Below are 96,004 nucleotides of genomic sequence, written 5' to 3'. Positions count from 1 at the left end.
ACGTCCCCGACGCAGGAGCAGCTGGACGAGAAGTGGCTCGAGATGTACGGCAACGAATTTACGCAGGATGCCCCGAACGGTAACGCCGGGGTGGAGTCTTATAGGGGCTCTTTATGAGCCGAGGTAAAACTCAAGGGCTGAACTACATGAAAAATGGAGCAGGTTTCAAGAAAGACGACGAAAAGTAAAAATACAAAACCCCGCTTTTGCGGGGTTTGCTGTTATCTGTCAAAATATCCTGTAGCTGCAAGGACAAGAAAAAGAGGGAGCCCGTATTTCAAGAATACAGACAAAAGGAGCAGGAACGCCTTTTCTTCTACACTTAGATCGTCGCGCATAATCTTATCCTCCGCTTCGTTGTTCCATAAATAAATATACACAAAAACCGCCGAAAATGCAACACTTTTCTGTACCCTTTCTGTGTATGCAGACGTTTTTCGTCTTATAGGGGCTCTTTATGAGCCGAGGTAAAACTCAAGTTGTGCCAATCCGCAAATTCTGCGAAATTGATAAACACGCCTTTCACATCCTTTCGGACCTGTTCCTTAAAGCCAATCATTTCCGTTTGCCCCCGTGCTTCTTCTTCGGGGGACGGCCACGCTTTGGGGTATCATCAACCGCCACGGGCGTTTCTTCGATAGCCGTGACCGGGGTTGCCGCTGCATTTTCGTTCGGAGAAACGGGCGTTTCATCTTTTACAAATTCTACAACTGCCTTTTCTTCCGGCTTGACTTCGGGCTTTTCAACGGGCGGAACGGAAGGCGGATTCACGGGCGTTTCTTCACCCACAAACTTTGCAAGGCCACGTTCTACCCAATTACGGGCAACATCGTCGGGAAGGCCCACGTCGGTCCCGGCGGAAATAAAACGCCCATCGTGATAAACATTGTGCAAACAAACGACTTTCTTCATTTGGATCACTCCTAAGTCTTATAGGGGCTCTTTATGAGCCGAGGTAAAACTTAAACTCTATGATCGATTCGGTACAAAAAATAGTAGAACTGAATCGTTTGACTGCTTAATAGATGTTGAAAAATTAAAAGACTCCCAAAAATTTAGGGAGCTTATTGGATTTTTCAACACTAAAAAATGATGTATTTATTTAACCGCCGAGCAATTCTTTCCATGATGGATTTTCTTTATCAAACAAAGCCTTTTCTTCTTTTGAAAATTTTTTTGGATAGTCTCCAAAAATGTGCAATATCTTTTTTTTGTCGAAAGACACCGCCTGAAGACCACAGATTCCAAAATACTCAACCCACCAGATTTTATCCCCTTCACGCTTCTTGTAAAACTCGAACTTTCTTGTTTCTTTGTCAACCGTAATCATGATTAACCTCTTTTAGGACAATATACCACTTTTTTCAAGGAATTGCAACCCCATGGCAGATTTTATCAACGCAGACGTAAAAATCGATAAATTCAACGAAATTATCGATATCGCGAAGCGGACGGCAAGCGACCTGAAGCCCGCCATGGCGGCTATCGGCAACCTTGTGGCAAAGAGCGTCAAGCAGAACTTCCGCGAAGGTGGCCGCCCCGTCCGGTGGCCCAGCTCGAAAAAGGTCTTATAGGGGCTCTTTATGAGCCGAGGTAAAACCAGAAGTACGCGTTGAAGCCCTCGAAGTTGAAATCGCCCCAGTCGTTGCTGCCACCAGCAGGCAATGCCGAGAACGAGAAGGCATCCGTGCCATTGCCATTACTATTCCACCCGGACGTGGACTTGAGTTTTGTACCGGCGACCGATGAACCGCCCACCGCCGTGAACAGGGTGTTCCAGTCTTATAGGGGCTCTTTATGAGCCGAGGTAAAACATGAGAAAGGAAATTTTTTTCACAATCTTTTTCTCATTAGAGAACTTAGGTATTCTTATTGCTTTATGCATTGAAACCGAAAAAGAATGGGTTGCTTGCTTGTTTGTTGCGATTATTATTTTTGTTCTTGCTAAATTGTTTGGTTTGGCAACATCATTAAGTGGATATCTTTTTTGGAGTTCTTTGGGGATACCTTTGTCTCTATTAGTTTTTGTTGTTTTGCCATCTATAATTAGAGGCTCAGACGAACTTTGTAACTATACAAATGTTCTTATGTTGTCTCCAAGCATTTGCGTTGCGACATGGATGGAAGTTTTCTTTAACAGAATTGTCCATAAAAAACCTTTGTTGTTTTCATGGCCTTTTGATAACGAAAATTAATGAATGCCTTAGTCTTATAGGGGCTCTTTATGAGCCGAGGTAAAACAAAATAAATGTACTCGCTATTTTTATTTCTTTTGTCAATTTTTCTATTGGTGGAGGCGCTTTTCACCAAAGAAATCAAATTGAAAGGACCGCGAGTTACTTTAAAAGAAAATCCTAATGTTTATAAACTTTTTATTGTTTTTTATACGTTGCTTGTCCTTTTTTCGTTATTATGTATGTTTGGAATTATTGAATAAAAAATCCTTCAAAAGGTCGCCCCGGCGGCTTTTTTCTGTATCTTATAAGGGCTCTTTACGAGACGAGGTAAAACTTATACCGTGGAAAAAGCCTGATTACAAATTAGATTGATTAACTCACCCAAGGCCGCAATTTGGAGGTCTTTTTTTTTGACATTTTTACAAAAATGTATTGACAAATGAGCAATATGTTTATATATTAAGGTCATGAACATCACGGAACATGCGCTCGACAGGATGCTTGAAAGAGGTTTTACTCCCGAAATGCTCGGGAAATTCCTTAACTCGGCATATCGCATCGAAACGGCGAACGACGGCCGATACAAACTGATCGGAGTCGTGGATGGAGTTTCGTGGACTCTTATCGTTGAATCGGACATGTACACGGTGGTCACCGTGAGACGGTCACACGGAGGCGAAACATGACAAAAGAAGAACTCAAGGCCGGCCTGATGGCGGCGGGCCATGTCGTGGTTGAAAACCACTTGACAAAAGATGAGCTGGAAGATGTCGAGCGCGAACTCGACGAAACCGTGGGTATCGATGACGAACGTATGGCAGAACTCGCTGCAAAGGCGAAGGCTGCGTTGTCTTCTGGCCGCAAGCGCATGAGGATGGTGTCGCTTCGACTTGATGACGAAACGGTCGAAAAGATGAAAGCAAAGGCCGCTGAACTCGGCATGCCTTACCAGGCGGTGGCAAGGAAGGTTTTGCAGTCGGCTTTCGCTTAAATTCTCGAATATTTTTTTTACTGAACTGGTCGCCACCTGGCGGCCTTTTTCATCTTATAGGGGCTCTTTATGAGCGGAGATAGAAACTCGTTCAAAACTCAAATTTCAGCCCCTCCATTCTTCAAAACTGTCCCATTTGTCAATATTTATTGACAAATCAAGAAAAACAATATATATTTATTGACATTATGGGTAAGAAAAGCGTAACTCTACTACCGAAAACAGGTAAAATTCTTGAACAGATGGGAGAGCAAATCCGTCTGGCTCGCATGCGTCGTAAAATTTCTGTCGCGCTTGCTGCCGAAAGGGCGGGCGTCAGCCGAGCATCGGTATGGGCGGTGGAAAAAGGTTCCGCGGCAGTGGCCATCGGCATTTACGCAGCAGTACTCCACGCCATAAGCGGCATGGACACCGACCTTCTCAAGGTCGCCGCAGACGACGAACTCGGACAAAAACTCCACGACATCGAACTCCTGAAGAAATATCACCCGGAGGGCAAGTGAAGCAGATTTTGGTTTACGAGAACTGGCTGCGCGCAGCCCCCACGCGCATCGGCACGCTCTTTGTGGAAGGCGCAAGAGGCAAAGAAGTCTGTTCATTCGAGTACGACAACGAATGGCTAAAGCACTCCGGTAGCTTTATGCTGGACCCGGACCTGTCCCTTTTCAAGGGTCGGCAGTTCGTTCCTGTCGGCAAGGAACTTTTCGGCATATTCGAAGATTCGTGCCCCGACCGGTGGGGACGCACGCTCATGGACCGGCGGGAATCCATAATCGCCCGGTCCGAATCGAGAAAGCCCCGAAAACTCACGGAAAGCGACTACCTGCTCGGCGTTCACGACATGTCCCGCATGGGAGCTTTGCGGTTCAAAGCGAACGAGGACGGCCCCTTCCTTTCGGACGATTCCGACATGGCAGCCCCTCCGTGGGTCGCCCTCCGCAAACTAAACGACGCCGTAGCCGCATTCGAAAGCGACACCACGCACTCGGACAAATGGCTACAGATGCTAATTGCGCCGGGTTCCTCGTTAGGGGGCGCACGCCCTAAAGCAAACGTCATTGCACCGGATGGCAGCCTTTGGATAGCAAAGTTTCCTTCCAAGAACGACAAGATAAACTGCGGCGCTTGGGAAAAAACGGTCTATGAACTTGCGGAAATGTGCGGATTGAACGTTTCGGAAAGTCGCCTTGAAAAATTTTCGCGATACGGTTCCACTTTTCTCGTAAAAAGATTTGACCGAGAGTCCGGTCGGAGAATCCACTTCACGTCGGCTATGGCCCTGCTCGGCCACACTGACGGGGACGATGACTGCGGATACACCGAAATCGCCTCCTTCATCAAGTCTGCCGGAGCAGCGCCCAAAAAGGACCTTCTTGAACTCTGGAAACGGATTGTATTCAACATTCTCGTATCCAACACCGACGACCACTTGCGTAACCACGGTTTTCTCTTGTCCGAAAAAGGGTGGACGCTTTCGCCCCTGTTCGATGTAAACCCGAATCCGTACGGGGAATTCCTCTCGCTGAATATTTCTGACAACGATTCCACACTATCATTGGAACTCGCCCAGGATGTTTGCGAACTTTACGGAATACCTGCGGCAAAAGCAAAGGCGACCATTACCGAAATGAAAAAAATCGTCTGCACAAACTGGCGTAAAATTGCAACAAAGAACGGGATTTCCCGAAACGAGCAGTCCTTTATGGAAAGCGCCTTTGCATCTAGGTAATCCCCCTGTTTTACTTTTTTTCAGCGTCCAACCGCTTGCGAACCCGCATAAAATATGGTATATTCAGAAAGCAGGTCTTATAGGGACTCTTTATGAGCCGAGGAAAACGTAAAAAGTTTCTTTGACAAGTATTTCGGAATCTGCGGATTCGAGGAGTAAAAAATGGAACAATCAAGCATAATCTCTTTTATAACGGCTAACGGAGTTGTAATAGTAATTGTGCTACTATTACTTCTAACGCTATTAATCGCCTTTGTTGCACTTTGCGTAACTGAAATCAGTTGGATATATCGTAGCAATAGAGAGCAAGCAGACAAACTTGAAGAAATTAAAAATAGTCAAAATGAAAGTTTCAATTCTCTAATAGGAGTCGTTCGTTCTCTCAGAGAAGATGTTGAAGAAGTGAAAGAACTTATCGACCAAATTGAATGTGACTCCAACCAGGAAGAAACGAAGAAATATCAAGAAGAAATGGTTAAAGCGCAAAGAAACATTGTTTCCTACTTAAAAGAGCAAATATCTCCAGAACAGGTGCGCGCTTATTTTACAGCCGATGGCATGAAAATTCTAAATCTTGTTATAGAGAATCAAAACAAATTTTATTCTTTCGATAACGTATCATTGTCGATAGATTATGTTGAATCATACAACAAAAATGAGTCTGAAAAAATCAAGAAAATGTGCGACATAATCGATTCGGTAAAAAATATCTCTGTCGCACCGGAAGAACACTACGTAATTCCTTTAGATAAAGCCGACATGACAATAAAGGAGATTTATATAGAGGCTAAAATTTCGATAACAGTGCATATCACAATCACTTACTGTATCAACAACGTTCAAAAAGAAGTATCTGTGGAACTACCTCTTTTTTAAGCAAAAAAATACAAAACCTAACTAAATTAGGTTTTAAATCTTATAGGGGCTCTTTATGAGCGAAGGTTAAACCTCCAAAGACTCGCCCACCCGCTTCTTGAAATTGACCGGACTCTCATTGGAAAGCAAGAAGTCAATTTCCATGGAGTTGCGGTTGCCAAAAATCACCCCTTAGAACATCACCCGGTACGGGATTTGCTTGTCAAAGCTACGGCCCTTGAGGTCGCGGTAGGCCTTGCGGGCGGGCACCTGCATATCGTGGTGCATAGCACGCGGGCCAATCGCGGTCGTTCCGCTGCTGGAACTAGACTGCGGTTCAGCGGTCCCTGAGCTGGTTGAAGGCTCGCTGGAGCTGGAAACCGGGTCGCCACACGGTGCTTGGTTGCAGACAACCTGCATCGGCTCAAAGATGAGATTCCCGAGAATCGCCTCGCCGGAAATTCCCGATGCCGTCAGGTACAGGTCCTTGATGCCGCGCAGGCCCATGTCGCCCGAGCATTTCGCCGCAGACCAGCCGCCACCCATGAGAGACCTATTTGACAGGTCACATGTGAAAAGCGCGGTCCCGTCCTTCTTGCCGTCGCGAATCACGATCTTACCCGACGAAGCATTTTTCACCTGAAGGAAAACGTCTCCGATATCCTTGAGCGAATCCAGCACCACGTTCTCGAAAATCGCATAGCCGCCGTCCTTGATGGCGAACTCGTCGTCCTTCGTGAGACGCACGCGGATGCCGTTGTCAAAGCCGTTCGCGGGAATCGTATCGCGGATAATGCGCAAGAAGTCGATGCGGTCCAGTTCCGCAAAATTTCCGTTCGGCGAAGGTTCCAGTTCGATGAAGTTGCCACCGCGCTTGAGTTTTGCAGGCACCATCACCACGGACTTTTCGGGGAAAGTGCCCCAGGAACCCGTAGGCGGAAGCGCCACCGTCTGCGACTTGCCATTCACCGTCACCTTGTGCGTCGCGGCCGCATCGCCACCGTTCGCGTAGCGGTAACGCAGCAGGTAGTCGCCCGCCTGCATAATGTTCATCGGCAGGCGAATCTTGGAGCCCTCGGTATTCACGTACGCGAGGTATTCCCCGTTCGAGGCCGTATTGCTGCGGGTAATCGCGAGGTCGCCCGAAACAGCGCGGGTCAGCACGCCATGCTCGACTTCGGCACTCAAATAACGCCCGAGGAAGGGCTGTCCCATCTCAGCCCAGTTATCCTCGGTAAACACGACATCACGTATATGAATGTGATTGAACTTGTCTCCGTTCAAATCGTAGTAGTGGTGCACAAATCGCACGCGGTTCAGGTCCTGGAAGGCCTCGCCGCCGCCCGGGCCCACATAGCGCCCGTAGCGTTCCAAAAGAATCGTGCCGCCGCCGTTCGCCATAGTGTAACCCGCGCGGTCCTTGTACGGTCCGGTTACTTTGTCTGCACGACCGTAAGCCGTCTTGTAGGTGGTCTGCTCGATATCCGGGCCCTGCATGCAGCACTTGTCCCATGCGGTGAACAGGAAATACTGCCCGCCATGCTCGATAAGGCTCGGGCCTTCTTCGGCGCCGCCGCTCGCGCTGCTGGTACGGCGCGCAATGTTGTAGACCGTCTTGTCGTCGCTCGCCTGGTAGCCTGTCGTTGCATCTAACTTAATCAGCTGAATGCCCAACCCGAACGAACCGAAAGCCATCCAGTAATTGCCCTCGGTGTCACGCACAACGTCGGCATCGATGGCATTGTACTTGTCGCTAGTCGTCGTGTGGAAAACGTGGCCGTGGTCGGTCCAGCCGTAGCCCGATGTGCCCGGCATAATGGACTTTGTGGACTGGTAGCCGATTGCCGAAGAACGCTTGCCAAAGACGGACACGCAGTAATACACGCGGTACTCGCCGTTCATGTAGAATACGTCGGGAGCCCAGATGCCTTCGGTGCCCGGAGCATAGGTGTAGGCCCACTGCGGAATGGCGCTCACGGTCGACTTGTGGTCCTTCCAGGTGTATGCGTCTTCGGATGTCCAGAGCTGCAGATTGTTGTTGGTGCTCATGAGGGCGTAGCCGTCCTCGAACCGTACCATGCTCGGGTCGTGACCGGGTTGCAAATTATCCTTCGCATACCAGTCGGCCGCGAAGGAAACCGACACTCCAAACGCAAGCCCAAGGCCAACACGCCCGAACATAGCACGCACGCCGAAGCGTGATCCCATACCAAACATAAACGGCTCCCTTTCCGAGGTTTATACGCAGTAATATATATTAATTGAGAATCGTAGTCAACATATTTTTGCTTTAAAAGTCTACATATTTGCGCAAAAATATTCTATTAAACAAGATGTCAACATTATTTATGTAATAAAAAGTCTACGTTTGACTTGTTTTTTATATTTTAACCATGTTCATATTCCTGTTTATCCTTCTCGCGGGCCTCGCCCTTATATACATAAACGTGAGTGCTGTCGCCCCGGGCAAGAAGGGCAAGCTGGTTGCGCTCGGGGTGCTTGTCGCGATTTTTGCAGGCATGTCGTTCCGCGATACGCTCGCGGGTAGTGCCGTGGTGGCGTTTACTTCGGTATGGCTGTGCCAGGCGTTGCTCGTTTATATCCCGTGGGGCATTTTCAGGGTGGTGCGGAGAATCGTGAGGCGCGCCCCGATGGAGGCGGGCATGCTTATGCGCGTGAGCCGCGGGCTGCTCGCATTTACCGTCGCGCTTACCGCGGGCCTGTTCCTTTACGGCGTTCCGCACAATAGTGAATACAAACTAATAGAAACCCGCGTGGAACTGCCCGTGCGCTACTTTGCGGAGCCCCAGGCAGGCGATGCATCTGACACCCTCGCGAAACCGGAAGCTGTCGCGGTTGTGGGAAATCGCGCCTTCACTGCCGTATTTTTCAGCGACATTCATGTGGACCCGCTGTTTGACCGCGCGAAACTCGAGCGCATGATAGCCCACGTGGATTCCCTCGCGCCCGACTACCTGCTTTTCGGCGGCGACCTTGCCGACGTGCCGATGCCGAAGCTGGACGAATGGGGTTATGATAGTTTGTTCAAAACGCTGACCTCGAAGGCGAAAATCGCCGCCGTCGCCATCAACGGGAATCACGAGGGAATGCAGGAACGGCCCGGTTCCGATCCCGATTCGTGGATGCGCAAGGTCGGGTTCGTGATGCTCGACGATTCTAGCGCCTGCATCGGGCCCGCGTGCTTTACGGGCCGTACCGACTTCCAGGTGGCGCGCCACCGCGACATCGACCGCCTGCCGCTTTCGACTATCGCCCCGCGCGATACCACGCGCCCGTGGATCCTGCTGGATCACCAGCCGAAGGGAATCGAGCCGGAATATTCCGGACGCCTGCCCGACTACGCGCTCTCGGGACACACGCACAACGGGCAGTTCTTCCCCGGGAACATCGTCATCAATTTCGTGTGGAGGCTCGCATTCGGCGAGGGCGTGCTCGATGGCGTACGCTGGCTCGTGAGCGCCGGCGTGGATTGCTGGGGACCGCCCGTGCGCGTAGGCACCGACGCCGACATGTGGGTTTTGCACTTTGTGGCCGGCGGGCGATAAACGATAAACCACACACAGTAACTGCACACAGTAACCGCACACAGTAAACTGCGCGCGGTTCGCCTGCGGCAAGATTCGCTACCACAGCATCGCTTTCGTCACGTCGCTCGCCTCGTTCTTGCCGCCGTGGGCGCTGTCGCTGCCCGAAGACGCCTCCGTCCCGAGGAACCTTTCCTGAGCATCGTTGATGAACCGGATTTTCCCGTGGTTGTTGCCCTTCTTGATGATTTCCATATTGAAGAACTTCGCCACCCTCATGCCGTCCTTGCTCTGGACGCCTTCCTGCCGCGCCGCCATTTCGAGCTCGCGTTTTTTCGCGTCGTACTCGTTGAAGGTACGGACCGCATCCGCGTTGGCCGCGAGGATATCCTCGATAAATGACTTTGTTCGTACCCTTGGCGACTTGTCCGTAGTGGGCACGTTCGGTAGGGCGAGCGTCAGTATGCGCACCAGCTGGCACATGTATTCGTTCGGGTACATCTCGCTTTCGGGCGGGAGTACGAGCGGCAGGTAACGGACTCCCTTGACGTTCTTTGAATTCAGGTTCTGCCTGAGCGCATCCGATTTTGTAGACGCCTGGTGCAGCTGTTCCCTTGCATCGCGCAGTTCCTCTTCCGCCTTCTCGCGCTTTTCGTCCGCTTCCACGGCGAGGCTTTCCCAGGTGTTGCGCTCGTCCAGGCAGTTGTCGTACTTTCGCTTGAGCGAATCGTATTTCGCGTGCTCGTCCTTGTACTGGTCGCGTTCCGCCGTAACGCGCTCGAGGTCGTTCATCAGCTTCTCGACAAGGCACGACATGTCCACGCGGGCCTGCCGCGCCTGCAGCCATTCCTCGCGCATCTCGTTTATGGTATTCAGCTTCTCGACACGTTCGCGCTCGACAAGTTCGTTCTCGTAGTCTTCGCGTGCCGCGAGCAGGTCGTCCCACGTGAAGTTGAACTTGAGCGAGAGATTCGCCTTGAGAATCTTGAGGAATATGTCCTGCACCAGCGTCTCGGGATTCTCGGCCCAGTCCACCACGTCGAAACGGTTGAATATGGTAATGGGCTGGCCCGTGTAGCAGATGCCGATCTCGCCACCCTGCGGTATTCGTTTGTCTGTAAATTCCTGCGCGAGACGGTCCCTCAGCATGGGGTTCTGCTCTGCGAATACGTGCGCGACGCCGAACAGGCTTTCGGCCACCTTGCTCGGCATGAGCGCGTGGGTCTTTGCCGAACAGCTCAGGTAAACGATGGGCAGCACGTTGCGTAGCCCGCCGGTCAGCGCGTTTTTAGCACGGTCGATCTCGCTCGGCTCCAGGATATGCGCCTGCCGCTTTATCTCGTCGATGGCGCCGTCGCCATCCTGGAAGTTCGTGAGCAGCAGTTCTATGACGCGCGGGCGTGCAATTCGCGGCGGCCGCTTGTCACGCCCGAGGTCGCAGTCCAGCGAGACGAAGCAGAATGCGTGCTCCTCCGTCCTCTTGATGGCAATCTGCGTTTTCCAGATGCGGCCGGACACGGCGTCCTTGGTGGTGAACGTGAACCCGATGTAGTCGCAGAGTTTCCACGAGAAGGAGTTGTATTCCAGTTTGTCGCCCGCGAACTCGAACTTGCCGGAAGGATTCTCGTCGAAGTCGATATCCCTGGGTAGCTTGCGGAATAGGTGCTCGTAATAGCGATTGCCGCGTTTGTCCTTGCTGCTGCCGAGCCAAGCGTATATGCATTCGCGGTACAGCTCGTCCCACGGCATGTCACTACGCAGGTTAAAAGAAGTTCTGATTAACTGCATAAAAGTCCCCTAGAAATTTTTTTTGGAAAGATAGTTGAAGAAGGGTAGGGTGTCAACGGACTCCCCGGGCAACAGGACCGCTGCGCTAGTAGTCCTTGCCGATTCCAGTCTGGCGGAGCCTGGCCCGGGGAGCAAAACATTACTTGTAGCCAAGCAATTTCTTCTTGTGCTCAATAAGTTTCGCCTGCTCCTTGATATGGACCAACGCCGGGATTGGACGCAAGGTAATCTTCAGTTCTTCCTTTTCTAGTTCTTCAATCTTGCCCGCGTCCTTTGCCGCCATGCCCTTGATGATGTCGACAATGTCGTCAATTTGCTCAACACCGATGGCTATACCTCCCGTGACGTTCGCTATCCAAGAGAAAAATTCAGGATTGCCAAGTCGAGAAACGCGGCGACTGAAATTGCCGATTTCTACTTCGTAGAGCGTAGATTGGCGGCGGTAATCGCAGCCTGCCGAGCAGTATACCGTGTTTATGGTGACCTGCTTCTTGAAAAGCGACTCGGTGATTTTGAAATAGTCGTGCTGGTAAGGGCATTCGCTAACTTCGTGCGGCCGGGCATCGCCGAAAAGGACAACGGAATGCGTGTTGATTTCACTCCAGTTCATTTCGAGTGCGTCGTGAAGTGCGTCTTCCACTGCTTCGTCTTCATCACCGCCGTATCCATCGGGCGTACCCAAGATAAACGACTGCAACTGTTCGACATTGACCGTTAACGGCTGGACTTTCGTGATGTAGGGGTCTCCGCTCCCGTGATCCAGGTAAAAGATGATGCCTATGCGCAGGTTGGGGATGAGTTGGAAAAGCGTCGTGCATATTTCGGTAAACTTACGTTTCAATATTGCGTGGTAGGCGGACATAGATCCCGTTAAATCGCCCATCAGCACCATGTCAAGCCCCTTGTGCGCCTGCTGTTCCTTCTGCATTTTCTGCTTTATGGAGTCTCCCTTGAGGACGTTTCCCAAAGCCCCCTGCTTTTGCACGGAGGCAATGTTGAATGTCTTGATAGGCTTGTCGTCTTTCTTAACGACAAGGCTTCCGCTAGGCTTCTTTAGGGCCGGCAGGTGGAGTTTTGTTTCTACTTTTTCCATGGTTATTTCTCCCGTGTTTTGTGTGAATCTCTTGATGCGACGTAGGTACTGTCGTAAGTCGCTCTCTTTTCCGCGTCGGATAGTATATCCCATGCCTCGTTCAGTTGCTTGAACCGTTCGGTGTATTCCTCGCGATTATCTTCGGTCGCCTTGTCCGGATGGAACATCTTGGCCATCTTCCTGTACTGCCTCTTGAGTTGCTTGATGTCAAACTCCGTGTAGTCTGTGGCTTCATCATACTCGTCATCGTAAAGGACCTTGTACAGGTCTACCCATCCGTCCGATGTATCCGAGGCTTCTTCACCTGGGGCTTCCGATGCGCTTGCGTAATTATTCAAGATGGTGATGATGTCTTCGTAACCCTTGCAATAACTCAAGCCTTCGACTATGTTCCTGTAGCTTTCCGCAAAAAAGAATGATTTCAGGTACTTGTCGGCTTCGAGAACGCAGTTCTCTATTTTCCCGAGCCACACGGAAAAATCGAGGCCTGAAGATTCGGCATGCTCCTTGATGGCGGCGTATTGGCTTTTGAGTTCTTCGTAGGCAAGATTGATTTCGTCAATAGGCACAGAGAACCCTTTGAATGTTCCGCTTGCATATTTCTCGTCAAGTTCTTTGAATTTCTGTATCGATTCCTCAAGAGCCTTGATGCTGACGCGGATGGTTTCCTTGACTACAATCTTCGCCTTTTTCCCGTCTTCACTGTCATCATACTTGATGTTGTCGAAGGTTTCGGATACGGCTTCCATATCGGCCAATTTTCGGTCGTATTCCTTGATTTTCTCGTTAAGGTTGTTCTCTATCTCGGAGCGGTCCTTTTCCCAGCGCTCCTTCTCGGCTTCGAACGCTTCTCGCTTTTCGCGTTCTCGAGATTCAAACGTTCTTTCCTTTTCCTCCACTTCGGCCAATCGCGACGCGATGGAAGATTCCTTTTCGGAACATTCCTTTTCGCGGGTTTCGAGATTCGCTATTTTAGCCTTGTATTCATCTTTGAGCGCGTCGGCTGTTTTCTGTTTTTCTTCGTAGGTTTCCTTTTCCTGATTGTACTCCTTTTCTGCTTTCTCGGCCTTTGCGACCCTGTCCTTCATGGCGGAGCGCTCGTCTTTGATGTTTTGGCGCTCGGCGTCAAGGTCGGCATCCTTGATGGCAACGCGCTGTTCATCCTTGCGGACATTTTCGCTCCTGATGTGTATTGATATTTCTTTCTTGCGGATGGCCTCCTTGCGATCCTTCAGGTCATCTTCCCATCCCGCCAGGCGGTTCTGCTGCTGTTGCAGTTCCACTTGCAGCGAGCGGTTTTCGTCAACGGTCTTCTGGAAGTCTGCGACCTGGTTGTTGAAATCATCAATGCCCTGCTTAATTCCGTTGCTATTGAGGATGGATTGGTTCAGCACATCGATCGCCTGAGTGTTTATGGCCGCAGACTTGGTCAGGTTTCGCTCCGTGCGCTTAATCCGCTTGGCCTGCTCACGTTCCCGCAGGGCCTGCTCTTTTTTTCGCTTTCCGAAATTGAATATCGAAAACATCGTTTACCCCCTAGCGCGACTTGTGTGTTAAATGGTAACCAGAGCGGGTCTCGCATGGATAGATATATAGGGGGCCTGCGCCTTCCGATTCCCGCTTTGTCTTGGCTTTTAGGGCGTCCTCATACGATAGGTATAAGTCCTTGTGACGCCCACAGCTATCGGCGCAACTGCAGGCGTTGTGCAAGACGTTGATGCGCGATGCGGTAGGGGCGAGGTGCCATAGGCCACAGCGTTCGCAACGGTAGGCGTAAAGGCTTCTGCTGTTTCGGAGCTGGTAGTCTGCAGATTGTTGGGCTTCCGCTTCTGTATTGTAAACGGAAAGAGGGGTTCCCGTAGCTCGGGAAAAGCATGTTGTTGATTTCATAGTTGTTCCTTTGGGGTAATAGAAGTACACTGCCCATTCAGTCAAATGGGCTAGACTTGTTAATAAAAGGGTGCTACACCCCAAACCAGCGACGGCGCATCACTGCGAGAAACTCGGCGGTCAACGGCCAACCGGAAGCATCCGGAATCACGGAATCGACCGCGCAGTATGGACATATCGCCGTCGCGTCGGCACCATCGGGGCACCACCCCTTGACCTCGGTCGCAGGGTAGACTCTCTCGCAGCTGAAACAGCCACACATTTTCGACTGTTTTACCAGTCGTTCGTTCATAAACGAGGCCTTGTGGGCGTCACTTAGAATCTTCAGGATTGTCGGATTAGTCATTAGCAACTCCTTTTGTTAGGGTTTTGGTATCCCTATTGCAAAAGGCGTGCCAATCAGAAAAAGGGGCTGAAAAGCCGTTTTTGGGCAGATATGTGAAATTATTTTGGAAAAAAATTTCGCTAAATAAGAAATTTTTTCTTATTTAGGACCCTAATGTACAGAAGGAAATTAATCAGTGGATGGTGTCTTCCCACAATTAGGGCATACTGACAAAAAGCCATTCTTGCCTATGGTCATCGAAACGATGTCTTTGTATTTGAACAAAGAATCCCATTGAAAGAAGTCTTCTTTTTTTACAAGCGACATTTCGTCTAGTGTGTCTTCGGTTGCTTCGCAGTGTAAATACAAATACTTGTGATGACAATGAGGGCATTGCGTAAGGCGGGGATGAACGCCGTCGTCCTTGCTAAATATTCCTGGCATATCCCCGTTTATTTGTCCAATTTGACGAAGTAATACATTTTGTAGTCGTCGATAAGAATTAATATCAAATATCGTTAAGGGTAATATCAAGACTTTATCGTTGACATTATGGGCGTATTCAATAATTTGCTGTTCGGCTTCATTGCAAAAAGGCAGGGCCATAATTACATAGTCGGCATTATGCTCTTCTGCAATTTTATTACCTTGAGCTAAAAGCTCTTTTTTGAAATTGAATGTGTCTTGAGTATTTAGTTCAACTATGACAGGCTTGATGACAACATGACTTTTGGGCGGTTTGCCATATTTCATATTTGCTTCAACCAAGGCTTTCTTTAATTCGTCGCGAATGTGCTTAGCATCTCGCTGTTCTTTTTGATTTTTTTCCTTTGGCTTGCCTTTTAAATTCGGTAGGAATAAATTACAGAATGTATCTATGTCATCGTCGGTTATGTCATTTTCCCAATACAAGAATTGTCCATCAAAAGAAAACTTTCCAGAATCGGCTCCTGCTGGAATCGGACATTTCAGACCATTTTGTATAGGCGTTTTTCGCTTGGTTGAATCTCGCAACACGCAATGTATTAAGCCATTATTGTCTGAAATAGAGTATTCTAGTAGGGCGTCTTGCTTGTGGAAAAGAAAGTTTTTTCGTTCAATAAAGTCTAAATTGTTAGCAGCATATCCTGCAAGAGTTTTGCAGAACTGCATAAACCATCGTTCGGCATCTTGTTGTGAGGTTTCGCGATTTTCTACTTCGGTTTGGTGCAAATTCTTTTTCAAGGTCTTTTGCATGTATTTCCAAAGTTGAGAAACATACTTGTAATTTTTATCCATCAACAAGATATTCGTTTCATTCAAAGAGCCGAATACACGTTTAGTTCTTTTTAATTTGCGGTACAAAAAAGACTGTTGAAGCCGTAAATAGGACCTTAAGAGTTTTCGGGCTTCCTTTAGGCATTCCTTTAGTTTTTTGTATTTTTCGGACCGGCTTTTATCACTTTCTGTTGAACTTCGCAAAAGTTCGCTAAGAGCCATTTGGAAACGGTAATCGAAACCAAATCCAGTAGTTTGTACTCCACTATTGATAATGCCTTCTAGCTGCCCAACAGCGTCATTCAGTTTTTTTTCGGTTTTACGAAGATATGTGATCACGACGTCTATCAAGGTTTTCGTTACACGATTTTCGTATATTGAAAAATCGTCATCTTCTACACGAGAAAATAGTCGTGCCGGTTTCAGGCCTGTCGCAGTACGGGCTAGCCAGTCTTCGCTGTGAGATGCAAGATAGGGGATAGATTCGTATCCAACCCTTTTTACTGTATCAATAGGGCGAATCTCATTTACCGATTTCAAATGAGATTTGGGCGCCTCGCAAATTTTGGTGATAGGCCTTTTAGCATCCTGCAATATTTCGAACAGCTCACCCCAGTTTTCATCTTCCAAAGAGTTGTCTATTGCGTATAGTGGAATATCCCCATTGCATACACTTGCAATAGGGCTTTGGTTATGCCGCAGAAAGGCCATGCCAAAATCTTTGTATTCTTCAAGCATTAGGAGAATTCTTCAAGTTTTTTCTTAAGCAATTCTGATGTTTCCGGATAGTCTTCAACTATTTTCTGTAATTCCTCAAACGCATTTCTTTCTTTGTCGCAAGATTCAACCTTTCGCCATATTTTTGTTGAAATCTGATAATCTAAAGCATTTTCAAGGGTGCCGCCAGCTGCCATAAATACAGCGGTAAAGTCTTTTGCCTGATTGTAAATTCTATTGCCAAAGGCTACTCCAAAGTATTCCTTTAAAACATCTTCGAGTTCCTTTAGCCTATTTTCAATCTCATCTTCGTTTTTCTTGCCTAAATCTTTCTTAGCTTTTGTAAACATGTCCTGTAATTTATCCACAGAAATAAATTGCTTTGTGGTAGGCTTGTATTTTTCTTCTGGTTCACCACGATCGTTCAATACTATAACTTGAGCACGGTCATAAACCTTGTCACTTATTTCGAAGGTGGATTCGTCTTTATTTGCTGTGCCAACGAACCATACATTTTCAGGGACGCGGATTTTTCTACCATCTATCAAGTCCTCCGCTCCAATAAGGCAGTGTTCCTTTTCAAGGATGGCGCTAATCTTTTGTTTTTCTTCGTCACTCACGGTTGCGCTGACATCGCCAGCTCTGCTTTTCTCTATACGCAGCCAAATGTCGTAGGCGTCCTTGTCTTCTATCTTTATTTTGTCCTTAATCTCTTTTGAAAGGGACATGGGGAGCGTTCGCATATCTGATGCTACAAGTTCAATAATCCAGTCGTCGCTATTTGGTTTTTGAAGGACTGCTAGAAAATCGGAGAAATAGTATTCTATACGTGCCAAGTTCATTTCGTCCAGCACCATAAATGTTGGAATTTCTGCGCAAATTTCCTTGCCGCTACGGTATAGTTCAATGGTAAAAGTCTTGGCATTGAACTTTTTATTGAAATCGTTATAATATCCTAAAAGTTCATTGCGGTCACGCCAGGAAGATTCTACAGGGATCAATTTGTTGAATCCAGAAATGGATTCCGCTACAGCACGCGGCAAACTTGACTTACCTGTTCCGGACATGCCCTGAAGAATGATAAGACGGCTTACTGCCATACCGGCCAAGAATGCTCGTATGTCGTCATCCTTGTAAAATAAGCGTTCCTTATTGCCACCCTCGTAGCCGGCATAATTTTTAATATGCGCTACTAATGTCGGCAGGCTTTGTAGTTGTTGACGCCCTTTAATCTTTTCTATTTCAGTTTTATATGAATCTGCATTAGACTCTTCATCAACTTTTCTAAGGGCCGGGCAAACATCTCCAGTACGGTTTTCTAGTGCAGTCTTATGGCTTTCGAGTTCCTGAATCAGGTGTTGATTGAGTACGTTGGTGGCTTCAACTTCACGGCGCGCCGTTTCCAGTTCTCGGCTAGTTCTTGCCGCTGCTGCCGCCTTTTCCTTGTAATCATCTCGTTCTTGTAATATTTTTTGCTTTTGAATTTCAAGGGCATCTACTTTCTCTGCACGTTTTTCGAGATTTTCTATTGCTTGAATATCCGGGTATTTTTTATAGACCTCCTGAAGACTCCTATACCTAGAAAGCATCTCGTTAATTTCAGGAAGGATTTCCTTAAGTTCGGTTTCATTACCGTTAATATCCTTAAGTGAAATTTTTAGAGAATCAACAAATGCCTGATTTTGAGCGAACATCTTATTGAGATTGTCATATTGACTTTCCAAAGCTTCGTAGCGTGCATCTTTTTGCTGAAGTTCAAAATTTAGTTTGTCAATAGTTTTGGGATTGTATTTTTTGTATTCTTCTTTTAATTGTTCTACATAGTTTTTTTCATCATCAAAAGCCTCTTTTTCAAACTCCCAATTACTTTTATCCGTATTGAATTTTTGACGCACCTTCTCAAATTCAACTCTTTCTTCGCCTAGCCTGTTAAATTCGCCTTTTAGGCGTGTGCATTCGTCCTCCCACGCTTTTGCTGCTTCCATTCTAGCATCTGCAACAGCCTTCAACTTGCTCTTATTTGCTTCGTCTTTGATCTTCTCGGCATCTGTTGCTGCGGTATTCTTAATTTGATCTGCTTCTTCTTCTGCGGCTTTTTTTATTCTTGCCGCATCTTGCTCAGCACCGTCAATTTTTGCAATTGCGGCATCGTATTCTGCTTGAATCTGATTTTTTTCCGTTGTAAGGCGCGTCTTTTCAGATTCCAGATCCTGATTTTCTTTTTTTAAACGCTCTTTTTCTTCTTCCGCCGCTTTTTTGGCGGCTTCTGCGTCCTCTTTGTCGGCGTTTGCCTTTTGTAATGCGGCTTGAGCCACCTGAACTTGTTTTTGAAGAGCCTCCATTAATTCAGATTTCTTTGAATTGAAATCTGTTTCATTAGTGGTTGCCACAACGTTGGTGACGGCAATTTCGACTTTTTCAGGTGTGCTGATATCCAACGGCTTAGGCGCACTTTGGACTTGAAATTGATTTTTTTTCTTATTTTTATTCTTTCCCATTTTTAGTTCCTCTCAAATATTGCGACAAGTCCGTCGGCAAATGAAAAAATGTTATCTGTATAAGTTAAATAATCATTATAACTAAATTTTTTACCTTTATCATGAGATACTAGATTTCTAATTCTATTTAACTCCATTGCTTGTTTAAACATTTCTGAGACGTTATCGGCCTCCAAAAAAAGTTTTGTGTATTTTGTTGGATTGTAATAATTGGCAATCAACAAATTGGCCAATTTTTCTAGAGCGCCATTTCCGTAGGATTTGGTTAAGTGAGAAAGCGCTGTTTTGATAAATTCAATTGACCAGCGCTCGATATCTCTATCAAATAAAAAGGTTTTACTTAGCAGGTTTTCAAGAAAAATTCTCGGTTGTTTTAAATCATATTTCGCATTATTGGCAATACTGTTCAATTGGCGATTTTCATAATCGACAAAAAAACGATTCAATAGGTTTTCCACAACATCACTACCTAAATCACGTACAATATTTTTTTGTTCATGTAAACCAGGATTCCTTTGCATTGCTCCATAACTATAGGATATATCATCATAAAGTTGTCTGAACTGTTCTTTTTTGCTATAAAGATGGGGCATATGCGCTAGCGCAAAGCTGTCAAAAGCCATTCGATTCTTATCAAAGTCCCTACATAATTTGACGATTTCTTTTTTTAGGTAGTCTCCCAAGCGAGATTCTCCTAAAAAAACATTGGATTGCTCCTTTAGCCATTGCATTTGCCGAAGGTAATATTTTTCGTCAATATTTTTCATATTGAACGGAGATGTGATTTTGTATCCTTCGGGCAAAGAGGGGTCAATGGTAATTTTTACCGTCAAGTAGATATTTTTTTGTCTTGATGATAATTTTTTTACTAATTGCGGTCCCCTGCTAATACTCTCTTTTTCGTTTTCCGATTTCGTTATAGGGGTGTCTATGAAGGATTCTGCTTCATCAAAACTATCTAGGTCTTGGAATTCGTCTTCAAAAATTGACAATGCTGAAATTTCACTCTGCGCCTCTTCATGTGATATTTCGTCGTTATCGCGACGTTTTAATATGTTGTTACATTTTATAAATGCGGAGAATGCCTTTTTTAATTCAGAATTTTTAACATGTATATTTGGGAAAGTATTTTCCTCGTTGCCTTCAATAGTAATTTTTTCAGGAAAAACATCAGGATCCTTTCTTTGGAATAAAGGTGCTTGATCAAGATTTCCTTTGTAAAAGAAAGGCAAAATATCCTTCTTTATCGGGTTTACGAAAAAATATCCGTATACCGCTTGGTCAGATGGGCGGTCTTTGACAATTCCCTTTAGGTATTCTATACCTTTATCGGTTAGTTCCCATGGATTGCCTGCTGTTTTCCGAATAAACTGATCTGATTCCAGGTTGGCGTAAATTTCTTCAATAAATGTCTCTGATGCATTTAAAGCATTTGCGACACCTGCAAGGGAAAAACCGATAGAAATAAATTTCAGTGCAGTTTCTTCGTAAACATCCAGTTCATCATCCTGAGGGGAGTGCACTTCGCATTCTATGGCAATGGCTGGTATCGCAACGAGGAAAGACTGAGTGTCCTTGCGGTCGTATCGGCAATTAGCGATGTTCAAAATATCATAACGCATGATAGTATCCTCCATTGTTTTCGGCACAAACACGATAGAGTGCGTTGATACTCTCAATTGGCTTTAAACATTGTGCATCGCCGTATACGGCAAGCTGTTTTTTAGAACGACTAAAGGATACGCATAAACGGTTGGGTTTGTCTAAAAATTCTAGACTATGTTTTTTCTGAGTGTTATGCTTGAAGGAGCGAACACATGAAAGTAAGACATAATCGTACTCCTTGCCCTGGAAAGCGTCAACCGTGCCGACTTCTACTTGTGATTTTTGCTCGTTATTGATTTTATTGCTCAAGCAGTCATTAATTAATGAAACCTGTGCCGAATAGAACGAAATGATGCCAATTGTTGCGTTAGGAACTTTATTTAGAATTTTAACTACGTCTTCAGAAATTTTGGTGGCTTCAATGTTACGGCTCATTGACCGTCCGGGCTTTTCTGGGCCCTCGGAATTAGGAATGTCAATAAAAGCAAGCGCTCGGCCTCCATTGATTTCGGGATGACTCTTATAGAGGTCAAGATTTGCTGACGGGGACATTTTTAGTTCGCCCTCATAAAACTGTTCGCTGACGAATTTACATATGTCTGGATGCATACGAAATTGCTCGTTAAGCATCACTGTTCTAGGCTTAGGTTCTTTGCTAAACATGTCATATAGTCGTTCAAATAAGCTTTGTTCCAATGCAGAAAAGTCTTTGAAATTAGGATCTTCCTTCATACGCTTGACAACATCCGGTTCTAGCATATGGGGCAATTGCTTGTGGTCGCCGACTAAAATAATTTTCTTGCCCATAGACATTGGAATGAATAGGTCTAATGGATTTGCACGGGCGGCTTCATCAACGACGACTAGGTCATAAATTTTATCGCCGATGCTATGCAAATTAAGGCTATTCTGGCAAGTTGCGGCTGTTGTCATAGAATACTTTTCGACAACACTTTCGTATTCCTGTTCAAGTCTGTCCATAAATTCGGCTAAAATTAATGCTTTACGACTTTCGTTATCGGGGAACAAATTCATGTATTGCTCGTTAAAGCAATATGACATAGATAAAAGGCAATCATCGATAGCCTTTTGATCGTTAATATCTATGGAGACAGGCTCTTTACAATACTTCTTTTTAAGGTTGTTGACCAAGGCTACATAATTCTGAAAATCACTATCAGAGAATGAATCGTTACAAATAGAATCCAGGAGGTTGAAGTCGGCTGTCTGTAAGTTTAGTTTGTCACGACGTAAATTAAGTGTTTCCCTAAGCCTTTTGGCGTTCAGAACGCCATCATCCTTAAAAGACGTTATGTCAAGCCGCTGCGCCTTCAATTTCTTTTCCAATGGATCTTCAACAGGAGGATTTATTGCGCTGTTAGAAAACTTTTCTTCGACTTTCTTGATAATAGCCTTTGCTTTCTTTATCAAAATTTCATCGTAATTGATTCCATTAAAGGATAAATAATCGTTTAAAAGCTCGGCTGCGAACATCAAAGATTTTTCTGGATTTTTTTCATTTTTGTATTTCAGGAATTTTTCGGCCATCATTTGACGTTTTTGATTCAATGATTGCACGGAAGTGTTTTTTGTGCTTTCAAGAATGTTGGAACGGACTCCATCTAGCCATGATTGTAAGGATTTTTCGTATTGGTTCCTCACATTTTCTTTTGCACGGCGAGAGATTTTCCTATAGGCGGGCAAGTCCCCTTGAAGAGGGGCCGAAATGGCATTATCAACAGCTTCGTTTTGGAAACTGGTAATCAATATCTTGGGGCTATGGACAATGTATTCGGGGTTCAGTTTTTGTTTTTTACGTTCCTCGTCTTCAAAGATTTCGCGGAATCTTTCGCAAATTCCCTTAATGACAGTTGTTTTGCCTGTGCCAGGAGGCCCCTGTATTACGGCAAAATCTGGAGTGTTGATTGCCAAATCAATCGCTTTTTTTTGCCGTTCGTTGAGATCGCTTGCCTTTTTAAAGTTTCTCCTTAGTTTACTTGATATGGCCCTGTGTGTACCCCATTCATAGTAACTACTGGCGCCATTTTCTACGATTGAAACAATCGCTTTGATTGGCGCTTGTCCACTCAAGATGCGTTGTTTGGCTTTTTCGCGGCGTATGGCGATAACTTTGTCGCCATAACTATCGAGGCTTAATTCTCCTTTGCTGGGAATTTCTTCCCAAAAATCTGATGAGTCTAAAAATGTTGTGAGAGAATCCTCTTGAATACGTCTTATTGTTCCGACGGGGGTACTTCTGTTATTGTCACTGACAATGCATAATTCGCGCCCTATATAGCTGTTGTCTATTTGCTCTTGAATTTTAAAATCAAATGTGTATCCCTCCATGCTGTTGTTGACACTGTATGACTCATAATTTATAGAACCAAATTCTTCGCAATCCAACTCTAGCGATTTTTTTGTTAATTCGCTATAGGCCTCCCAGCGATTGATATAGGATGTTCCGCTGGAAATGCGATTCATATCGTCAATAAACTTGTTGTTTGTTGATTCGGAACGCAGAACGAATCTGATTTCAGGAGCAATGAGGAATTCTATAGGGAGTATGCGTTCTTTACGGAATCTTTCTTTATATGCGACAAAGGTCTGTCCAATGTTCTTTGCCAATAAAAGGCTTCTGCCTGAAACAATGGCTATTTGGGCAGACTGTTTCTTACTAGTCTTGTTGTTAAGCACAAAAATTGAAGGCTCGCCGTATCCATTCCAAACATATTTTCTTTCAAATTCCTGAATTCTATCGGCAAGATCTTCATTGACCTGAATTTCTATGGCGGTACTGTATTTTGTAATTGTAGAAAAAGAATATGCCTGTACTTCGAGACTGTCTTCATAAATTCTTTCGATAACAAAGAAAAATCTTTGAGTATTTGCTTGTTCAGACTGAATGCATTCTAATAAATATTGTGATGTAAATGCATCAGTCCTGCAAAAAACAGGACATGCCAGGAAAGAGACGTTTGGACCAAACGGCGTTATAGAAAATTTTGTAACATCATTTGTGAATTCTATTTTAAGAAAGCTTCCTTTTTTAAATTCGCTGGCAGAATCAAGTGTTAGTTTAAACTTTAGCGATTTTGCCGCACCGAGATTAGAAATATCCATGCTAAACCTCCATGAACATTGCCATTTTTATCAAACCAAATTGCTGGTTACTGGCTTCTACGATTGTTGCGGGAGAATCATCTCCTATTTCAAAAAAAAGAGTGTCACCATTTTTCAAGTCACAATGTGTGTCCTTGTCCACAATCGTAAAATTTGTACTCCCGTAATGTTTGATTTTTATTGGCATATCTAGCCCATCATTTACCAATGTGCAGGTTCCATTCTTGCTATAAATGCTAAAGCAGTTCTCGGCAACGCTTGCTCCCATGGTGTATGATTTTTCTCCTACTACATAAAATCTGGGAACGCGATTTTTGAAATCGTCCTTGATTACATAACTGTTGGTCGCAGTTTTTTTAGTAGCTTTTGGCTGACTTTTTTTCTCAAAATCACAATAGGCTTTTTGGTAGTCGGTACCTTCAAAAAAGAAATCGTAAAATTGTATTCGTGCCTTGGGACTAGATTCCCCGTCGCACCAGGGACACGGATTCCATTTCTTTCCCGTTTTTCTAGGATAATGCCACGCTCCACAATGGGGGCATTTTATTATATTGTTGCTTGCTTCAATCAGGGCGAATTCAAATTCTTTTGCCGATGGGCGCTTTAGTCGGTTGAACTTTCCATCTTTAAAGCACCGGCTGAATAAATTCTTGAGCCGAGTTGTAAAAACAACATCTTCCGGAAGTAGGTGGGTTGAATTTTCGGGAGAGATATAATCGCATTCCCCGGCAAGTGCTTTTGCCTCGTCTTCTGGAGAACCATTAGCTATTTCATCACTGATATAAGGATGCCCTACTCGTAAAAGTTCGTAAAGGATAACTGCCAGAGAATAATTGTCCGAGAAAATATCAGGAGTGTTCAAACCCCTTACTACTTCAGGTGCGATATACCGAGGAGTCCCGAGGACACCGGGGTTTCCTCTGCCGGCAACATAAATGTTGTCAACATCAATCATCTGTACCGAAGCTTTATTCTTTGTACGTACAAGAATGTTCTTGCCCGAAATGTCGCAATAAGATAGATTTTCGCTTTCTAGCTTTTCGAAGGCTGTGGCTATCATCCTGCCCAGAAAAAGTCGGCATAAAAAGCCCTTCTCTTTATTATACCATTTATAAAAAGGTTGCTTTGGATCTGGAAGTAAGTATACGTCTAAAGGCTCGTGACCAACAACGCGCTTCATCACAAAGCCTACATGTGGCTCACACAGTAAATCCTCGACAGGAACAAAATTTGGGGGCAACTTCACTTGTTTTACGAAACGCAGTTGTTCTATGACATGGTTTGAGGCGAATTCTTCGTGATAAAGCTTTACGACGAAATTTCCTGAATCTTCTTCGTACACAACACCTTGTGATCCCGAATCAATTTTTTGGGAAAGGCGATACCTTTTGCCACTTTCACCGGTGACGATAGTTCCTTGTAGGTTGTCAATTCTATTTTGCATATTTGACAACTCCAATGCTTTTATCGTCGAAAGAGGCTTTTGAAATCGCGTTAACGAAGGACTCTAATTCCGTGCGGAGTTCACTTGCGCTAACCCCTGATTCCAATTCCTTGACAAATTCAAGTTCCTTGTCGGCTTCTATTCCATTGGAAAAGCCGTCCGTGCAGCATACGACGACATATGGTTTGTCTTCTAATGGGATTTCCTTGCAAAAAAAGCATTCTGGCGAAAAGGTGCTGTTTAGGCAATCCGTTTCATTTAGAAAGGACGTCTCAAAACTCTCTGTAGCAACTTGCTTGGATTCTGATGAAAAAGCGCAAAAACCATCGCCAACGGAAACTAGCAATATGCTGTTTCCGTATTTGAATGCGGCTTTTACTGTAGCGCAATAGTCATCAAGGTTTTTGCCTGCCAATATAGAGTGCCATTCTTTCCAAATATTTTGGACGACTTGTCTAGAGTCAAAACAAAGGGTGCGTGCTTTAAGGGTGTTGAAGGTGCTTATGCAAGAATCAACGACTGCTTTTGAACCTCTATCTGCACACTTACAAGATCCGACGCCATCGGAAACTACTAGGACAAAATCCCCATCTGCTTCTCTAAAATCTGCCGAATCCTGATTGGGTAGATTAAGCGTTTGGTGAGCTGTTCCGACATCCGATAGGGTAACAAAAGTCAATTTGGCCCTTTTTGACTCCTGGGCGATCATATGGTGATTTCCTCTTCATCCATCAGGGAAGTTGGGGCAACTACGGACACGTTGTTGGGTGCAACACTTGTCGCACGGGCAATGGTGGACATGGTTACCCAACGGAAAAAACTTGCGATGCCTTTAGCGCCATTAGATTTAATTACTGGAATCTGATTGTTTTTCACGAAAGCTTTTAGCATGGCCATATCGGCATCGCTTCCGATGCCCATTGCAAGGCGCTGGCACTTGGATGAGCGTGGGCCGGAATGCAACATGGCTAAAGGAGCCCAGTTGCTATAATTTTGACCATCGCGAAAATCTGTGGGCCTTCCATCACTGATGAGTACAATCGTGGGGGCGTATGCACGGGATGACACTATTTCTCGGTTTTCGATCATTTCGGCAACTTGAGTAAATGCGCTGCCCATAGGGGTTTCTCCATCGGCTTCTAATTCGGTCAGGGAAACCTTGTCGACATCTGTGAGAGGTTGCACGACATTGGCGGCGTTGCCGCCAAAGGAAATTACGCAAAGCTGGAATTTGCCCCTAATATCATTGACGTTGTTCAATGCGGAGACCATGTCTCTCAAGGCGATGTTTAACTCTTTGATTTTGGGGCCGCTCATGCTTCCCGACACATCGGCCAAAACGAAGATTGGCAGGGGGCGTGCTTCCTGTGCTACAAAGTTATTCAATCCCATATTTTATAATCCTTTTTCTCTATATATATAATTTTTTACAACAAATGCATGCAAACAGATGCATTTTTATGGTGATACCAGCAAAAAGTGTGCCAAGCTACAATGTGGGCTTCTTGGGGCGTTTTTTTAGCCTTTTTGTTCTAGGTGCGAAATATTTTTCGCTCTATATGGAAAAATTTTTCGTATATTTCTATCCATGGGAAAGAAGATAACGCTACTCACGTGGATGGCTGTTGGGCATGAGCCCGATGCACTGGAATCACTAATAAAGAATCTCGAGCGAAATCACGAGATTACCCAAGTACTTTATCTCTACCAAAAAGAGCATGCGGAAAAGCTAGATGGGGTTAGGCGATTAAGCCCCGTTTTGACCCCTATTGAGGTGGCGGTAAAGAATCCGACAGTTCACAAAGACATTTATAACATTATAAAGAATCAGATCATACCTAGAATAGAAGGCCAAAAGGGCCTCGTTATTAACGTGTCTTCGGGTACCCCTGCCATGCATGCGGTATGGCTTATCTTGTATGCTGCCGGGGCGTTTCCTGATGGAACACGTTTGGTTTCGTCGCAAAAGAATCCTAAAACTGGGGAAACTTCCTGCGATGATGTTGATTTCCCAATAACCACTTACCTAAGCGAACTCCGTAAGTACGAGAAGGAAAATCCGAAAGAAGCATATTATGGACCCGACTCAAAATCAAAGGCGAGGCGTGATGCCCTAGAAAAGATCCGGGTCTATGCCAGCGTTCAGGGCGTACCGTTACTTTTGCTTGGCGAACGGGGTACGGGCAAGAGTCGCCTTGTGGAATCGCATATAAAAAAATTTAAGAATAAGGAAGCGGTGATGGTGGCCTGTGGCTCACTGGATTCAACGTTGGCAGATTCTGCCGTATTCGGGCATGCGAAGGGGTCTTTTACGGGGGCGCTGAAGGATAGAAAGGGCTATCTGGAAGAGGCTAATAATGGCATACTTTTTTTGGATGAAATTCAGGACTTGCCCAGAAGTGTGCAACGCAAACTGCTCCGTACATTGCAGGATAAACGGCATCATTATCGAAGGGTTGGCGAGGATAAAGAAAGAACCGCCAATGTGGAATTGGTGTGCGCATCAAACTTGCCCGAAAAGGAGTTGCGCCAGAGGCTTGATCCCGATTTTTACGACCGTATCAGCTTTTATAAGGTTACGCTGCCTCCACTGCGCGAATGCCGTGAAGATGTTCTTGATGATTGGAAAAAGATATGGAATACAGTGAAGCTGGATAGTTCTCCAGAAGAGGCTCCGATGGATACTGTGTTAAAGGAATTTCTGATGACTTCTAGTTTGTTTGGGAACTTTCGCTCACTGCAGATGATTGCTTACCAGTTTGTTGCATGGCAGGACAAGAAAACGGCAAAGGAGATTCTAGAAGAAACGTCCTTTGAAGAGGCTGTTCCCAGCAATCATCTTGATGATTCGCTTCTGGAGGAATTCTGTGACATGTCGTGGAATGGTGCGACCGGGCGCTTTAAGTACCTGCTTGCGGAATATGCCTGTAAAAAATTCGGCACGAAGGAGCGTGCGGCAGATAAGTTTGGATGCACGGCAAAAACTCTGAATAATGTCATGAAAAAATAACTCCCCCCCCCTATTCCACATTAGACTATGTAAACAGTGGTTTACATTCGTGCGGTTTTGTACCTTGTTTAACGGGGTGGATGTCTGCCCCCACAACAAGGAGGCCATCATGAAACGCGCAAACGTTATCCTGTTCATTGCCTTCGTTCTTCTCGTGACGACATCTTTTGCCGCAAGGACGGTCAAGTCCAAACAGGGCGACATAGATCTTGCCTTCGAGCGGGGCGGGAGCACCATAGTATGCACAGCAGGGTTCTACGATGAACTCACCGTCGTCAAGGAGGCAGATACGGATGTCCTCGTGCGCGGGAGTTGCGGTCAGGGTTGGGTTGACAAGGCTAAGGTCGAACTGGTGGCAAAGCCCGCTGGCGACAAGAACCTCAGCTTCAACGAGTACAACATCGAAGGCTGGATTGATAATCTTTCGCTGATCGACGTCTTCTCGGACAACGTAGAAGATTTCGACGGGGTGAAAATCGACCGGGACTTCAAGGAGTACCTGACTCAGACGCTGGACCGTGAACAGATGGAGATGAGCCGCGGGGAAAACTGACCCGAGGGCAAGTCCCGAAAATTACCAAGGCCGGGTTCCATAAACGGGGTCCGGCCTTTCCCGTATAAAAATTTTCGCGAGGGGGTAACACTTTTGCCCGGGTCGGGTGTTCTAATAATGTAAATTTATAGGGTCCGATGAAGAGTTTCCTTAAAAAGAGTTTCGTGTCGCCGGCTGTCTTGTCGGCCTTGCTCGTGGCCATTACTGCCTGCGACTTTCACGGGCCGTGGGAATACTATCCCGAGGAGCGCGAGGTCTACACGGGCATCTACACCTACGGGCACATTTCTGACTTCACGAATCCGGAAATCTGCTTTTCGAAGGTCTACGAACTAGACGAGGCATCGGCAGAAAACTTCGCGTTCTACGACAGTGCCTACGTGACTCTGCAGGGCAAGTTCAAGATGGGCGAGAACGAGTACGATACCACGGTTGTCCTGCAGACGTGGGGCAAGCCGAACTGTTTCAAGGCAAACGAGAGGGGAATCCTGGGCGAAACCTACACGATGGATGCTTACTTTGTATGGGACAGTGCCGGCAGTACGGTAAAGTCTAGGTACACTGCGGTAGCGTCGATCCCCAAGCCGGTCAAGGTTACGGGCCTGAACATCCCCAAGCAGGACGGCAGTTACGAATTCCGGGAATATACCGATGGCAAGGTAATCGGCGTGGACTTCCTGGAGTTCCCGATGGACATGGAGTTCGTAAAATGCGCACTGGATTTCGACAAGTCCATCGGCGGTGTGCTCTCGGTATTGAATTACGACATGGAAACCGAGGAATCGGTAAACACCACCATCAACCAGATGCTCGAGGGCCTGACCGAAGCGGACGACTCGACGGGTTACCGGGGCATCGCGATGCACGACCCGTTTGAACGCCGTCAGAACCTGGGCTACTCGGAGAACCGCTGGATAGGCGGGTTCAACAATCTCGATACGCTCTACCTGATGAACATGATGCTACCCATTGGCAGGATTTCCGTGGACATGTACACGACGGACCGCGCGTACGTGGATTACGAGCGCAAGGTCAAGGAATCGGTAAGCGATTCGCGCGTCGTGCCGGAATCGAACATCGAGAACGGCATGGGGGTCTTTTTCGGGATGTCGAGAACGTCGCTCGAACTCAATGTGCGTGGCGAGGGCGTGACCATGGAATATATCGGTTTCCAGAACTGCGACTATATCGGGAACGGCGACGAGGAAAGTTGGGAAACGCGCGCCTGCAGGCTGTACCAGGATATCGCCTGTTCCGGGATGCCGACGGATGATTTCCAGTACGACCTGGTCAGTGGCAATGCGCACGCATACGAATACTACCGGGAAGGTAAAATTACCGGATGGGCCAAGACGTGCTACCCCTCGAACGTGAAGGCTGCCATGATGCTCGATACCACCAGGTGGTCGATATTCCTGCCCGATACCATCAGCGATGCGGACAAGTCGGAAGCGTATGCCGACGGGCTCAAGCGCTACTGCGTGGCGAGCAACTTCGAGAGCAACCACATCGCGGACTGCAGCGAACTCGAGGAACTGTGCCTGCACAATACCGAGAAGAACTACTGCAAGGAATACCTTTGGGAATGGTGCGCCGACCGCGACTGGGATATGCTGGAATACGAGCAGTGCCGCAGTGCATTCGTGAGCCGCTACTATCTGGAAGAGCAGAAGTCGAGCATATTGAAGCGCGAGGTGGAAGAGATTTGCAACTACGCATTCCCGAAGGTTTCCGAAGACGAAGATGTAGACGCAGAATTCCGCACCCCGATTTGTGCGAACTGGTGCAAATACCGCGGCGGAAACAGGCCCTATCGTGTAGAATGCGAGTAAATGCTTTCAAATTAATATTCGTGGTGACACATTTGACGGATTTGGGTGTTTTAATTATGTAATTTTGATACCTAACCATTGCGGAAAGTTATGAAACGTTTAAGATTATTGCCTTTCGTGCTGTTGGTGCTGCTTGTTTCGGGCCCGGCCCTTGCCGACCGCGCTTCCGAAATTCAGGACCTGAAGCTTGAAAAGGAAAAACTGAATTCCGAAATCCAGAAACTGAACCGCCAGATTTCGGCGACGGATTCGATGCTCAAGGCGGACGATTCCCGCTACAAGACTCTGCAGCAGCGCTACAAGGCCGACACGGAACGCCGCCGTGCCGAAATCGATAGCCTGAACGCGAAGATAAAGGCGGTTGCGGGTGAACTCCAGGCGGAACGCAATAAGCAGGCCCGCGCGAAGAACCGTACAGACAACGTTGCAGCAAAGCGCAAGGCGCTGCGTACCGAACTTGCGGGTATCAGCAAGAAGCTCGAATCGCAGGTGGCGCAGACGGTCCCGTGGGAACTTGAAAGCAGGCTCGATCGCGTAAAATCCCTGACCCGCGACATCGAGAGCGGGAACGCAAGCGAGGAGGAAGGCTTTTCGCGCCTCAAGTCGCTCATTGCCGAAGAGACCAAGTTCGGCGACGAGGTGGCGATTATCAACAGCCCGCTCACCCGCAAGAACGGCGAACTCATCAACGCCTCTATTTTGCGAATCGGGAACCAGTGGATGGTCTACAGCGATGACAACGGCACGGTTTTCGGTGCGCTGGTGCGCAAGGTCGAAGACGGGAAGGTCGTTTACGAATGGAACGAGGAATTGAACCTGGAAGAACGCGCGGCGGTGAAGCTCGCGCTCGACGTGAAGCAGGCGAAGAAACCGCCCCAGATCGTGAAGTTGCCCGTGAGCCTCTCTATCGTGGGAGGTGAAAGATGAAAAAGTTCGTAATGTGTCATCCTGAGCGAAGCGCGAAGCGCGAAGTCGAAGGATCTAGACTTGCATTATTTGCCTTCTTGTTGCTGGCCTCATCCGCATTCGCATGGCCGTGGTCTTCGGGCGAAAAGAAACAGTCCGCCGAGGACCAGGCGCGCATCAAGGATTCCCTGCAGATGGAAGAGGTGCGCAGCTTGCAGCGCGAGGTAGAGGCGCTTACCCGCATTCGCCTGCAGAAGGCGGACTCGCTCGAGAAACTCGAGGCGGAACACTGGCGCAAGCGCTATGCCGAGTCGCAACTGACCGAGGAGCACCAGGCAGCATCGCGTGAACTTGACGGCCGCTATTCCAAGCTCTCGACGGATCTTGGCCGCGTGAACGAGGAGGTCATGGCGAGCAGGAGCATGACGGGCGATGCCGAGGAGAAGGCGCAGGCCGATGAATCGGCATACGATGCGCTCAACACGCAGGTAAAGCTTTCGATTGACAAGGCTCTCGGTGACGTGGTGGGCGATTACCCGGTGGGCATGAACGGGCGCCTGATTCGCCTGAAGCAGGCCTCCGAGGATGCCGAGAAGAAGGTGCCGAATACGGTTGGCGCGGTGCAGAATTTTATGAATGACTTGCTGCTGCGTCACGAACTGACCTACACGCAATTCTACGGGCGCGAGACTTCACAGGTGGGCAACCGCCCCGACGTGAACGTGAACCGCTTGCGCCTGGGTACGGTCTTTTTGGGCGAGGTCACGCAGGATAACGGCGAGGTGCAGGCGCTGCTCCGCTCGGGTGCATTGCAGGGCAAGATATTCGAATGGAACGCGACGCTCCCGCCGGAGATGGCCGCGAATATAAAGCAGGCCGTATCGCAGGCCTCGGGGGCTTCCACGGTTGTCTCTATCCCGCTGGATGTATTGCAGAACAAGGCGGTCAAGAACGCGATTACCGACACGAAGGAACTTACCTGGCGCGAGGAATTCCAGGCGTTCTTCAGGAAGGGCGGCATCGTGATGTACCCGCTCATGCTGGTGGCGATTTTCGCGCTGCTGCTTTGCCTGGAACGCTTCCTGGTGCTCAGCTACCGCGGGCATCTGAGCCGCAGGTTCAACCGCAAGCTCGACGCTCTCGTGAAGGAGAACCGCTACGAGGATGCGGCTGGCCTCTGCCTCAAGAAGGAAACGAGCCTCTCGATGGTGCTCTTTGCGGTGCTGAACCGCGCCCGCGACAAGCGCGAGGATGCGGAACGCGCCCTGCAGGAGGCATTGCTCCGCGAGCAGCCGAAACTGGAACGCCGCATGGGGCTCCTTGCCGCGATGGGCTCGATTGCCCCGCTGCTCGGCCTGCTCGGCACGGTGACGGGTATCATCACGCTGTTCACGGTGATTACCGAGGTGGGCACGAACGACGCGCGCGTGCTTGCGGGTGGCATTTCGGAGGCTCTCGTGACTACGGAAACGGGCCTCGTGATTGCAATCCCCGTGATGATATTGCACGGCCTCCTGAGCGAAAAAATCGAGAAGGTCACAAGCGAGATGTACGTGCAGAGCACCGCACTCCTGAACCGCATTTTCGGGAAGAAAGAATAAGTTCCGAGCCATGACAAATACCCACTACATACTCATCGAGTCGCTCGAGAATACGTACCATGCCGGCGGTGTGGTAATGCTCCCGATTCTCTTGGCGGGTGTCGTGGGTTTCTACTACCTGTTTTCGAGCTGGTTCCGCATCGGGAGCGACTTTTTCCGCACCGACATCCACAAGGTCATCAAGCGCATGCGCGTGGACCTGAACGGCGGAATCGAGGAAGACGAGAAGAATGCGGAACCGCCCAGCGTGAAGAAGGCCCTCCGCAGGCTGCGCAAGCGAGGCGGGCTCCTCTCGCGGGAACTCTGCTATGCGATTGACGTCGCGAGCACCAATCCCGAAGGCTTCCGCGACTACATGCAGGTGCGCATGATGAAGACGGTGCGCTACATGGAGCAGGGAAACCATATCGTATCCGTGATGGCATCTGCGGCGCCGTTGCTGGGCCTGCTTGGCACGGTGACGGGGATGGTCTCTACCTTCGAGGTAATTACGTTGTACGGGAACCAGAACCCGGTGCTCATGGCCGACGGTATCTCGGAGGCTCTGATATCTACGCAGAGCGGGCTCCTGGTGGCGTTCCCGCTCACGCTCCTGAAGCAGCGCCTGGACGAGCGCGTAGAAATGCTGCGCCAGAAGATGGAACTCGGCGCGACCGTTATAGAGAATTATTTTGTGGAGAGGAAGTGCCCGTGATTCGTCATTGCGAGGCTTCGAAAGAAGCCGTGGCAATCCAGGAATGAAGGATTTATTATGGAATTCAACTTGCCGAGAAGAAAGCAGAAGGATATGGGCATCGAGATGGGCCCGCTGATGGACATCGTGTTCATCCTCCTCATCTTTTTCGTGGTGACGTCCTCGTTTACCCGCGAGACGGGCGTGGACGTGACCAAGCCTCAGGCGCAGTCCGCAAGCCAGCTCGAGAAGGAAAACCTGCTGATTGCGATTACGCGTGAGGGCACTATCCACATGAACGAGCGGCAGGTGGACCTCGCGAGCCTGCAGGATATCTTGAAGCAGTCGCTTGCGAAGGCGCCCGACCGCGAGGCCGTAGTGATTGCGGATAAGGGTGCCGAGACGGGCGTGCTCGTGCAGGTAATCGACATGTGCAACCTGGCCGGAGTGAAGAAGGTCTCCATCGCGGCACAGGCGGAGTAGTTGATAATTGATGATTGATGATGGATGATGGATAGTTGGTGATTGATGGTTGATGATTGATGATGTGGAGTGTGAGATTTGGAATGTTTTGCGGTGTCATCCTGAGCGACCCCTGTAAAGGGGGAGTCGAAGGATCTAGATGTGAAGCGGTAATTAGAACCTGGTAGGCAGAACGGCGTCATTGCGAGGCCCCTGTAAGGGGACGTGGCAATCCAGACAAGAAGTAGTAACTAGAGTTTAGTAGATAAAATATCAGAATAGATAGAATAATGGTATTGAAGTTTTTTAAAAAATTGCTGAAGCGTTTTGCTATCCTCATCGCGGCTATCCTCGCGAGCTGTTTGCTCGTGTTCTCCGTGACGATGGCGAACCTCTTCTTGACGGGCAAGGTGTTCCACGAAAAGAAATACAACAAGACCGAAATTGCAGTGAAGAAGGTGGAAGAAGTCGAGAAGAAGGTCGAGAAGAAAAAGCCCGCGCGCAAGCCCGACCGCCAGAAATCCAATTCGCGTTCCCCGAAGGCGGGGCCGCGTTTCGCGATGAATCTCGGGACGGCATCGGGTAACGCCGGCGCCGCCGTGAGCGAGGACATGGTGGCCGATTTCCGCGGCGGGACGCTTTCGACCGAAAAGGGCGACGTGGACAAGAAGCCCGAAAGCAGGGCGTACCCGAATTTTCAGGTGCCCCCGCAGATCCGTGACCGCGAAATCGATGCGATGCTGCGGCTCAGTTTCTGTGTGGACGTGAACGGCAAGGCGTACGATATCAAGGTGCTGGAGGAATCTCCCTCAGGTTCCGGGCTCGCCGCCGCCGGCCGAGAGGCGCTATCGCGTATGACGTTCGCGCCAGCCGAAAAGGCGGGCAAGGCGGTGCCCTTCTGCGGCATGGAACAGCCTTTCGAGGTAAAGTTCAGGGACTGATGCGATGTGTAGTGTGTAATGTGGAATGTGAAGTGCGAAGTGTGGAATGGAAAGTAATGTATGGTGTCATCCTGAGCGGAGTCACGAAGTGATGTAGTCGAAGGATTCAATGAAATTTATGAATTTGTTCAAATTGATAAATATTTTTTATGAATTGAGACGAGGCTTGCGTGGGCATCTCGCTGCCTATAATTCTCGTAGTCTCGTTGCCCGCGGTTCCTTGCTAGTCGCCTTACTCTTCGCAATACCTGCTTTCGCGGCGCAATCCGCGTACGACCTGATGGAGCGCGCGAACGTCCTCTACCGCGACGGCAAATTCAAGCAGGCCATCATGCTCTACCGCAAGGCGGAATCCCGCGGCGCGGACCCCGTCGCCACCAGTTTCAACATCGCGAACAGTTACTACCAGCAAAACGACCTGCCGAATGCCGCCGCCACGTACCGCAAGGCCGTCGACTTCTCGAACGGGGCGTTTTCCCCTGCGCTTTTCAACATGGCGAGCGTGTACTTTAGGCTCAAGCAGTACCCCGAATGCGTGGCGGCGTACCACAGGGCGTTGAAACTGGAGCCCGAAAACGTTTCGGGCTGGCTTTACCTCGGCGAAGCCTACGGTAAAACCGGCGACGCGGTCGGCGCGCTGCGTGCCATCGAGAAGGCGTACCAGCTCGACAAGGAAGACATAAGCATCGTCTACCAGCTTTCAGAGGCGAACATCGCGCTGAACGATTTCGAGCGCGCCGTAGCCGTTATCCGCGAGGGCTACGCCGTGCACCCCGACGAGGTGGATTTTCTCGTGTATCTCGGCGACGTGTACCGCCTGAACAAGCAGTTCGAGGAAAGTGCCGCCGCTTACCGCGAAGCGCTGGGCGTCCGCCCCGATGACACTGCCACTATGTACAAACTAGCAGACGTTCTCGCCGAAGACAACAAGCCGTTTATCGCGATGGACGTGCTCAACAACCTGGTACAAATCAAGCCGGAATTCAGCGATGCGGCCATATTCCTCGGGAACCTCGCTTACGACGCGAAGTTCCTTGACCGCGCCGAGTCCGCATATGAACTTGCGGCAAAACAGGGCAACGCGGAATCTGTCTACGGGTTCAAGAACATGGCCTACGATGCCCACGCCGAAAAGCGCGATGGCGAAGCGCTCCGCCTGCTGAAAGTTGCGCAGAAGTACTTCCCCGACGATATCACCGTGCAGGCGGACATCTTGGAATTCGAGAAGAACTAAAAAGTCCGGCGAGTGAGCCGGACAAATTTTAATCCTTCACGCAGCGGACTGGGTTATAGCACTCTTCGTCGTTATAGTCCCATACTTCCGCTTCATTTTCTGATCCCCTTATTACAATGTAGTATTGGGTCGAGGATGCATAATATACCCATAGACGTCCATATTCACCCAAAGAATGGAATCCATCATCGCTGCAATAGCATCCAGAGCCCACAAAGGAGAGCCCGTATGTATCAGTCCCGGGTGTAATTCCTGTTTTCCATCCCTTTGCCGACATCAACGGGAGTGCGTGTCCGCTAGCAAGATTTACAAGGTCTTGCGCCTCCTTATTTGTCGGGATATGCCACCCGTCAGGGCAGATTCCCTGGATGTGGCCGGTACCCAGGTCGCATGAAGATTTATAGGCACAACTGGAGGAATTCATCGCCGCGCTGCGGCTATAAAAGTGACCGTATAGTTCGCAGAAACGGTCGTCGTCGTTGAAGCAGGTAGATACTCCAATTTCGTTGCCGGCGTAGTTCAGGTTCTCCGCCATCCATGTTGCACTACCGACTTTTACGGTCTTGTATGTCTTGTCGTCGCGCGGGTCCGTCATGGTGCCATATTCGATGTCCGGGTTGAACTGCTCGCCGGCGGCTTCTAGGTACGGCTCGGCATCTGCCTGTTTGGCTCTTGACGAACTGCTCACGGAACTGGATGAAACGCTGCTCGACGAAACGCTGCTCGACGAAACCGGGCCATCCTTTATGCAGCGGACGGGGAAATATACTTCCTTGCTCGAATAACTGGAAATAGATACGTCATTATACTTAACAAGTAAGTAGTATTGATTAGAATAGCCGTTATAATAAGTCCATGTGTATGAGAATCCGCCCCTGGAGTCGTAGTTTCCGGCCTCCCAGGATCCTGTCGCAACAAAGGAGAGTCCATAGTCATTCGTTCCCACTGCGCTTGCCCCCCAGCCGTAGTGTGACCTTATTTTGTCCTCATCACTTTCTACATAGTTTACCAAATTTTTGGCTTCACTGTATGTCAAGACGTGCCAGCCGTCGGGGCATATTCCCTGAATGGGACCGTCACCCAAACTGCATGAACGACCGAAAGCGCAACTGGAGGAATTCATCGCTGCGTCACGGCTGTACAGGCGGCCCATGAGTTCGCATTCGCTCTCCTTTTCGTGGTAGCACGTGTTGTGCCCTTCCAGGAGCGGGACAATGCTCGAGTCGGAGAAGTTCAGGTTCTCCGCCATCCAGGTCTGTCCATTGAATTCTATGGTCTTGTATGTCTTGCCGTCGCGCGGGTCGGTCATTGTGCCGTAGGTCAGGCTTGGGTTGAACAGGTCTTCCTTGGAACTTATGGAGAAACTGCTGGAAGGGTTCTCGCTGGACCATACGCTGGTGTAGTAGCTGCTCGATGAGCTGTAGCTGCTGCTCGACGAACTGTAGGAACTGCTCGAGGAGACTGGGTTTGCCTTCCCTTTAACGCAACGCACTGAGCTATAATATTCTGAATCCTTATAACTTATTACCTCTACGATACCTCCAGAGCCTCCGACTAGCAGGTAATGCTGATATGTGTCCGGCGCGTAGGCCCATGTCACTTCGTATCTGTGGATGTCCTCGAAACCGTCGTCGGAATCCCAGTTCCCCGCTCCTAGGAAGGAGAGCCCGTAAGTATCTGTTCCGTCGTTATAACTCCAGGTTGATCCCATTGATTTATAACGCGGTGCATAGTCGCCTACGAAATTCACGAGGTCTTCCATTTCCGCTACGGTCGGGATATGCCATCCGTCTGGGCAGATTCCCTGGATGGGGCCTTCACCCAGGTCGCAGCTCGACAGATATTCGCATCGTGAATCGTCCATCGCGGCATCGCGGCTATAAAGGCGGCCAAACTGCGCGCAAAGCGAATCGCTGTTATTGTAGCAGGGTGCCTTTCCCACGTTATTGCCGGAGTAGTTCAGGTTCTCCGCCATCCAGAGCTGGCCATTCACGACGACAGTCCTGTATGTCTTGCCGTCACGCGGGTCTGTCATGGGGCCATAGTCGATATCCGGATTGAACACTTCCTCATAGGAATAGCTGCTCGACGAGCGGTAAGAACTGCTCGAACTTTCCGCCCGATGGAACTCGCGGCCCTCAGCGGTGAGCGTGTCAGTATCGCCGACCCAGATGTACACCGAGTCGCGGGAGTTGAACTCGCAGTAGTAACTTTCCTTCTCGCGCCCGACAATCGCCTCGCGGCCCTCGCGAACGTCGTTGCAGGGGTACTCCGCAAATTCCTTGGTCGATGTGAACGCGTAGTCGTACCCGCGGTTCCTCGAAACCGGGGCGAAGTCGTCGTCATCGCCGCAGGCAGTAAAAAAAGCCGTTGCCGCAGTCAGGGCACACAGGCCAGGTAGGTATCCAAGCACAGAATGTTTCATTCATCCTCCTTTAACATCCCGCATAAAATATACCTAAAATGTCGGGTTCTCCGGTTATGCGTTTCGGTTTTTCCTATATTCATTACGTACAAATACCGGAGTTTTTTATGGAAATCAAATGGCTTAATCCCGATGCAAAGTTTGACCGCCTCGTCCTTGCAGGCGACATTGGCGGCACCAACACGAACCTTGGCCTCGTAGGCTACAAAGACGGCAAGTTCACTCTGATTCTCGAAACCGTCTGCCCCTCCAAGGATATCGACGGTCTTGACGCTCCTATCCGCGAAACGCTCAAGCTTGCCGCGGAAAGCCGTGCTGACCTTAAGCCGAGCCACGTGTGCATCAGTGCCGCGGGTCCGGTGGCTGCCAACAAGTGCGTCATGACGAACCTCCCGTGGAGCGTGGATGGCGATGCCCTCACTGCGGCGACCGGCATCCCGACCCTTGTCATCAACGATTTCATGGCCATCAGCTACGGTATCCCGACCTTGGACGTGGACGACCCCAAGCAGATTTTCAAGCTCACGCATACCGACGGCAGTGAACCCGCCCCGCAGAAGGCGACCAAGGCGGTCATCGGCCCGGGTACCGGCATGGGTGTCGGCTTCCTCGCGTTCGATGGCGAGAAGTACATCCCCGCTTCTTCGGAAGGCGGGCATTCCACCTTCGCTCCGTTTGACAAGGATTCCCAGGAATTCCACGATTACATGGAAAAGAAGATTGGCACCGTGCCCGGCGTGGAACCGCTCGTATCCGGCATGGGGCTCCGCAACATGTACGAATGGTGGAAGGAGACCCGCGGCGTTCCCGATAACGATGCCTTCAAGAAGATTGAGGAAACCGAACCCAACGATCGCCCCAAGTACATCAGCCGCGCGAGCGATACCGACCCGGTGGCTGCCGAGATGATGCGCCTGTTCGTGAAGATGCTCGCCCGCTTCGCAAGCGATGCCTCCACGCTGTTCTTGCCCCTGGGTGGCCTCTACCTGGCCGGCGGTACGGTGCAGAAGGACCTGCGCTGGCTCGAGCGCGACAACCTGTTCATGAAGTATTTCGAGAAGAACTACAACCCGAACATCCGTCCGCTATTGAACAAGATTCCGGTGTACATCATCAAGGATTATAGCATTAGTTTGTACGGAGCCGCAAATGCGAGCCTGAACCTGCAGAAGTAATCTGCTTTGGTTAGCCGTAGATAAAGCCAAGCGTAATGGCCACTGCGACCAGCAGCACGATTTGCTTGAGAATATGTACTTCTTGTGAACTCATGGCCATAAAATACAATTATAGGGTGGCAAAAAAACACCCTGTAAGAAGCAAATAATTTTACAGGGGTAAACGCGTGATTTAGATTACGCAAAATGGGTGTTTATATTTTTTTTACTTTAGGAGCTCTTCGGGGACGCATTCCGCCATGGCCTCGTAGGCCCTCGCGCTCGGGTGCAGGTGGTCTCCGGAATCGAATCCGCTACTGAATGCCTTCGGGTTCTCGTGCCCGCGGACGGCCTTGTCGAAGTCCACGCAGCCGTCGAATTCCGGTGCAGTTCTGAGCCACTGGTTGAACGCCATGCGGATGATGTCGCGGTTCTCGTTGTAGGTGCGCCAGCCGTAAATGGGCAGGAGGGTCCCGCTATAAACTTTTAGCCCGAGCTTGCGCGCGTGCATAATGTAGAGCGAGCGCACCCCGTTGATGAGGTCGTCGGCCGTGGGCATGTCGCTCCACGGGCGGAACCTGTTCACCTCGACTCCGACAGGGTGGATGATGTCGTTTATACCGTGTTGCACTATGACTGCGCGGGCACCTGCGACGTTCATCTCGATGGGGAAGCGCGTGGCGCCCTTGAGCCCGTATGCCGCGTAGGTGATGCAGCTGTATTCCCGCAAGATGCGCGTGCCGCTTACCGCGCGCCGGATAATCGCCACGTTGTTGAACCCCTCGCGGGCACAGCGCAGCGTGAGGTAGTCGGGCCAGTCCTGAGCGGTAATCGAATCGCCGAAGCATACGAGCGCGAAGTTCTTCTCTTCGGTGAGGATGTCGACCGTATTGAGGAAGTAAATCCAGTTCGTCTTGCGCGTGAGATTGTCGGGGAGTGTGGCAGATTTCGCGAAGTTGCCGTAGCTGTACTTGCCGCCCGAAAGCGGGCCCGTGATTGCCGTGCCCGCGTTCATCTGCGTGAAGCCCGCGAAGTACAGGCTCACGTCGAGAGTCTCGCCCGCGGTCACGTCGAATGCGATTTCGTCGCTCAGGATTTCTTCGCCCGCGGGGATGGTGCCGGAGGTGCGCCCTCCGAACGTGATGGCGACCGGCGCATATTCGGACTGCGCTGCGTCAAGATGCGCGGCACATGTTTCGCTGGCAGTGGACTGCGCGCCGTTTATAAACTGCGTCGAGGTTGCCGGGGAATGCGCGGCCTTTGCCACATACGCTTCGCTAATTGTCACGGGTTCTGTGCCGGTGAGGTTCGAGAAATGGAACCGCAACTTGTTGCCCGAAAAGCATGCGCGTATCGGGTAACGCAGCGTCAGGTCCTTCGCGTAGGTCGCTTCCTTGCGGTCGGTGATGGAGGTCGCGTTGCCCCAGCAGGCAACCCATTTCGAATACATCTCTGGCATGTACCAAAGATAGATATTTCGGGAGGAAAAATGTATCTTTAACGTATGGCCGATTCACTTGACGAAAAGCACATTGAAAATCGCACGAACCTTGCTGCGACTCCTGCCGCACAAGACGCTGCCCAAGATGCCGCGGACCGTGCTGCCCGAACTTCAGCAGACACCGCTGCCGAGGCTCGCAAGGCCCGCATCAAAAAGATGCGCGGGTGGCTTTCTCCGCGCGATACTGTGGCCGACGACTTTGGCCCCGAAGACGCCGCCCTCTATTACGGCGAAGGGCATTCCGGCTGGAACCGGTAGGTTAGTATCCCAAAGCCTTGGCGCGGTCGCGGATATTTTCTTTATACAGAGCCTTGCTCTTTTCGCTCATAAAAGACTTATTCAGCATTTCTTCCATGACGGGTACGGCGTCAATCGCCTGTTTTATGAACCTGCGGGCGCGACTTTCGACAACCCCGATTCTCCGGGCAAATTCCATAAAATCCGGAGTGCCGTAAAATCCGTTCGCTTCGTAAAAGGGCGTCTTGAAATCGTCCTCGTCCTTGAACAGGTCCAACGCCGTACGGGATTGCTCGTTAGGGATATGGAGCGACGTATTCAGCAAGTCGTACGCAGGAGTCAAATCGTACACGTCAAGATTCTCAACGCTATTTTGCAGAGAAAAATTCTTGGCATGCGCATCGCCATTGCAGACAAGATAATTGAACAGGACTGTCCTGAAGAAGACTTCCACGGCGACATCGGCCGCGCTCACGTTCTCGCGGATCAACTCGGCAATGCGCTCGTACGAGCCCTTGTACTTGTAGTCGTCGCCATCCCTTTCGGGTACAAGCCCCGCAATCTGGGCAAAGTCGCTCTGGCTCAGGCGGAAACCCGCATACTCGCCGCTGTCTACCACGTCGAAACGCTTGGTCACAAACACGGCGTCGCCGTTCTCGAAATAAAGCAGGGCCGATAGTGCGGTCGGGATTTTGAAAATCGTACGCGCCATCAGCATGGTTACATGTTCGTTGGCCGGAGCATCCTGGTAGTTCTCGTAATGCGAAGGCAGTATGGGCTTGAGAATGTGTGTCCCGCCCCTGTCGGCACTCGTCAGCTTCTTGTTGTCGACCCGCGCCGAAAACTTGGTCTGCACACCGGAAATCGAAATCCTCTTCACCGAACCGTCGGGGGCGAAGGCAAGCTGCGGAGCGTTATAATCCAGATGCGCATCAAAATTCGAAACGCCGAACAGCGCCTTCGAGCAGGCGTTGCAGAAATCCCGTTCGGTCTCCTTCAGGCAGCAATGGCAACGGCCCATCAGCGCCCCCTCTCGCGCACGGTGACTGCGCCGATCGTCTCGTAGTTGGCAAGTTTCAAGAGCATCGTGAACTTGTCGGAATGCAGAATGCCGAGGCGCTTGCAAAAGAACGCCTTGTTCGCGCCCTCCGGCAGCAAGCCCTGAAAATACGGGAACAGGTACGGTGAACTGAAAAAGCGCTTCTTCTTGGGCATGTCCAGGGCGATGGACGGATTCTTTGACGCGATGTATTGCGGGGTGTAGAGGAAGGCGAAGCGCCTCCCGTTTTGCAGAAGGTACCCCGCCAGAATGTCGTTGTAGTACACGCAGGCGCTACGGACTTTCGCTACGCTATTCATGCCTTACCCGCTCGCTCAAGGTGACCACGAAACCGAGAGGCCTAACCATCTTGTTCAGCACGTTTATGGACGGGTTCGCCTTTCCCTGCTCGACAGAGTTGATGGTCCTGGGAGAAATGCCGGACATTTCGGCTAGGTCCTGCTGGGACAGCCCCTTCTTTTTTCGCCTTTCCACGATTTGTTTGCCGATTTTTTCCATTTAACGAGCCTTGATACCGCAATATATTGCAGTTTTTGTGTTAAAATATATAATTGCCGGCCTTTTGTCAATAGAAAACCGCAATATATTGCAGGATTTTCGTTGAAGCGGATTTTTGTATATTTAGAGCAGCCGGTCAGGTGGCCGGCCCCGTATTATTAGATCGTCTATCCGCGTTTGTCGCGGAGACGGTCTTTTTTTTATGCGGTGAAAATGGAAATGCCCAAAAAAGGAGTACAGATGAAGGAATTTGAAATGGTCGGAATGCGCACGATAGGCAACGTGGAACTGCTGCAGAAACCGCATGCGCGCATCGGTGTTTTCGCGTCGCGGCAGCTGGATAGCGTGGGGAGCATTATCAAGGAGCAGTGGTCGGTAGCGAAGGGGAGGCAGCGCAAGTGCATTGTCGGCACGTTCCATTCGCGCTCGGAATGCGAGATACTTTACCTTGTTCTGAAATATGGCGGCTCTGCCGTGTGGTTCATGGGCTGCAAGCTGCCGGATACCCTGCCCGATTTCTGCAAGAAGGCCGTGAAGAGCGGGCGCCTGCTGATGGTGTCGTGCTTCAACCGCGAACGGCACAACCTCGCGACCGCCAGGTACTGCATGCACATGGTCGATCTCGCATCGAGCTACCTCGTGTTCTGGGCGCTGGAAGGCAGCCGGATGCTCGGCCCCATTCACGCCCGCGCCGTCGCCCGCGGCAAGTGGGTGGAATGCTTTTGAGGGAAATATAAAACTTGACTTTTGTAATTCTTTAAGCGCGCCGTGACGGAGAAAGGAATCCCGTTTGAAGTCCGTGAACCGACTGCGGTTTATAATGCAGGTGTAAAGAATTCCGCATCGCCGAAATCGCAAATTCGTATTGGAGAAAAAAGCGCAAGGGCAACACTTGCGAAAATCCAGAAGATTTTCGCCGAGAACAAGGGCTGGGCAAGCGAGCAGGAAATGATTTCTGATTTAGCTAAGTTCAGACGTTCTAGGAAGAAGGGCTGATTCTTACATATTTCACCACGTCACCACCTTATTTACGACTTCACGCTGTTCGCTTGCTGTCTGGCGCAAATATATACGTGTAGTTTCGATATGTTCGTGCCCCATAAGGTCAGCAAGCAGAGCGATGTCGTTTCGCTTTTCCAAAAAGTTCTTAGCAAAGCGGTGGCGAAACGAATGCGGATAGACCACAGCTTCGTCTAAGCCATACTTCTTTGCGAACGTTTTCAGTTGCGAGGCAATCCCCCGCGGGGTAATCTGCTTGCCAAAACGATTCAAGAACAGGTATCCGCTGGAACGACCTTCACTTTCCAACCAACGCAAAGTTTCTTTTTGCAATGTTTCCGGAATGTAGAGCCGACGCAACTTTCCACCTTTTCCGTAGATGTCAAAAAATCCGCACTCGACATGCTCCACTTTGAGTTTCACAAGTTCCCCTACACGGGCTCCCGTCGCCGATAGAAACCACACGACAAAATACCACTTAGTCTGACCATCTTGCAATAGACTAGTTTTCAAAAATTTGTAATCCGCATCGCTAATGACATTTTCCAGAAAACTTTTTTGCTGAACCTTGACATTCTTGATCCGTAACTTCGATTTGCCTGCAAAATCCAAATACTTGTTGATGCCCTGGATCCGCAAATTAACAGTTTTGGGTTTGTAATTTTCTAAAAGAAAACTCTTATAATCAGCCAGCGACTTACGACCGAACCGTCCGAAATGCGACTTGAAAAAATCCGCCGTCCAGCAATACGAATCCATCGTATTTACTGCAAGGTTCTGTCCTTCCAGATACTGGTAAAACGAAGGTCTTTCTGCAAGGTAGAAAACGAAACAATCCATCGCAAGTATCTCCTCTCCTTATTGAAAAAGGTCTGCTGCCGTCACACATCCTTGAACACAGGATTCATATTTCCCTTTAGCCAATCCAAAGGGGGTAATCATGGTCAGGTGCAAAGTCTTGTTCGTTCGCACATTCTCTCTAAAAATATCACGTCGTTCTTTAAGCCAATCTGCATAATCTTTTTTGATTTCAAACGGTCGATCGCAATACTTGATTTCGCATAAGTCAATCACCCTATCGCTCCGATCAATAACCAAATCTATCTGTGCGCCGTTCTCTCCTTTTTAAGAGCCTTTAGGAAATTCGATTTGGGAGTATCGAGCCAAGGCAATTCATCAATAAAAACGACAAACCGTTCCTTTTTTAAGGATTGCAGATACTCTTGAAGCTGATCAAAAGCCTCAAACCAATCTTTAGGCGTGTTCCTTCTCTGTTTACTGTATTTCAGTAATTGCTTTTGCCAATTTTTCAATTGTTCAGAACGAGAGACCTGATAGACTCCAGTCGTATAAAAATCAAACGAGCTTTCAAAGAACTGCTTTACCAGAAAAGTCTTGCCGATTCTCCTGCGACCATATATCGCGACAAACTCAGCTCTTTCACTATCCACACACCTTTGGAGAACTTTTTTCTCCTCATGACGCCCGATAATTGAGCGAATTTCGCCAAAAATGCCCGATTGCACTGCGGAAAGTGCACCTTTCACCCCACTTTCCGCCATGTAATAAGCACTTTTTTCGCAAATTGAGCAAATTTGCGGCATTTTGATACTAGAAATTAGGGAAAAATAGAGTTTGCCGGCTGATTTTGATGCGGTAAAAGTCGACACATTCTGCTTGCTCATATACTACCTCACTCCGTTTACATGCTATAAAAAACGGACTACTGCACAAATATACACTATTTTGAAAATATGTCAAGAGGGTTTCGATTTTTTTGAAAAAAAAATTTTGAAGGCATAACCCCCATTATGAGAAGTTGACCGATGTTCCCTTTGAAATTCCTGATTCCTGGGAGTGGGTTAAGTTGGGGGATGTTGTTAAGCAGGTTACAGATTTTGTAGCAAGCGGAAGCTTCGCTTCTTTAAGAGAAAATGTCAAATATTACAAGGAAGAAAATTACGCCATTCTCGTTCGTACGCTTGATTTTCGAAATAATTTTGAAAAAGATTTGACATATACAGATAAACATGGCTATGAATTTCTGTCAAACTCTAATTTGTTTGGCGGGGAATTGCTTCTGAGTAATATCGGGTCAATTGGAAAGGTTTTTATCGTTCCCAAATTAAACAAAAGAATGACACTTGCTCCAAATTCAATAATGGTTCGACATTATGACGACTCTCAGAGAGACTGGTTATATTATTTCTTCCTTTCTCCTGTTGGGCAAGAAGTTCTTTTGTCCATTTCATCATCAACAACTCAAGCGAAATTTAATAAAACGCAGTTAAAGGGTGTTTTGGTGCCACTTCCGCCTTTGGCGGAACAGAAAAGAATCGTGGATAAGATAGAAGAAATCTTTAAATCGTTAGACGAGATTTCTCTCCATTTGGTCTAGTCTATTTCCCAACTTTGAAAATATTTTAATTTGGGGAAATCCTATTTACTTTCTTCAATAAGACGCATCATCTCCGCAGGAGTTACGACAATCGGATTACTGGGGAAATGCTTTATGTTTCCAGTCACAAGGAATGAATCCTTTTTAGACAACGCAACTTCATAAAAGACCACATCTTTCGGGTCAGGGAAATTTTCGTTGCTAGGGGTTCTGTCCAAAAAAATTCCTATTGCCCGCAATTGTTCCGTGATTGAATCAGTAAGATGCCTTGGCAGATGAAATTTGGGTCGGCAAAGAACTTCCTTATACTCATCAATGATCTGCTGATGAACTAAAGGTAAAATGATACCTTCTTGAACGGCTTTCAATACCTTGACCGTCGCGACATCTTTTTTACGCGAAAGCAATGCAGCGACAATTACGTTTGTATCTATGACTGCATAGAATTTCATTTACCAGCCCTGTAACGACGTATCTCTTCATTGATTTCTTTCGCTGATAAATCAGGAAGTTCTCCTGCTTCTGCCATTTTACGAATTTCCTCAAAGGCTTCCCAACCACCGTTAGGCTTCACTTTTGGTGCCTCAATCTTGAAGGGAATTTCGCGGCGTTGAACTACAGCCTTTGCAAAGATATTCATAGCCGTATTGGCACTCATGCCAAAATCCGAGCAGAGCGAATCAAAACTTTCTTTTAAGGCCGCATCCATGCGGACTGTCATTGAAACTTGAGCCATAATGACCTCCTCTTCTTAATAAAGATAGTCTATTTTACGTCAAAATGCAATAGATTTGAGTCAAAATGGCGTAAATTTACACATTTTGAAGAACTAAATCTAATTCAGCGAATAGTTCCTCTATCTTTGCAACAATTCGAGATTGCTCAGCAAGCGGAGGAACTGGAATAGTGAAATCAATAAGGTTTTGTGAACTTATTGAAGGTGAATTATCGCCTTTCATAAATTGATTTAAACCATCAACAACATAATTGCTAGTCAATAGGAAAAAACAAAAGTCAGAATTGACAATGATGGGCGAACAAACAAAGAATCCTGTTGATGCAATATAATCATTTTCGGTAACTTTTGCAATATTACGAAGATATGGACGCACTAAAGAAAATAGTATGTCACCTTTTTTAGTAAATCGTGAAGCTCTGCTAGGTGCATTTTTTGATTCAATCATTTTTGGTGCTTTAATTCTGCAAGTGGAATTATCTATTGCATCGATATCGATATATTTAAAAAACGCTCCTTTAGGAGTTGTTGATTGCATTGGAGCAAGAATATCCCCCAATCTGCACCAAATCCAATTCTCAGGTATATCAAACGGAATTTCATCTTTGCTTATTGGAGCAAGGAGATTCCCGCCTTCGCGGGAATGACATTTGTCTTTAAAGCTTCTCTCGTCTTTCGTCTCTCGTCTTTCGTCTAACCCCATCTTCTCATAATGGGGGTTATCACGTGTTATTCGTTCTAGCAAAACGCTGGCGGGTTCGTCGGATTTGTTTTGGGGAACGAGTTTGCCGTGAATGGCGAGGTCAAGGATTTTTTGGCGGGTTTGCTTGATATGGGTTTTGAGAAGTTCCTTGTTCTTTTCGATGGCATCGATTTCGGCGAAGGCTTCTTCAATTTTTGCGACAATACGTTGTTGTTCTGCTAAGGGCGGGAGCGGCAAACGCATATTTTGCGTTTGAGTCAAAGAAATATTTTCTTGACCTGCAGTTCCTTTTGTATTAATCGCATTTATTTCATCCATTTGCAATAGAAAATAACGGATGTATTGATTCATTAAATTCGTGCAAAAATGGGCTCGAATTAAAACAGCTGCCTGATTAAAATTACATTCAGGGAGAGATTCAGGAACTATCGCAACCTTTCCAAGCGGAGGTCCAACAATGTTCATTATAACATCGCCAGGTTTGGCTTTGGATCTTGCTAACTTACCTTCGTGAATTTCTCTTTTGATATATTGGGGTTTGTATTCGAAATCAATTTGTTGATTTCTCAAATTATACATTTTTAGATAAGGAACGCCTCTTTCAACAAAACAATCTTTTGACGGCGTGCTTCCAGAAGCAATATAAGCGACATCACCCAATCTCACCCATTCCCAATTTGCCGGAATTTCAAAGGGGGCTTCGCTTTTGTCGAGGGGGATAATTTGCTTGAGATCCTTCGACTTCGCGCCTTTGGCGCTCCGCTCAGGATGACATGCAGAGGAAATTTCTTTCAACAGGTCGGCGGTATTGCCGTCGCTTTTGAGTTGTTGCGTGAGTTTTCCGCGAATGGCGAGGTCAAGGATTTTTTGCTTCAGGAGTTTCGTGTTCATCCGTCGATTCCCTTGAGCATCTTGGCGAGTTTTTCGGAGTGGGCCGCAATTTCCTTCGCTTCGTCCTTGATGTTTGTTAAAAGATCGGCAAGCGTTACGTCTTCAATATCGTCCTTGTCCTTAATCCAAGTTATGTCGAGGCTCGTCTTGTCGCGGGCCAGGAGTTCCTTGACACCATACTTGCGCCAACGCCCAGTCGGGTTTTCTTCGCTCCAAGTTTCCTTGCGCTTGGCGATGTTCTTTGCATTGTAGCAACTCACAAAATCATCAAGATCGCTGCGTTTCAGGGGTCTTGTCGCAAGCGTGTGTTTGACGCCTGTACGGTAATCATAGAACCAAGTTTCCTTGGTGGGGCTTCCCTTGACAAAGAAAAGCACATTTGCCTTCACGCCGTTCGCATAGAAAATTCCCGTGGGGAGCCTGAGGATTGTGTGGAGGTTGAACTCGGTCAAAAGTTTTTTGCGGATCGTTTCACCCGCACCATCTGCAAAGAGAACATTATCCGGCAACACCACGCCCGCACGGCCACCATCCTTGAGCATCAACATCATGTGCTGCAAAAAGTTCAGCTGATTGTTGGTCGTCGTGACAATCAAATCGGTGCGCATGGTGGTAATATCCACGCTACCTGCCGGACGCGTTCCGAAAGGCGGATTCGCCAAAATAACATCCACCAAATGTTCAGGTTCGTGCTCCAAGGAATCAACGCACTTGACAGGAGTCGTATCCGGGCTGACATCGTGCAAATAAAGGTTCATGCTCGCCAAGGTCACCACCAAAGGCGTGATGTCATTACCGCTAAGAGCCTTTGTTTGCAAGAACTTCAACTTTTCGATATCGTTGCTCTGGCGTTTCATGTAATCGTATGCGGCAAGCAAAAAGCCACCCGTTCCACAAGCGGGGTCTGCAACGGTTTCCGTAATTTTCGGAGCCACGACATCGACCATGGCGTTAATAAGCGGACGCGGAGTAAAATACTGCCCTGCACCGCTCTTTTTATCTTGGCCGTTCTTTTCAAGAATGCTTTCGTAAATAGCACCCTTGATGTCGCCTTCCATGCTGAACCAGTTTTCTTCATCAATCATGTTGATGAGCTTTTTAAGCATGGCGGGCTTTTGAATCTTGTTCTGCGCTTCGGTAAAGATTGCGCCAATCAGGCCGTCTTTGGATTTGAGCGTTTCAAGAATTTTTTCGTATTTCGCCTGCAAATCTGGACCGTCAAGAGAAAGCAAATCTTTCCAGCGGTTGCCCTTGGGAATTGCACTAGTGAGTCCGTAGGATTCCTTTTCTGCATCCATCTTCAGGAACAGCAAGTAAGTCAACTGGATAATGTAGTCGGTAAAGCCCACGCCGGCAGCCGCCAGCACATCGGCCATATTCCAGACCTTTTTTGTCAATGTTGTTTCGGATTTTACTTCAATCTGTTTTTTCATCTTTCTCTACTGGAACATGAACTTTGTCAGGTTCTGGATTTCGGTATTTATATTTTCGGGGCCGAAGAGTTTTGCCGCCTGTAAGAATAGAGGTTTCTCATACTGCATCAGGATTGGCGCCGAGACGCAACCGTTCTGCACAACATATTGAGCAATCCTCTTAAGCACTTGCTTTTGCTCTTCGTTTAACACGCGTTGATTTTGACCGCAATATAATTCAAAAAGGCTGGCAGAAGTGCTTTGCAATGAATAAAGCGACTCTTTTTGCCCCAAAGCATAACGTACTAACTGTATAAGGTTCGTCAAAAGTCCAACTTCGTCTTTTTCGAGATCCTTGACTTTTCCCGCTTTACCGGCCTTATTCACATACAAAGTCTTGTAGCTAGTCCAAAGATTTTTCTCGGTCAGCATCGGGTTAAACTTTTCGAGTTTGCGCTTCAAATCCGAGAGCATTTCGTAGGTAATGGCAACATCTTCACTGTTGTAGATAATGCGCAGAGCTTCCACTTCATCACGATTCTGCTCAATAAAATCCTTAAAGATTTCCGCATACTTTTTAGATTCATCAATGCTGAAACCGGAGTAAACTAGACTATCAGTGCCTTCATGCTGAATCTTGATAAAGCCACGATTGATTTCAAGGAGAACCTTACGAACCTTGACATTGTTGATGACGGCAGAAATCAATTCCCTGCGCTCAATATTAGCGTCGTTGATGTCCTTGTATTCCGGTAAAGGATGCGTCGAGAATTCGTTCTTACCTGTGAGGGCATCATAAATTCGACTTACAAAGAAATACAGGGATGTCGGAGCCAGCAACTTGTTAACTTCGCTCAAATCTTCCTGCTCCGCCTTGTTGTTTATTTTCGAGAGATAACCCGCAAACAAATTCAAGTGCTCATCAGGAACTTCGCCATGGGCCAGGCGTTCCATCAACCTTTCGAGTCCCAAGGTTTTGTGAAATTCCGCATCGCTAGCCGCACCCGGAAGTTTCATTTCGTGTTCGGTAACACCAACCGCATCGACTAAGTAGAAACAGTCCTTACTCGTTCCGTTCGGAGTTGCAAGCTGGAACTTGTCGTCGTCCATCGTTCGGCAACCGCGACCCTTCATCTGCGTGTAAAGTACGGCAGAATTGATATCGCGCATGAACACTAGGACTTCCAAAGGTTTCACATCCGTACCGGTCGCCACAAGCGTCACCGTCACCGCAATGCGAAATTCCTTCTCGTTCCTGAAATCGGAAATCAGCTGATTGGAATTTCCTGCTTTACAAGTAATCTTCTGCACGAACTTTTCGGGGAGCTTGAGCCCCACCTTTTCAAATTCAACGGCAAAGGACTGCTTGATGGCATCAACGATGTTGTCGGCGTGGCTGTCGGTCTTTGCAAAGAAAAGCGTCTTGGGAATATATTTCCAATTGCGGACAGGGTCATCGCTCAAACGTTCCGGGTAAAGCGACGAATAAATGGCTTGCTTAAAGGAGTCAACTACGAGCCTAATCTGTGCCGGGTTCACGACACTGCGGTCTAGTTCGGTACTTTCGTACTTTTGGTCCTCTTTCTGAATTTTCTTTTGCTTGGAACCATCCAAGAGCGTAATGCGCTCTACGTGTTCGCCCTGACCGATTGTCCCGCCCTGCGAACTGACTAAAGTCTTGATGCGGAATACACGCGGGGGTACGTTCACGCCATCGCGGATAGAATCTTCGAGGGTGTATTCTACCACCGTATTCTTGTTGAAGAACGCGTAAGCTTCTTCGGTCGGAGTAGCAGTCAATCCAACAACACGAGCCGTATTGAAATGATCGAGCACCTGTTTCCATTTGCCATAAATGGAGCGATGACATTCATCCACAATAATCAAATCGAAGGTATCTCTTGCAACCTTCAAATCTTGCGGAAGTTCAATGCTTACGGAGGACTGATCGTTTATTGTGTCACCATCAAGTTCTGATTCGTCATCGTCGGTATCAACAAAGGTTTGCCCGGTCAAAACAGCATAAAGACGCTGAATGGTAGATATCACCACATGGGACTTTTCGATATCCTTCACGTTGTGGAGACGCTGAACGACATACTCATCACTAAACGGAATTCCTGTTTCCGTAAGCTTGTATGTCCCGAACTCGCCTTCGGCTTGTTTGCCAAGGTTGTTGCGGTCCACCAGGAACAAGACTTTTTTAGCCGGGGTATAATTGAGCAGACGATACGCCGCTGTGCATGCGGTAAATGTTTTACCAGCACCCGTTGCAAGAACAATCAAAGCCTTTTTCTTGCCATGCTTAAAGCTCAGTTCCAAGTTGCAAATTGCATCGTACTGGCACTGGCGCAAACCAGCTTTGACCTTCGTCTGCACTGCAGGGACCGCAGGCATTTTTGCAAATTCAGAACTAAGTTCTGCACGAATTGCGACTTCTTTCGGCGTGAACATCTTTTTAAGTTCAAGGAACTCCAGAGGCTCTCCAGCAGCGAAATCCCTTCGGTCGCAGAACAGCAACTTGTCGCCATTACACATGAAAAGGAATGGCAAAGGTTTTGTCCATGTTTGATACCAAGGAAGCGCCCCTGCGGAGTACTTCGCCGTTTGTTCAGCAACATGCATCCCCAAAGAGTTCTCTGCACGCTTAGCTTCTAAAACGCCAATAGCCTTTCCATCTAGAAACAATAGATAGTCGGCCTCGTTGTTCCCTTTGGTCAGCGCCTCAGTAACCGCCTGTGCATGCGGAACGTCCAAATACTCAGAACGCGGAACAACTGCCCAGCCGGCTGCGGCGAGCATTTCATCTATCAAAACACGAGCTTGTTCTTCGGGCTTTAATTCATCCATGAATTTCTAAATCCTAAAATAACTTATTTTCTAAAAAAAGAGATGCCCGCCTGCGCGGGCATGACAAAAAAGTGGGGATGAAAGTAAAAAGGTGCCCCCCGCACTAATGCGAGGTGCGCCTTTTATAAGAGGATGTTTCCGCCGGAGGCGGGGGTGACATGTAAGGCGCGGGTGCGCGACGCTCGCGATTAATAGCGGTAGTGATCCGCCTTGTACGGGCCTTCCACAGGCACGCCGATGTAGTCGGCCTGGGCCTTGGTGAGGGTCGTGAGGTGGACGCCGAGCTTTTCGAGGTGGAGGCGAGCGACCTTTTCGTCGAGAATCTTCGGGAGCGTATAGACGACGCCGCTTTCGTACTTGATGCCGGCGACAGTCTGCTTGCCCTGTGCGTTGAGCCAGAGGTCGATCTGCGCGATGGTCTGGTTCGTGAAGCTTGCACTCATCACGAAGCTCGGGTGACCGGTAGCGCAGCCGAGGTTCAGCAGGCGGCCTTCGGCGAGCACGAGGATGCTGTGGCCGTCGGGGAAAATCCATTCGTCGTACTGCGGCTTGATTTCGTTCCTCTTGATGCCCGGAACCTTCTTGAGGCCGGCCATGTCGATTTCGTTGTCGAAGTGACCGATGTTGCCCACGATGGCGCGGTGCTTCATCTTGCCCATCTGCGCGGCGCTGATGATGCCGGTGTTGCCGGTGGTGGTCACGAAGATGTCGGCCATGCTCACGACTTCGTCGAGGGTCTTGACTTCGTAGCCTTCCATGGCGGCCTGGAGTGCGCAAATCGGGTCGATTTCGGTGATGATCACGCGGGCGCCTTGACCGCGCAGGGACTGTGCGCAGCCCTTACCCACGTCGCCGTAGCCACACACGACTGCAATCTTGCCTGCCATCATCACGTCGGTGGCGCGGTTGATGCCGTCGATGAGGGAGTGGCGGCAGCCGTAGAGGTTGTCGAACTTGGACTTGGTCACGGAATCGTTCACGTTGATTGCCGGGAACTTCAGGCGTCCGGCCTGGGCCATCTGGTACAGGCGATGCACGCCGGTAGTGGTTTCTTCGGAAACGCCGCGGAGAGTTTCGCGGGCGCGGGTCCACTGCTTCGGGTCCTTCTCGAAAATCTTTTTGCAGGTGGCGAGGAACACACCCCATTCTTCGCTGTCGGTTGCGGGGTTGTATTCGGGCACCTTGCCGGCGTCTTCGAATTCGGCGCCGCAGGTCACGAGCATGGTGGCGTCGCCGCCGTCATCCACGATGAGGTCTGCGGTCTTGCCGTCGGGCCACACGAGAGCGCGGGCGGTGTTTTCCCAGTATTCTTCGAGGGTTTCGCCCTTCCAGGCGAACACGGGCACGCCCTGCGGGTTCTCGATCGTTCCCTTCTTGCCCACCACGACGGCGGCGGCAGCGTTGTCCTGCGTGCTGAAGATGTTGCAGCTGACCCAGCGGACGTCGGCACCGAGGTCCACGAGAGTTTCAATCAAAATGGCGGTCTGCACGGTCATGTGGAGGCTGCCCATGATGCGGGCGCCAGCGAGCGGCTTCTTGCCGGCGTATTCCTTGCGGAGCGCCATCAGGCCCGGCATTTCGGTTTCGGCGAGGTCGAGTTCCTTGCGGCCTTCGATCGCGAGGTTGATATCCTTAATTTTGTATTCCATAATTGTTCCTTTTGGCGCGGGTTTTGCAACCATCTTATAGTGGTTGTCGGTCGCACATCCTTATTTATGCATAAATATAGTTTTATGCATATTTTACGTCAACGAGAACCGTGCGGAAAGTGTATACGTGCAGGCATTTTTGGGAAAATGGCGGTGAAATTGAAATTTTTTTGATGTTTTCACCGCCACTTTGCTATGTTGTGTGTAAAGAAACATGGCGATGGAGGTTACTTTGTAACTTTTGGGCGGTGAAAATCGTTATTTTTATTGCGTTTCACCGCCGGGCGGCGAGAAAATACTTCTCAAATAGCGACTTTTGATACATATAAAGTAATTTCTGGCGGTGAAATTGGAAACTTTTTGTCGTTTTCACCGCCATTTTTCAATTTGCCGCATTAATCCGCATCAACCTGCGTCAACTATTCCACAAACAATATTCCGCGGATGCGTAGCGTCTTGCTGCTTTTCGACTCTTCTTCCGCATGCAGGTAGCTTATCGCGATTGCAGCCCCGTCGGTCTTGATTTGCCTTGTGGAATCCTGCTTGAGCGCTTGCCTGTCGACGGTGAAGCTGTAGACGGTCCTGGTTGCGCTTTCGCCTGCCGGGCCTGCGGTGCTGTCGGGGCATGCGTCACTCTCGTCGCTGTTGCAACTGCAGCCGCTGTCTTCTTTCAGCGAAATCCGGAAGGTGAGCGTGTCGCCCGCGAATTCGAACTCGTCGTTGTTGAAGTAATGGTCTATGGCGACGGCGCCCTTCGTGCCGCGGGGTACCTGGAGCACCGCCTTGTCGGGGTACTCTATGCTGACCTCGAACTGATCGAACGGCTCTGCATCCGTGCTGTCCGAATCCTCGCAACATACGTCTTCGGTGAGGTCGTTGGTGAATGCGTAGTCGTATCCTGTGATGGGGAGATATTCGGTGAATTCCGGGTTGTGTGCTTCGGCAAGCTCGAGCATTCGCGAAACAAGTAGCTTCGAGTTCTCGTCATCTTTTTTCCGCAGGTCGATAACGAATTTCCGGGCGTCATCCTTGCTGAGCGGGAACTCCGTGTAGCCCGCTTCGGCAAGGGCGTCCCTGATGCTCCCCATCCAGACGCGCTGCGAAATGCTGTATGCGCTCAGCGGGGTATCGGTGATGACGAAGAAGAGCGCGCAGAATATGACGGCGATGTAGCGCGACTTGCACTTGATTTTGTCGATGAGGAAGACCGCGATGATGACGTAGAAGTAGATGTTGATGGTGACGGCGTAGATGCGTTCTGCCGAGATGCCGTAGTCGCTGATTCTGCGGATAAGGCCGACGGACATCATGGCCACGAGCGGGATGCACGCTGCGGGGAAAACCTTGAGGAGTTTTTTCTCGAACGTGTTGCCGGGAGCAAGGCGCGTGGGGTACAGGACGGTGACGAGCGCGAGCATGTACAGCATGAATCCCGAGACGAAATACGATACCATTCCCTGCGGCATGTCCCACAGCAAGATGAACTTGACGATGTAGGCGTAAAAGAGGAGTATGGCGAGCGAAAGCACCGGCACGAAGAGGAACCGGATAGTGCTCGTGGCGAACTTGTTCAGCGCGGGTGTTTCGCTGTGGCATTCCTCGATGGAAGGGATGCCGCTGAAGTAGAGTATGGGGAAGACGGTGCTCGCGCAGAAGTAGAATATGTAGAAATAAACCTTCTCGTCGAATTCATGTTCGAAAAGTGCGCCAAAACAGAAGACGAGCGCTTCTACGGATGCGAGCAGGAGTGCTGTGACGAGCGCGGCGACAACTAGCGCCTTGAGGTTCTTGAACAGGAAAATCCAGAATGCGTTCTCGTCTTTCTGTTTCCAGAACGGCGCGATGAACAGGGCGAGCGTGGCGGCCACGTACACAAGCGCGGTACTTGCAATAAAGTAATATGTCAGCGTGGAGTAATGTGCCAGCAATGAAAACTGCATCGCAACGCTGGAGGTGATACCGAAGGCAAGTATAATCGAAAGCGTGAGCCATGCTGCACCCGAGATTGCCTGCGGCAACTTGCTTTCGTTTTTCAAGGATTCCTGCACGAGCGATGTCGTGAGGGAAATGAGCATCGCTGCGACAGGGTAGATACCGAGCCACGCGAGGAATCTCATTCCAGCGAGTCTTTCAAAGATTTCTGTATGTTCCGTGCTGTAAACAAGCGCGAAGAACGTGAAGAAGGCGAGTGCCGATGCGACGGGGAACCGCCTGAACGCGCTCGAAATCTGGCTCGGGTATTTTTTGAAAGCGTCAAGTACCATATCTTAAATATAATACTGTCGTGACTCTGTCATCCCCGCGAAGGCGGGCGGACAGCACTTAACAACTTGTTGTTTAGTGCGCATGGCCACCACGGTGGGGATCTCCCCTTCATATCAGGAATCTTTGCGCTACTTCTTTACGCAGCGGACGGGAACGTATTCTCCCTTTTCCCTGTAGTCGACGTTGCTGAAATTGGAGAATAGATCGCCGTTCTCGGTGTATACGCCCTCTTCCAGCCAGAACAGGTTGTATCCGGTTAGCGTCATGTCCCCTCCGTAGGGGTCGATTGCGCCATCCATTCTGAGGGAAAGGCCGTACTCGTCTGTGGCCGCCCTGTCTTTGCCCCGTATAAAGGAGCCGATTACGTAAAACTTGGGCAGGGTAGTGAGTGCGCTATTGTAACCTATGCCGTTGATAGTCCAGTCTTCCTTTTTCGGGAGCCGCCAGCCTTCGGGGCAGACTTTCTTGGACACGTTCACGGTGTAGAATCGACTTGCCCCGTCGCAGTAGCCATTTTCTTCTGCGCTAAATTCCCTGTAACCCAGGTTCTTGGCGCACCGGCTCTGCTTAACGAATAGAGTGTCGGAACTATCGAAGTAATCCATGTCTTGTGCAAGCCAGGTCTGCCCATTGTATTCAGTTGTCTTGTATACATGGCCGTCGCGAGGGTCTGTGAAGGTTCCGTAATCAAAATCAGGATTGAAGAAGTATTCCGCCGGCAGGTCCTGCGTATGCAGAATACTTTTCCAGTATTCGTCGACGCAAATGTATGTCAGGTCGTTGTTGGTTTCGCCGACCCCGATGGTGCGCATGCCGTTTTCTGTACAAATTATTCCGTTCATCTCCTTGCCCTGCATTTCGAGGGTAATCCAGGAACTGTTTTCGCAAATAAAGTGATCCTTGCCGATGGTGATGAGCGTGTCTGCCATGTCCGCATTGCAGAAGGGCATGCCGGAACACTTGCGCCAAATGTTGCGTATGATGGAGAGAGAATTTGGAACCTCCTCTCCGTAAACGCAACCCAGCGGTAAAAACGCGAAGGGGAGTTTGTTCAATTCCGCATAGGGAGCATCATTGATGCAGTAGTTTTCCGGTTCAAGGGTGCCGTCGGCAAAGTCATTGACCAGTACGGGTGACATCTCGTTGATCGAATCGTTTTCGCGGTTCTTGTACAGGTAGAACAGGGTGTATTCCAGTTGCTCGTCGGTAATCCGCGGGTTTACCTGGAATAACGTGTCGATGCCAAGTTCCCGGTAGAGTTCCCCGGTTGCGGAATCCTTGGCCGCATCGTGACTTAGCCCTTGCCCTTCGAGGGTCGTGACGCGCTGCTGTATGAATGCGTCTACCACGCCGTAGACTGCCTTGCGGGCCGGCGCGGGTGCGGCGCATTGCCTGTTTGGCGGGAATACGATGCCGCCGGCACCGCTGCCACCGTCAGTACCGTTGCTGGATGAAGTCGGGTCTAGGTTCGTGCCTGAACTGGATGAAAGTTCTTCCTTGCTGCTGGATGACGTTTCGGTGGAACTCGAGGATTCCGGTTCGCCCGGCTCGGGTTCGGCAACTTCGCTCGAGGAGCTTTCGCCCTGCGCGATGACCGTGTTCTCGTCTTCGGTGGTGCCCGTCACCTTCTCCGAGCAGGAACAGGCGAAAAACGCAATGAAGCATGCAGGTAGAATTAGCTTAATCTTGCTCATTGCTTGTCTCTTTTTTTACAACCCTATTATTTACTTTGTCCGAAAGCGGGAAAAGCTGCAGGTTCACGCGATACACCTGGTTGATGTTCTCGCATTCGCGCGCGATGTCGATAATTTTTTTGCGGCAGTCGTTTATCGTTTCTACGATTCGGGCGTAGGCGGCCTCGTCGATTCCCATGGTGACGCCCGTAATGTTGCGCTCCTCGGGGCTATCCGTGTCGATGGATTGCATGGCGAGGCCCGCCATTTCGCGGTTCATGGACCGGATGGCGAGCGGGATGGCCTCTTTCGAGCCCTTCACGGATTTTTCCGTCTGCTCGTAGGTTCCTTTGCCCGTCTTTACGAGAAACCCCGCCTTCACCAGGAACTGGAGCGCATCCTGCACGTCGAGTGCCGATGTCTTGTTCCTGATGCTCGCTGCGATTTCGCCCGGTGCCGCTCCTGGCATTATCGGGGCGAGTTCGCGCACGATGGGGCAGGCGGGCGTTTCGTAGTAGTGGAAGGCTTCGGCATCGACGATGCGTATCTTGTTGAGCCTGGCCTCCTGTTCGAGTTCGCGAAGTGCCGCCTCCTTCTCCGCGGCACTTTTCGCGTTCCCGAATTTTACGAGCAGCCCGAAATAGGTGTAGTCGAACCCCTCTAACCCCATGGCTCGCGCAACCTTCGCTATTCCGGGCTTGCTCAGGCGCGTCCCCCCGTCGCAAACCAGCTTGAGATATGTCGGCGAGACAAAACCGGCGAGGCTTGCGAATTCGCGCCATGTGAAATAAGAAACCCTCTTGCGCTCCTCGTAGAAGTCGCGCATGTAGGTACGGTAGTCACTGTACTCGGTTATGGGCTTCATGTGAGTAAAAATAATACAAAATATACGAAAAAGTAACAAAAATCACAATTTTTATAAAAATAATTTGTGTTTTAAAAATATGATACAAGATGCAACGTATATGATACGCGGGTGTATTATATGCGGGCCGGGGGCGCGCTGGTACGCGTTGCGTGTCGCGCTCGGGTCGCGTTGCGGGGTTGCGCTCGGGTCGCGTTGCGGGTTGCGATAAAAAAAATGTATCTTTATTGCATGGCGATGGTAACAGAAGTTTTCACTCCGGCAATGTTCCGGGCAATGGCCGCGAAGGGCTACACGCAAGAGGATTTGTGCTTGCGTGTCGGCTGGTCGCGCCGCAAGATTGTGGACAACTTCACGATGGAACTTGCCGCGGCCATCGAGTTTCTGCTCGACACTCCTGCGAAGGAACTGTGGAATTTCCGGAAGGGCGAGCTGCGTGCATTGCAGGCGGGCCGCAGGGAATTCAACCGCATGCTGTGTTCGCGCGAGGTTATCGCGTGGGCGCGCCGCTTCCCGGTGCGTGAACTGGAATCGCGCGGGCTTATTGCGAGCGCCGCCGGCATGGGCGCCGCTGGCATGGGGGCTATCGGCCACAACGAGGCCTCTGCGACTGCTGCGGCCACTGCGTGCAATTCGCATGCGCAGCGTTACGAATCGGGGCTCGTTCCCCGCGAGGTAATGAGGTTCATGGGCGTCGCGAGTATTGCCGGCTGGCAGAAGGCCTACGCGATTGCGCAAGATACGCTCAACCCGCACGCCTATTCCGCATGGCTGCGCGTCGGGGAACTCCAGGTGAGCCGCCCTCCCGCAGATTTCGAGATTGACCGCGGGTGCATTGCGCGTAACCTTGCCTTCTTGCGGAACAATGCGGTGCCTTACAGGGCCGGACTGCGGCGCGTATTTGTGGAAACTCTCCGCAAGTGCGATGTCGCCGTATTGCAGGTGCCCGCGTTCCTTGCTGCGCCAGCCCCGCGGGCGGCATGCTTCTGGAAGGGTGCGCGCCCGGTACTGCAACTGCCCACGGGTACGGCAAGCGACGGCGACTTCATGGAATCCGCATACGGCGCGATGGGGCATATCCTGTATAACCGCAAGAGGCTCTCGTGTCTCGTGACTGCGGATAAAGTAATTTCGAGCGACCCTTTGCGGGGTGTTGCCGCGATGCACATCGCGGAGAACCTGCTGCTCACCGAAGCCGAGGAATGCGAGATTATTTGCTGCGGGCGATTCGAGGAACCGCGCTGCATCGAGTATTTTTCACGTGCGTTCCACGTGCGCCCGGGTATCATCGTCACGCGCCTGCAGGCCCAGCGGAAAATCCCCGCGATAAGCCCGCTGAACGCATTTAAAATAGCGGTTTAGCACCCGCTGGCATCCCCGCTTTAGGTGGGGATTTCCCTTTTATACAGACCAAATGGCTACGTTTTGCCGATTTAGTCTGCTTTTAGAGATGGGTTTCCCGCCCTTAAATGTGAAAAAAACGAATTTCGGCAGACTAAATGGCTTTGAATCCTTGCTTTGGTCTGCTCGCCAGCCGTAAAACCATCCAAATTGTTGCATACAAACTAAAAATCGGCAGACTAAATGGCTTTGAAACCTTGCTTTGGTCTGCCCGCCAACCGTAAAACCATCCAAATTGTTGCATACAAACTAAAAATCGGCAGACTAAATGGCTTTGAATTCTTGCATTGGTCTGCCTGCCAGCCGTAAAACCATCCAAATTGTTGCCTACAAACTAAAAATCGGCAGACTAAATGGCCTTGAAACCTTGCATTGGTCTGCCTGCCAGCCGTAAAATCATCCAAATTGTTGCTTACAAACTAAAAATCGGCAGACCAAATGGCCTTGAAACCTTGCATTGGTCTGCCCACCAGCCGTAAAACAGCTTGGCTGCCGTAAAACAGCTCGCCCTAGTCCATGCGCCGCACGCGGCGCCCACGCTACCCGTTAACTAATTTCACGAACTCGCGGCACACCGCCTCGGGGTCGCTCTTCCCGAAAATCGCGGAGCCCACCACGAACACGTTCGCGCCCGCTTCCTTGCAGGCGAGGATGTTGTCGAGCTTCACGCCGCCATCAATCTGGATGTCGAGTTCCGGCTTCATCTGGCGCAGTTCGCGAATCTTGTCGAGGCAGTACGGGATAAGGCTCTGGCCACCAAAGCCAGGGTTCACCGACATGATGAGCACCATGTCCACGATGTTGAGCACGTACTTTATGCTTTCGAGCGGAGTCGCCGGGTTGATGGCCACCGCGGGCTTCACGCCGAGTTCCCTAATCTGGTGCAGCAGGCGGTCGAGGTGGTTCGTTGTCTCGGCGTGCACGCTGATGATGCTTGCACCTGCCTTCGCAAATTCGCCCACGTAGTTCTCGGGATTCTCGATCATCAGGTGGCAATCGAGCGGGAGCTTGGTGCCCTTGCCCACGCATGCGGAAATCCCCGGGCCGAAACTGATGTTCGGCACGAAGTGCCCGTCCATGATGTCGAGGTGCACGAGGCCTGCGCCGCCGTTTTCGATGGCCTTGAGGCCGTTACCGAGTTCGAGGAAGTTAGCGTTCAGCACGCTGGGGGCGATAATTTGTTTGAGCATACGCCAAAATTAGCAAAAAGCAAGGCCCGGCGCATCACCAAACCGGAAATACACTTCTTCAAACCCAAAATAAACATCATCAAGCCGGAAATACGCATCGTCAGCCCCCAAAACGCCTTCATTTTACATCTAGCCACGAAACTTATTTTTTACTAACTTTGAGCTCGAACTTAACATTAGGAGATAAAATCATGGCTAAGACTACTGCAAACAAGGTCGCAAAGGCCCCCGCAAAGAAGGCCGCCGCCAAGCCGGCTGCCGAAAAGAAGGCTTGCGCTAAGGCTTGTGCAAAGCCCGCCGCCAAGAAGGCTGCCCCGAAGGCTGCTGCCAAGCCGGCCGCCGAAAAGAAGGCCGCTCCGAAGGCCGCCGCCGCGAAGAAGGTCGCCGTCGAATTCGTCGCCGACTGCCCGCTCGCAACGACCGTTTCCGTCGCTGGTTCCTTCAACAACTGGGCTGTCGACAAGGACATGCTCAAGAAGGACAAGAAGACTGGCCTCTGGACTGCGAAGATTTCCCTCGCCGCTGGCGACTACGAATACAAGTTCGTGTGCGACGGCAAGAACTGGGACGCAGGCGACAACAAGATCAAGCACGTCTAATTAACGTTCTTTGTCATTCTGGAGCGCAAGGCGCGATAGAATCCATATAGAAATTACGCCGGGCCAATCGCTCGGCGTTTTTTGCTAGATATCATATTATGGTGTGTAAAGATGCGTTTGCTCACATTTCTGGTGCGGCCCTATTGCGCCAGCGTCTTGGTTTAATTATATTTACACTTACATAGCGGGGTAACCTGCGTCCGGATTTATGGAGCTTTGCTTCTTATTACCTTCTTGACTGGAATCGGCAAAATTCAAACGCAGAAGGTAATAGGCAAACGCTCACGTCCCCTTCGGGGCGTGGGTTGTTGACTTTTGTTTGTGCGTTATGGCTTTGCCGAGCCTCAGTCTGCAAGCAATCGATTGGCAACACACGCCTTTTTCTATGCAATGACCGCCTTTGATTGGCCCTCCGTTTTTTTCGCCGCTTTCCTCCCCGCAAAAAAAAACGGAGACTCTATGGAAATCAAAGCGCGTTTTTCCCGATACGTTCCTGCATGCGCCGCCCTTGCTACTGCGGCAATCCTCCTGTGTTCGTGCGCGACAAACCCTCCCGCATGGTATAAGGCGGGCTACTCCAAGTACGAAACCGATAACGCGCTCGCCCAGTGCGAATACGACGTGAGCATGCAGATGCTGCCCGACGACAAGCAGGGTCGAGCTGTGAACAACTGCATGATTCGCCAGGGTTTCCGTTTTGTGGACAACCCGCCCGACGACCCGGAAATGGACCACTACGTACCCCCCGCACAGCAGCCTGCACATGCGGCGCCGCAACCCGCTCAACCTGCACCTGCATCGCAACCCGCATACCAGTCGCCCGCCCAGCCTGCTCCGGCCCCGCAGCCTGCATACCAGCAGCCCGCCCAACCCGCTCCTGCACAGCCTGCGCGCAACCAGATGATCGATGAATCCGGGGATAACCAATGGTGGAAATAAGGACATTGAAGGCGCTGTGTGCCGCGTGCCTTCTCGTGGCCGGTATGGCGCTTATGGGGTGCGCAGGCAAGACTGTGGTTATCGGGCAACAGACCTGGATGACCGACAACGCGAATGCGCCGGTCGAAGGTGCAAAATGTTACAGGCAAGGTAATAATGGCCAGCAGTGTGCCGACAACTTCATGGTCTATGACTGGCAAAGTGCGAACAGCGCGTGCCCCGAAGGTTTTCACTTGCCGAGTCTTCAGGAATTCTCGACTCTCGAAAGTGCGCGCAAGGCGAAGAACGATGTCGTGAACCTAGCATGCCATGATGATGGCAAGACGTTCGATAACGGGCTCTGCTACGAAACAGCCTTTTCCGCATTCTGGACAAGCACGCAGGCCGACAATAAAACCGCGTTCGTGTGGGACGTGGAACTCGACTACACGAACCTCGCCCCGCGTGCTGCCGGGAAAAAAGAACTCTTTGCCGTGCGCTGCATAAAGGACTAGCCCATGCTTAAACGAACCGCCATCACGCTTATTGCCGCATGCGCATCCGTTTTCGCAGGCGACATCTCTATATCGCTCCCCTCGTCCGAGAACTTGGGTGAAAAAATCAGCTTCTTGAAAGACCTTCGCGAAAATGCAAATCTCGACGCCATGCAACAGAAGGATTTCAACGACCTGTGGACACAGGCGAATAATGTCGCCGCCATGAACAATCGCTGTGGCTCGATTCTTTTGAACGATATCCCCGACGAGGCGTGCCAGCACTTTTACGAGGTTGAGCTCCCTGCATTCGAGGCTAAGTTCTTCGAACTCACCGGCGAATTCAAGCTGAATGCGGTCAAGGCGTCCAACACGCTCTCGGATAAGCGTGCGATGATCGAGGCGTGCGCCGCGGCCCTCACGCCAGAAACATACCAGGTATCCAATATAATGACGGTCATCGGCGAAGTATCTCCCGAGCCTCTCGATGACGGAATGGCGATGATCAGGTATAACCTGGCGCTTGCAATCAACAGGGCAAAGCGCGAGGCTATTGAAGCGCAGCTTTCCAAGTGGTACGAGGCCTGTGGGGAGGGTGTCCTGAGTCAGGGGGACTATTCGCCGCTGTTCGTACAGAGAATCAAGAAGCAGGTCTCGCGGGCCGGTAACTATACGCGGGCCGGTAACTATATCGACATTATTGGCGGCAAGATTGTGGTGGTACAGGCCAAGCAGGAACGCTTCAGCTACTACGTGAACGACCGATTCCTTTTCGGCAAGTCCATCCTTGCGGGTGCGAAACTCCTTTCCATTGACAAGGCGGGCGTAGTGCGTTTCATAAACACGTCGGGTATCCAGTGGAAGGATTACGCCATCTTCAACGAGGAAGAAATCCAGAAGAGAGGGTTCAACGGCCGCATGCTTTGGGGCGACCGCATCGCCCCACTTCGCACGGTCCGTGCGTTCAAGAGCGGGAGGATTTTCAAGAGCGTCATTATCGGCAAACAGGAATGGAGCGCGATGGATCTAGGTGCTGGTGATTGGAGGCGTGCCGTGCAGTCCTGTCCGACGGGCTGGCACCTGCCCACGGATGACGACTGGAAAGAACTCGGGAATTTCGTGAATGCTAATAGCTATGGCGCCCCTATCCCGCCCATGCTCAAGGCCGCCCGCGGGTGGGCTAATCCGGGCATCGACCTTTACGGATTCAGTGCGAGGTTGGCTAAGTACACGGAATACGGGACACAGGCTCCACCGCAAAAGAAGGAATGTGCCAGGTACTGGAGCAATACGCAAGTGAATAACATGGTTGCAAGTTACTGGGAACTTTGTGACGATAAACTCCGTTTGGGCGAGTCCGACAAGCGGAGTACATATTCTGTCCGTTGTGTACAGGATGGCAACCTTTCTTTCAAGAAATAACGGTCGGGCGAGCTATGAATAAATTAGTTTTATTGTTTTTGATATTGCCTTTTGTCGCCGGATTGTGCTTTGCACAGGATAGTGTGTCGGCTGTTACTGAACCTGCTCCCGTTTTCGTAGATGAGGCGGTCTCGCCGGAATCTCCTGAAGAATCGGCCGCACCTGCTTACGACAAGCGTATTTTTGAAGACCTCGGTAAAATTTGTAGCAAGCGCTTCTGTGCTGTAGAGATATTCTTCAGGAACGGAACCTATTCGCAGATGACAAAGTCTAGGTCACTGCTATCGAATAAGGAACTTCTGGATTATGATTCTAGCCACAAGGCTCCCGGTACGGATGTAGAAGGCGATTCGCTAGAACCCGGCGTTGAAAGTGCGGCTCCGCTTGACAGAGATGCTCAAAAAATGCAAATTGCGGATAAACTTGCAAAAATGTGCGCGGGCAAGGAATTCTGTACTCTCGAGGCCACGTTGCACGGGCCCTCCTTCACGTTTGCATCGCTCAGGAACGTGACTACGGATATTCGCCCCAGGAATCAGGAAATCCCGCGTTACGCCGAGATACACTATTCTTCCGATACCGAGGTAAAGCCTTTCGCGGTTCAGGCAATCGCCATGCCACGCAAGTCTACAAGGCAGGCTCCGCAAGAGGTTGCCCCGCAAGATGTTTCGCCGGCATCAAGCGATGTTTCCTCTCCCGTCGCGAAGAAACCCGCAAGGCGCTTCAAGAACAAGAAGTTTTCGCATGCAATCGCGTTCTCGCTCGGGTTCCTGGCCGAAGATGAATACGGTTATATTGGTGGACTGGATGTTGCGCAGGCGCTGGAACTTTTCCCGCGATATACGTTCAAGTGGGCGTGGCACGACTATGTTACGTTTGCTCCCGGCATAGGCATCGCGTTCCGGAACAATACTCTCAACATTGATGACGAAATGACTGTTTCCGGGAATACCTATGATTATTACTATGGCTATAGCTACACCACAGTTAGTGAGGATGGCTCGATCAGTTACCAAAACATCACGCTGGACATCCCCATCGAATTTCGGTTCGGTAGCATGTTCTTCGGGAGCGTTACGCTTGACCTGCGCAAGCCTATAGCCGAGTGGTACGATTACGAGGTAGATTTTTACCGGAACTATTCTTACAGCAGTTTTGATTACGATAATGGTGACGGGTTTGATTTCTTTGCGGCGGACGATGCTGAAATTGGCCTCTGGCTTGGTGTGGGCGTCCAGCACAACGGATTTGGTTTTGAATTTCAGGCTTTGCTCGCAAATGATGGCTCAAGCAATGGAACTCATCAATACGAATATCTTTTCGACGGATATTTCTCCTTCCGGCTCTTGGCTGAATACACTTTCTAGGGAGGTACCATGAATTGTAGACAAGTTCAAAAAAAATGGATTCACGCCCTTCTTGTCGCACTGGCGGCCGGCCTTGCTATGGCGTTCCTCACTGCATGTGGAGATAGCCCGCTGTATATGGCCGGCGAGGATATCGAGGATGCCGAAGATTGGGCACGCAATGACACGTATTATTCTATGGAACGTGAAGCGAAGATCAAGGCGTCGAGCAGTTCAATGGCGCAAGCCCTCAGCGTGTGCGAGGCACGCTATAACTACACTTGCTGCAGCAACTGCTACTATGCCTACGGGTACTACGAATGCTCTTACTGCACCAATAAGTGCTATGATGATTACGGATACTATATCTGCTACTCAAGTTCGAGTTACCGCTACAGTTCCTCAAGTTATTACTCGTACTACAGTTCTAGCAGCTCGGCTCCTGCCAAGACATATTACCTAAAGACCTCGAAAACGATGAAGTTCTCGCTCACCTATTACAAGCAGGTGTCGAGTGACTGGGACATATTCGATAACGCGGGCGATCCGGAGGTGAGTTTTACGGTCTATTGCTATTCGGAGGGTTCGCTGTTGAAATCCTTGTCGACGGGTCTGCTTTTGGACAAGGTCGATATCACGTCGTGGAGCGGTACAAGCAGCAAGGCGCTGACTATTCCTGTAAATACGGACGAAATAAAAGTCTGCCCGAAGGTCGTAGACGATGACCCCTCCAGCGATGACGAAAAGACCGTGTCGGGTGGGTGCAAGACAGTTTCTGAAGTGGGTTACTTGGCCGATTACAGCGTGCAGGCGCAGTACCAATACACCAGTGTCTACAAGATTGATTGGGAATGGTATCTGTATTAGGGAGATTTACTATCTTTCCCCCCATGAATTATTCCATCCCCCAAGAAGTTTTCGTGAAGGCTGCCGAACAGTACGGCACCCCCCTCTGGCTCTATGACCGCGCCACCATCGAGAAGCGCGTCAAGGAAGTTCAGGTTTTCGACACCGTGCGCTTTGCCCAGAAGGCATGTCCGAACCTCTCCATCGTAGCGCTCGTACGCAAGCTCGGTGGCGTGGTCGATGCGGTTTCTGCAGGCGAAATCGTGCGCGCGTTGAAGGCGGGTTTCAAGGGTGGTCAGCAGAAGGGCAAGGCTCCCGAAATTGTCTACACCGCAGACATCTTCGACCGCGACGCGCTTGAACTCGTGAAGAAGTACGACATCGCGGTGAACGTCGGTTCGCCCGACATGATCCAGCAGCTGGCCGATTTCGGCGTGAAGTCGGAACTCACGCTCCGCGTGAATCCGGGCTTTGGTCACGGGCATTCCAGCAAGGTGAATACCGGTGGCCCGCTCAGCAAGCACGGCGTGTGGCACGAACAGATCAAGGACTGTGTCAAGCTCGCGCAGGCAAACGGCATGTGGATTACCGGGCTGCACATGCACATCGGTTCCGGCTCCGACTTCGAACACCTCTCGCAGGTTTGCGATGCTATGGTGGATGCCAGCCGCCGCCTGGGCTCTCACCTCCGCACCATCAGTGCAGGGGGCGGCCTCCCGATTCCGTACCACGAAGAAGACAAGGGCAACCGCATCGACATGCAGGCCTACTACGACCTGTGGGACAAGGCCCGCAAGAACATCCAGCAGAGCATCGGCCACGAGGTTCACCTGGAAGTCGAACCCGGTCGTTACCTGGTGGCCGAAAGCGGTTACCTGATGGCCGAAATCCGCGCCGTCAAAAAACAGGGCGACAACCTGTTCTACCTGGTGGATGCTGGCTTTACTGACCTCGTTCGCCCGAGCTTCTACGGCAGTTATCACGGCATTTCCATCATCGCCCGCGACGGTCGCGAAATGAACGAGATGGTCGATGCCGTCGTGGCGGGCCCGCTTTGCGAATCCGGTGACGTGTTCACGCAGGAAGAAGGCGGCTTCGTGGTGACCCGCAAGCTCCCGAAAGCAAAGGTCGGCGACTTGCTGATTCTCCATGACGCAGGTGCCTACGGTGCCGCCATGAGCAGCAACTACAACAGCCGCCGCTACGCCGCCGAGACCATGTACACGGGCGGTGAACTCAAGGTCATCCGCGAAAGGCAGACGTTCGAGCAACTTTTGCAGAACGACAGGGTGATTGAGCTGTAAGTGAATGTCACCCTGGAGGGAGAGCTGCGCTCGACCGATAGGGTCTATAATAAAAGCCCACGGAATAAATATCCGCGGGCTTTCATTTTTAGTGGGAATATATATTTTATATTAGCGTCCGGTAAAGCTTCTTAATTCAAAAGAAATCTAACAAAAAAGGTGCCTTCCGTTTCCGGGAGCCGCCGCTTTTGACTATTGTTCAGTTTGTGAAAAAAACAAATCAAAAAACATTATGGAAATTAGAGAGTTTTATCGGATAGCCGCTATTCGCACAAATCGCAAAGTACCTTTTCAGGGATGAAATTCTCAGGATTTTCCGCAATGTCGGCGGGGATATTCCCTTACAATATCGCCCCGCACATGAGCGGGGCGTTATCTTTTAAAAGAAATCTTCAAACTGGGCTTCCAGCAAAGCGTACACCTTTTCATGAGAGCATATATGTAGGTGCGCTAATTCATTACGGCATTCGTACATTAACTTAAGGCGGCTTTCTCTTTTTTTATCCCGTTCTTTATCCAAAGCTTCACCCTTATACAACTCATAAAGACGCTTTAATTCTGCCTCATACGGATTTGCAATCCAAGTATTGCCGCCAACAACCGTAATACCACGGGTTTCTATAACAGATTTTATTTCTGCCCAATACCGTTCGACCCACTTAATACGCTCAATTTCCATTATGGGAAACAAAACCTGCATTTGAGCGGTCCAGATAAGCCTATCAATTTTCTCTGTTCTCTTATTACGAACTAAATTCAAAATATGATCTTCGGAGCACCCACGCCTTGCAAATCTTGCATCTACCGAAATGTTTCGCAACGCTTCATCAATGCGACAGACCTTAAGTTTATAATCCTGCGCCAGCATGCAGGCAATTTCAACATCCTTCTTGCACAACGTTGAAATAAGCATCGATAAATAGTGTCTCCACCGTTTGTCGTACCCTTTATCATCCAATACATACTCTATAAACAACTGGACGCTATAATCGCGAATAAGAGACTCATATCGAATGGCTTTTAAATTTTTATATTGAGATATATCGTTATCAAATGGCATTTCGACAACGATCATGCCGCGTTCTCTTTTTTCTATTTCAAAACCATTACAAAATTTCAGCCATTGGTCAACATTTTTTTCCGACAATCCCTTAATCCAAAGCAATTTGCCCTGCATTAGGTTATTGTTCAGAATATGCTGCTGAATCGTATGCACAGAGCTTCCCCGGTAAGTATCGTCGCCCAACATTTTCAACAAAAATACACCCGGAGTACGGTTCTCCTTGTTTTTGTCAAGAACATCTATAGTTTCTACACTTAACCGAGAACAATCCGCCACGGCATGCCCCTGCATTACATAACGCATAGAATCTCGCCATGGCAAGTCGTTAGGAACGAGCAACACCGGCAGCTTACACTCACGCAAGGCGGTTACCGTAGCATCAACAAAAGCCGATGCACTAGTTATCTTTTCCCACCAATATATTTCAAATGCGCTACGTTCCATTTTTCTTATCAAACTCAAAATTAGCTTCTTTTACATCTTGCTCAATTTTATCGAGGCTACTGCCAATCATATCAACAAAGGCCCTACGACGTAAACGATATTTGTTATCAGACAATTCAAGAATGCCCATATCCACCATTTCGTTGAGCAGGTCTTCGTAGTGCTCTTCATTCGCAAGAATCTTTACGCCAAGAAAATCAGCCATTTCCTTGATTTCTGCAATGGAGAAGCCCATCCAAATCATATTAGATTTATCATTGATGTGGTAAAGGGCTGTAATACATTTGGACAACATCAAGTATCGATCATCCAATTGCAGGGACATCACAAATTTTTCCTGAATACTCTTATTCAGAGAATCTGACGCAATTGCCCGACTCAACTGAGAACGATCCAACAGGAACGGAGGATTGCCACCACTAGAGCTGTAGTTGTATTTATCAATCAGAGTCCTTTTGACCAAAATATTGCCAAAGAACTGAATCATGCCCGGATAGTAATTGGTATTAGCCAGGATAGAATCTAGATATGGATACTTAGCAACCTTAAATCCAAGATAACGCAACGGGCGAAGCAGCAAATTTGAGGCATCGCGATAACGTAAGGGCCGAACACAAAGCGGTCGACCAAACTGGCCCAAAAGGCTGTTATCCCTTGCGGCATTCTTTGCACGACTCACATTGTGCAAGCCCGCAAACACAAATCTAAACTGATTATGCGTACTGCGCTTCAAAGCAATAAAATCTTCTAGGCTGCTGTAATTATCCTTAGAGATGCTTTCCAAATAAACATCAGATTCATCCATCAGCAAGAACAACGATACCAGTTTACCCTCTCCAAAATGCCTTTCTATGTTCGTTTTTAGGATACTAATCCTTTTGCAAGGTTGAATTATGCTAATACGGGACGCCCTAAGTTTGCTATTTATTGCCTGGACAATTTTTTCAACAAATGATCCTTCGGTGTTGCAATGTTTGATATCCACATATACCGCAACTTCCTTCAATTCAGGCTTATGGCACAGATTTGCCGCACGCAAGAGCAAGGTTGTCTTACCCAACTGACGGCCGCCATACACAAAGCAAGGTGGATTATCCGTAGTTAGCGAACTAATTTCTTCCTCTCGACCAAAGAACATTTCATCGCCAATACCCGAAGAACTATTGTCGTCACAGAAAGGCTGATAGGTGGAGTAGGGCAACGTGCATTGAAGCATTGCCGTAATACGTTCACTACGCCTTAAACTCGCCAAATAGACCAACAACACGACATCAATCAAAAGGAACGGATTCTTGCTATTCGTTGGTGTATGCGTAAGGTCGGCAACACGGTTTCGATACGAAAGGTCAAGAGGAAGATTAATCAATACAACCGTATTAATTGAGCGCAAGCTCTTCTTTACACAGTAATCAAAAATATCAGGGACAAGATTATCCGCAACCAAGTTCCTATTCACACAAATCACATTAATGCTAGAAAGTCCTGTACCAAAACTGGTAATAGGATGCTTATACAAACGCAACGACTTGTCTACAGGCTTCACCTTAACAGTAAAATGCTTAAAAGATTCACCAGGGGCAGTTCGTTCTGTAACTTCAGAGACTTCAAATCCCATTGCGTCAAAGAAATTCTGTGTCTTTTGAATGCGCAAAGGGTCGTTCCACTGATCCAACCACCAGTTTCTAAGAAGCGAATCACTCTTTTCAGCAACAACATCCAAAGTGGTCACGTTTTCTTTAAGGTATTCTTCGCCATACACAGCAACAGGTCTTTGTGCATTTGTCCTACAAACTCCAATCAGAGCTTTAGCACCCCTTGGGGATAAGAAATCGTCAAAGTATGATTTCTCTGCATTCTGTTCCTCATTATAATCTTCCACATCGTCATTATGGTCGTAGCGGTTAATATACTCTTCAGCAAGAGCGTAGTTCTTTTCATCAAAGGCCTTCTGCGCTTCTTTTAAGAAAACATTTTCTTCTTCTGATGCTTTCTTCTTCTGAAGTTGTTCAGCCAAGCCTTTCCCGATGCGAACAGCAAACCCATTTTCCCGCTCCACCAAACCGTCAAGGAACCACTTCCATTGAGCAAAATCACCCCTTTCAAAGAACTGGTCTTGGAACTGATCAACCATGGCAAAAAGCTCTTCTTTTTCACGCTCGCCAAATTGACCATAGGTGTAACGCAAGCCCACATCATCTTTGAACTTGTCTTTGCCGTGTTCAGCATGCACTCTAGCCGCATTCCAGGTTATTTCCTTTTCCTCTTCACTTGAATAAGAATTCCTATTCAGGTAAAGATCTATCATATCAAGCTGGTGTAAACTGTCAAACAGAGAAAGTCGATTATTGTAATCTACATCACCATCTGTCGTAATACTTTCTCTTACGGAATCAAAATCCTTTTTCTCGGCAACAATATGGCGTAAAGCGTAAAGCCAGGGCTCATTATAACGGATTAACGTCATATTACGATCCAAGAAAGGCATTCCATCCTCATCCAAGGAAATGCAACCCGTCTTGAGCAGTTCCGAGAACGAGGAAAGCATATAATTTTCAGGGATACTTGACGTCAAGTACATCTTGATATACTTCAAGGCAAGTTCAAGAATATTTCCTTGACCCAGCTTTTTCCATGATAGATTTGCAAACAAAGAGTCAATAATTTGAACAATTTTGTCACGTGCATCCTTGCGTTCTTGCTGTGCAGAAGAATCAATAGCATCCCCACCAAAACAGTCTACCCATTCCTTTACAACTTCAATCCTCTTGTAAAAGACATCTACAAACTTTCGTTTAACCGCATGGGATGTACTACTCTTTTTAAAAAACTCGGCCCAGCATTCATCAACGTACGCTTCTACCTTTTCCAAGGTCAATTCTTCATGTACATCTATGGTTTCCAGGAAAAATTTGAGTTCCCCTAACGACTTTGAATCCGTTTTCCCTTCTTCGACCCACTTTACGTACTTGTACATATCGCAATTAGGGTCGTACAAGTATTTAGCATTAAACGGCTTATGAGCTAAAATAATGCTAGAACGAGAAGGAATCAAGCTCATCTTTGCCTTTTCCCTCATAGCGTTCATCTGCCTGCTAAGGTTTTCACTAGAATCAATAGAGCGCAGAACATTCTTGGTAAAACCAAGTTCATAGGTTTCCAAAGAAACCAACAGGGCATTATAGAGAGGTTTGAATTCCGCAAAATCTTTGAATTCGTTGTCAAAGTTTTCAAAGCTAGACCTTACCAAACCTTTGAATCCATAATCATGCGGGACAGGGGTCACCATTCCTTGCAAATAAATTGCAAGCGTAATTTCCGGCAAGGTATATTCAAGACCAACGACAACTTCCTGTGAATACTTAAGAGACTTGTCTAAGAACAAATGTGTAGCAAGCTGAATCTGCTTTGATAATTGCCCACACCTATTAAATCCTTCTTCAAAGGATGCCGTTTCCGCCAAAAGCAAGGACTGAATAACAACATCCTCGTCACTATCCGCCTTCAACAATTCCTCTGCAACATAGAGGAGTTCACTTTCTTTCGGCCTGCAACGGAGCCCTATCAACTGCCCTGCAGTCGGTTCTTCAATGGGCTCCCTATTCGCGTCATCGGCAACATAAACAGAATCATCAACCATTGGCGGAGGAGGAGCGTCCTTGCTTGTATCATCAACAATGTCGTTTTCTTCTTGAACTGCAGGCTCTACTGCTTGAAGCGGCACTGCAGACACCTCTGGCTCCTTTTCTTGTGGCTCTACAGGTTCCGGTCTCGTTTCAATTTCTAGCACCTGATCGCTAACGGAGCCCTCCCTGGGATTACACTTATAAATCCTTCCATCCTTGGCCACATAGACATTTTCGCAAGCAGCATTGAACACCTGTGGAATCTCTATAGCATCGGCAACAACCAAGACGTCTTGGCAATCTGATTCCGCGGCATCAGAAGCATCCAAAATCAGATAACACACAACACACCGATCTTCATAAGGAACGGGAACTTTGTAACTATTTTTCGTCCGAACAGTTTCATCAACAATCTTTTTTAAATTCTGTTTTTCAAGGATTTGAGACATGCTTCCATAATATGTGAAAAGCACACCATTTTTCCTGATATGACTATCAGCCTCAGTTTTGGAAAGCGAGGCCTTCCCTATCAAACCGCCTTGGCTATAGGACAAAAGCAGGGCTTTTTTAACTTTGTCCTTGTTTTTATTAAATCCTTCACTAAAGTATCGAGAAAGGGTATAATATCTGGTTTGATCACCATCTACCCCAGCCATTTCGTACTCTACATACATGTGCGCCTTTACGCCCTCATCCATTTGCATGCCACCAACAGGAAAGCCTTCGATAGGCTTCAAAATCGCACTAATCTGGTGCCTATTTAAAAAGCCAAACTTTGAAAGCGCAGGAAGAACAAAGCTATGAATTTTACTACGGAGCAAGGGAATGATATCGTCCTTAAATTTTTTCAACGGCGGTACAATTACATCGCCATTAGCACTAATATGCTCGTCCTGGACGGGGGGCTGTTCAACAGCAGGCTCATCAACTATAGGTTCTTGGGGTTCAGGCTTCTCAGTTGCGGGTTCTTGGGACTCGGGTTTCTGAGAAACAGCTTCCTGGGGTTCAGGCTTTTTGAGTTCAGGTTCCTGAGCAACAGTTTCCTGGGGTTCCGCTTCTCTAAACTTTTTGATCGTTAGTAAGAAAGAAACTTTTTGACCATAAATCTCGCGAGCCTTTTCGACCAAATCAAAAAATTCATCCGCCTCGGAATCACAGTCAAAAGCATCCAAGAATACCTTCGGAGCATTTGCAAGTTCTAGAAGCGATTCAACATCTTGATTTTCTATATTAGCCAGTTTTTCTAGGGCATTCTGCGCTTGCTGCTGGTGATGCTCTATGCACTTAGGATCAGAGGAGGGCGGGACAATTCGACAGAACCTGCTCAAAATTTCGCGGGCCTCATTCACCTTTGCACGTAAAGCCAAGTGCTTACTATGTTCAACAGCGCAAATGAAATTTTCTACCCCATCAGTTTCATGAATTTCTTCGGACGACGTAATGTTCTTTGTCAAAGAATAGATTTTACGATACTTTTCCGAAAGTTGTTCAATGGCTTGTGTCACAAGATCCAATTCGTCTTTTGCAGGCAACTTATACGAATGGATACAATCCTGTAGTTCAGCCAATTTTTGATCAATGGATACAATTTCATTGTCAAAAGCAGAAACAAGTTCCTTAAACTCGCTAATTTCGGCACTTTGGCTATTATTTAGCTTTTCCAGCAGCCCCAGCAACTTCTTTTCCTGCATAAAAACCATCCTATTTCTTATACAAGTAATATAAGTAAAATACTTGAAAAACAGCAATTGTTTTCAAAATTTGGTTGATTTTTCGGATTTTGCCTCCATTTTTTAGTCATTTCTTAATGCGTTTTGCAGATTCCGGATTTTCCAGCCTAGTTTTTTTTCCACGTTGGATAGGGAACCGTATTTTTGTTTAGACCACTGTGCTAGGTCCCTACGAAATTGAGCATCGGTATCCTTCCATGGCATAGATTCGTATTTTTCAAAAAATGAATCCTGCGAAAAAGAGGCGGTTTCTAATTCCGATTCTTCTTCATCTGCTACCATTTCAAGAATTTCCTTGTCGCTTTTTTCATTCATCCATGCAATTTTCAAGAAGGCTACTTTCCGTAACGAACGGATGTTTCCGTATAGATTTGATTTGGCGAAGTATTCGCTTAAATAATGATTGATTCCTCCTTTGTTTAAGAGTTCCTCATGACCTGTACTAAGGCAGACGTTTCGCCAGGTATCATTCCATAAATCTGGGATATCTTCGCGACATTCTCTTAATGGAGGAAGTGTGACTTTGTAAATGCAGATCCTATCGTAGAAATCCAAATCAAGCATCTGTTTTAATTCTTTTTCAGATTTATTTGTGGCGCAAATCAGATCGAATCTAATATCTATTTGTTCATTAGATGTGTCTCCAACTTTTCTATAACAATGGTCGTTAAAAACCTGTAACAATTTTCGTTGAACATCTTTTTTAAGATCTTGAACTTCATCAAGAAAAAGAATTCCATCGCGAGCTTGTTCGATTAATCCTACGGCTCCGTCTTTTAGGCCTCCAGTAAAGGCGCCAGGAGCATAGCCGAAAATTATAGATTCTGCCAAATTTGGGTCTAACGAACTGCAATTGATTGGAACAAAAGGAAGTTCTTTTTTCTCTTTAACCATAGCTTTTATTTTAAGAATCCATTCCTTCACGGCCGTAGATTTTCCAACGCCGCGTTCTCCGTAAATTAATATAGGCGCTTCGGAAACATGGGCGAATCTTAGTATGTTATCGTGCGCGACTTTTCCCTTGATTGATCTAGGCTCGTTGTAATGGTAGATTTGTGAAGTTTCGTCGGTTTGTTTTTCAAGCGTTCTTAACTGAGAAAGATACGTGTTAAATTTGAAGTTATTGATTTTTTGAAGTTCTCGCTCAGGGCCGTCTTTAATATCTTTTTCCTCAAAATATACGGCTCCTTTTGGTTGCTTTCTTCGTGCGGAAAAGAGTTCTGTCCCAAGAGGGAAAAAACCGCCCACATATAGCAGTATCCAAGTGGCGTACATTGCCGTGGTCCCTGCTGTTGTACTGATGATTAAGTCTCCCATCAATGCAAGTCTGGGCTTTAAAGCGTCTTGCATTTTTTCGTACAATTCCTCTACTGAGTATGGGTTGTTAATTTCTATCGGGATAGGCTCTAGTAATGGAGAATAATTTTTTTCCATATACTTCAAATTGTGTTCCAGGACCTTCGTCTTGCTTTTTTTCCCGCTGGTGTAGAGATAATAGGCATGTTCTACGTCATATTGTTTTTTTGCCGCTTGCAAAACATTAGCGAACAAGTTTGGATCGCGTTCTGTTGCCATCCATGTCATTAGGCTTACTTTTTTCTTTGTCATTTTAACAACCTCTTATTGAATATAGGTAAAATTTTACTGAAAAGGTAAGATTTTACCTATAAAAAATCACTCATCTGGGGGAGGACTGTCGTTTTTTTACAAAAAACGACAATTTTTTGTTTTGGCACGAATCTTGCTTATATCTCTTTGTCCGGATGATTCGGCAAATCTAACGATTAACAAGAGACCCAGGAGTTACCAAGATGATCTTTTTTGCGGCATGGCTTATCAGCGAATTTTTTGATTAAACCCTCGCGCCAAGCCCCCTTGCGCATGGTAAAATGGGGACAATCACTTTTTTCCATTTTTCAATCGGTGCAGAAGCACCAAAGGAGCCCACTATGTTGGAGATCTTTGTCAAAACAATCGGAACCGCAGTCGCCTCTGGTGTCGCGAAAGAAGTGGTGTCGCACTCTGGCGATATCGTTGACGGCGCATTGGAAGTCGCGGGCGATACCATTGAGTTTGCAGGCGACTGTGTCTGCGATATCCTTGATGGTATTGGTAGCTTGTTCGACTAGTAGTTCTGAAGATACATGCGCAACGGCCCCAGCGCAAGATGGGGCCACTTTTAGAGGAGTACGCCTATGCAGATTAAGGAAGTAATCGAAGAGGTGAGTATCTTTATGGAAGATACTATTGAGTTTGCAGGAGACTGTGTCCGCGATATCCTTGATGGTATCGAAGACTTCTTCAACAGGTATCTCTAACGGTACATGTGCAACGGCCCCGGCGTAAGATGGGGCCACCTTTAGAGGAAAACGCCTATACAGATTAAGGAGGTAATCAAAGTAGCGAACACCCTTATTGATGTAGCCAACCCCATCATTGAGGCCTGATAAATGGATTAGTACTTAATTTATTTGTTTTTTAATATTCAATCTTCATTTTAATAGGAACAGTTAATATGCAATACAAACCCATTTCACGCCTCTAAAATGGAGGAAAAGGAGACATTATGTTTCTGTTGATCATTCTTACTGCAATAGCATTCGCCCATGCGGCCGATATCTCGCCGGTCGAAACCTCTAACCAATTCAAGCGCATTGAATCGGAGGGTTCCGAAAATCTCTACGAGTTTTATGGTCCCTTATCCGCAATCTATGGTGGCGAAAGTAACCAATTTTTTGATGGTTCTGACACCGTACATGTGGTTTATGAGGGCGAACTTGAAGGTGGAAAAATGGCAAACGGTTTCGCCGAGGTGGAGGCCGTTAATACGCGGACGATTTACCAGGGGAGCGTCGAGAATGGCGTTATGCAAGATGAGTCGGCCGAGGTTACCATAATCCATTCTGATACGTCTACCGAATTCTATAAAGGGCGATTCAATGGCCTGGATTTCGATTCGTGCATTTACACGAATACGGGAATGGCCGAATTGTACACCGGTAGGAAAGTTCATGGAGCCTTCAACGACACGGATGCGGTGTTCATGGGACCTCTGTCGCGCATTTATGATGGAAGTTTTGAAGAGTACGCTATGGAGAGTGGGTTCTTTGATTTTGAACCCATCCCCTTCAATGAAAACGACGAAGCCATATATTTTGGCCCCTTGAATGACGGTCGCGTTGCAGGGACGGGTGTTCTGATAGTTGTTCACGAGGGGGATTCCATATTTTACCATGGCCAATTTGAAAATGCGAAAGTTCACGGCATAGGAGATATTGCTGTCGGGGATCTGTATGCCTACTCAGGGCACTTTGCGGATGGGCAGATTGCCGGGCTAGGGGAAATCTCGTCAAGCCACTTCTCGGACATGTTTACACAGAGTGGCTTAATTCCCTATGAATCCGGAGAATTGAACATCAAGGGAATTTGGTCGGGGCATACTGGGCTTAGCAAGTACTTCCGTGCTGCGAATGAAAGCGGTGACACAGTCAAACTCGTGTTTGATGAGGGGGAAATAAAGGAATTGAGTTGGCTTCAAAAAGCTGGATCTTGGGTTAGCGGCCTTTGGATTGCTGGAAAGCTGGAAGAACACCACGCATTGTTCCAGAAAATTATTACGGGTGCGGCTATTGTTGATGCCGGCTTCTGTGTGAGTTCTCTCGTAGTTCCCGCTTCTGCCCCTGTAGCGGGTCCAGTTTGTGGTGTAGGTTTCTTCTCCATTGCTGGGCTAGAGGCTGTGGAACTGACGTTATTGTCTTTCCGAGCCATAGACCGGCAATGTTATGGCGATGATTGCGTTGAAGCCTCCTGGAAGGATTACGGCAAGGCGCAACTCCTCAATGCGGCTTTCGTCGCGATGCCCTTTGGTGTTGGAAAAATTGGCGAACTTGCTACGCCATTCCTGAAGTCTGCTGCAGGCGCCTTGAAGGAGGGCAAGTATGCGAGGGCCATTGCTTCGAGTAAGAACGCGAAGGCAGTTGCCGAGCTAGAGAAAATGCCGAAAATCGAAATTCCAAGGTCTAGGGAAATCGACATTATCAACGACCGGTTGGCTTTCAAGCAGGCTGTTGTCGACTTCACAGGGAAAAGTTTTAGGGAAGGCTTCGTCGAGTTCTTTATACGTTTAAAAACATCTGGCCGTGAAGACCTGATAGAAAAACTTTGGAATAGCCATAAAAACTTTATCAAGGAAAGCGGTATTCGTGCTGGCGGTGTGCATGAATGGCTTGAAGCGGAAAACTTTGTGGATTTCCTGGTGAATCCTAAATGGGGGAAGGATGGAGCATACCTTGCCTACATGACGACCAAGATGGTCCAGAAGACGAGCAATGTGGCGTTTAAAAACGGCGGCGCGCACCAGGTTTACGATGCTGCGCGCGGGAGGTATGTTCCTGGCCCGAATAGCAAATATTTCCACAACAGGCTTGGAGAAAAAATTGCCGAATGCACTAACAAGGAGTGCGTTTTTAGGTCCGTGAATGAACATGCGGAGAAATGGCTTACGGGGAATGCCTACAAGGAATATGTGGGTATAGAAGGTGCCGTTCTCCAATAGGTTCCTTGCGTTACGCAGTACAAATATAAAGCGGCGCCCCGAAGGGCGCCGCTTCTGGTTCACCACAAAGAAGGTTCTTATGCCGCCATGGGCCACATCCCGCCGAACGCATCGTAGATGCGCTTCTTGATATTGCTGAGCGTCTGGCGCGAGCAGCCGAGCGCCTCGCAGATCTCGGCGGTGTGCTTCTTCCCGTCCACGCCGAGGGCGCAGTACAGTTCCACGTAGCGACCCTCGATGCTCTCCTCGCCGAAGTGCTCAATAATCAGGTCGATGGTCCTGAAACAGAGGTCGTGTTCCTCGTCCTCGATTGCCTTTGCTTCGGCCCAGTCGGCGGTCAGGGCGTCGAACCTGTTGATGACGCCCTTCTGGCCGTCACCCTCGTCGCACTCGTGGGAACCGGTGTCCACGAACACGAGGGTGTCGGGATTGTCGAAGCCCTTGGACTTGGTCCTGTTGCGGACGCGGTCCTTGGCCGCCATGTTCAGGCGGTAGCCGAGATGGGTCTTGAACGACCCGCGTTCGGGGTCGTAGGTCTCGACGCACTTGCGGAAGATCTCGAGAATCTCGAGGTCGGCGAGCGCGTTTTCGAAGTTGCTGCTGAGTTCTTCCCTCGCCCTGCCCGTGATGCCGTCGGGGCCGAACTCGTGCGTCTTCTTCATGAAGCCGTAGAGGGAGCTGAACAGCTGGTTCTCGGCGTCGTTGTCACCCTGGCGGATTGCCTGGATGAGTTCCATCTCCTGTTCCTTGGAGAGGTTGTACTTGGCGGTGGTCTTCTGGGTCTGCTTCATAGACATAATTCCCTTTTCCCGGCCTCGATGGTCGGGCTTGATTGTTTTGATGCCCCGGTTTTGGGGTATCGAGTTATGGGAAGAGGGGTAGGGGCGGCGGCGCGTTCCCGTGCGCGTCCGTCGGGTCCCCTGCGGTGTTATGTCTTGCTGCTGGAAAAAAGGGAATACATCAATCGCATACTTCCTTATCGATTTGGGTTTGTGGTTTGTAAAGTCTTTTCTCAAAATTTCTTCCTCGGTTCCTTTGGGTGGCCTCCCATATAAGGGGCATTTTTTGTCAAAAAATGACAAAGATGAGGGCCTGCGAAACCCCAAATGCCGTTTTTAGACGAATTTCGCATTCTGCTATGCAAAATCGCGTGATTTTTCTCACATTTGGCATCGGCGATTTTTGGCACGCTCCATGCCAACCGTGCCAATTCCTGACCGTCCCCATTAACTATATTTGTCGCACTATGGCTCTTTGCTTAGAAACTGAACAACTGGAAACCGTCCAGCGAATCCTTTCCCTCCATTTCGAGGGGCTGGAGGTCTGGGCATACGGTCCCAGGCTCACGGGCGTGGACCTTACCCCGGAAACGGAACTCGACCTTGTAGTCATTGCCGAAAGGCCCCTCTCTTTCGAGGCGATGACCGCGGTGGAGAAGGCGTTTGCCGAAAGCGGTCTTTCGTTCCGCGTGGATGTCATGGACTGGGCCAAGCTCCCGGAAACCATGCAGAAACAAATCAAGAAAGAACACGAAGTGGTTCAAACTGTCGCCGAAGACTAGCGCAGTAGATTATTATGAATCGACTCTTACCTTTTCTCATTGTGTGCGCGTTCGCTACGGCCCTCTTTGCCCAGGACGACGTGTCGAAGGCCAAGTCCCTCATCCGCGAAGGCAAGTGTGCCGAGGCGGCTCCCGCGCTCCAGAAACTTTCCGATTCCAAGAGCTTCCGCAAGCACGAAGGTGCCCAGGCCGCAGTGCTCCTCACGGAGTGCTACCTGCGCGAACACAAGCGTGCCGATGCCCTGAAGCTTGCCTCCAAGTTCCTCGAGTACCATGTGGCCTCCGAGTACCGCGAGCGCATGGAACTTGCCCGAGCCATCGTGCTTACCGAGCAGGGTTCCGTCTACGAGGGTGTCGAGGCGATGCTCCGCATTCTCGCCTATACCAAGAACCCGGCCGCGAAGGGCCACACGAAGGATGTCGCCATCCAGACGCTTGCGGCAAGCCTCCTGAATGCCGACCAGTTGCAGGCGCTTATGGAAAAGTACCCGGTCGACAAGGACGTGGTGGGCTGGATGCAGCTCCAGATGGGCCGCGAATGCCAGAACGCCAAGCGTTACCGCGCCGCCCGCTACTGGTACAAGAAGGTATTGAACGGCAGTGTCGCCGAGAACCTTTCCGCTACGGCCCAGCAGGGCCTCGAATCCCTCGAGGGTCTTGGCGCCGGCAAGCCCACCATCCTGGTGCTCGCGCCGCTTTCGGGTGACTTTGCAGAATTCGGCGCCGCCGCGGTGCGGGGCGTGTACCTCGCCCACGAACAGTCCGGCCTCGGCAAGAAGGTGCGCATCCGCATCGCCGATACCCGCGCCGACGCCTCTATCGCCCTCATGCGAACCCAGCAGGCGGTGAACCAGGATAGTATCGTCGCAGTCATCGGCCCCATCATGAGTGCGCCCGCCGCGACCGTTGCCGCCTGGCTCGGCAGCAACTTCCAGAACATCCCGATGCTCACCCCGACCGCGACCGACGACGGCATCGCGAAGATGGGCCCGAACATTTTCCAGGTGAATATCACGATGGACAACCTCGCGCAGAAGATTGCGGACTTTGCCACCAAGTGCCTTGACATCCGCGAGTTCGCGGTGCTTAGCCCGCTGGGCGATTACGGCGCCGCCATGTCGCAGAGCTTTACCCGCGCGGTGGAGCGTCGCGGCGGCAACGTGGTAGCCTTCCGCAGTTACGAGGAGGGCCGCCCCGACTACGCGACCGAATTCAAGCTGCTCCGCGACGTGCGCTACAAGCAGGAAAACCGCCGCAGGAACATTGCCCGCGGGGCCTCCGACCTCGATGCGGTGAACGCCCGCGAACGCCGTGACTACCTGGCCGATTCCACGATGAAGATTCCCGGCATATTCATTCCCTCCACCAACCCGGGCGACGCGGGCCTCATGGTGGGGCAGGTCGCCTACAACAAGATTGCGGGCACCATGCTCGGTGCCTCGGGCTGGTATGGCCGCGAACTCCTGATCCAGGGCAAGCACCTCGTGGACAGTACCTATTTCAGCGTGCCTGGCCTCGACATCTCGGGCAACAAGGACAAGTTTGATGAATTCGCGAAGGCGTTCAAGGAAAAGTGGGGCGAAGATCCCGCCGAAGACAAGGTGAGCGGCCTCAGCTACGATGCGGCGAATATCGTGTTCTCGGGTATCCAGAAGAACGCCGAAAGCCTCACCAAGTACTTGAACAACACGCCCTCGTTCGAGAGCGTGTATGGCGAAATCAAGTTTGTACGTGGAGCGAACACGAACACGAAGGTCGTGACCGTCCGCAAGGGCAAGTTCTACGTGATGGAAGGCTGCAACCTGCCTGCATCCGCACAGCCCACCGCAGAATCCGACAAGAAGGACGAGAAGAAAAAGAAGTAATCGGGGAGATTACAAATAAAGGAAACCCGCGGCAGCACACCGCGGGCTCCTTTTTTACAGAGAGAAAGTTCTCGCTATCCCGCGTCGGCAAAATCCAGATCGTCGTCAATCTCGCAGTTGGGGCCCGCGATGCAGGCGGCGACGTAGTCGGCGGATTCTCCGCTCCGGTAATACACCTGCAGGCTCGAGTCATCCACGAGGGATTCCAGCGGAGTGCTGCAGATGGCGCTCAACTCCTCGCGGATCCTGTTCTTGAAGGCCTTGAACCCGGAGTTGATCAGGTAGAATGATATCGCGGATGTTTTATGGATTGGTTTCATGGTTGCCTCCATACGCTTATCGCAATTTTCTACGGGTTTGTCATGTCGTGCTCGTCCCTCTTGCCGGCGGTTGGTGACATGATTGTTAAAACATTGTGGATTTCTTGTTTTTATTATAGATTTTATAGGCCCCGAAAGACCACCATTTGTAAAGAAATATTCTTATTGTAAGTTTCGACAGCGCGTGCCGCAAGTGCCCATAATACAAGGTTTGCAGGGCTTCGGGATATCCGTAACTCGTTGATTCTAAAGGGGATAATTTGTCGTTTTTTGACAGGGCTGTATCCTTGTTGAACGTGTTTTCCAATTATTCCATGTTGGATTATAAAATTGCGCCCTGTTTTTGCCCTTCACTTATGAACATGCGCCGAAAGCTTGTTTGTGGACTGCTTGTGAATAGCCAAATTTTTTATTTTTGGAGTATTGTGTTTACCCGTATCTTGGCACTTGTGGTACTGCCTTTCGCGCTCGCCTTTGGCGGGTCGCTTACGCTTGCGCTCCCGGCGCCCCTGATGCAACTGTCCGAGCAGGTGACCGAGAAGTCCATGGCGCTCGATTACGACGGTGCCATGGCGCTCGCAAAAAAAGTCCGCGGGAGTGACGACGGTGTAGGCTGCGTGCTCGAGAACATCGTTCGCGTGAGCCGCTATGACGACCTGGGCGATACGGCGTCGCTGCTGAAGGCGGGTGTGAACCTCGAGAAGTGCGCCTCTACCGGGCTGTGGGAGGCTCTCCGCAAGTTCGAGCTGGGCTACGTGCAGAGCGAGTCGGGCCATTCGGTGAAGGGCGCCATGACTACGCGCTCTGCGGCAAAGCTGTTCGAGGAGTCTCCGGAACAGGAGGCGCGCGCCTTCTACGCGATATACGCATACTACATAGACAAGAGTTTCAGTTGGGTGCCGTTCAAGTCCGATCGCCGCAGCGAATACCTTGCGGTGCTCGATTCCGTTGCTACGGGCTCCAAGCGGTTCTGGCCGCTGTACCTCACTTCGCTAGTTTGGATGCATTATGACAAGGGTGACTTTAATGCGGGTCTCAAGCTTGCGCAGCGCGGGCTCGGCAAGGTCCCGAACCATCCGGTGCTGTTGCAGGTCAAGGCCGACATGCTCTACAGGCTCAAACGCTACAAGGAGGCTGCCGCAATCTACGAGAAGAGTGCCGCGGACTACATGGCGCGTACGGGCAAGTCCATTCGCTACTGGTGCGCGGTGATGAACCTCGTGCGCATCTATGCCGACATGGGCGACAAGGTCAAGATGCAGGCGTGGCGTGAAAAGCTTAATGACGATACGTTCAAGAAGATGAAGAACTGGATGCCGGGCTCCCTGACGGACGACCTGGACAAGAGGGACTTGCTGGACTAGCTTTGTAAAATTTTCACGTAAACAAAATTTTATTGGCTTATTTTAGGGGGGATTTCCGTTTTAAGGATAGGAACACTTAAAAACGGAGATTCCCATGACGACAAAAGCACCCTTGCGTGTATTCTTCATCGTGGACGGATACACGCTCAAGAAAGCCAACGACTACTACAGGCTTTACCACCCTTGCCACACGCCGCTCGACTTCCGCGCCATCAAGAACTGGGCGCGGAAGGAGGCGCTCCGCCTGTTCACGCCCGTATCGCGGTATGCGCAGATGCAGTGCCATTACTACCATCCGTACAAGGACCCGCAAATGTACTGCCATTCGCACGGAATCTCGTGCCTGGAACGGGAACTCAGGTATACCGGGTTCCAGATCCACTATTGCGAGCAGGTAGGGCCCGATGGCGTAAAGCCCAACATGTCGCTCATGGAAGATGTGATGATGTTCGCGACATACAGCAGGATGGACGCGCTGGTGCTCCTGAGTTCGCAAAGGCAGTTCGCGCCCTTGCCCGAAAAGCTCTCTGCGATGGGCATCAAGACGCTCCTTATGGGCTGGAACTTCCAGTACGTGAAGAACGACCGCAATGTGGTGTGGAAGACCGACCGGAACCTTAAGGAAAACGCCACGTTCTACGTGGCGATGGATTGCGTGGCCGAAGGCCTAATGGGTGCCGCGGGTAGCGGCCTCTTCTGCGACGGGTAAAAATAAAGCGCGGGCGGTCTCTACAGCTTGTCTGCCTGCTTACGCTGCCAGTCACTCATGAAAATCCAGGTAACGCGCAGACCCACGAACCAGGTGTCGCCGTTGTTGTCGGTGTCGAACGGACCGTGCTCGACAAGCTTGCCCTCGACTTCGAGGTCGCTGTAGTCGACGTGGCGGTAGCCGCCGTAGATGCCGATGGCGATGGGGTCGAATTCCAGGCGGAGTTCAAGTTCGGTATTGAACGACATGTCCATCGTGCTGTAGTAGCGGTCGCGAAGGTCCACGTAGTTGCTGTTCTCGCCGATGGCAAAGTTCGATGCCATGTGGAAGTTCATGAGGTTGAAGCCGAAGCCCACGGCCGGGATGAGGTTGATGAACGTGTGCTCGCCGAAGAGTTTCCATGCGAACATCCAGTCCACGCCGTAAGAGAACCACTTGACGTCGTACAGGGGCATCTTTTCGGAGTTGCCGGAAGACTCGCCTGTTACGTTGTAAGTTTCGGCGGGGCGTTCCGAAATCTGGGTCGGAGTCAGGTTGATGTTGAACCAGGTGAGGAACTGCTTGTACTGCGCACCGATGTTCAGGTGCAGCCCGACATACCAGTCGTCGAACGGGGCATACTTCAGTGTGCCGGAATAGCGTTCGGCTGTGCCCGAGCTGTCCTTTATCATGTGGCCCGGATTGATTCTCGCAATGGTGTTCACGTAGTCGTTGAAACCGTCGAACATGCCGCGGTAGTCAGCGCCGAAGGAGATGAACCCGCGGATATGGTCCTTCTCGTAGAAACCGTCTTCCGAATCTGCGAACGCGCTTGTCGCGAACGTGAGTGCGCAGAGGAGCGAGACCAGGTAAACTATTTTTGTCTTCATACAAGACTCCGAAATAAGTAAATTCCGGTGTATAAAATACATTATCTTTTGCACATGTGCAGGGAAAATTTTCATAAAGTGTTAAAAATCAACGATTTACGTGCTTTTTTGAGGCCGTTCCTGGGGGCTAGGTTGGCTCTCGCGGTGCTTGTCGCCCTGTTTTTTGCCGCCTGCGGGGGGGATTCCCGCGGGGAAACGTCTTCCCGCGAATCGCGGGCAGGCAACGCTCCCCTCTGTTCGGATTCCGTGCAGTTTTACCCCTTGGAATACGCCCGCCTGCTCCGGATGGGTGTATCCTGCGGGCAGCCGCTGGCCGAAATCCGCTCCGTAGTCGGGCGCGATACGCTGGTCAAGCGCTTCGTGCTGGTGGATTCCGCCCTTGCCTCCGATACCGCGACGCTCCGGAAGCTTTCCGCGGGCAGGGAATGGGCGGGCGCGGTGCCCCTCCGGGTTCCGCTCTGGCGCGTGGTCGTGCTGTCTTCGGCGCAACTCGGGTTCATGCTCCGCCTCGGTGTCGAGGACCGCATAATGGGCGTGGGCGAGGGCAGGTATATCGTGGATTCCGCGCTTGCCGCGCGCGTGACTGCGGGTGAAATCGTGGAGGTCGGGAACGGTCCTCAGGTATCGCTCGAGAAGGTGGTGTCGCTCAAGCCCGACCTCGTGATGACATTTGCTACGGGTGGCGCCTACGACGATTACGAAAGGCTCTCCACGCTCGATATTCCGCTCATGCTTACCTCGGAATGGCAAGAAGACACTCCGTTCGCGAAATTCGATTGGATTAGTTTGTTTGCAAAACTCTTCGGTGTGGAACCGCAGGCGGCGCTCGTTACGAAAACGTATTCGGGCCTGATTCCCGATATGGCGAAGAAGGAAGCCGACCCGCTTACGGCCTGCAGGGCAAACGGCCCGCGTGTAATTGCGGGCATGGCGTATGGCGGTGTGTGGTATGCACCGGGTGGCAGGAGCTATACCGCAAGCCTCATCAGGCAGGCGGGCGGCTGTTACTTGTGGGCGGGCGATACCACCCGCGAGATGAAGCTTTCGCTCGAAGAAATCTTTGCGGTTGCCGACAGCGCCGACGTGTGGGTGAATCCCGGGATATACGGCACGCCCGAAGAAATCCTGGCCGCGGAACCGCGTCTCTCCCGCATAAGGGCGTTCAGGGAAAAGCGCGTGTGCCAGAACGATGCCCGCAAGAGCGCGGGTGGCGGGAACGACTTCTACGAGGGGGCGGTCGCAAGGCCCGTGGAACTGGTATGGAATCTTCATGGTTGCATCTTTGGGGAAAAAGCGCCCAAAACCGGCGAAAAAAAGCCGGATGAACCTTACAGATGGTATAGAAATATTTATAATTAGCGTATATGATGAAGACTCCTACAGGTATTGGTGGCTGGATTGCCTCCAGCTACGAAGCAAAGGTCCCGTTCCTGCAGCAGGTGCCGCGTGAATGTGCCGACTTCTTGCTGCTGAACGCCCAGATCCGCGAGTACGATGCTGGCGAGATCATTGTCCAGGGCGGAGTGGAAGGGCAGTTCTTCTGCGTGATGCAGAGCGGCCGTGCGCAGGTGTGCGGCCAGATTCTCCCCGATGGGCATTACAGCGTGCTTGCCTATATCGAAAGTGGCGCATGCTTTGCCGAGATGTCGATTCTTTGTAACGAACCCACGAGCAACACGATTATCGCTGCCGAGGATGGCTGCACGGTGCTTCACATCCCGAAGGCCGAGTTCGTCAAGTTCCTGGACAAGAACCCCAACATCATGGTGTTCCTGTACAAGGTGGTGTGCGACAGCCTCCGTGCGAAGAACAAGGCGTTCGACGAGTTCCAGCGCCTCTCGCTCCTTGCTTCGGGCAAGGTGTTGCCGTTTATCGATTTCGCGCAGACCATGGAAAAGAGCCGCATTACCGGTACGGTGATTTGCGAATCGAACCAGGGCGGTAGGGGCTTTGTCGCGTTCCAGGATGGCCGCATCTGCTGTGCCAAGTGCGGTAAACTGGCAGGGCCGGATGCTCTCGAGCAGATTCTTGCATGGGGCGACGACTCCATGTACAAGCTCGATACGCACCTGATGCCCGAGACGACGAACATCAACCAGATGGCCGATACCACGAGCCTCATTCTGGATGCGCTCAGAAATATTGATGAAAAACAAGGTGCCCGCTAGCAGGGCAAAACAAAGTGCCCGATTCCGGGCAAAGGAAAAAAGATGAATTACGCAGACGCAGGAGTTTCCCTGGCCCGAGCTGACGAAGCGATGGTCGGTGTCAAGAAATCCGTACGTACTACATTCAACCAGGGCGTCCTCGGTGACGTCGGCAACTTTGGCGGTCTCTTCACGCTGAACCACCTCGGCATGAAGGACCCGGTGCTCGTGAGTTCCGTCGACGGCGTGGGCACCAAGCTCAAGGTCGATATCGAGATGGGCACGCACGAACTGCCGGGCCAGGATATCGTGAACCACTGCTGTGACGATATCCTCGTGCAGGGCGCGCGCCCGCTGTTCTTCCTGGACTACGTGGCTACGGGCCGCCTGGAACCGGGTGTCATGGACAAGCTCGTTGCCGGTATGGCCAAGGCCTGCCGTGAGAACGACCTCGTTTTGATTGGCGGTGAAACTGCAGAAATGCCGGGCTTCTACGGTCCGGGCGACTACGACATTTCCGGCACCATCGTGGGTGTCGTGGAACGTGAAAACATCATCGACGGCAAGAAGATCAAGCCGGGTACCATCATTCTCGGTCTGCCTTCTACCGGTCTCCACACCAACGGTTACTCGCTCGCCCGCAAGGTGCTGTTCGACGTGGCCGGTTACAAGGTGGATACCCTCGTCGACGGCATGGACAAGACGATTGGCGAAGCGCTCGCCGTGCCGCACCGCAGCTACTACCCGAGCCTCATCGACCTCTGCAACAAGAAGATTATCCAGGGCCTCGCCCACATCACGGGTTCGGGCTACCAGGGCAACATCCCGCGTATCCTCCCGGACGATGTCGACGTGATTATCGACCGTACCACGTGGGACCCGCCGATGATCTTCAAGCTCATCCAGCAGGCTGGCTCTGTGGAGAAGGACGAGATGTACAATACCTTCAACATGGGTATGGGCATGCTCATCTTCATCGACCCCTCTGACAAGGCCGAAGTCGTTGCACACCTCGAAGCCAAGGGCGAGAAGTGGACGCAGATCGGTGAAGTCGTCGCCGGCACCAAGCAGGTGAAGTTCCGCGACTAATCGCGCTTCTGCATCGTTGCTCTCACGATTCTAAATCGTCACCCTCGATATTTTATATCGTCACCCTCGCGAAGGCGAGGGTCTTTTCATATCGTCGCACTCGCGATTCTATATTGTCACCCTCGCGCAGGCGAGGGTCTTTTCATATCGTCGCACTCGCGATTCTATATTGTCACCCTCGCGAAGGCGAGGGTCTTTTTTTGTGGCGAAAAGTCGCACAATCCTGTGCGATTGGGCACTCGCGGGCACGTTTTGGGAACACAAAGTTGCGTCAAATTGCTTTTTTACTTCCGCATTTGGGGAACAGAATATATTTTTAAGGGCGTAAATAGAAAAGGAGCTTTATGAAAAGACGTTTTGTGAAGATGATGGTTGCGGCCAGCGCCGTGGCTGCCCTCTGTGCTTGCGGTGACGATTCCGCCTCGAGCCCGAATAATCCCCCTTCCGCCAATACAGAATGCGCGGGTATTGTCGCCACTGCGGATGCCTTTGTTTTGAACGCGAATGGCGTGTACGTGATTTACGCCGACGGCAATGTGACCGATGCAGCCGGAAATCCTGTCGGCTATTTTGCTGACGGTGTCCTGATGGACTTGAGCGGTGCTCCCATCACGGCGGGCGTTGACCTGAATGCACTTACGGTCTGCCCGGCGAATGCGACGGTGGACCCGGGTACGGGTGCGATTGTGCCGGTGAGTTCCTCCTCCGCAGATGTCGTGAATCCGACTGATCCCAATTCCTCTTCCGGCGTGAATCCGGTCGACCCGACTTCCTCGGGCACGGTTCTCTCGAGTGCAATTGACCCGACTTCTTCTAGCGGTGTAGGTCCCGTGAATCCGACCTCCAGCTCCGATGTGGCTCCCGAAAGCTCTAGCAGCGCAGAACCCGTCAAGCCGAGCGGTAACCCCGAAGAAGACATCAAGAAATATCCCGTGCCCACGCTCAAGACTATTCTCGGCAACGGCACCAGCGGCTGGAATACCCGCTACTGGGATGCCTGCAAGCCCCACTGCTCCCAGACGAGTACCGATGGCGCCGAAGGCAAGCCCAAGATCAATACCCAGGCGGAATACGAAGCCAGCCACTACACGGCCCGCGTCTGCAATATCCATGATATTGAAATTCCCACGTTTACCTACAGCAAGGGACTGGAACGTTACTGGGTGGGTATCCAGAATACTCCGAATGCGTGTCAGGAAGCAAGTCCCGCATCTGGCGGCGGCTTCACCTGCACCGACATGGCTCCTGTGGCCGTGAACGATACCTTGGCGTACGCCTTCGTTGCCGGTAGCGATGCGACAACCTCGTGCGGCAAGTGCTTCCACTTGCAGTATGATGGTTCCTTCCATGATGCCAGCGCAAGCAATGGAGCCAAGGCGACGCACAAGGCTCTCAAGGGCAAGCATATCATTGTCATGGCATCCAATATCGGTCACGATGTGAAGCCGGGCCAGTTCGACCTCATGGTACCGGGCGGTGGTCCGGGTATCTTCAATGCCCTGCAGCTTCAGATTACCAAGCCCGGCATTGAATGGGGTGCTACTTATGGCGGCTTCTTGACATACTGCCAGAACGGAGAAAAGTGCGGTTATGATGGTACGCTGGATTGCTACCAGACTTGCGTCAAGGAAATGTGCGACGCGGCCTTTGGTGACTCCAACTATCCGAACCTGTTGCGCGGTTGCCATTGGTTTGCCGATTGGTTTATGGCAGCCGACAATCCGACCTACCAGTGGGAAGAAGTTGATTGCCCGCAGTACCTGGTCGACAAGTACCAGACGACGATCAGCACTTCCATTGAAACCAATATTCTGTTCCAGTCCGACTGGTCCCAGTACAAGGGCGGTGACTTTATCACTACGGACGCCTGCAGCAAGACCCCGAATGCACAGGGTGAATACTGCGATCCGGACCAGCTGGCTGCCGACAAGGCCAAGACTTACTAGTCCTTCGCCCCGTAACGAGGTGCCATGAAACGTAGATTGTTTAAGTTGATGGTTGCGGCCGGTGCGGTCGCAATGGTTTGCGCTTGCGGCGACGATGCCGCTTCGAACAATGCCACCGACCCGATGGGTGGTGAGCCGGGTTCCAGCGCGATTGACAATCCGGTTTATTCGTCCGGTGTGGTTGACCCGGGCAATGTGACGGACCCGACCAACCCGATGTCATCGGCAGGCGTCGCCCAGAATCCGGACAATCCTGTATCGAGCGGCACGGAACCGTTCTCCAGCGGCTCGTTGGTTCCGGGCTCCAGTGCCGATGTTGAGCCTGTGGTAAGCAGCAGCTCGGTGAATGCGGAACCGGAACTTGACGCGAGCGGATTCCCGACGCTTGAATCTTATGGCCCGCCTCCTGCCGAATACACCAAGGACATCAGCGCCACGGCAAAACGCGGCTGGAATACCCGCTACTGGGACGCCTGCAAGCCGCACTGTTCCTGGCTTAGGGAAAACGCTAACGATGTGACTCGTGCAGACACGTCTTCCGATGAGGCGTACCTTGCCGACTATGGCACAGCACGTAACTGCAACATTCACGATGTCGAAGTGCCTACCTTTACCTTGGGTGATGTGTCGAAGTCCTGGTTCGGTTACAACGGGACCAGAAGCGCTTGCGGCGACGAAAAGGAAAAGGGCGTGTTCACCTGCACCGACATGGCGCCTATAGCCGTGAACGATACACTTTCTTATGCATACGTTGCGGGCACTGCCGATAGCAAGTGCGGCAAGTGCTATCACTTGCAGTACGATGGCCACTTCGCGAACGAGATGGAAAACAACCCGCCAAGGGAAACTCACAAGGCGCTCAAGGGCAAGCACATGATCGTGATGGCCTCTAACATCGGTAACGATGTGGCTGGCGGCAATGCTAACTTACCTGCAGGCCAGTTCGACTTGATGGTGCCGGGTGGTGGCGTGGGCGCCTTTGACGCTCTTACAACTCAGGTTCACAAGGGTGCTGGTTTTAACTGGGGCGCAGGTTTTGGCGGGTTCCTGACCGAATGCCAGAACCAACTCGGCTACGACGCTACTCTCGTCGCATACCAGACGTGCATTAAGGATATGTGCGACGCGGCTTTCGGCGACGCCGGCCTCCCGAACCTGTTGCGCGGTTGCCACTGGTTTGCCGATTGGTACAAGGCTGCAGACAATCCGACCTACTACATCGAAGAAGTAGATTGTCCGCAGTACTTGATCGACCATTACATGAGCCGATTCAATACCACTACGACAACCAATATCAAGAAGGTGACGGACTGGTCCACATACAAGGAAGGCGACGTGCTCGATACGCTCCATTGCTGGAAGGCAGGTGAGGCTCCCCCGGAAGACGGTTGGGTAAATCCGAGTGCCGGTTGCGATAATCCGTAGCGAGATACTCCGAAAATATTCAATGCCGTTTTCCTTGTGAAGACGGCATTTTTTTGTCTAGATTCCGATGCTCGGATTGAATGCGACAAATTGCCGATAAACGGTAATCGCAATCCCGTTTAGGAATATATTTTCTTGAGGTAAACTTGTTCCAATTTCTATATTCACTTGTTCGTTATATGGCGCAGTTATGTCTAGGCTAGTTAACTTGTATGTGCTTCTGCTTGTTTTCGGGTCGCTTGTGCAGACGGTTTTTGCCGCTGCCCCGGATTTGGAAAAGGCCAAGCGCGATGCCATTTACGGGTATTCCTCGGAAAGGGCTGTCGAGGAACTGGAACGCCTCGCGCCGCCTGCCGGTTTTGTACTCCTTTCTTATGAAGAGGAATTCCTCCTGTACAGCAGGGCTATCCAGGATGCCGATGCCATAGACAAGCCGAAGTACTGGGAGCATATAGATTTTCTGCTCGCGAAACACGATTCCATTGTGGCGGTCCGCGAAAAACTGCAGGTTGTTGGTGGGGAATGTCTGCTCGAAAAGCGTCATCTGGCCATCAACGTGAACCATCGCGATTTACGGTTTGCCATGGCGGTGAGGAATGTCCCGCGCGAGACGCGCGAATTTTACGGCATATACCTGGAACGCCTCGCGCTGAACTATGGCGGTGGCGAACCGATGGACTATAGCAATTCTATTGCGGAGTGGAATGAATTTCGCAAACGCTATCCCGGTAGCCCTTACCTTGGTTGGGTGCCTCCAGCAAGCCCCGAGACGGCGAAGGCTGCCGAGGATCAGCATCTGTCCGTGGCTCCCAAGTGGATGCACTGGACGCTGCTTGGCGGGTATTCCTATGCGATGTATTCCGGAGGATTGGAAAAAATACTGGAGCCTTCGACCGGGTTCAACATCATGGCCGAATGGCAGATGTCGCGCATCCTGTTCCTGCTCCAGGTTGGTTCTATTTCCGGTGACGACTTCAGTCATTTTTCCATGGCGCTGTCTGGCGGTTTTGCCTTCATGGAATGGAAATATTTCTCGGCGGATGTGATATTCGGGATGGTCGGTGAAGATTTGAAAATGAAAGATGTAGACGATATCCCGTCGTCAAAAACTATGCTCGTTGGCGTGCAGGTCGATGGCTTCATTCCCGTGACGAATGTCCTTGATATCGATATCCGGGCGCAGTTCTCCTTGCGCTATTCCTCCTTCGAGATCGACGGTCGCAACAAGGGCGGCCTGGTCGAGGTGTTGAATCTTTCTGCCGGGGTCCATTTCGGTGCGCCCAAAAGGAGTGGACGATGAAAAAGTTTACTGCTCCTTTGTTTGTGATTATGTTGTTCTTAATGACGTGTGTGCTGAGTGGCTGTACCACGGTAATGAAACTCGCCGTTGACTGGATGAACTGCACGCAAGATTCCTACTATAGGGACCATGTGCCGGCTGGCGGCTGGGTGGATCCCGAATGGGACGGAGTCCCGCGCAGTGTTACGGTATTGTATTCCGAGCCTATGTTCGACGGGTATTCGTCGTTCAAAAAAGAGTGGCCTGAATACGGCGGCAATTTCAGCGGCTGGTTCAAGCAGCAGATGGATTATGCCGCGGCGACGCTTAGCGTCCGTGCGGAAGTAATGAGCGTCGATGATTCTGCGTTTGCGCTGGAACGGCGCGCCCAGTGGCATCGCTATGGCGCAGATGCGGATTCGGTCGAGGTGCCGGTGCTTCGCGAAAAATACAGGGATGACGTGGAAGAAGTCGCGGTGGTGATATCGCCAGTCGTCATTGTTGCAAGCGAACGTGCTGATACAACGGGTGTAAAAACGGTGAAGGCCCAGTATTCCATTACCGATGTCAAGCGCGGCAAGGTTCTTGCGTACGGCAAGGTGGACGTCCGGGGTGAAATGGGACGTACGGCGAATGTTAGTTTGTCTGAAAAACTCCTGCATCTGGTTGTAGAGGGCACCCCGCTTTACCAGGTTCCGATGTCTCCGCTATAATATTTTGAATCTCTCTGCCATAATAATTTGATTACGAGGGGCGGTTATGGCCGGGCGTTTACGAAAATAGTGAATAATATGTTGATAATCTGGCCAAAAGGTGGTTTTTACCGGTTTTTTCAAGAAAAATGAAAAAAAGTGAAATTTTTTCGAGAAAAACCCTTGCCAAACTTCCAGAAAATTCTATAATTGGCCTCACCTTCGGAAACGATGGTAC

At 49.8% G+C, this 96,004-nt stretch carries 83 protein-coding genes; 44 read left to right on the top strand and 39 right to left on the bottom strand.

From position 1 onward, the window contains the following. Window positions 1-555: 555 nt before the first annotated feature. Together BUB22_RS10365 and BUB22_RS10360 are read right to left on the bottom strand one after the other, a co-directional pair. Window positions 556-912, bottom strand: a complete 357-nt coding sequence (locus tag BUB22_RS10365; RefSeq protein ID WP_139258961.1) for a hypothetical protein — start codon at window positions 910-912, stop codon at window positions 556-558. Window positions 913-1,102: 190 nt separating this feature from the next. Further along, window positions 1,103-1,330 carry a DUF7675 family protein gene (locus BUB22_RS10360; protein WP_073115060.1) on the bottom strand — a complete coding sequence of 76 codons (228 nt, stop codon included), beginning with the start codon at window positions 1,328-1,330 and terminating at the stop codon, window positions 1,103-1,105. A 52-nt stretch (window positions 1,331-1,382) separates the two neighbouring features. On the opposite strand from BUB22_RS10360, the gene BUB22_RS10355 reads away from it, so the two are divergent. Continuing rightward, complete coding sequence (locus BUB22_RS10355; RefSeq protein WP_073115059.1) at window positions 1,383-1,574, top strand: phage virion morphogenesis protein; 192 nt, start codon at window positions 1,383-1,385, stop codon at window positions 1,572-1,574. Window positions 1,575-1,581: 7 nt separating this feature from the next. Here BUB22_RS10355 and BUB22_RS10350 read toward each other — a convergent pair whose 3' ends face one another. Further along, window positions 1,582-1,770: a fibrobacter succinogenes major paralogous domain-containing protein gene (locus BUB22_RS10350; protein WP_083535500.1), complete on the bottom strand. Its 189-nt coding sequence runs from the start codon at window positions 1,768-1,770 to the stop codon at window positions 1,582-1,584. Between the two features lie 44 nt (window positions 1,771-1,814). On the opposite strand from BUB22_RS10350, the gene BUB22_RS16410 reads away from it, so the two are divergent. The 6 genes from BUB22_RS16410 (at window position 1,815) to BUB22_RS10320 (ending at window position 5,773) form a co-directional block, all read left to right on the top strand. Beyond that, entirely contained in the window at window positions 1,815-2,195 is a 381-nt protein-coding gene (locus BUB22_RS16410; protein ID WP_139258960.1) for a hypothetical protein, read from the top strand. Window positions 2,196-2,644: 449 nt separating this feature from the next. After that, on the top strand, window positions 2,645-2,863 hold the full coding sequence (locus BUB22_RS16735) for a hypothetical protein (RefSeq protein ID WP_073115057.1): 219 nt from the start codon (window positions 2,645-2,647) through the stop codon (window positions 2,861-2,863). Beyond that, window positions 2,860-3,168: a CopG family antitoxin gene (locus BUB22_RS10335; RefSeq protein ID WP_073115056.1), complete on the top strand. Its 309-nt coding sequence runs from the start codon at window positions 2,860-2,862 to the stop codon at window positions 3,166-3,168. Before BUB22_RS16735 ends, BUB22_RS10335 begins: the two co-directional genes overlap by 4 nt. A gap of 188 nt (window positions 3,169-3,356) precedes the next feature. After that, window positions 3,357-3,671, top strand: coding sequence for a helix-turn-helix domain-containing protein (locus BUB22_RS16910; RefSeq protein ID WP_073054531.1), 315 nt, complete (start codon window positions 3,357-3,359; stop codon window positions 3,669-3,671). Then, a complete protein-coding gene (locus BUB22_RS10325; protein ID WP_073115055.1) occupies window positions 3,668-4,897 on the top strand; it encodes a type II toxin-antitoxin system HipA family toxin in 1,230 nt (409 codons plus the stop codon). Before BUB22_RS16910 ends, BUB22_RS10325 begins: the two co-directional genes overlap by 4 nt. A 162-nt stretch (window positions 4,898-5,059) precedes the next feature. Beyond that, window positions 5,060-5,773 (top strand): hypothetical protein, encoded by a 714-nt coding sequence (locus tag BUB22_RS10320; protein ID WP_073115054.1) that lies wholly within the window; start codon window positions 5,060-5,062, stop codon window positions 5,771-5,773. Window positions 5,774-5,944: 171 nt separating this feature from the next. Here the strand turns inward: BUB22_RS10320 and BUB22_RS10315 are convergent, their stop codons facing one another. Beyond that, entirely contained in the window at window positions 5,945-7,960 is a 2,016-nt protein-coding gene (locus BUB22_RS10315) for a family 43 glycosylhydrolase (protein WP_083535502.1), read from the bottom strand. Between the two features lie 185 nt (window positions 7,961-8,145). On the opposite strand from BUB22_RS10315, the gene BUB22_RS10310 reads away from it, so the two are divergent. Then, window positions 8,146-9,318, top strand: coding sequence for a metallophosphoesterase (locus BUB22_RS10310; protein ID WP_073115053.1), 1,173 nt, complete (start codon window positions 8,146-8,148; stop codon window positions 9,316-9,318). 78 nt (window positions 9,319-9,396) lie between these two features. On the opposite strand, the gene BUB22_RS10305 is transcribed toward BUB22_RS10310, so the two are convergent. The 11 genes from BUB22_RS10305 to BUB22_RS10250 all read right to left on the bottom strand — a co-directional run bounded on the left by BUB22_RS10305 (window position 9,397) and on the right by BUB22_RS10250 (window position 26,429). Further along, a complete protein-coding gene (locus BUB22_RS10305; protein WP_139258959.1) occupies window positions 9,397-11,085 on the bottom strand; it encodes a hypothetical protein in 1,689 nt (562 codons plus the stop codon). A gap of 139 nt (window positions 11,086-11,224) precedes the next feature. Next, window positions 11,225-12,178: a vWA domain-containing protein gene (locus BUB22_RS10300; RefSeq protein ID WP_073115051.1), complete on the bottom strand. Its 954-nt coding sequence runs from the start codon at window positions 12,176-12,178 to the stop codon at window positions 11,225-11,227. A gap of 2 nt (window positions 12,179-12,180) precedes the next feature. Continuing rightward, window positions 12,181-13,704: a J domain-containing protein gene (locus tag BUB22_RS10295; RefSeq protein WP_073115050.1), complete on the bottom strand. Its 1,524-nt coding sequence runs from the start codon at window positions 13,702-13,704 to the stop codon at window positions 12,181-12,183. 437 nt (window positions 13,705-14,141) lie between these two features. Beyond that, window positions 14,142-14,414 (bottom strand): cytoplasmic protein, encoded by a 273-nt coding sequence (locus BUB22_RS10285; RefSeq protein WP_073115048.1) that lies wholly within the window; start codon window positions 14,412-14,414, stop codon window positions 14,142-14,144. Window positions 14,415-14,582: 168 nt separating this feature from the next. After that, window positions 14,583-16,388 (bottom strand): hypothetical protein, encoded by a 1,806-nt coding sequence (locus BUB22_RS10280; RefSeq protein WP_073115047.1) that lies wholly within the window; start codon window positions 16,386-16,388, stop codon window positions 14,583-14,585. After that, window positions 16,388-18,865, bottom strand: coding sequence for a hypothetical protein (locus tag BUB22_RS10275; protein ID WP_073115046.1), 2,478 nt, complete (start codon window positions 18,863-18,865; stop codon window positions 16,388-16,390). Before BUB22_RS10275 ends, BUB22_RS10280 begins: the two co-directional genes overlap by 1 nt. Before the next feature lie 2 nt (window positions 18,866-18,867). Further along, window positions 18,868-20,487 carry a hypothetical protein gene (locus BUB22_RS10270; RefSeq protein ID WP_139258958.1) on the bottom strand — a complete coding sequence of 540 codons (1,620 nt, stop codon included), beginning with the start codon at window positions 20,485-20,487 and terminating at the stop codon, window positions 18,868-18,870. Then, window positions 20,477-23,593 (bottom strand): DEAD/DEAH box helicase family protein, encoded by a 3,117-nt coding sequence (locus tag BUB22_RS10265; RefSeq protein WP_073115044.1) that lies wholly within the window; start codon window positions 23,591-23,593, stop codon window positions 20,477-20,479. The genes BUB22_RS10270 and BUB22_RS10265 overlap by 11 nt, the downstream gene beginning before the upstream one ends. A 1-nt stretch (window position 23,594) precedes the next feature. Next, window positions 23,595-25,037 carry a protein kinase domain-containing protein gene (locus BUB22_RS10260; RefSeq protein WP_073115043.1) on the bottom strand — a complete coding sequence of 481 codons (1,443 nt, stop codon included), beginning with the start codon at window positions 25,035-25,037 and terminating at the stop codon, window positions 23,595-23,597. Then, window positions 25,027-25,746, bottom strand: a complete 720-nt coding sequence (locus tag BUB22_RS10255) for a protein phosphatase 2C domain-containing protein (RefSeq protein ID WP_073115042.1) — start codon at window positions 25,744-25,746, stop codon at window positions 25,027-25,029. Before BUB22_RS10255 ends, BUB22_RS10260 begins: the two co-directional genes overlap by 11 nt. Next, entirely contained in the window at window positions 25,743-26,429 is a 687-nt protein-coding gene (locus BUB22_RS10250; protein WP_073115041.1) for a vWA domain-containing protein, read from the bottom strand. Before BUB22_RS10250 ends, BUB22_RS10255 begins: the two co-directional genes overlap by 4 nt. Before the next feature lie 196 nt (window positions 26,430-26,625). Here BUB22_RS10250 and BUB22_RS10245 point away from each other — a divergent pair, with 196 nt between their 5' ends. The 9 genes from BUB22_RS10245 to BUB22_RS10205 all read left to right on the top strand — a co-directional run bounded on the left by BUB22_RS10245 (window position 26,626) and on the right by BUB22_RS10205 (window position 36,249). After that, window positions 26,626-28,047 (top strand): sigma 54-interacting transcriptional regulator, encoded by a 1,422-nt coding sequence (locus tag BUB22_RS10245; protein ID WP_073115040.1) that lies wholly within the window; start codon window positions 26,626-26,628, stop codon window positions 28,045-28,047. Window positions 28,048-28,156: 109 nt separating this feature from the next. Then, the gene (locus BUB22_RS10240) at window positions 28,157-28,600 is read left to right on the top strand and encodes a hypothetical protein (RefSeq protein WP_072811875.1); all 444 of its coding nucleotides are present in this window, start codon (window positions 28,157-28,159) and stop codon (window positions 28,598-28,600) included. Window positions 28,601-28,737: 137 nt separating this feature from the next. After that, window positions 28,738-30,432 carry a hypothetical protein gene (locus tag BUB22_RS10235; protein WP_073115039.1) on the top strand — a complete coding sequence of 565 codons (1,695 nt, stop codon included), beginning with the start codon at window positions 28,738-28,740 and terminating at the stop codon, window positions 30,430-30,432. Window positions 30,433-30,522: 90 nt separating this feature from the next. Then, on the top strand, window positions 30,523-31,359 hold the full coding sequence (locus BUB22_RS10230) for a DUF3450 family protein (RefSeq protein ID WP_073115038.1): 837 nt from the start codon (window positions 30,523-30,525) through the stop codon (window positions 31,357-31,359). After that, window positions 31,356-32,939: a MotA/TolQ/ExbB proton channel family protein gene (locus BUB22_RS10225; RefSeq protein WP_254794719.1), complete on the top strand. Its 1,584-nt coding sequence runs from the start codon at window positions 31,356-31,358 to the stop codon at window positions 32,937-32,939. The genes BUB22_RS10230 and BUB22_RS10225 overlap by 4 nt, the downstream gene beginning before the upstream one ends. A gap of 10 nt (window positions 32,940-32,949) precedes the next feature. Next, window positions 32,950-33,633, top strand: a complete 684-nt coding sequence (locus tag BUB22_RS10220) for a MotA/TolQ/ExbB proton channel family protein (RefSeq protein ID WP_072811763.1) — start codon at window positions 32,950-32,952, stop codon at window positions 33,631-33,633. Between the two features lie 57 nt (window positions 33,634-33,690). Then, window positions 33,691-34,095 carry an ExbD/TolR family protein gene (locus tag BUB22_RS10215; protein WP_072798016.1) on the top strand — a complete coding sequence of 135 codons (405 nt, stop codon included), beginning with the start codon at window positions 33,691-33,693 and terminating at the stop codon, window positions 34,093-34,095. A gap of 293 nt (window positions 34,096-34,388) precedes the next feature. Continuing rightward, window positions 34,389-35,015: an energy transducer TonB gene (locus BUB22_RS10210; RefSeq protein ID WP_254794718.1), complete on the top strand. Its 627-nt coding sequence runs from the start codon at window positions 34,389-34,391 to the stop codon at window positions 35,013-35,015. A 154-nt stretch (window positions 35,016-35,169) separates the two neighbouring features. Further along, on the top strand, window positions 35,170-36,249 hold the full coding sequence (locus BUB22_RS10205; RefSeq protein ID WP_254794717.1) for a tetratricopeptide repeat protein: 1,080 nt from the start codon (window positions 35,170-35,172) through the stop codon (window positions 36,247-36,249). 28 nt (window positions 36,250-36,277) lie between these two features. Here the strand turns inward: BUB22_RS10205 and BUB22_RS10200 are convergent, their stop codons facing one another. After that, complete coding sequence (locus BUB22_RS10200; protein WP_073115037.1) at window positions 36,278-38,674, bottom strand: FISUMP domain-containing protein; 2,397 nt, start codon at window positions 38,672-38,674, stop codon at window positions 36,278-36,280. A 107-nt stretch (window positions 38,675-38,781) separates the two neighbouring features. Between BUB22_RS10200 and BUB22_RS10195 the strand changes: the two genes are divergently transcribed. Beyond that, entirely contained in the window at window positions 38,782-39,849 is a 1,068-nt protein-coding gene (locus tag BUB22_RS10195) for a glucokinase (RefSeq protein ID WP_163440842.1), read from the top strand. Window positions 39,850-40,054: 205 nt separating this feature from the next. Here BUB22_RS10195 and BUB22_RS10190 read toward each other — a convergent pair whose 3' ends face one another. Further along, on the bottom strand, window positions 40,055-41,287 hold the full coding sequence (locus BUB22_RS10190; RefSeq protein WP_073115035.1) for an SGNH/GDSL hydrolase family protein: 1,233 nt from the start codon (window positions 41,285-41,287) through the stop codon (window positions 40,055-40,057). A gap of 45 nt (window positions 41,288-41,332) precedes the next feature. On the opposite strand from BUB22_RS10190, the gene BUB22_RS10185 reads away from it, so the two are divergent. Next, window positions 41,333-41,587 carry a hypothetical protein gene (locus BUB22_RS10185; RefSeq protein WP_073115034.1) on the top strand — a complete coding sequence of 85 codons (255 nt, stop codon included), beginning with the start codon at window positions 41,333-41,335 and terminating at the stop codon, window positions 41,585-41,587. 1 nt (window position 41,588) lies between these two features. Here BUB22_RS10185 and BUB22_RS10180 read toward each other — a convergent pair whose 3' ends face one another. Genes BUB22_RS10180 through BUB22_RS10170 form a run of 3 tightly spaced genes read right to left on the bottom strand, consistent with a single transcriptional unit; the run spans window position 41,589 to window position 43,124 of the window. Further along, window positions 41,589-42,587 (bottom strand): HipA domain-containing protein, encoded by a 999-nt coding sequence (locus BUB22_RS10180; RefSeq protein ID WP_073115033.1) that lies wholly within the window; start codon window positions 42,585-42,587, stop codon window positions 41,589-41,591. After that, window positions 42,587-42,925: a HipA N-terminal domain-containing protein gene (locus BUB22_RS10175; RefSeq protein WP_073115032.1), complete on the bottom strand. Its 339-nt coding sequence runs from the start codon at window positions 42,923-42,925 to the stop codon at window positions 42,587-42,589. Before BUB22_RS10175 ends, BUB22_RS10180 begins: the two co-directional genes overlap by 1 nt. After that, window positions 42,918-43,124, bottom strand: a complete 207-nt coding sequence (locus BUB22_RS10170) for a helix-turn-helix domain-containing protein (RefSeq protein WP_073115031.1) — start codon at window positions 43,122-43,124, stop codon at window positions 42,918-42,920. Before BUB22_RS10170 ends, BUB22_RS10175 begins: the two co-directional genes overlap by 8 nt. A 240-nt stretch (window positions 43,125-43,364) precedes the next feature. On the opposite strand from BUB22_RS10170, the gene BUB22_RS10165 reads away from it, so the two are divergent. Then, the gene (locus BUB22_RS10165) at window positions 43,365-43,850 is read left to right on the top strand and encodes a hypothetical protein (RefSeq protein WP_073115030.1); all 486 of its coding nucleotides are present in this window, start codon (window positions 43,365-43,367) and stop codon (window positions 43,848-43,850) included. Window positions 43,851-43,892: 42 nt separating this feature from the next. Then, complete coding sequence (locus tag BUB22_RS10160; RefSeq protein WP_073115029.1) at window positions 43,893-44,120, top strand: hypothetical protein; 228 nt, start codon at window positions 43,893-43,895, stop codon at window positions 44,118-44,120. Between the two features lie 12 nt (window positions 44,121-44,132). On the opposite strand, the gene BUB22_RS10155 is transcribed toward BUB22_RS10160, so the two are convergent. The 3 genes from BUB22_RS10155 to BUB22_RS10145 are packed head-to-tail and all read right to left on the bottom strand — an operon-like array spanning window position 44,133 to window position 45,808. After that, window positions 44,133-44,963 carry a tyrosine-type recombinase/integrase gene (locus BUB22_RS10155; protein WP_073115028.1) on the bottom strand — a complete coding sequence of 277 codons (831 nt, stop codon included), beginning with the start codon at window positions 44,961-44,963 and terminating at the stop codon, window positions 44,133-44,135. 18 nt (window positions 44,964-44,981) lie between these two features. After that, window positions 44,982-45,197, bottom strand: a complete 216-nt coding sequence (locus tag BUB22_RS10150) for a hypothetical protein (RefSeq protein ID WP_139258956.1) — start codon at window positions 45,195-45,197, stop codon at window positions 44,982-44,984. A 26-nt stretch (window positions 45,198-45,223) separates the two neighbouring features. Beyond that, the gene (locus tag BUB22_RS10145) at window positions 45,224-45,808 is read right to left on the bottom strand and encodes an AAA family ATPase (RefSeq protein ID WP_083535498.1); all 585 of its coding nucleotides are present in this window, start codon (window positions 45,806-45,808) and stop codon (window positions 45,224-45,226) included. Between the two features lie 134 nt (window positions 45,809-45,942). On the opposite strand from BUB22_RS10145, the gene BUB22_RS10140 reads away from it, so the two are divergent. Further along, the gene (locus BUB22_RS10140) at window positions 45,943-46,521 is read left to right on the top strand and encodes a restriction endonuclease subunit S (RefSeq protein WP_083535497.1); all 579 of its coding nucleotides are present in this window, start codon (window positions 45,943-45,945) and stop codon (window positions 46,519-46,521) included. 41 nt (window positions 46,522-46,562) lie between these two features. Here BUB22_RS10140 and BUB22_RS10135 read toward each other — a convergent pair whose 3' ends face one another. The 9 genes from BUB22_RS10135 to BUB22_RS10095 form a co-directional block, all read right to left on the bottom strand. Further along, the gene (locus BUB22_RS10135) at window positions 46,563-46,973 is read right to left on the bottom strand and encodes a putative toxin-antitoxin system toxin component, PIN family (RefSeq protein WP_073115025.1); all 411 of its coding nucleotides are present in this window, start codon (window positions 46,971-46,973) and stop codon (window positions 46,563-46,565) included. Beyond that, window positions 46,970-47,257 (bottom strand): type II toxin-antitoxin system RelB/DinJ family antitoxin, encoded by a 288-nt coding sequence (locus BUB22_RS10130; protein ID WP_073115024.1) that lies wholly within the window; start codon window positions 47,255-47,257, stop codon window positions 46,970-46,972. The genes BUB22_RS10135 and BUB22_RS10130 overlap by 4 nt, the downstream gene beginning before the upstream one ends. 76 nt (window positions 47,258-47,333) lie before the next feature. Continuing rightward, window positions 47,334-48,851 carry a restriction endonuclease subunit S gene (locus tag BUB22_RS16905; protein ID WP_083535496.1) on the bottom strand — a complete coding sequence of 506 codons (1,518 nt, stop codon included), beginning with the start codon at window positions 48,849-48,851 and terminating at the stop codon, window positions 47,334-47,336. Continuing rightward, on the bottom strand, window positions 48,848-50,284 hold the full coding sequence (locus BUB22_RS10120) for a type I restriction-modification system subunit M (RefSeq protein WP_073115023.1): 1,437 nt from the start codon (window positions 50,282-50,284) through the stop codon (window positions 48,848-48,850). The genes BUB22_RS16905 and BUB22_RS10120 overlap by 4 nt, the downstream gene beginning before the upstream one ends. A gap of 6 nt (window positions 50,285-50,290) precedes the next feature. Further along, window positions 50,291-53,113, bottom strand: a complete 2,823-nt coding sequence (locus BUB22_RS10115) for a DEAD/DEAH box helicase family protein (protein WP_073115022.1) — start codon at window positions 53,111-53,113, stop codon at window positions 50,291-50,293. 188 nt (window positions 53,114-53,301) lie between these two features. After that, on the bottom strand, window positions 53,302-54,762 hold the full coding sequence (gene ahcY, locus BUB22_RS10110; RefSeq protein WP_073115021.1) for an adenosylhomocysteinase: 1,461 nt from the start codon (window positions 54,760-54,762) through the stop codon (window positions 53,302-53,304). A gap of 419 nt (window positions 54,763-55,181) precedes the next feature. Continuing rightward, the gene (locus tag BUB22_RS10105; protein ID WP_073115020.1) at window positions 55,182-57,026 is read right to left on the bottom strand and encodes a DUF4153 domain-containing protein; all 1,845 of its coding nucleotides are present in this window, start codon (window positions 57,024-57,026) and stop codon (window positions 55,182-55,184) included. 129 nt (window positions 57,027-57,155) lie between these two features. After that, complete coding sequence (locus BUB22_RS10100; protein ID WP_073115019.1) at window positions 57,156-58,721, bottom strand: FISUMP domain-containing protein; 1,566 nt, start codon at window positions 58,719-58,721, stop codon at window positions 57,156-57,158. Then, on the bottom strand, window positions 58,708-59,565 hold the full coding sequence (locus BUB22_RS10095) for a TIGR02147 family protein (protein ID WP_072811881.1): 858 nt from the start codon (window positions 59,563-59,565) through the stop codon (window positions 58,708-58,710). Before BUB22_RS10095 ends, BUB22_RS10100 begins: the two co-directional genes overlap by 14 nt. Window positions 59,566-59,802: 237 nt before the next feature. On the opposite strand from BUB22_RS10095, the gene BUB22_RS10090 reads away from it, so the two are divergent. Beyond that, entirely contained in the window at window positions 59,803-60,927 is a 1,125-nt protein-coding gene (locus BUB22_RS10090) for a hypothetical protein (RefSeq protein ID WP_139258954.1), read from the top strand. A gap of 578 nt (window positions 60,928-61,505) precedes the next feature. On the opposite strand, the gene rpe is transcribed toward BUB22_RS10090, so the two are convergent. Further along, window positions 61,506-62,156, bottom strand: a complete 651-nt coding sequence (gene rpe / locus BUB22_RS10085; protein WP_073115017.1) for a ribulose-phosphate 3-epimerase — start codon at window positions 62,154-62,156, stop codon at window positions 61,506-61,508. Window positions 62,157-62,347: 191 nt separating this feature from the next. On the opposite strand from rpe, the gene BUB22_RS10080 reads away from it, so the two are divergent. The 7 genes from BUB22_RS10080 (at window position 62,348) to lysA (ending at window position 69,085) form a co-directional block, all read left to right on the top strand. Then, a complete protein-coding gene (locus BUB22_RS10080; RefSeq protein ID WP_073115016.1) occupies window positions 62,348-62,755 on the top strand; it encodes a glycogen-binding domain-containing protein in 408 nt (135 codons plus the stop codon). A 459-nt stretch (window positions 62,756-63,214) separates the two neighbouring features. Next, window positions 63,215-63,694 carry a hypothetical protein gene (locus BUB22_RS10075; protein ID WP_072811798.1) on the top strand — a complete coding sequence of 160 codons (480 nt, stop codon included), beginning with the start codon at window positions 63,215-63,217 and terminating at the stop codon, window positions 63,692-63,694. Beyond that, window positions 63,682-64,188, top strand: a complete 507-nt coding sequence (locus BUB22_RS10070; RefSeq protein WP_073115014.1) for an FISUMP domain-containing protein — start codon at window positions 63,682-63,684, stop codon at window positions 64,186-64,188. Before BUB22_RS10075 ends, BUB22_RS10070 begins: the two co-directional genes overlap by 13 nt. Before the next feature lie 3 nt (window positions 64,189-64,191). Next, window positions 64,192-65,589 (top strand): FISUMP domain-containing protein, encoded by a 1,398-nt coding sequence (locus tag BUB22_RS10065; protein ID WP_073115013.1) that lies wholly within the window; start codon window positions 64,192-64,194, stop codon window positions 65,587-65,589. A gap of 83 nt (window positions 65,590-65,672) precedes the next feature. Next, window positions 65,673-66,956 (top strand): hypothetical protein, encoded by a 1,284-nt coding sequence (locus BUB22_RS10060; RefSeq protein WP_073115012.1) that lies wholly within the window; start codon window positions 65,673-65,675, stop codon window positions 66,954-66,956. A 9-nt stretch (window positions 66,957-66,965) separates the two neighbouring features. After that, window positions 66,966-67,802 carry a hypothetical protein gene (locus tag BUB22_RS10055; RefSeq protein ID WP_139258953.1) on the top strand — a complete coding sequence of 279 codons (837 nt, stop codon included), beginning with the start codon at window positions 66,966-66,968 and terminating at the stop codon, window positions 67,800-67,802. Between the two features lie 23 nt (window positions 67,803-67,825). Then, on the top strand, window positions 67,826-69,085 hold the full coding sequence (gene lysA / locus BUB22_RS10050) for a diaminopimelate decarboxylase (protein ID WP_073115010.1): 1,260 nt from the start codon (window positions 67,826-67,828) through the stop codon (window positions 69,083-69,085). A 379-nt stretch (window positions 69,086-69,464) separates the two neighbouring features. Here lysA and BUB22_RS10045 read toward each other — a convergent pair whose 3' ends face one another. From BUB22_RS10045 to BUB22_RS10035, 3 genes are all read right to left on the bottom strand, one after another. Beyond that, entirely contained in the window at window positions 69,465-70,592 is a 1,128-nt protein-coding gene (locus BUB22_RS10045; protein WP_073115009.1) for a hypothetical protein, read from the bottom strand. After that, window positions 70,582-75,906 carry an ATP-binding protein gene (locus BUB22_RS10040; protein ID WP_139258951.1) on the bottom strand — a complete coding sequence of 1,775 codons (5,325 nt, stop codon included), beginning with the start codon at window positions 75,904-75,906 and terminating at the stop codon, window positions 70,582-70,584. Before BUB22_RS10040 ends, BUB22_RS10045 begins: the two co-directional genes overlap by 11 nt. A 102-nt stretch (window positions 75,907-76,008) precedes the next feature. After that, window positions 76,009-77,553: a sigma 54-interacting transcriptional regulator gene (locus BUB22_RS10035; protein ID WP_073115007.1), complete on the bottom strand. Its 1,545-nt coding sequence runs from the start codon at window positions 77,551-77,553 to the stop codon at window positions 76,009-76,011. A 341-nt stretch (window positions 77,554-77,894) separates the two neighbouring features. Here BUB22_RS10035 and BUB22_RS10030 point away from each other — a divergent pair, with 341 nt between their 5' ends. The 3 genes from BUB22_RS10030 (at window position 77,895) to BUB22_RS10025 (ending at window position 80,500) form a co-directional block, all read left to right on the top strand. After that, a complete protein-coding gene (locus BUB22_RS10030; RefSeq protein WP_073115006.1) occupies window positions 77,895-78,074 on the top strand; it encodes a hypothetical protein in 180 nt (59 codons plus the stop codon). 66 nt (window positions 78,075-78,140) lie between these two features. Continuing rightward, on the top strand, window positions 78,141-78,263 hold the full coding sequence (locus BUB22_RS17185) for a hypothetical protein (RefSeq protein ID WP_256374639.1): 123 nt from the start codon (window positions 78,141-78,143) through the stop codon (window positions 78,261-78,263). Window positions 78,264-78,511: 248 nt separating this feature from the next. Further along, a complete protein-coding gene (locus BUB22_RS10025; protein WP_073115005.1) occupies window positions 78,512-80,500 on the top strand; it encodes an MORN repeat-containing protein in 1,989 nt (662 codons plus the stop codon). Window positions 80,501-80,577: 77 nt separating this feature from the next. Here BUB22_RS10025 and BUB22_RS10020 read toward each other — a convergent pair whose 3' ends face one another. Continuing rightward, window positions 80,578-81,297, bottom strand: coding sequence for a hypothetical protein (locus tag BUB22_RS10020; RefSeq protein ID WP_073115004.1), 720 nt, complete (start codon window positions 81,295-81,297; stop codon window positions 80,578-80,580). 449 nt (window positions 81,298-81,746) lie between these two features. Between BUB22_RS10020 and BUB22_RS10015 the strand changes: the two genes are divergently transcribed. Both BUB22_RS10015 and BUB22_RS10010 read left to right on the top strand, forming a co-directional pair. Further along, window positions 81,747-82,061, top strand: a complete 315-nt coding sequence (locus BUB22_RS10015; protein ID WP_072811835.1) for a nucleotidyltransferase domain-containing protein — start codon at window positions 81,747-81,749, stop codon at window positions 82,059-82,061. Between the two features lie 14 nt (window positions 82,062-82,075). After that, window positions 82,076-83,926, top strand: a complete 1,851-nt coding sequence (locus BUB22_RS10010; protein WP_073115003.1) for a penicillin-binding protein activator — start codon at window positions 82,076-82,078, stop codon at window positions 83,924-83,926. 74 nt (window positions 83,927-84,000) lie between these two features. On the opposite strand, the gene BUB22_RS10005 is transcribed toward BUB22_RS10010, so the two are convergent. Next, a complete protein-coding gene (locus BUB22_RS10005) occupies window positions 84,001-84,246 on the bottom strand; it encodes a hypothetical protein (RefSeq protein WP_254794715.1) in 246 nt (81 codons plus the stop codon). Window positions 84,247-84,695: 449 nt separating this feature from the next. Here BUB22_RS10005 and BUB22_RS09995 point away from each other — a divergent pair, with 449 nt between their 5' ends. After that, complete coding sequence (locus tag BUB22_RS09995) at window positions 84,696-85,610, top strand: tetratricopeptide repeat protein (protein WP_254794714.1); 915 nt, start codon at window positions 84,696-84,698, stop codon at window positions 85,608-85,610. Between the two features lie 94 nt (window positions 85,611-85,704). Continuing rightward, on the top strand, window positions 85,705-86,319 hold the full coding sequence (locus tag BUB22_RS09990; RefSeq protein ID WP_139258949.1) for an NYN domain-containing protein: 615 nt from the start codon (window positions 85,705-85,707) through the stop codon (window positions 86,317-86,319). A gap of 20 nt (window positions 86,320-86,339) precedes the next feature. Here the strand turns inward: BUB22_RS09990 and BUB22_RS09985 are convergent, their stop codons facing one another. Then, the gene (locus BUB22_RS09985) at window positions 86,340-87,188 is read right to left on the bottom strand and encodes a hypothetical protein (protein WP_072811845.1); all 849 of its coding nucleotides are present in this window, start codon (window positions 87,186-87,188) and stop codon (window positions 86,340-86,342) included. A 78-nt stretch (window positions 87,189-87,266) separates the two neighbouring features. On the opposite strand from BUB22_RS09985, the gene BUB22_RS09980 reads away from it, so the two are divergent. From BUB22_RS09980 to BUB22_RS09950, 7 genes are all read left to right on the top strand, one after another. Next, window positions 87,267-88,547 (top strand): ABC transporter substrate-binding protein, encoded by a 1,281-nt coding sequence (locus BUB22_RS09980; protein WP_073115063.1) that lies wholly within the window; start codon window positions 87,267-87,269, stop codon window positions 88,545-88,547. A 5-nt stretch (window positions 88,548-88,552) separates the two neighbouring features. Next, complete coding sequence (locus BUB22_RS09975; RefSeq protein WP_254794713.1) at window positions 88,553-89,356, top strand: cyclic nucleotide-binding domain-containing protein; 804 nt, start codon at window positions 88,553-88,555, stop codon at window positions 89,354-89,356. 42 nt (window positions 89,357-89,398) lie between these two features. Further along, window positions 89,399-90,424 (top strand): phosphoribosylformylglycinamidine cyclo-ligase, encoded by a 1,026-nt coding sequence (gene purM, locus BUB22_RS09970; protein ID WP_073115000.1) that lies wholly within the window; start codon window positions 89,399-89,401, stop codon window positions 90,422-90,424. Between the two features lie 344 nt (window positions 90,425-90,768). Continuing rightward, entirely contained in the window at window positions 90,769-92,370 is a 1,602-nt protein-coding gene (locus BUB22_RS09965) for a glycosyl hydrolase family 5 (protein WP_254794712.1), read from the top strand. A 24-nt stretch (window positions 92,371-92,394) separates the two neighbouring features. Then, window positions 92,395-93,795, top strand: coding sequence for a glycosyl hydrolase family 5 (locus BUB22_RS09960; protein ID WP_073114999.1), 1,401 nt, complete (start codon window positions 92,395-92,397; stop codon window positions 93,793-93,795). A gap of 190 nt (window positions 93,796-93,985) precedes the next feature. Beyond that, entirely contained in the window at window positions 93,986-95,095 is a 1,110-nt protein-coding gene (locus tag BUB22_RS09955; RefSeq protein WP_139258944.1) for a hypothetical protein, read from the top strand. Next, window positions 95,092-95,787 carry a hypothetical protein gene (locus BUB22_RS09950; RefSeq protein WP_073114997.1) on the top strand — a complete coding sequence of 232 codons (696 nt, stop codon included), beginning with the start codon at window positions 95,092-95,094 and terminating at the stop codon, window positions 95,785-95,787. Before BUB22_RS09955 ends, BUB22_RS09950 begins: the two co-directional genes overlap by 4 nt. The last annotated feature ends 217 nt before the right edge of the window (window positions 95,788-96,004 follow it).

This window comes from Fibrobacter sp. UWCM, from assembly GCF_900129735.1.
Taxonomy (GTDB): Bacteria; Fibrobacterota; Fibrobacteria; order Fibrobacterales; family Fibrobacteraceae; genus Fibrobacter.
This window is presented reverse-complemented; position numbering and strand designations above follow the sequence as displayed.

Bases quoted from the DNA above. Each gene is read 5' to 3' on its own strand.
- BUB22_RS10280 (WP_073115047.1), bottom strand. From the start codon at position 16,388: ATGCTTGAAGAATACAAAGATTTTGGCATGGCCTTTCTGCGGCATAAC.
- BUB22_RS10145 (WP_083535498.1), bottom strand. From the start codon at position 45,808: ATGAGCAAGCAGAATGTGTCGACTTTTACCGCATCAAAATCAGCCGGC.
- BUB22_RS10265 (WP_073115044.1), bottom strand. From the start codon at position 23,593: ATGGATATTTCTAATCTCGGTGCGGCAAAATCGCTAAAGTTTAAACTA.
- BUB22_RS16910 (WP_073054531.1), top strand. From the start codon at position 3,357: ATGGGTAAGAAAAGCGTAACTCTACTACCGAAAACAGGTAAAATTCTT.
- BUB22_RS10275 (WP_073115046.1), bottom strand. From the start codon at position 18,865: ATGGGAAAGAATAAAAATAAGAAAAAAAATCAATTTCAAGTCCAAAGT.
- BUB22_RS10260 (WP_073115043.1), bottom strand. From the start codon at position 25,037: ATGCAAAATAGAATTGACAACCTACAAGGAACTATCGTCACCGGTGAA.
- BUB22_RS10250 (WP_073115041.1), bottom strand. From the start codon at position 26,429: ATGGGATTGAATAACTTTGTAGCACAGGAAGCACGCCCCCTGCCAATC.
- BUB22_RS10355 (WP_073115059.1), top strand. From the start codon at position 1,383: ATGGCAGATTTTATCAACGCAGACGTAAAAATCGATAAATTCAACGAA.
- BUB22_RS10095 (WP_072811881.1), bottom strand. From the start codon at position 59,565: ATGAAGCCCATAACCGAGTACAGTGACTACCGTACCTACATGCGCGAC.
- BUB22_RS10165 (WP_073115030.1), top strand. From the start codon at position 43,365: ATGAAGGAATTTGAAATGGTCGGAATGCGCACGATAGGCAACGTGGAA.
- BUB22_RS10020 (WP_073115004.1), bottom strand. From the start codon at position 81,297: ATGTCTATGAAGCAGACCCAGAAGACCACCGCCAAGTACAACCTCTCC.
- BUB22_RS10035 (WP_073115007.1), bottom strand. From the start codon at position 77,553: ATGACAAAGAAAAAAGTAAGCCTAATGACATGGATGGCAACAGAACGC.
- BUB22_RS10030 (WP_073115006.1), top strand. From the start codon at position 77,895: ATGTTGGAGATCTTTGTCAAAACAATCGGAACCGCAGTCGCCTCTGGT.
- lysA (WP_073115010.1), top strand. From the start codon at position 67,826: ATGAATTATTCCATCCCCCAAGAAGTTTTCGTGAAGGCTGCCGAACAG.
- ahcY (WP_073115021.1), bottom strand. From the start codon at position 54,762: ATGGAATACAAAATTAAGGATATCAACCTCGCGATCGAAGGCCGCAAG.
- BUB22_RS10010 (WP_073115003.1), top strand. From the start codon at position 82,076: ATGAATCGACTCTTACCTTTTCTCATTGTGTGCGCGTTCGCTACGGCC.
- BUB22_RS10310 (WP_073115053.1), top strand. From the start codon at position 8,146: ATGTTCATATTCCTGTTTATCCTTCTCGCGGGCCTCGCCCTTATATAC.
- BUB22_RS09985 (WP_072811845.1), bottom strand. From the start codon at position 87,188: ATGAAGACAAAAATAGTTTACCTGGTCTCGCTCCTCTGCGCACTCACG.
- BUB22_RS10155 (WP_073115028.1), bottom strand. From the start codon at position 44,963: ATGGATTGTTTCGTTTTCTACCTTGCAGAAAGACCTTCGTTTTACCAG.
- BUB22_RS16735 (WP_073115057.1), top strand. From the start codon at position 2,645: ATGAACATCACGGAACATGCGCTCGACAGGATGCTTGAAAGAGGTTTT.
- BUB22_RS10185 (WP_073115034.1), top strand. From the start codon at position 41,333: ATGGCCGATTCACTTGACGAAAAGCACATTGAAAATCGCACGAACCTT.
- BUB22_RS10285 (WP_073115048.1), bottom strand. From the start codon at position 14,414: ATGACTAATCCGACAATCCTGAAGATTCTAAGTGACGCCCACAAGGCC.
- BUB22_RS10025 (WP_073115005.1), top strand. From the start codon at position 78,512: ATGTTTCTGTTGATCATTCTTACTGCAATAGCATTCGCCCATGCGGCC.
- BUB22_RS10235 (WP_073115039.1), top strand. From the start codon at position 28,738: ATGAAGAGTTTCCTTAAAAAGAGTTTCGTGTCGCCGGCTGTCTTGTCG.
- BUB22_RS10075 (WP_072811798.1), top strand. From the start codon at position 63,215: ATGGAAATCAAAGCGCGTTTTTCCCGATACGTTCCTGCATGCGCCGCC.
- BUB22_RS10065 (WP_073115013.1), top strand. From the start codon at position 64,192: ATGCTTAAACGAACCGCCATCACGCTTATTGCCGCATGCGCATCCGTT.
- BUB22_RS10215 (WP_072798016.1), top strand. From the start codon at position 33,691: ATGGAATTCAACTTGCCGAGAAGAAAGCAGAAGGATATGGGCATCGAG.
- BUB22_RS10320 (WP_073115054.1), top strand. From the start codon at position 5,060: ATGGAACAATCAAGCATAATCTCTTTTATAACGGCTAACGGAGTTGTA.
- BUB22_RS10070 (WP_073115014.1), top strand. From the start codon at position 63,682: ATGGTGGAAATAAGGACATTGAAGGCGCTGTGTGCCGCGTGCCTTCTC.
- BUB22_RS16410 (WP_139258960.1), top strand. From the start codon at position 1,815: ATGAGAAAGGAAATTTTTTTCACAATCTTTTTCTCATTAGAGAACTTA.
- BUB22_RS10245 (WP_073115040.1), top strand. From the start codon at position 26,626: ATGGGAAAGAAGATAACGCTACTCACGTGGATGGCTGTTGGGCATGAG.
- rpe (WP_073115017.1), bottom strand. From the start codon at position 62,156: ATGCTCAAACAAATTATCGCCCCCAGCGTGCTGAACGCTAACTTCCTC.
- BUB22_RS09955 (WP_139258944.1), top strand. From the start codon at position 93,986: ATGTCTAGGCTAGTTAACTTGTATGTGCTTCTGCTTGTTTTCGGGTCG.
- BUB22_RS10055 (WP_139258953.1), top strand. From the start codon at position 66,966: ATGAATTGTAGACAAGTTCAAAAAAAATGGATTCACGCCCTTCTTGTC.
- BUB22_RS09975 (WP_254794713.1), top strand. From the start codon at position 88,553: ATGATGAAGACTCCTACAGGTATTGGTGGCTGGATTGCCTCCAGCTAC.
- BUB22_RS09990 (WP_139258949.1), top strand. From the start codon at position 85,705: ATGACGACAAAAGCACCCTTGCGTGTATTCTTCATCGTGGACGGATAC.
- BUB22_RS10120 (WP_073115023.1), bottom strand. From the start codon at position 50,284: ATGAAAAAACAGATTGAAGTAAAATCCGAAACAACATTGACAAAAAAG.
- BUB22_RS10315 (WP_083535502.1), bottom strand. From the start codon at position 7,960: ATGGGATCACGCTTCGGCGTGCGTGCTATGTTCGGGCGTGTTGGCCTT.
- BUB22_RS10230 (WP_073115038.1), top strand. From the start codon at position 30,523: ATGAAACGTTTAAGATTATTGCCTTTCGTGCTGTTGGTGCTGCTTGTT.
- BUB22_RS10080 (WP_073115016.1), top strand. From the start codon at position 62,348: ATGGCTAAGACTACTGCAAACAAGGTCGCAAAGGCCCCCGCAAAGAAG.
- BUB22_RS10190 (WP_073115035.1), bottom strand. From the start codon at position 41,287: ATGCCAGAGATGTATTCGAAATGGGTTGCCTGCTGGGGCAACGCGACC.
- BUB22_RS09950 (WP_073114997.1), top strand. From the start codon at position 95,092: ATGAAAAAGTTTACTGCTCCTTTGTTTGTGATTATGTTGTTCTTAATG.
- BUB22_RS10270 (WP_139258958.1), bottom strand. From the start codon at position 20,487: ATGCGTTATGATATTTTGAACATCGCTAATTGCCGATACGACCGCAAG.
- BUB22_RS10090 (WP_139258954.1), top strand. From the start codon at position 59,803: ATGGTAACAGAAGTTTTCACTCCGGCAATGTTCCGGGCAATGGCCGCG.
- BUB22_RS10135 (WP_073115025.1), bottom strand. From the start codon at position 46,973: ATGAAATTCTATGCAGTCATAGATACAAACGTAATTGTCGCTGCATTG.
- BUB22_RS10240 (WP_072811875.1), top strand. From the start codon at position 28,157: ATGAAACGCGCAAACGTTATCCTGTTCATTGCCTTCGTTCTTCTCGTG.
- BUB22_RS16905 (WP_083535496.1), bottom strand. From the start codon at position 48,851: ATGAACACGAAACTCCTGAAGCAAAAAATCCTTGACCTCGCCATTCGC.
- BUB22_RS10180 (WP_073115033.1), bottom strand. From the start codon at position 42,587: ATGGGCCGTTGCCATTGCTGCCTGAAGGAGACCGAACGGGATTTCTGC.
- BUB22_RS10220 (WP_072811763.1), top strand. From the start codon at position 32,950: ATGACAAATACCCACTACATACTCATCGAGTCGCTCGAGAATACGTAC.
- BUB22_RS09965 (WP_254794712.1), top strand. From the start codon at position 90,769: ATGAAAAGACGTTTTGTGAAGATGATGGTTGCGGCCAGCGCCGTGGCT.
- BUB22_RS10225 (WP_254794719.1), top strand. From the start codon at position 31,356: ATGAAAAAGTTCGTAATGTGTCATCCTGAGCGAAGCGCGAAGCGCGAA.
- BUB22_RS10360 (WP_073115060.1), bottom strand. From the start codon at position 1,330: ATGATTACGGTTGACAAAGAAACAAGAAAGTTCGAGTTTTACAAGAAG.
- BUB22_RS10005 (WP_254794715.1), bottom strand. From the start codon at position 84,246: ATGAAACCAATCCATAAAACATCCGCGATATCATTCTACCTGATCAAC.
- BUB22_RS10040 (WP_139258951.1), bottom strand. From the start codon at position 75,906: ATGCAGGAAAAGAAGTTGCTGGGGCTGCTGGAAAAGCTAAATAATAGC.
- purM (WP_073115000.1), top strand. From the start codon at position 89,399: ATGAATTACGCAGACGCAGGAGTTTCCCTGGCCCGAGCTGACGAAGCG.
- BUB22_RS10295 (WP_073115050.1), bottom strand. From the start codon at position 13,704: ATGTTTTCGATATTCAATTTCGGAAAGCGAAAAAAAGAGCAGGCCCTG.
- BUB22_RS10300 (WP_073115051.1), bottom strand. From the start codon at position 12,178: ATGGAAAAAGTAGAAACAAAACTCCACCTGCCGGCCCTAAAGAAGCCT.
- BUB22_RS10100 (WP_073115019.1), bottom strand. From the start codon at position 58,721: ATGAGCAAGATTAAGCTAATTCTACCTGCATGCTTCATTGCGTTTTTC.
- BUB22_RS10175 (WP_073115032.1), bottom strand. From the start codon at position 42,925: ATGAATAGCGTAGCGAAAGTCCGTAGCGCCTGCGTGTACTACAACGAC.
- BUB22_RS10105 (WP_073115020.1), bottom strand. From the start codon at position 57,026: ATGGTACTTGACGCTTTCAAAAAATACCCGAGCCAGATTTCGAGCGCG.
- BUB22_RS10255 (WP_073115042.1), bottom strand. From the start codon at position 25,746: ATGATCGCCCAGGAGTCAAAAAGGGCCAAATTGACTTTTGTTACCCTA.
- BUB22_RS10195 (WP_163440842.1), top strand. From the start codon at position 38,782: ATGGAAATCAAATGGCTTAATCCCGATGCAAAGTTTGACCGCCTCGTC.
- BUB22_RS10170 (WP_073115031.1), bottom strand. From the start codon at position 43,124: ATGGAAAAAATCGGCAAACAAATCGTGGAAAGGCGAAAAAAGAAGGGG.
- BUB22_RS17185 (WP_256374639.1), top strand. From the start codon at position 78,141: ATGCAGATTAAGGAAGTAATCGAAGAGGTGAGTATCTTTATGGAAGAT.
- BUB22_RS10115 (WP_073115022.1), bottom strand. From the start codon at position 53,113: ATGGATGAATTAAAGCCCGAAGAACAAGCTCGTGTTTTGATAGATGAA.
- BUB22_RS10130 (WP_073115024.1), bottom strand. From the start codon at position 47,257: ATGGCTCAAGTTTCAATGACAGTCCGCATGGATGCGGCCTTAAAAGAA.
- BUB22_RS10335 (WP_073115056.1), top strand. From the start codon at position 2,860: ATGACAAAAGAAGAACTCAAGGCCGGCCTGATGGCGGCGGGCCATGTC.
- BUB22_RS09960 (WP_073114999.1), top strand. From the start codon at position 92,395: ATGAAACGTAGATTGTTTAAGTTGATGGTTGCGGCCGGTGCGGTCGCA.
- BUB22_RS10365 (WP_139258961.1), bottom strand. From the start codon at position 912: ATGAAGAAAGTCGTTTGTTTGCACAATGTTTATCACGATGGGCGTTTT.
- BUB22_RS10045 (WP_073115009.1), bottom strand. From the start codon at position 70,592: ATGGAACGTAGCGCATTTGAAATATATTGGTGGGAAAAGATAACTAGT.
- BUB22_RS10305 (WP_139258959.1), bottom strand. From the start codon at position 11,085: ATGCAGTTAATCAGAACTTCTTTTAACCTGCGTAGTGACATGCCGTGG.
- BUB22_RS10015 (WP_072811835.1), top strand. From the start codon at position 81,747: ATGGCTCTTTGCTTAGAAACTGAACAACTGGAAACCGTCCAGCGAATC.
- BUB22_RS10200 (WP_073115037.1), bottom strand. From the start codon at position 38,674: ATGAAACATTCTGTGCTTGGATACCTACCTGGCCTGTGTGCCCTGACT.